The sequence below is a fragment of the Acinetobacter venetianus RAG-1 = CIP 110063 genome, from assembly GCF_000368585.1.
In the GTDB taxonomy this organism is placed as follows: domain Bacteria; phylum Pseudomonadota; class Gammaproteobacteria; order Pseudomonadales; family Moraxellaceae; genus Acinetobacter; species Acinetobacter venetianus.
This window is the reverse complement of the sequence record NZ_KB849558.1, coordinates 1807729-1923071: the sequence shown is the minus strand read 5'-3', so window position 1 is coordinate 1923071 and position 115343 is coordinate 1807729. Positions and strand designations below refer to the sequence as shown.

General features: G+C 39.2%; 102 protein-coding genes, 4 tRNA genes and 1 pseudogene (1 of these 107 running past the window's edge). 75 read left to right on the top strand and 32 right to left on the bottom strand.

Annotated features, from left to right (window positions below):
• Positions 1-415 precede the first annotated feature (415 nt).
• The 6 genes from filA (at position 416) to filF (ending at position 8527) form a co-directional block, all read left to right on the top strand.
• Positions 416-1384: a putative pilus system protein FilA gene (filA, locus tag F959_RS14540; RefSeq protein ID WP_004881431.1), complete on the top strand. Its 969-nt coding sequence runs from the start codon at positions 416-418 to the stop codon at positions 1382-1384.
• Between the two features lie 272 nt (positions 1385-1656).
• Positions 1657-2490 (top strand): putative pilus system C39 family peptidase FilB, encoded by an 834-nt coding sequence (filB, locus tag F959_RS14535; protein ID WP_004881430.1) that lies wholly within the window; start codon positions 1657-1659, stop codon positions 2488-2490.
• Between the two features lie 43 nt (positions 2491-2533).
• On the top strand, positions 2534-3670 hold the full coding sequence (filC, locus tag F959_RS14530) for a putative pilus system protein FilC (protein WP_004881427.1): 1137 nt from the start codon (positions 2534-2536) through the stop codon (positions 3668-3670).
• A gap of 12 nt (positions 3671-3682) precedes the next feature.
• Entirely contained in the window at positions 3683-5347 is a 1665-nt protein-coding gene (filD, locus tag F959_RS14525; protein WP_171054784.1) for a putative pilus system OmpP1/FadL family transporter FilD, read from the top strand.
• On the top strand, positions 5347-6534 hold the full coding sequence (gene filE / locus F959_RS14520; protein WP_004881423.1) for a putative pilus assembly protein FilE: 1188 nt from the start codon (positions 5347-5349) through the stop codon (positions 6532-6534). The genes filD and filE overlap by 1 nt, the downstream gene beginning before the upstream one ends.
• Positions 6535-6553: 19 nt before the next feature.
• Positions 6554-8527: a putative pilus system protein FilF gene (gene filF, locus F959_RS14515; protein ID WP_004881422.1), complete on the top strand. Its 1974-nt coding sequence runs from the start codon at positions 6554-6556 to the stop codon at positions 8525-8527.
• 43 nt (positions 8528-8570) lie between these two features.
• On the opposite strand, the gene F959_RS14510 is transcribed toward filF, so the two are convergent.
• The gene (locus F959_RS14510; protein WP_007480873.1) at positions 8571-9119 is read right to left on the bottom strand and encodes an NUDIX hydrolase; all 549 of its coding nucleotides are present in this window, start codon (positions 9117-9119) and stop codon (positions 8571-8573) included.
• A 131-nt stretch (positions 9120-9250) separates the two neighbouring features.
• Here F959_RS14510 and F959_RS14505 point away from each other — a divergent pair, with 131 nt between their 5' ends.
• From F959_RS14505 to fghA, 7 genes are all read left to right on the top strand, one after another.
• Entirely contained in the window at positions 9251-9856 is a 606-nt protein-coding gene (locus F959_RS14505) for a CoA pyrophosphatase (protein ID WP_004881419.1), read from the top strand.
• Positions 9857-9888: 32 nt separating this feature from the next.
• The gene (locus F959_RS14500) at positions 9889-10416 is read left to right on the top strand and encodes a gamma carbonic anhydrase family protein (RefSeq protein WP_161626775.1); all 528 of its coding nucleotides are present in this window, start codon (positions 9889-9891) and stop codon (positions 10414-10416) included.
• A gap of 142 nt (positions 10417-10558) precedes the next feature.
• Positions 10559-11257, top strand: coding sequence for a tRNA (adenosine(37)-N6)-threonylcarbamoyltransferase complex dimerization subunit type 1 TsaB (gene tsaB / locus F959_RS14495; RefSeq protein WP_004881416.1), 699 nt, complete (start codon positions 10559-10561; stop codon positions 11255-11257).
• An 8-nt stretch (positions 11258-11265) separates the two neighbouring features.
• The gene (locus tag F959_RS14490) at positions 11266-12087 is read left to right on the top strand and encodes an undecaprenyl-diphosphate phosphatase (RefSeq protein WP_004881415.1); all 822 of its coding nucleotides are present in this window, start codon (positions 11266-11268) and stop codon (positions 12085-12087) included.
• Positions 12087-12890 carry a class I SAM-dependent methyltransferase gene (locus tag F959_RS14485; RefSeq protein ID WP_004881413.1) on the top strand — a complete coding sequence of 268 codons (804 nt, stop codon included), beginning with the start codon at positions 12087-12089 and terminating at the stop codon, positions 12888-12890. Before F959_RS14490 ends, F959_RS14485 begins: the two co-directional genes overlap by 1 nt.
• A gap of 208 nt (positions 12891-13098) precedes the next feature.
• On the top strand, positions 13099-14544 hold the full coding sequence (locus F959_RS14480; RefSeq protein WP_004881410.1) for a C13 family peptidase: 1446 nt from the start codon (positions 13099-13101) through the stop codon (positions 14542-14544).
• Positions 14513-15358: an S-formylglutathione hydrolase gene (fghA, locus tag F959_RS14475; protein WP_004881409.1), complete on the top strand. Its 846-nt coding sequence runs from the start codon at positions 14513-14515 to the stop codon at positions 15356-15358. Before F959_RS14480 ends, fghA begins: the two co-directional genes overlap by 32 nt.
• Positions 15359-15387: 29 nt before the next feature.
• Here fghA and F959_RS14470 read toward each other — a convergent pair whose 3' ends face one another.
• Complete coding sequence (locus F959_RS14470; protein ID WP_004881406.1) at positions 15388-15663, bottom strand: DUF2218 domain-containing protein; 276 nt, start codon at positions 15661-15663, stop codon at positions 15388-15390.
• Positions 15664-15848: 185 nt separating this feature from the next.
• Between F959_RS14470 and rpe the strand changes: the two genes are divergently transcribed.
• From rpe to F959_RS14395, 15 genes are all read left to right on the top strand, one after another.
• The gene (rpe, locus tag F959_RS14465) at positions 15849-16535 is read left to right on the top strand and encodes a ribulose-phosphate 3-epimerase (RefSeq protein WP_004881404.1); all 687 of its coding nucleotides are present in this window, start codon (positions 15849-15851) and stop codon (positions 16533-16535) included.
• Positions 16536-16901: 366 nt separating this feature from the next.
• On the top strand, positions 16902-17327 hold the full coding sequence (locus tag F959_RS14460) for a hypothetical protein (protein WP_004881402.1): 426 nt from the start codon (positions 16902-16904) through the stop codon (positions 17325-17327).
• Positions 17328-17416: 89 nt separating this feature from the next.
• A complete protein-coding gene (locus F959_RS14455) occupies positions 17417-19225 on the top strand; it encodes a copper resistance system multicopper oxidase (RefSeq protein WP_004881400.1) in 1809 nt (602 codons plus the stop codon).
• Positions 19212-20105: a copper resistance protein B gene (locus F959_RS14450; protein ID WP_004881397.1), complete on the top strand. Its 894-nt coding sequence runs from the start codon at positions 19212-19214 to the stop codon at positions 20103-20105. Before F959_RS14455 ends, F959_RS14450 begins: the two co-directional genes overlap by 14 nt.
• 82 nt (positions 20106-20187) lie before the next feature.
• Positions 20188-20691, top strand: a complete 504-nt coding sequence (locus F959_RS14445) for a hypothetical protein (protein ID WP_004881396.1) — start codon at positions 20188-20190, stop codon at positions 20689-20691.
• 4 nt (positions 20692-20695) lie between these two features.
• On the top strand, positions 20696-21241 hold the full coding sequence (locus F959_RS14440) for a hypothetical protein (RefSeq protein ID WP_004881394.1): 546 nt from the start codon (positions 20696-20698) through the stop codon (positions 21239-21241).
• A gap of 163 nt (positions 21242-21404) precedes the next feature.
• Positions 21405-21722 (top strand): DMT family transporter, encoded by a 318-nt coding sequence (locus F959_RS14435; RefSeq protein WP_004881392.1) that lies wholly within the window; start codon positions 21405-21407, stop codon positions 21720-21722.
• 18 nt (positions 21723-21740) lie between these two features.
• Entirely contained in the window at positions 21741-22229 is a 489-nt protein-coding gene (locus F959_RS14430) for a methylated-DNA--[protein]-cysteine S-methyltransferase (RefSeq protein ID WP_004881390.1), read from the top strand.
• Positions 22230-22580: 351 nt separating this feature from the next.
• Entirely contained in the window at positions 22581-23801 is a 1221-nt protein-coding gene (gene argJ, locus F959_RS14425) for a bifunctional glutamate N-acetyltransferase/amino-acid acetyltransferase ArgJ (RefSeq protein ID WP_004881389.1), read from the top strand.
• Between the two features lie 142 nt (positions 23802-23943).
• On the top strand, positions 23944-25008 hold the full coding sequence (gene nadA / locus F959_RS14420) for a quinolinate synthase NadA (RefSeq protein ID WP_004881386.1): 1065 nt from the start codon (positions 23944-23946) through the stop codon (positions 25006-25008).
• A gap of 142 nt (positions 25009-25150) precedes the next feature.
• Positions 25151-25227: transfer RNA gene (locus F959_RS14415), tRNA-Pro, on the top strand.
• A 70-nt stretch (positions 25228-25297) separates the two neighbouring features.
• Positions 25298-25374, top strand: a tRNA-Arg gene (locus F959_RS14410).
• Positions 25375-25409: 35 nt separating this feature from the next.
• Positions 25410-25485, top strand: a tRNA-His gene (locus F959_RS14405).
• Between the two features lie 4 nt (positions 25486-25489).
• Positions 25490-25566: transfer RNA gene (locus F959_RS14400), tRNA-Pro, on the top strand.
• A gap of 330 nt (positions 25567-25896) precedes the next feature.
• Positions 25897-26364, top strand: a complete 468-nt coding sequence (locus tag F959_RS14395; RefSeq protein WP_004881384.1) for a DMT family transporter — start codon at positions 25897-25899, stop codon at positions 26362-26364.
• 54 nt (positions 26365-26418) lie between these two features.
• Here F959_RS14395 and F959_RS14390 read toward each other — a convergent pair whose 3' ends face one another.
• Positions 26419-27588, bottom strand: a complete 1170-nt coding sequence (locus tag F959_RS14390; protein ID WP_004881382.1) for a helix-turn-helix transcriptional regulator — start codon at positions 27586-27588, stop codon at positions 26419-26421.
• Between the two features lie 385 nt (positions 27589-27973).
• Here F959_RS14390 and F959_RS14385 point away from each other — a divergent pair, with 385 nt between their 5' ends.
• Positions 27974-29578, top strand: coding sequence for a GMC family oxidoreductase (locus tag F959_RS14385; protein ID WP_004881380.1), 1605 nt, complete (start codon positions 27974-27976; stop codon positions 29576-29578).
• A 33-nt stretch (positions 29579-29611) separates the two neighbouring features.
• Here the strand turns inward: F959_RS14385 and ntrR are convergent, their stop codons facing one another.
• The 3 genes from ntrR to F959_RS14370 all read right to left on the bottom strand — a co-directional run bounded on the left by ntrR (position 29612) and on the right by F959_RS14370 (position 33084).
• Complete coding sequence (gene ntrR / locus F959_RS14380; protein WP_004881378.1) at positions 29612-30367, bottom strand: ADPR responsive transcriptional repressor NtrR; 756 nt, start codon at positions 30365-30367, stop codon at positions 29612-29614.
• A 326-nt stretch (positions 30368-30693) separates the two neighbouring features.
• The gene (locus F959_RS14375; protein ID WP_004881377.1) at positions 30694-32181 is read right to left on the bottom strand and encodes a nicotinate phosphoribosyltransferase; all 1488 of its coding nucleotides are present in this window, start codon (positions 32179-32181) and stop codon (positions 30694-30696) included.
• 18 nt (positions 32182-32199) lie between these two features.
• Positions 32200-33084, bottom strand: coding sequence for a phosphoribosyltransferase family protein (locus F959_RS14370; protein ID WP_004881375.1), 885 nt, complete (start codon positions 33082-33084; stop codon positions 32200-32202).
• Positions 33085-33439: 355 nt separating this feature from the next.
• Here F959_RS14370 and F959_RS14365 point away from each other — a divergent pair, with 355 nt between their 5' ends.
• Positions 33440-34609, top strand: coding sequence for a zinc-binding dehydrogenase (locus F959_RS14365; protein WP_004881372.1), 1170 nt, complete (start codon positions 33440-33442; stop codon positions 34607-34609).
• 55 nt (positions 34610-34664) lie between these two features.
• On the opposite strand, the gene F959_RS14360 is transcribed toward F959_RS14365, so the two are convergent.
• The 4 genes from F959_RS14360 to betI form a co-directional block, all read right to left on the bottom strand.
• Positions 34665-35456 carry a TorF family putative porin gene (locus F959_RS14360; protein WP_004881371.1) on the bottom strand — a complete coding sequence of 264 codons (792 nt, stop codon included), beginning with the start codon at positions 35454-35456 and terminating at the stop codon, positions 34665-34667.
• 62 nt (positions 35457-35518) lie between these two features.
• A complete protein-coding gene (gene betA, locus F959_RS14355; RefSeq protein ID WP_004881366.1) occupies positions 35519-37213 on the bottom strand; it encodes a choline dehydrogenase in 1695 nt (564 codons plus the stop codon).
• A 77-nt stretch (positions 37214-37290) separates the two neighbouring features.
• Positions 37291-38760 (bottom strand): betaine-aldehyde dehydrogenase, encoded by a 1470-nt coding sequence (gene betB / locus F959_RS14350; protein WP_004881365.1) that lies wholly within the window; start codon positions 38758-38760, stop codon positions 37291-37293.
• The gene (betI, locus tag F959_RS14345; protein ID WP_004881363.1) at positions 38753-39379 is read right to left on the bottom strand and encodes a transcriptional regulator BetI; all 627 of its coding nucleotides are present in this window, start codon (positions 39377-39379) and stop codon (positions 38753-38755) included. The genes betB and betI overlap by 8 nt, the downstream gene beginning before the upstream one ends.
• Before the next feature lie 419 nt (positions 39380-39798).
• On the opposite strand from betI, the gene F959_RS14340 reads away from it, so the two are divergent.
• Positions 39799-41859 (top strand): choline transporter, encoded by a 2061-nt coding sequence (locus F959_RS14340; protein ID WP_004881361.1) that lies wholly within the window; start codon positions 39799-39801, stop codon positions 41857-41859.
• Between the two features lie 48 nt (positions 41860-41907).
• On the opposite strand, the gene F959_RS14335 is transcribed toward F959_RS14340, so the two are convergent.
• The 3 genes from F959_RS14335 to mqo form a co-directional block, all read right to left on the bottom strand.
• Positions 41908-42363 (bottom strand): hypothetical protein, encoded by a 456-nt coding sequence (locus F959_RS14335; RefSeq protein WP_004881360.1) that lies wholly within the window; start codon positions 42361-42363, stop codon positions 41908-41910.
• A 37-nt stretch (positions 42364-42400) separates the two neighbouring features.
• Positions 42401-43642, bottom strand: coding sequence for an MFS transporter (locus F959_RS14330; RefSeq protein ID WP_004881359.1), 1242 nt, complete (start codon positions 43640-43642; stop codon positions 42401-42403).
• 79 nt (positions 43643-43721) lie between these two features.
• Positions 43722-45362 carry a malate dehydrogenase (quinone) gene (mqo, locus tag F959_RS14325; protein ID WP_004881358.1) on the bottom strand — a complete coding sequence of 547 codons (1641 nt, stop codon included), beginning with the start codon at positions 45360-45362 and terminating at the stop codon, positions 43722-43724.
• 1036 nt (positions 45363-46398) lie between these two features.
• On the opposite strand from mqo, the gene F959_RS14320 reads away from it, so the two are divergent.
• From F959_RS14320 to F959_RS14310, 3 genes are all read left to right on the top strand, one after another.
• Positions 46399-46974, top strand: coding sequence for a TetR/AcrR family transcriptional regulator (locus F959_RS14320; RefSeq protein ID WP_004881356.1), 576 nt, complete (start codon positions 46399-46401; stop codon positions 46972-46974).
• Between the two features lie 298 nt (positions 46975-47272).
• Entirely contained in the window at positions 47273-48292 is a 1020-nt protein-coding gene (locus F959_RS14315) for a nucleoid-associated protein (protein WP_004881354.1), read from the top strand.
• A gap of 5 nt (positions 48293-48297) precedes the next feature.
• Positions 48298-49785: a hypothetical protein gene (locus F959_RS14310; protein WP_004881353.1), complete on the top strand. Its 1488-nt coding sequence runs from the start codon at positions 48298-48300 to the stop codon at positions 49783-49785.
• Positions 49786-49848: 63 nt separating this feature from the next.
• Here F959_RS14310 and F959_RS14305 read toward each other — a convergent pair whose 3' ends face one another.
• The 3 genes from F959_RS14305 to F959_RS14300 form a co-directional block, all read right to left on the bottom strand.
• Complete coding sequence (locus F959_RS14305; protein ID WP_004881351.1) at positions 49849-51132, bottom strand: ribonucleotide-diphosphate reductase subunit beta; 1284 nt, start codon at positions 51130-51132, stop codon at positions 49849-49851.
• Between the two features lie 135 nt (positions 51133-51267).
• Positions 51268-51402 (bottom strand): preprotein translocase subunit YajC, encoded by a 135-nt coding sequence (locus F959_RS16595; protein ID WP_167317666.1) that lies wholly within the window; start codon positions 51400-51402, stop codon positions 51268-51270.
• A gap of 115 nt (positions 51403-51517) precedes the next feature.
• Positions 51518-54352 (bottom strand): ribonucleoside-diphosphate reductase subunit alpha, encoded by a 2835-nt coding sequence (locus F959_RS14300; RefSeq protein ID WP_004881344.1) that lies wholly within the window; start codon positions 54350-54352, stop codon positions 51518-51520.
• A gap of 546 nt (positions 54353-54898) precedes the next feature.
• Between F959_RS14300 and bfmR the strand changes: the two genes are divergently transcribed.
• Together bfmR and bfmS are read left to right on the top strand one after the other, a co-directional pair.
• Positions 54899-55615 (top strand): response regulator transcription factor BfmR, encoded by a 717-nt coding sequence (gene bfmR / locus F959_RS14295; protein WP_004881343.1) that lies wholly within the window; start codon positions 54899-54901, stop codon positions 55613-55615.
• A 111-nt stretch (positions 55616-55726) separates the two neighbouring features.
• On the top strand, positions 55727-57367 hold the full coding sequence (gene bfmS / locus F959_RS14290; protein WP_007480951.1) for a sensor histidine kinase BfmS: 1641 nt from the start codon (positions 55727-55729) through the stop codon (positions 57365-57367).
• Between the two features lie 33 nt (positions 57368-57400).
• On the opposite strand, the gene F959_RS14285 is transcribed toward bfmS, so the two are convergent.
• Positions 57401-57757, bottom strand: a complete 357-nt coding sequence (locus tag F959_RS14285) for a hypothetical protein (RefSeq protein WP_004881341.1) — start codon at positions 57755-57757, stop codon at positions 57401-57403.
• Positions 57758-57849: 92 nt separating this feature from the next.
• Entirely contained in the window at positions 57850-59268 is a 1419-nt protein-coding gene (locus F959_RS14280; protein WP_004881339.1) for a GGDEF domain-containing protein, read from the bottom strand.
• 396 nt (positions 59269-59664) lie between these two features.
• Here F959_RS14280 and F959_RS14275 point away from each other — a divergent pair, with 396 nt between their 5' ends.
• The 16 genes from F959_RS14275 to F959_RS14200 all read left to right on the top strand — a co-directional run bounded on the left by F959_RS14275 (position 59665) and on the right by F959_RS14200 (position 76658).
• Positions 59665-60216: an NADH-quinone oxidoreductase subunit A gene (locus F959_RS14275; RefSeq protein WP_004881337.1), complete on the top strand. Its 552-nt coding sequence runs from the start codon at positions 59665-59667 to the stop codon at positions 60214-60216.
• A gap of 6 nt (positions 60217-60222) precedes the next feature.
• Positions 60223-60900: a NuoB/complex I 20 kDa subunit family protein gene (locus tag F959_RS14270; protein WP_004881335.1), complete on the top strand. Its 678-nt coding sequence runs from the start codon at positions 60223-60225 to the stop codon at positions 60898-60900.
• Positions 60901-60987: 87 nt separating this feature from the next.
• Positions 60988-62775, top strand: a complete 1788-nt coding sequence (nuoC, locus tag F959_RS14265) for an NADH-quinone oxidoreductase subunit C/D (RefSeq protein WP_004881333.1) — start codon at positions 60988-60990, stop codon at positions 62773-62775.
• Positions 62776-62787: 12 nt separating this feature from the next.
• The gene (gene nuoE / locus F959_RS14260) at positions 62788-63297 is read left to right on the top strand and encodes an NADH-quinone oxidoreductase subunit NuoE (protein WP_004881330.1); all 510 of its coding nucleotides are present in this window, start codon (positions 62788-62790) and stop codon (positions 63295-63297) included.
• Positions 63294-64619 carry an NADH-quinone oxidoreductase subunit NuoF gene (gene nuoF, locus F959_RS14255; RefSeq protein WP_004881327.1) on the top strand — a complete coding sequence of 442 codons (1326 nt, stop codon included), beginning with the start codon at positions 63294-63296 and terminating at the stop codon, positions 64617-64619. The genes nuoE and nuoF overlap by 4 nt, the downstream gene beginning before the upstream one ends.
• Before the next feature lie 11 nt (positions 64620-64630).
• A complete protein-coding gene (gene nuoG, locus F959_RS14250; protein ID WP_004881326.1) occupies positions 64631-67315 on the top strand; it encodes an NADH-quinone oxidoreductase subunit NuoG in 2685 nt (894 codons plus the stop codon).
• Positions 67316-67318: 3 nt separating this feature from the next.
• Positions 67319-68335 carry an NADH-quinone oxidoreductase subunit NuoH gene (gene nuoH / locus F959_RS14245; RefSeq protein ID WP_004881324.1) on the top strand — a complete coding sequence of 339 codons (1017 nt, stop codon included), beginning with the start codon at positions 67319-67321 and terminating at the stop codon, positions 68333-68335.
• A gap of 18 nt (positions 68336-68353) precedes the next feature.
• Positions 68354-68896 carry an NADH-quinone oxidoreductase subunit NuoI gene (gene nuoI, locus F959_RS14240; RefSeq protein WP_004881322.1) on the top strand — a complete coding sequence of 181 codons (543 nt, stop codon included), beginning with the start codon at positions 68354-68356 and terminating at the stop codon, positions 68894-68896.
• Entirely contained in the window at positions 68896-69414 is a 519-nt protein-coding gene (gene nuoJ, locus F959_RS14235; RefSeq protein WP_017196614.1) for an NADH-quinone oxidoreductase subunit J, read from the top strand. Before nuoI ends, nuoJ begins: the two co-directional genes overlap by 1 nt.
• Positions 69414-69722 (top strand): NADH-quinone oxidoreductase subunit NuoK, encoded by a 309-nt coding sequence (nuoK, locus tag F959_RS14230; protein WP_004881318.1) that lies wholly within the window; start codon positions 69414-69416, stop codon positions 69720-69722. Before nuoJ ends, nuoK begins: the two co-directional genes overlap by 1 nt.
• On the top strand, positions 69719-71614 hold the full coding sequence (nuoL, locus tag F959_RS14225; protein ID WP_004881317.1) for an NADH-quinone oxidoreductase subunit L: 1896 nt from the start codon (positions 69719-69721) through the stop codon (positions 71612-71614). Before nuoK ends, nuoL begins: the two co-directional genes overlap by 4 nt.
• Position 71615: 1 nt before the next feature.
• A complete protein-coding gene (nuoM, locus tag F959_RS14220) occupies positions 71616-73214 on the top strand; it encodes an NADH-quinone oxidoreductase subunit M (protein ID WP_004881315.1) in 1599 nt (532 codons plus the stop codon).
• Positions 73215-73217: 3 nt separating this feature from the next.
• Complete coding sequence (gene nuoN / locus F959_RS14215) at positions 73218-74714, top strand: NADH-quinone oxidoreductase subunit NuoN (RefSeq protein ID WP_004881314.1); 1497 nt, start codon at positions 73218-73220, stop codon at positions 74712-74714.
• Between the two features lie 107 nt (positions 74715-74821).
• Positions 74822-75457, top strand: coding sequence for a uracil phosphoribosyltransferase (upp, locus tag F959_RS14210; RefSeq protein WP_004881312.1), 636 nt, complete (start codon positions 74822-74824; stop codon positions 75455-75457).
• A 118-nt stretch (positions 75458-75575) separates the two neighbouring features.
• Positions 75576-75869 carry a cold shock domain-containing protein gene (locus F959_RS14205; RefSeq protein ID WP_004881310.1) on the top strand — a complete coding sequence of 98 codons (294 nt, stop codon included), beginning with the start codon at positions 75576-75578 and terminating at the stop codon, positions 75867-75869.
• Between the two features lie 84 nt (positions 75870-75953).
• Positions 75954-76658 (top strand): cold shock domain-containing protein, encoded by a 705-nt coding sequence (locus F959_RS14200; protein ID WP_004881309.1) that lies wholly within the window; start codon positions 75954-75956, stop codon positions 76656-76658.
• Positions 76659-76670: 12 nt separating this feature from the next.
• On the opposite strand, the gene gigC is transcribed toward F959_RS14200, so the two are convergent.
• Positions 76671-77555, bottom strand: coding sequence for a LysR family transcriptional regulator GigC (gene gigC, locus F959_RS14195; RefSeq protein WP_004881307.1), 885 nt, complete (start codon positions 77553-77555; stop codon positions 76671-76673).
• Positions 77556-77639: 84 nt separating this feature from the next.
• Between gigC and F959_RS14190 the strand changes: the two genes are divergently transcribed.
• A complete protein-coding gene (locus tag F959_RS14190) occupies positions 77640-78401 on the top strand; it encodes a ferredoxin--NADP reductase (protein ID WP_004881305.1) in 762 nt (253 codons plus the stop codon).
• Between the two features lie 45 nt (positions 78402-78446).
• On the opposite strand, the gene F959_RS14185 is transcribed toward F959_RS14190, so the two are convergent.
• On the bottom strand, positions 78447-78869 hold the full coding sequence (locus F959_RS14185) for a hypothetical protein (RefSeq protein WP_017196615.1): 423 nt from the start codon (positions 78867-78869) through the stop codon (positions 78447-78449).
• A 208-nt stretch (positions 78870-79077) separates the two neighbouring features.
• Between F959_RS14185 and F959_RS14180 the strand changes: the two genes are divergently transcribed.
• The 3 genes from F959_RS14180 (at position 79078) to F959_RS14170 (ending at position 81493) form a co-directional block, all read left to right on the top strand.
• Positions 79078-79278, top strand: coding sequence for a hypothetical protein (locus tag F959_RS14180; protein ID WP_004881301.1), 201 nt, complete (start codon positions 79078-79080; stop codon positions 79276-79278).
• 228 nt (positions 79279-79506) lie between these two features.
• Positions 79507-81069: a mechanosensitive ion channel gene (locus F959_RS14175; RefSeq protein WP_004881298.1), complete on the top strand. Its 1563-nt coding sequence runs from the start codon at positions 79507-79509 to the stop codon at positions 81067-81069.
• Positions 81070-81313: 244 nt separating this feature from the next.
• Positions 81314-81493 (top strand): hypothetical protein, encoded by a 180-nt coding sequence (locus F959_RS14170; protein WP_004881297.1) that lies wholly within the window; start codon positions 81314-81316, stop codon positions 81491-81493.
• 32 nt (positions 81494-81525) lie between these two features.
• Here the strand turns inward: F959_RS14170 and F959_RS14165 are convergent, their stop codons facing one another.
• Positions 81526-82722, bottom strand: a complete 1197-nt coding sequence (locus F959_RS14165; RefSeq protein ID WP_004881295.1) for a BaiN/RdsA family NAD(P)/FAD-dependent oxidoreductase — start codon at positions 82720-82722, stop codon at positions 81526-81528.
• Between the two features lie 142 nt (positions 82723-82864).
• Between F959_RS14165 and F959_RS14160 the strand changes: the two genes are divergently transcribed.
• Positions 82865-83230 (top strand): DUF4870 family protein, encoded by a 366-nt coding sequence (locus F959_RS14160; protein ID WP_004881293.1) that lies wholly within the window; start codon positions 82865-82867, stop codon positions 83228-83230.
• A 42-nt stretch (positions 83231-83272) separates the two neighbouring features.
• On the opposite strand, the gene F959_RS14155 is transcribed toward F959_RS14160, so the two are convergent.
• From F959_RS14155 to F959_RS14140, 4 genes are all read right to left on the bottom strand, one after another.
• Entirely contained in the window at positions 83273-84139 is an 867-nt protein-coding gene (locus F959_RS14155; protein ID WP_004881292.1) for a 1-aminocyclopropane-1-carboxylate deaminase/D-cysteine desulfhydrase, read from the bottom strand.
• 66 nt (positions 84140-84205) lie between these two features.
• Entirely contained in the window at positions 84206-85375 is a 1170-nt protein-coding gene (locus F959_RS14150; RefSeq protein ID WP_004881291.1) for an HlyD family secretion protein, read from the bottom strand.
• A gap of 29 nt (positions 85376-85404) precedes the next feature.
• Positions 85405-87051 (bottom strand): MFS transporter, encoded by a 1647-nt coding sequence (locus F959_RS14145; RefSeq protein ID WP_004881289.1) that lies wholly within the window; start codon positions 87049-87051, stop codon positions 85405-85407.
• Positions 87052-87063: 12 nt separating this feature from the next.
• A complete protein-coding gene (locus F959_RS14140; RefSeq protein WP_004881284.1) occupies positions 87064-87612 on the bottom strand; it encodes a TetR/AcrR family transcriptional regulator in 549 nt (182 codons plus the stop codon).
• A 184-nt stretch (positions 87613-87796) separates the two neighbouring features.
• Between F959_RS14140 and F959_RS14135 the strand changes: the two genes are divergently transcribed.
• Together F959_RS14135 and F959_RS14130 are read left to right on the top strand one after the other, a co-directional pair.
• Positions 87797-88474 (top strand): DUF1345 domain-containing protein, encoded by a 678-nt coding sequence (locus tag F959_RS14135; protein ID WP_004881282.1) that lies wholly within the window; start codon positions 87797-87799, stop codon positions 88472-88474.
• Positions 88475-88575: 101 nt separating this feature from the next.
• Positions 88576-89334: a class I SAM-dependent methyltransferase gene (locus F959_RS14130; protein WP_004881281.1), complete on the top strand. Its 759-nt coding sequence runs from the start codon at positions 88576-88578 to the stop codon at positions 89332-89334.
• 44 nt (positions 89335-89378) lie between these two features.
• On the opposite strand, the gene F959_RS14125 is transcribed toward F959_RS14130, so the two are convergent.
• Positions 89379-91052 (bottom strand): oleate hydratase, encoded by a 1674-nt coding sequence (locus tag F959_RS14125; protein WP_227499166.1) that lies wholly within the window; start codon positions 91050-91052, stop codon positions 89379-89381.
• Positions 91053-91361: 309 nt separating this feature from the next.
• Between F959_RS14125 and F959_RS14120 the strand changes: the two genes are divergently transcribed.
• Positions 91362-91988 carry a LysE family translocator gene (locus F959_RS14120; RefSeq protein ID WP_372595739.1) on the top strand — a complete coding sequence of 209 codons (627 nt, stop codon included), beginning with the start codon at positions 91362-91364 and terminating at the stop codon, positions 91986-91988.
• A gap of 57 nt (positions 91989-92045) precedes the next feature.
• Here the strand turns inward: F959_RS14120 and F959_RS14115 are convergent, their stop codons facing one another.
• Positions 92046-93014 carry an MBL fold metallo-hydrolase gene (locus F959_RS14115; protein ID WP_004881276.1) on the bottom strand — a complete coding sequence of 323 codons (969 nt, stop codon included), beginning with the start codon at positions 93012-93014 and terminating at the stop codon, positions 92046-92048.
• Positions 93015-93115: 101 nt separating this feature from the next.
• Here F959_RS14115 and F959_RS14110 point away from each other — a divergent pair, with 101 nt between their 5' ends.
• Entirely contained in the window at positions 93116-93937 is an 822-nt protein-coding gene (locus tag F959_RS14110; protein WP_227499165.1) for a hypothetical protein, read from the top strand.
• Positions 93937-94362 (top strand): hypothetical protein, encoded by a 426-nt coding sequence (locus F959_RS14105; protein ID WP_004881271.1) that lies wholly within the window; start codon positions 93937-93939, stop codon positions 94360-94362. Before F959_RS14110 ends, F959_RS14105 begins: the two co-directional genes overlap by 1 nt.
• Before the next feature lie 55 nt (positions 94363-94417).
• On the opposite strand, the gene metG is transcribed toward F959_RS14105, so the two are convergent.
• Entirely contained in the window at positions 94418-96475 is a 2058-nt protein-coding gene (gene metG, locus F959_RS14100) for a methionine--tRNA ligase (protein ID WP_004881269.1), read from the bottom strand.
• A 202-nt stretch (positions 96476-96677) separates the two neighbouring features.
• Here metG and F959_RS14095 point away from each other — a divergent pair, with 202 nt between their 5' ends.
• Entirely contained in the window at positions 96678-97133 is a 456-nt protein-coding gene (locus F959_RS14095; RefSeq protein ID WP_004881266.1) for a hypothetical protein, read from the top strand.
• Here F959_RS14095 and F959_RS14090 read toward each other — a convergent pair.
• Positions 97130-97587 (bottom strand): annotated as a pseudogene (locus F959_RS14090) (hypothetical protein). The gene F959_RS14095 and the pseudogene F959_RS14090 overlap by 4 nt on opposite strands.
• A 71-nt stretch (positions 97588-97658) precedes the next feature.
• Entirely contained in the window at positions 97659-98156 is a 498-nt protein-coding gene (locus F959_RS14085; RefSeq protein WP_004881259.1) for a hypothetical protein, read from the bottom strand.
• A 109-nt stretch (positions 98157-98265) separates the two neighbouring features.
• Between F959_RS14085 and F959_RS14080 the strand changes: the two genes are divergently transcribed.
• The 4 genes from F959_RS14080 to F959_RS14065 all read left to right on the top strand — a co-directional run bounded on the left by F959_RS14080 (position 98266) and on the right by F959_RS14065 (position 101849).
• Positions 98266-98799, top strand: coding sequence for a GNAT family N-acetyltransferase (locus F959_RS14080; protein ID WP_004881258.1), 534 nt, complete (start codon positions 98266-98268; stop codon positions 98797-98799).
• Between the two features lie 185 nt (positions 98800-98984).
• Positions 98985-99434 carry a hypothetical protein gene (locus F959_RS14075; RefSeq protein ID WP_004881255.1) on the top strand — a complete coding sequence of 150 codons (450 nt, stop codon included), beginning with the start codon at positions 98985-98987 and terminating at the stop codon, positions 99432-99434.
• 161 nt (positions 99435-99595) lie between these two features.
• A complete protein-coding gene (gene apbC / locus F959_RS14070; RefSeq protein WP_004881253.1) occupies positions 99596-100825 on the top strand; it encodes an iron-sulfur cluster carrier protein ApbC in 1230 nt (409 codons plus the stop codon).
• Positions 100826-100973: 148 nt separating this feature from the next.
• Positions 100974-101849, top strand: coding sequence for a 5'-methylthioadenosine/S-adenosylhomocysteine nucleosidase (locus F959_RS14065; protein ID WP_004881251.1), 876 nt, complete (start codon positions 100974-100976; stop codon positions 101847-101849).
• 28 nt (positions 101850-101877) lie between these two features.
• Here F959_RS14065 and F959_RS14060 read toward each other — a convergent pair whose 3' ends face one another.
• Positions 101878-102435, bottom strand: coding sequence for a DUF2062 domain-containing protein (locus F959_RS14060; protein ID WP_004881250.1), 558 nt, complete (start codon positions 102433-102435; stop codon positions 101878-101880).
• A gap of 327 nt (positions 102436-102762) precedes the next feature.
• Between F959_RS14060 and F959_RS14055 the strand changes: the two genes are divergently transcribed.
• From F959_RS14055 to F959_RS14020, 8 genes are all read left to right on the top strand, one after another.
• Positions 102763-103356 carry a LysE family translocator gene (locus tag F959_RS14055; RefSeq protein ID WP_004881247.1) on the top strand — a complete coding sequence of 198 codons (594 nt, stop codon included), beginning with the start codon at positions 102763-102765 and terminating at the stop codon, positions 103354-103356.
• Between the two features lie 106 nt (positions 103357-103462).
• Positions 103463-104032, top strand: coding sequence for a dCTP deaminase (gene dcd, locus F959_RS14050; protein WP_004881246.1), 570 nt, complete (start codon positions 103463-103465; stop codon positions 104030-104032).
• A gap of 248 nt (positions 104033-104280) precedes the next feature.
• Positions 104281-105846, top strand: a complete 1566-nt coding sequence (locus F959_RS14045; protein WP_004881243.1) for a hypothetical protein — start codon at positions 104281-104283, stop codon at positions 105844-105846.
• Positions 105847-105919: 73 nt separating this feature from the next.
• Positions 105920-107404 carry a tryptophan 7-halogenase gene (locus F959_RS14040; RefSeq protein WP_004881241.1) on the top strand — a complete coding sequence of 495 codons (1485 nt, stop codon included), beginning with the start codon at positions 105920-105922 and terminating at the stop codon, positions 107402-107404.
• A gap of 231 nt (positions 107405-107635) precedes the next feature.
• A complete protein-coding gene (locus F959_RS14035; protein ID WP_004881240.1) occupies positions 107636-109864 on the top strand; it encodes a hypothetical protein in 2229 nt (742 codons plus the stop codon).
• 13 nt (positions 109865-109877) lie between these two features.
• On the top strand, positions 109878-110681 hold the full coding sequence (locus F959_RS14030) for a DUF6160 family protein (protein WP_004881238.1): 804 nt from the start codon (positions 109878-109880) through the stop codon (positions 110679-110681).
• Positions 110682-110713: 32 nt separating this feature from the next.
• Positions 110714-113317, top strand: a complete 2604-nt coding sequence (locus F959_RS14025) for a DUF6160 family protein (RefSeq protein WP_004881236.1) — start codon at positions 110714-110716, stop codon at positions 113315-113317.
• Positions 113318-113412: 95 nt separating this feature from the next.
• Positions 113413-114462 carry a DUF6160 family protein gene (locus tag F959_RS14020; protein ID WP_004881235.1) on the top strand — a complete coding sequence of 350 codons (1050 nt, stop codon included), beginning with the start codon at positions 113413-113415 and terminating at the stop codon, positions 114460-114462.
• A 33-nt stretch (positions 114463-114495) separates the two neighbouring features.
• Here the strand turns inward: F959_RS14020 and F959_RS14015 are convergent, their stop codons facing one another.
• On the bottom strand, positions 114496-115343 hold the 3' portion of the coding sequence (locus F959_RS14015; RefSeq protein WP_004881233.1) for a tRNA dihydrouridine synthase. It continues 76 nt past the right edge of the window; 848 of the gene's 924 nt are visible here — the last part of the coding sequence; the start codon falls outside the window, past its right edge — the gene reads right to left on this strand; it ends in the stop codon at positions 114496-114498.

The following is a 115343-nucleotide window of genomic DNA, read 5'->3' as shown; positions in this document are numbered from 1 at the left end:
AAATAAGAGATTTGTAGCCCTTAAAAAAGATGGTTTGAACACTTATTAGCAGAAAAAATAAATTAAGTGTTTTTGTTAACAATTAAGACTAAGTCGCACTGTTCAGATAAATGGAAAGTAAAGAGAAAAATAAACATATTTTTGAAAATTTGGTCGGGAAAATATCAAATAAGTTCAATTAGTTGTTTTTTAACTATAGATGCAAATAGTACGTTTAATTTTTATGCCGTTTGTCGGGTTGTCTATAAAAAGGAGTTAACAGGAGTTGAACATAAAATAACAAACAGGTAATTTAGTACTTGCTAAGCGAACTACTCAAGGATTGGAAGTTCAAGTTGTCATTTAAGAATAAAACAACAGTGGACAGTTTAGAGTAGTGTAAGTCAAAAAATAAATGCTCTTGGGAGAGTGCTCAATGAAAATGTTTACTAAACTAGCTTTAGTTTCTTCAATGGCGATTAGCGCAAATGCAATGGCTATGCAGGCAATGGATGATGCTGCACTCAGCGCTGCAACAGGTCAAGATGGGATCAATATCGGTATCGGTGTTTCTCGTTTAGATATTGAAAAAGTTTTAATTCATGATAATGATGGTTTGTCTAGTACTGGTACTGCTGTTGGTGGTACAGATACAGCAGGTGCGATCGTTATTCAAGCAAATGGTACTGGTGCTACAGCAACTAAGGGTATTGTGATTGGTGCTAACACCGCAGCTCTTTTACCTAGCCATAACTTAATGGATCTTGCGATCGATACTGATGCTGGTGCAGGCGGTGGTAACACAGCATTTCTTAACATTGCAGCACAAGTATCTGGTTTAGATATCGCAATTGGCGAAATTGGTGTTTCTGCTTCTAATGCTACAGGTACTGGTCCTGGTATTCGTCGTGGTAATGATGCTTCTAACTATAACGCAATTTTATCTGGTTTAACGCTTAAAACAGGCGTAACTAGTGCAAATATTCAGTTGGGTGCAGCTCCTCAAGGTGCTATGATTGTTTTAAATACAACAATGACTGGTGGTTTGGAGATTACAGATCTAGGTATTCTTGATAGTTCAACTATCGGTCAGACTACTTTAAGTGGCGCTACTAGTACTTTAGCTGGTGAAATTCACTTAGACAGTATCAAAGTTGCTGATGCTTCAGGTGCGAATTTAACTGTTAATGCGCAAGTTGGTGTTGTTGGTGAAAGTGTAGCTGGTGCAAATGATGGTTACCTTAAAATCACTGCTGGTGGAACTCCAACAGATGTTTACATCTCTGGTGTACGTTTAGGTAGCTCAACTGCAGCGTCAATTGGTGATGTTGAAGTTCAAGGTATGCAAGCTTACCATGGTTTAACTCCTACAGCTGGTGCAGTAATTACTATTTCTGGTCACTAAGTTGTTGTTAAAAAAAAGCGCACATTGTGCGCTTTTTTTATTTTTCAAAAGATTATTAATACACTATCTTTTGAAAAATATGTAATGGATGTCACTTATTTATTATATAAATTTACCTAAAACATAGTTTTGCTACATTTCGTCAAAAAAAACTAAAAAAATGCTGTTTTTTTTTATAAAAGAATGTATCTTCAACAAACAGGGAAGAGGTGTCTAGAGCACTGAGAATAAAATGAATAAGGCAAGTATGCCGCTGTTAAGAAAAGAGACTTATGTTAGAGATAGCTTTAGGCTCTGCATTGATGTATTACTTTACAACGCAGGCCTTCGAAATAGAAAAAAAGCCTGAGGGAACTGTGTATTACACAGAGACCTTGGACTCAAGAAATCCTTCGTTTACACGAAATCATCGTGAAGCCGTTGTAATTAAGCCAGCAGTTGAAGACCAATTCCGAGGTATCGTACGTCAAGCCTATGATTATAGTTGTGGCTCGGCAGCTTTAACGACTCTTTTAAATGGTTACGGTGGATTAAAGCTTACAGAACAACAAACTATGACAGGTTTGCTTCAATACGGTGAATATCAGCGTATCATCGAACGTCGTAGCTTTTCTTTACTCGATATGAAAAGATTTGTCAGCGCGTTGGGGTTAAATAGTGGTGGCTATCGTGGAGAGTTTTCTGATTTAACGGCATTAAAACAGCCTGCGATAGTGCCAATTACTTATGCAGGCTTTAAGCATTTTGTAGTATATAAAGCGTATAAAGATGGTAGGGTATATGTTGCAGATCCATCTCTTGGGAATATCAGTTTTGATGAGTCTCGATTTAAAGAGATATGGGATAATAATACTTTATTCATTATAGATATACCTGAGCAATATCGTAAGAACTTCTTAGCATTACAAGATGCAGATATGCGGCATGTTGATGATGCAACAATTAATAGATATGCATTAGCGGAAATTCAATTTCCAACCCAAAGATTTGAAAAAATTGCTGATAAGGCCTCAACAATGCGTAGAGTATTGGACGCTGATCCTAATTCAGAAAACTACAACAAGCCGATTACGACTTTTATGCGGATGTATTACAAGCGTAAATAAACAACAGATTTTAGTAAATAAAATGAATTAGTAGGATGTCACAATGAATAATCAATGGATGAATATGAGTGTGTTAGCATTGAGTTTAAGTGCTATCACGTCAACTCTTTATGCAGAAGAACAGCCTCAAACGCCAATAGTTGAACAGCAGGAACAAGTTCAAGCAACTGAGTCAGCAGTAGATTCTAGTCAAGACGTAGGTGAGTCTGGAAATGATGCGATTGTTACAACTGGAAGTGATGCTAATCAAGCCGCGAATGCATTACAAAAACAAGATGGTGATGCTACGAAAGAAACTAATTTACAAGAAGTGTTTACATCAAATGAGAGACAATATTCTCTGATAAAAAAAGGTGTATTTTCATCTTATTATGATATTGATTACACATATTACAGAGACAGTCGACTTGATCTAGCAACAGGGGATAGTACAAGTACTTTGGCGCGGTTAAGGGTTGAAGAGGATGCAAACCATACATTAACGAACTCTTTTACTGTTCAATATGGCGTCTTAGATAATGTTACGTTATCTGCAACGCTTCCCTTTATGGCTAAAAAAGATTTATTGCAAGATAAGACTGCTGCTGGTTTGGGGGATATTTCTTTTGGTGCACGTTGGGAGCCGTTCCCATTAAAACAAGGACGTTTACCGTTAGTTCTCTTTGGTAGTTTATCAACAAAAACTGGTGACAGTCCTTATGAGATTGGTATTGATGAGTTATCGACAGGTAAGGGATATTACTCGGTAGGTGTTGGCGCAAGTACACGTAAGTATATTGATCCTGTTGTTTTATTTACATCTGTTTCTGCGAATTATGGTTTGAAAGAGTCGGGATTAAATCAGCTGCGCGGGACTCGTACGCTAGAAAGTTTTGATCCAGGTCTGAGCGGAGGTTTTTCATTCGGATTCGCATACTCATTTAACTATGATGTGTCTTTGACTATGTCATATCAACAAAGTTTTAATACAGGTGCAAAATTCTATTTTGAGAATGATGAAAGCTATAAGTCTGCTGATCAAAGTAGCTCAATGTTATCTTTTGCATTAGGGGTTCGTGTTTCACCAGAAACAATTGTGAATGGAACTGTTGGAATTGGTTTGACAGAAGATGCACCAGATGTATCTCTAGGCTTGTCATTCCCACTAGATATTATTGGTTTTGGAAAAAAACTACGTTAAGGAGACATGATGGTGAAATATCCTAAGTTATGTCCTTTAGCGTTTGGTATTTTCGTTGCAGGACTTTCGAATATAACTAATGCCCAATTAGGGCAAGATTTATCAGTGGATTTACGCTCCTTATCTTTAGGTAATGCTGTTACGGCTGACCCTCCAGGGATTAGTGCAGTACATTTTAATCCCGCAGCATTGACGAAGATTGATGGATTACAAACAGATGTTCAGGGCATTTTAGCTAACTTTGCCATCAAACGAGATTATGCCGCTCCTGCGGGTTATAATGTTTTTGGATATTCAGATGATCCATTAGTCTGTAATGATGGGCCAGAAGTGGACACGGGTATCTGTACTGATTTTAAAGGTACGGTATCCGGTGATGTTGAATATGCTAGTATTTATGTTCCTATTCTTAAAAAAATTGTAGATTTGGGTCCTAACTCTCCTTTAGCAGCACCAACTGCTGGTATAGCTTATAAGCCGCCAGGATCAAAAGTGACTTATGCTACAGCAGTTTATGCTCCGTTAGTTGCTGGTTTTGGTGCAGAAGATGGTAACCCTAGTAATTATATGGGACAACAAGTTGCTTTAGAGCGTATTACTTACTTATCTCCTTCATTTGGTTATCAGGTTAATGATCATTTATCTCTTGGTGCATCATTTGGTATGTCTTATCAAGCGATCGCTATGAAAACTGATTTACGATTTCCTAATGAGATGATTGGTGTTCTGCGAATGGTTGATGAGGTTGTCTGTGGTCCATTCAAGGACAATGGAGATATCATCACTGATCTACTTCTTTTTGGTATGTGTAACGCGAAAGAAGGGATGAACCCATTTAATAAAATGGGAGCATTAGATGTTTCATTAGAACAATCATTAAGTCCTAGCTATAACTTAGGCTTACTGTGGGAGCCAACTGATGACTTTAGTTTCGGCATGGTTTATCAAAGTGAAGCAAAAATGCGTTTACGGGGGAAGTATTTAATTAATAATGCGAATGCTCCTCAGCAACTGATTGCTGGTTTGAACTCTTCTGCTACGGGTCAGATTCTTGCTGCAATTTTGGGTTTACCTGGATATGTACCGAATATTGAATCTGGCTTAGTCGCTATGGATTTCAAATATCCACAGCATTTTAAGGCTGGAATAAAATATAAAATTTTTCCTGATTTACAAATGAATTTTGATGTTGGATGGACTGATTTCTCCGCATGGGATAAGTTTAAATTCGAATTTGATCGACAAATCTCACTATTAAAAGTAGCAAAGTTATTATCTGCAGATGTAACTGATCGCTCATTAGCTTTACCTTTAAAATTTCAGTCTTCTTGGCGTTGGGGAATAGGTTTCGAATATTCGGCAACGGATCGTTTGAAATTGAGAATTGGATATGAACCACGTACGAGTTCTATTCCTGACGATAAGCGCAATACGATGGTGCCGATTAACAATGCACAATTATTTGGTCTAGGTCTTGGTTATCGTTTTGATCAAGATACAGATTTAGATTTATCTGTCGGTTTTTTGCGCAGTCGTGATGATATTCCAGCAAATACAAGTAGTCTATCAAATAAGACAGGGGTAGATAATATTTTATTAAACCCTTATGCCGGACTGAATGTTAAAACCAATACCAAAGTCACTTTACTTGGTATCAACTATAGAACTAGATGGTAATGCAAAAGAACAGAAATCAACGATCAAAACTCCCAATACTAATTATATTCATTGGTTTTGTGAGTGGATCCAATCTATATGCAGATGGTTTCTATACAATCATTGGTCCAGATGGTCGACCAATGATTGTGCCAAAAAAAGACCAAGAAAAAGTGCTAAAGATACCTGTGAAAGAGTCGGTTGAGGGATTAACTCCTTCTATCGATCCTATTTCTAAAAAAGATGTGACTGCTAAGGAAAAAAGGTTTGAAGTTACCCCAATACAGCCATTACAACAAAATGCCATTCCCACGACAATAGATAAAGGTTTGATACAGCCAGCCGAACATACGAATAAAAATCAGGATATTACGCCTGCTAAAAACCAAGTTATAAAAACACTTGAGTTACCAAATACTTCAATTAAAAGTGACAAGCCGATTGCCGAATCTGCAGAAAAGCTTAAAGGTAATACTGTACCTGTGGTTACAAAAAAAATGTCGAATGAGATACAAGACGGTAATAATAAACCGTTCACAGATATCGATGGTGTTAAATACGTTAATAATGAATATTTGGAAGATCAGGAGTTTAATTTAGAAGGAAAAAAACGCTTTTATACGATGCCTGATGGTAGTGGACGTTTTGAAACCATTGAGCGTAAAAAGGGTGTAAGTCGCTCTATGCTTGATCGTATTATGAATCGATCATTAGACTCAAATAAACCAATTACATTAGCTGAAAGTTACATGCGTTTATCAGCACAAGATTTAGCTCTCGCATTTGAAAATGACCGTTGCTTTCTTGAAGGTTATTCTAAGTCAATTAAAAAGTTGACACCGAAAAAAGAAATCGGTATTTGGCCAAGAAAACCACTTAAAGAAAAATTTGAATATGAGTTAATTGAGTTGGATAGCTCAATAAGATATGTGCAAATGGATTCATTTGCTTCTAGTATTGAAAGCCCAGCTTATTATTGGCCTTTAGTTGTATTTTTAGATGAGAAAGGATGTATAAATGAAGGAGTAAGTGGTTTTAAAAATGCTACAGTAAATACATCTTTATTTAAGCATGCTGCAATTCAAGGAACTCTTCGTATACCTTCAAATACTCGCTATTTAATGATGACACCATTGGCCTCCGCAGTTGATGTGCCAGAAAAAGAACTTTCGAATCAAGGACAGATAAATCTCTCTGTTTTACAGTAACTATTAGGATGAGTTTTGTATGAATAAGAAAATAATATTACCTTTCGCTTTATCTACATTTGCGGCTCTCTTAACTGGTTGTGGTGGTGAAAGTGCAAAAATAAATGAAGATCCAACACAAGGAGTTGATGGAGTAACTTCAAATACAAGTTGTAATATAAATGACACAGATTGCTTGAGATTTGTACTTGATTATCCTGCGGCAGGTATAAATTTTGATTGCAGTACTGATACATTTAATCATTTTGCAACTAAGTTAGAAGGCAATATTGTTACTGGTGCCTGTAAGGTAGGTGATAATGCAACCTTTTTTATTCAAGGAATTGATGCGCGAAGAATTAATTTAGGTACAGTAAAGCTTGATAATATTTCTAAGTTAAAAACAACGACAATCCCTCATCTTCGAGTTATTGATTTTGCAATCGCTTTAACTGGGAAGACTCCAAGTTCACTTGATGTAAATGATGAGACAATTCGTGTTGCAATGGCAATTGTAAAAATTTTGCAAGCCATGGGAATCGAGAGAAAAGATAATGTTGTGGGGGATTTACAGCCTACAGAGTTTACTGAAGAGAAAAAAGATCAATTAGTTTCTCTGACTAAAGATATTGGAGTTAATGAGCTTCTATCTGGTGAATATGCAACTATTTTAAAGCCATGGCTAGATGTTAGTGATATTTCTGATGATCAAGCATTTAATATGGTTGTTCAGCTATTAAATTTAGTAAATACAGGTATATGGCAGTCTGATTTACCGACATACAAAGCAGGTGGTGAAAGTACATCAACTAATAATAATCTTAGACCAGATGGCTTTTTCGGTTGTAATAAAACACCTAGTTCAAAATGTATTGATGCAGCAAGTGACTTATTGCATTCTATGGGTACCTTTTTTCTATTATCAGATCGTCAAGGCTATACAATTGGATATGGCCAGCAATGGAAAGGACCTGCGACTATTAGTAATAATCTAGTTGTGGCTCCAATAGCCTTGATTACTAAAGTTAAACCAACTAAGTTGCAAATTAATGCTCAAAATGAATGGTTAAATCCAATTACCCAACAAGTTAATACAGCTACTCCTTTGCGTTTGAATGTTACTGAGAATAATTCAGATGAAGATTTATTTATCAATCAAGGTAAGTTAGTCAATAGAAACACAATCGCGGGTACAGAGAATATATATCGACAATTAATCAAAGCAAAAGATAGTGATGTTATTGATACATCACATTTGGGTATTTGGAAACAGAATGTAAATAACGTAAATTATAATGGAACAATTGATATAGTTAAGGCAAATCCATCGAGTTACTTATCTAAAGATATCTTTAAAACAGAGAAGAATGTTTCTTCGCAACAGCCGTATGTATTTCCGCTTTATGCTACATTGACTTTCAATTTTAATAATGAAGCCAATTTAGCTCCTGTAAACGTGGGAATCGTAGTTGATGAAAATGGTGATATACGTACAGATATTAAAGCGAATTCTAGTTCGACGGATATGAGTGGTATTTGTGGCACAGTTAAATCAGTGAACACTGATGGTACAATCACTGATAGTAATGATCAAATACAGTATCGTATTGGTACAGTTGGTGCTACATTATTTTCGTCAAATGATAAGTCGATCTCTGTGAGAATGATCCTCTCTAATTCAAAATTTGGATTGATTAATGGTGTTATGTTTGGTTTAAATTTAACAACAGGAACTGGCGCTAAAATTAATGTTCACAATCTCTTAAGTGGTCAAGCGACAGGTATAAACCTAACAAACTTTACAAATAGCACTGTAAGCTGGTCGAATACTTATGCTTATTATACTGATGTATATAATCGTCTTTATGATGATTTAACTACAGAAGAAAAGAATAAGTATGTAAAGCCAACTGATGCCGAGCGTGAGCTAGGTAAACGTTACTCTGGTACAGTCAGTATTAAAATTGCTGATCAGACTATTCCTGCATGTAAAGCGATTAGAACGAAATCATAATCTAAAATGAAATAAAAAAGACCGCATAAGCGGCCTTTTTTATTTATCCAGTATGATCAAGTCGTGTTCCAATGGTTTCTAAATGAGCTGGAAATAGTCCATCTTTACGATCTGCAAAGTAATGTTTCAATGTTTGCTCTACACTTGGAAATGCAAGCTCAGTCCAAGGAATTTCATCCTCTTCAAAAAGTCGGCATTCGAGGCTTTCTTCACCTGCTCCGAAGATACCGTCCTTAATTTTTGCTTTGAAAAGAACATAAATTTGTCCAATGCGAGGGATATTGTAGGTACAGTAGAGTTGTTCGATTTCAACTTCAGCTTCGGCTTCCTCTCTTGTTTCGCGAGCGGCACCTTGCTCCATCGTTTCGAACAATTCCATATAGCCTGCGGGTAAAGTCCACAACCCATAACGTGGCTCGATTGCTCTGCGGCAAAGTAAAACCTTATCATCCCAAAGTGCCAGCGCACCGCAAATAACCTTAGGATTCTCATAATGAATATTGCCGCAGTTGGTGCAAACAAGTCGGGTTTTATGATCACCTAATGGGATTTTTGCTTCAGTTTCATGTCCACACGCAACGCAAAAGCTCATAATTATCATCAGCGACAGAGATAACTCAGCATAACTGAATTTTTCTGACTTCGCATCATGATCTATGATTGTGGTTCAAATTTCGGCTATGATGTTTAATTAAGGGAAATAGAAAAAGAGTGATGCTTGATATGGATGAACAATCGTTAATCGAACTTTTACAACAACGGTTGCGTTTTTCCAAACGAATCCAACAAGCAGATGCCGCAGTTTTAATTGCAATTACACAAGAACAGAAACCCAAAGTTTTACTTACACGTCGTTCTATTCATCTATCACAACATGCAGGAGAAGTATCATTTCCTGGTGGGAAGCGTGATCCAAGTGATACCAGCAATATTGTGGTCGCTTTGCGTGAAGCACAAGAGGAAACAGCCTTAAATCCTTTTGATGTGAAGCTTTTAGGTGATTTACCTATTCAACGTGCGCGTAGTGGACTTTCTGTTAAACCTATTGTTGGATTGATACCAGCTCAAGTTGACTTGATTGCTCAGCCAACCGAAATAGATCGGATATTCTTTGTTCCTTTGCAAGAGCTGATTGATGCACCGCCATTACCCTATGAGGTACGACTCGCTCGTCAATCGATTTATTTTCCGAGTATGCAAGTTGAAAGTGAAATTGTTTGGGGCTTGACAGCACGGATGTTAGTGTCTTTGTTTCAGTATGGATTGGGGCATCAGAAAAAATGGCCTTTTTTGGTCAATCCTCCTAATTTTGGTTTAGCTAAGTTTTAAATGTTTTATTTAGATATAGAGTTATTGACATGATGTATAAATACAAAGGATTGAGTCCTAAAGCTTTACATGAACCATGGGATGGGTGGGTTGCGCCTACCGCAACGGTCATTGGACAAGCTGAACTGGGTCGACAAGTGAGTATTTGGTTTGGTGCTGTGGTCCGTGCAGATAATTGTGTGATTCGTATTGGCGATTTTTCTAATATTCAAGAGAATGCTGTTTTACATACAGATGCGGGTATTGAACTCAATATTGGTGAATATGTTACCGTTGGCCATAAAGTGATGTTACATGGTTGTACGATTGGTGATAATTCACTTATTGGGATGAATGCCGTTATTTTGAATAATGCGGTCATTGGAAAGAACTGTATTATTGGCGCAAACGCTTTAATTCCTGAAGGGAAGGTGATTCCGGATAATTCTGTGGTTATGGGATCACCAGGTAAAGTTGTTAAAACTTTAGATGAACAAGGTGCTGCAAGATTGCGTTTGAGTGCTTTGCATTATGCTGAACACTACAAAAACTTCTTAGAGTTAGAAGCATTTAGCTTCTAACTAGCTGTCTCATAAAAGATGTTCGGATTGCCAAGTCTGTACTTGGCTTTTTTGTATCTATAAAAACAGAACAACTCGCCTATCAGCTTTGAGTGGAGTATGATACTCGACGATTTTTCTCTCTTTTAGTTAAGGTTTTTGCATGAAGTTGCTTGCATTGGAATCTGCAAATGAGCAGTGTTCTGTTTCATTAATTGATGATTCTCAAGAACTCTATTTTCAGTTAGATGAGCGAGCAAAAGCCCAAACGCAAACGATATTACCTTTAACTGAACAAGCATTGTTACAGACAGCGACTCAACTCGCAGATTTAACAGCAATTGCTTTTAGCCGTGGCCCAGGTTCATTTAGTGGTGTTCGTATTAATGCCGCGGTTACACAAGCCTTAGCATGGTCACAAGACTTACCTGTGATACCAGTTTCAAGTTTACAAGCCTTGGCACAAGCGGCATATCGTTTAACAGGTTTGCAGCAGGTAACGGCAGTTTTAGATGCGCGTATGCAAGAAGTTTATATCGCTAACTTTTGCATGGATGAACATGGCATCATGCAGACTGTAGATGAAGAAAAATTATTAAATTATGAACAAGCGACTGCTTATTGCAAGTATAAACCAGTTGGATCTGGTTCAGAATTAATTAAGCCTGAGCACATAGACTCTCCAAATATTTCCACTCAAATATCATCTGTAATAAAAATTCAGGCAACAGCCCAAGATATTGCGACGATTGCACGTATGCGCGCAGTTCAACAAGATTGGGTAAATGCGGAGCATGCTTTGCCAGTTTATTTGCGTGATGATGCGTGGAAAAAAATTCCAGAACAAGGTAAGTCAAATTAAGGTTAACTATGGATCTTTTATTGCTTTTTAAAGCAGCGATTATGGGGTTGGTTGAAGGGATTACAGAATTTCTTCCAATTTCAAGTACAGGGCATTTGATTTTAGCTGGACAACTTCTCGATTTTTGGACAGTAGAAAAACGAGATATGTTTGCTGTAGCTGTACAGATTGGTGCAATTGCTGCGGTTATTTATGAGTACTGGGGAAAGCTTTGGGGTGCTTTGATTGGTGCATTAAAAGGGCAGGAGCAAGGTCGTCGTTTAAGTCTGAATTTGATCATTGCATCGATTCCAATTGTGATCATTGGTTTGACTTTCGGTGATGTGGTTAAGGCATATTTATTTAATGCGATTACAGTTGCAATCGCTTTGATTGTGGGTGGTTTTATTATTCTGTGGGCTGAACGCCGTCAGCATCAGATTGTAACTCAAGAAGTCGATGATCTAACCTTTAAACAAGCAACCTTGATTGGTTTGATTCAATGTTTAGCTTTGTTTCCGGGAACGTCTCGTTCTGGCTCAACCATTATTGGATCGTTGTTTTTGGGCGTTTCGCGTAAAGCGGCAGCTGAGTTCTCATTCTTCTTGGGTATTCCTGTGCTGATGGGTGCTGGTTTGCTCGACATGTATAAGATGCGTCATGAGCTACATAGCAATGACATGCTGGTGTTAGCAGTCGGTATTATTGTTGCCTTTATTTCGGCGCTAATCGTGATTCGTGCCTTGATTCGTTATGTGTCGAAGCATGACTTTACTGCATTTGCCTATTATCGAATCATTTTTGGTTTATTTATTCTAGCGACTTGGTGGACTGGTTGGGTGCATTGGTAATGCAAATGATTTGTCGATATCAAGCTGAATATGAAGCACGGTTTCAGCAACTACAGGCTCGTTTTACAGAGTTAAATGTTCAGCTTGAAGGACAAACTGTCGAGAAAATTAACGCTCGGTTTTTACGTCTTAACCCAGAAATGACTTTGGTATTGGATAGTGATGGTTTAAGCCTTGCAGCCAATGGAATGAAAATGCAACCTGATTGGCGCGCAGAAATTCCTAGATTAAAACGTGCAAGTTTAAAATCAGAAATGATTGCAAGAGCATGTCAGTTAGGTGAAAAGCCAACATTAATTGATGCTACCGCTGGATTGGGTCATGATAGTTTATTGATGGCTCATCTTGGGGCTGATGTCCGATTAGTCGAGCGCCATCCAATTTTGTTTGTTTTATTGGAATATAGCAAAGTTCAGGCTGAACAAGATTCTTTCTTGCACTCCACAGCGCAACGAATTCAGCTTATTTTTGCGGACTCTAATCGCTATCTAAGTCAATTGATCGAGCAAAATGAACAAGTCGATGTCGTTTATTTAGATCCAATGTTTCCTCAGCGTGATCAAAACCAACAAGCGCTTAAGAAGCAAGCACAGGTCAAAAAACAAATGCAGCTATTGCATATGTTGCTTCCCGAAGATGGAGAAATGGATTTGGGAGATCAGTTACTTGATTTAGCTAAACAAATAGCCAAAAGAGTAATTGTTAAGCGCCCGCGACATGCAGTTTATTTGGCTGAGGAAACACCTGATCATCAGTGGTTAGGAGACGCTTGTCGTTTTGATGCATATTTTCCAAAAGGTTAAATCTGAAATCGCACGCAAGTGATTGTTTAGCTTAGGTCAATGCTCGGTAAAGATTTGTGATATAGTGCAAAAGCATGATTGCTAAAAAATTCTTGTCAAGTTTACACTAGTGCAGCGCATAGCATGTTTTTGGAAAAGTGATGTTCATTCTGTAACGTTTGGCATATTTTCAGTTTAGGCTTGAAAAGAGAAACTCCCGAAGAATTTTATGATAGACCTCAAACCCTCCATTAATATCTGGCATGATTTTAAAAGTAACCAAATTGCTGGAATGTGGTTGTTTCTAGGGTCTCGTCGTTCCTTACAAGTGGTTCATCCTTCGATTACTCAACTGATTTTGTGGGGTATTTTAGGAGGTTGTACTAACTCACTCTATAGTTGGTTAGTCGCAGGGCAAATGGGAGATTTTAACTCTCAAGGTCTGATTGGCTACGCGCTTTGGCCTTTTATTGCTTTGATTGTTGGGATTTTCTTATCTCAACGTATGAACCAGCCAAGATTAATGCTTGTACCTGCATTGTTATGGTTGGTCCTCGATACAAATATTCTCTTACTACAATGTTTGATCCAGTATTTAGGATCGAATGGTTACCTCAATTTTATCCCTGATAGTATCTACAATGGTTTTCTACCACCACTCTTTGTCGGACTTTTTGTTTGGCAAAGTTTAGCGGTTATTTGGGTTTTTTCCCGTGCTTTGAATTGGCCTTGGTGGGAGCGTGCTTTAGTCTTTGTCGCAACGATCGCAACCATGGTGGTTTGGCAGCTTTCGGTAAAAGACCAGCCGATTTGGAAGGTAGAAGAAACACCACCAACATTTGCAGAAGATGCTTTTTATGCACAAAGCTATTTGCTCGATAAAGCATTAGATCAAGTTCAATATGGCGATATTGCACAAAGTCATTGGTATTTCCTTGGTGTCGCGGGTGATAGTTATGTGGATGTATTTAAATCAGAAATTGAGCGTATAAGAGAACAATTTGATACGCGTTTTGGAACATTTGGTCGTTCTATCATGTTGATCAATAATCCTGCGACTCGTTTGGAGGTGCCAATTGCTTCAAAAACCAGTATAGAACTGGCGTTACGACGTATTGGTCAGCAAATGAATCGAGACAGTGATGTTTTATTTCTCTATATGACATCACATGGCGAGCGAAATCATTTTGAAATTGAAAATGCTCCGCTAAACCTCGGTCAAGTTGATCCGAAATGGTTACGGGAGACGCTAGATAAGTCTGGTATTCGGTGGCGTGTTATTGTGATCTCTGCATGTTATTCTGGAAGTTTCATTCCAGCATTACAGTCGCCTGAAACTTTGATTATTACAGCTTCTGCAGCAGATAAGACATCTTTCGGTTGTAATAATGAAGCGGATTATACCTATTTTGGTCGTGCTTTCTTTGATTTAGCAATGCGTGAACAGTCTTCAATGAAAACAGCATTCGATCAAGCAAAGCAGACGGTCACTAAATGGGAAACATCACAAGGCTTTGAACCATCAGAGCCGCAATGGTCAATCGGACGAAATATGGAGTTGATGTTGCCACAACTTGAGCCATATTTATTTCCACAACAAAATATGACAACAACAGATATTACAAAACCACAGGATAATGAGCATGCAACTACTGCAAAAAAATCGTTGTTTTGAGGGAGAACAACGAATTTATCAAATTGACTCTCAGCATCTTAAAGGGGCAAGTAAAGTTGGTGTTTATTTACCACCCGCTGCTTTAGAAGGAAAACCATGTTCAGCATTGTTTTATCTTGCAGGTTTGACTTGTACAGAGGAAACGTTTGCAATCAAAGCACATGCGCAGCGTATGGCTGCTCGTCTTAGTCTTATTTTGATTACCCCTGATACTTCTCCGCGTGGTGAAAATGTTGCGCAAGGTGATCATTGGGATATCGGGCAGGGTGCTGGTTTTTATATTAATGCGACTCAACAACCTTGGGCTGAACATTATCAAATGGAGTCTTATATTGTTGATGAGCTATATGCACATATCTTGCAGGAATTTCCAGTTATTGAAAATCAAATCGGGATATTTGGTCATTCGATGGGTGGTCATGGCGCATTAACGTTAGCATTTAAATATCCTGAACAATTTAAATCTGTATCTGCTTTTGCTCCAATCTGTGCACCGAGTATTTGTCCTTGGGGGGAGAACGCATTTGGTCAGTATTTAGGTAATGATCAGCAGCAATGGTTGGCGCATGATGCATTGGCATTAGTTCAACAGAAAGGCTGCATTTTTGAAGAAATTTTAATTGATCAGGGTGTCGACGATCAGTTCTATAGTCAACTTAATCCAGAAAAATTCAAGCAAGCCTGCTTAGATGCTGGTCAGCCACTCACCTTGCGTTTACACAAAGGATATGATCACGGCTATTATTTTATCCAAAGTTTTGTAGATGATCACTTGCAATTTCATGCCATTCAATTAGAAAAAGTGAATGCTTAAAAGAAAAAGAAGCTCTTATGAGCTTCTTTTTAATTGTGTGTCCATTCAACATTAAACTCTTGTTGAGCCATGCGGTTTAAATGATCAATCACGACTTGCTCTAGGTGTTGAACATCATCTTGCTGATTTTCAATCAATACACCTAGATATTGTTGTTGTGGTGTCAATGTAACGGTTGCTGTAGGCATAAAAATTTTTGAGTCAGTTTCGGTCTCAGCAACTTCGAATTTGTGCTTCCAATGATTGATGAGCCGTTTGCTAATGCGCTTACCTTCTTGAGTTGTAATCTGTGTCGTACTATTCATATTTAAACTTCATCTTCTGATTTTCACTGATTAAAAATAGCAAAATCAGTCAGGGTTAAAAACAGCATTCATGCAACGAGCTGTTGCAAGTTTGCAATGTGGTAATAGTGTCTTTGTAACAGCCCTAAAGTAAATGAATTTGCTATAATTCATTTATCATTTTTTCAAAGTTTGCCAGGTCTTCCATGTCCAAGCCTTATTTAATTGCTCCTTCTATTTTATCTGCTGATTTTGCTCGTTTAGGTGAAGATGTAGAAAAGGTTTTAGATGCAGGTGCAGACGTTGTACATTTTGATGTGATGGATAATCATTACGTACCGAATTTAACCTTTGGTGCAGGTATATGTAAGGCGCTTAAAAATTATGGTATCAAAGCACCGATTGATGTGCACTTAATGGTGTCGCCTGTTGACCGTATGATAGGTGATTTCTTGGAAGCTGGAGCTGACATTATTACTTTTCATCCAGAAGCAACAGATCATATTGATCGCTCGCTTCAGTTGATCAAGTCTGGTGGTGCAAAAGCGGGTTTAGTCTTTAACCCTGCGACACCATTACATTATCTTGACTATGTACTTGATAAAGTTGATCAAATTTTATTGATGAGTGTAAACCCTGGGTTTGGCGGTCAAAAATTTATTCCAATGACCTTAGAAAAGTTGCGTCAAGCACGTCAAATTATTGATGCAAGTGGTCGTGATATTCGTTTAGAAGTAGATGGTGGTGTCGGGCCAGCGAATATTAGGGAAATTGCTGAAGCTGGTGCAGATATGTTTGTTGCAGGATCTGCGATTTTTGGTCAACCTGATTATAAAACTGTAATTGACCAAATGCGTGCAGAGCTAGCCAAAGTTGGTGCAAAACAAATTTAGTCTCTTTATCCTATTTTCACACAAGACTGTGGATAACTTTGTTTATAACTGGGTGGATAACCGTGTTGATAAGCAGGTGGATAAGGTGTTGTTAAATTAAACAAAACGATTTCAGTTGTTTATATTGGCAGCACATTGATGAAAAAAGGACAGCAAAATGTCCTTTTTTTGTGCGCTAAATTATTTATTTTGCTCTTATTTTACTCATTTTTTATAAAAGTTAATTTTGAATATTTAAACAGCAGCTTTGAAATAAAATAGAGCAACAGAACCTACGAACAACATAATGTGGATTGTGCATAACTTGAAAAGAAATTATGCTATGAGCATTAAATTGATCTGTTTATTGTGAATAAGGGACACTTCGTGCAACTTCAACCAAAGTACAAACATGTATGGTTTGTATTCCTGATGATAATTTTCATCGGGGGAAGTAGTGCGGCTGTTGCAGCAGTTCATGCCATTCAAGCTGATGAGCAAATGGAGATCATGCCACAGCAGATGCCTTGCCATGATCAAGCAAAGACAGATCAACATCAGCACATGCAAATGTCTCATGTAGATGCTCAAATGATGGTGAAATGTCATGGTGACAACATCTCAGATGATCAGCATTGTCAAGATTGTAATCAGCCATCGTATTGTCAAAATGTTAATTTAGCACTAGATCAACAGGTGCCGACTTTATCTTTGAATTCCATTTTTGAGTTAAATCATCGTACAAATACGGATTACCAAGCTCGTCATCTTGCTGGATATTGGCAAGAAATTTTACGCCCTCCTAAAGCCTAATCTGCATTTGAGTTACCTCTCTTAGATAAGAGGGGCTAGGGGAGATTGTTCTCTCCTAAAAGTCAATTCATACAGATTGGGAAAATAAAATGTCTGCAAAAATTTATGCTGGTGTAATAGCTAGCTTCAGCTTATTGTTTGCGCCTGCCAGTTGGGCAGCGATTAAAGAATATCATTTGAATATTGATCAGGGCATGGTCAATATCACAGGGAAATCTGTCAAACGCATGACGGTGAATGGCAAATTCATTGCTCCATTACTTGAGTTTGAAGAGGGTGATGAGGCGGTTATTCATGTTCATAATCAATTAAAAGATCAAGATACCTCATTGCACTGGCATGGTCTGCTTTTACCTGGATTGATGGATGGTGTGCCTGGTTTTAATGGTTTCAAAGGCATTCAACCAAATGGTAGCTTTGAATATCGTTTTAAAGTCCGTCAAAACGGAACCTATTGGTATCACGCACACAGTAAAGGTCAAGAACAAGATGGTTTATATGGCGCTTTAGTCATTTATCCGAAAGGTAAGCAGCCTGTCGCTCAGCATGAAAAAGCAGATCGTGACTATGTAGTGATGCTGTCCGACTTTCATGAAACTAATAGTGATCAAATTATGGCGAATTTGAAAAAATCTGCCGAATACTATCAAAATCAACGTGAAACGGTGGGTGATGTTTGGCAACAAGTCAAACAAAAAGGTTTGAAAGCAACTTGGCAAGATCGTTCGATGTGGAATCAGATGCGGATGCTCAAAACCGATTTATCGGATGTCACGGGTTATACCTTTCTAGTTAATGGAAAAACTCCGCAGCAAAACTGGACAGGTGCATTTAGTGCAGGTGAAAAAGTTCGTTTACGTTTTATTAATGCATCTGCAATGTCATTTTTTGATGTACGTATTCCGAATTTGAAAATGACGGTGGTCAGTGCAGATGGTCAACCTGTACAGCCTGTTGCTGTAGATGAGTTTCGTATAGGTGCGGCTGAAACATACGATGTAATCGTTGAGCCAAAGCAAGTACATTATCAAATTGAAGCAGAGTCGATTGATCGTAGTGGTTTTGCAATTGCATCACTACAGCGTGATACAGTCGCCCCACCAGCTCAGATTGAGATGCCAAAAGCGCGTCCACGTGCATTATTGACCATGCAAGATATGGGCATGGATCATGGTACACATGCACAGATGGATATGAAAGATATGGATCACACTGCTCATAAACCAATGAGTACTGATCATTTAGACCATACTGCAATGAAGATGTCAGACATGGATCACTCTTCTCATGATTCTATGGGGATGGGCAAAATGAATGACATGCATCAGCAACAGATGACCTCTCAGCATGAAAATGTGAAGGCTGAATCTGTTCAAGGTTGGGCAAATGCATCCACGCCAATAGGTCATAAAGCATTGCAATATGCTGATCTAAAATCATTAACACCGCAGCCTGATACACGTCCAGCAGAAAGAGAGTTGGTTATTCGTCTTGGTGGAACGATGGAACGCTATATGTGGACCATGAATGGTAAAAAGTTTAGTGATGCTGAGCCATTACAAGTGAAGTTTGGAGAGCGTATTCGACTGAAATTTATCAATGACAGCATGATGGCGCATCCGATGCATCTGCATGGCATGTTTATGCAGTTAGAAAATGGTCAAGCTGCGATTGATATGCCAAATAAACATACTGTTGTCGTTCCACCGGGACAAACGGTGACTGCATTGTTAACCGCTGATGAGTTGGGGGAATGGGCAATCCATTGTCATTTGTTGTATCACATGTCAGCAGGCATGATGAATAAACTGATTGTGGCGAATGTGGATGATTCAAAAACAGTGAATCAACCCAATGAAACAGCACCATCAGAAGGAGCACGCCATGCACATCACTAAGCAATCTCCCGAGGTGAATAAAATGCTAAAGTTGTTATTGATTGGCAGTGTTGTGTCTACATCAAGCGCAATCACCTTTGCTTATGAATCACATCAAATGACGGAAATGGATCATTCAGCTCATCAGATGACATCAATGAATAAAGCATCAGCAATAGATCATTCACAACATCAAACAATAAAGGCAGCTCCAACGGATGCCGTACATCATGCACATGATCACCGCCGTGAGCATGGTGGTCAGATTTATCAAGCCACGACTTTAGAAAATGCTTGGACTTTAGATGAGCATGGACGAGGTAGAGCGAGTACAGAGCTTAAAACATGGATTGGCTCAGATGAAAATAAGATTTTCATTAAGGCACATGTAGAAAAAGCTGAATCTGAAAAAGCAGATACAGAAACGATGGCATTATACAGCCGTAATATTGCAGACTTCTGGGATGTACAAGCAGGTGTGCGTTATCAATATATGCCTGAGCAAAGTTTAGATAAAAATCAGTGGAGCGCAGTATTTGGCTTACATGGTCTAGCGCCTTATTTCTTTGAGACAGAAGCTTATTTGTATGCTGGCCAAGATCAACGTTGGCAATTAAGTTTGGATACCACTCGAGATTTTTTATTTACGCAAAAGTTGATTGCTCAGCCATATTTGCAAGCTGATCTTGTGCTGAGTGATAAATCAAAATACGCACAGAAAACAGGTCTATCAAAGTTTCAGGCTGGCGTGCAAACACGCTATGAAATCAATAAAAAGATCATGCCATTTATTGATATTGCTTATGCATACCATAAAGGTGCTAATAAAACGCTTTGGCAGGAAGGTTCTGACAGTGAAAAAGGTTGGCTATACGGCGCAGGCTTTACGCTAAAGTTCTGATACTTTGTCTAAAATGTCACGTTTCTGAGATACTGTTAGTTTATACTAGCAGTATCTTTTTTGAGTCATTCATGGTGCATAAATGGCTTTAGAACAACAAGACAATCAAATAACAGAAAAATCAATCCAAACGGCTAAGCCAAGAGAAAAGTCTCAAGTCGTAACTTCTTCCCAGTTAGAGCTGATACCAACTGATGGCAGTATGAATGTCAGTTTTTATTACATTCCACATATGAGCAGTATGGTGGAAGTACAAAGAGTCAGGAAGGCATTGTTACCATTTTCTGAGCTGTTGATTGAACATAGTATCGATTTAGATGCCCGTCATTTGGTGTTATATCATCAGCAAGAGATAGAAAATGTGACTACAGCATTGGAATATTTGAGTTTAGGTGCTGAGTTGCAGCAAACGATGCCTCATTATGAACCTGTGGAAGTGTTTATCCAAAAGTCGGATTCATTTGATTCTATGCCACAACATGAGGGTTCTCAGTATCATTTGCTTCATGTTTTTCAGAAGTTTTTTTACGCTATTTTTACGTGGTTTAGGCTCAGGATAGAAGCCTTGCAAAAGAAAAAGGATTAATGGAATGCCGAGATGGATGTATGGTGTGTTGGGTTTGGCTCTCGCTTGGTTAATTTGGACAAAACTGATAAAACCAACGCCAGATATCAGTCAACTTACGACCCATCAAGATGTTCAAGTTGTTAATTTACAAAGTTATGAAGGTTCATTTAGAGTGCTTTCGAGAGAAGATTATAACTTTGGGCGAGAAGCTGAGTATTCGCCGATGGATATCGCTGTTGGATGGGATGATATGGCGAATCCCCAAGTGTATAAAGAAATTGATATTTCACAGAGCAACCGTTGGTATTATTGGCGTGTGGATCATGAACCTCCGATTCCATTACGGGAAATTGCAACGCATAGTGCCAATATGCATTTAGTACCCGCCGATGCTTCTATTGCTAAACAAATGAAGAAATTAAAGAAAGATGATCTCGTGTATCTCAAAGGTTCTTTAATTGAAATTCAGGCTAAAGATGGTTGGCGTTGGAAAAGTTCTTTATCAAGAGAAGATACGGGAAATGGTGCATGTGAATTAATGCGTGTAGATAGCATTGTTTGGCAATAATACAATTGATCAATATATTTTATTTTCAGTGGGTTAGATTGTTTGGATACATAACAATTCACATATTTAAAAAGATTTGAATTACACTTTGAAGCCGAAGGGGACGACCCCTTTGATTGGTTTGATGTTGGGACGACCCAACCATTTAATGTGTGAGTAAAAAATGGCTTGGGCGATTTTAATTTTAGCAGGTGTGTTTGAAGTCATTTGGGCATATTCGATGAAGCTATCCGAAGGTTTCACTCGTTTAACACCAAGTATTATCACGATCATTTTCATGATATTAAGTGTGGTCCTTTTGTCGATTTCCATGCGGACTTTACCGCTTGGAACAGCGTATACCATTTGGACAGGGATTGGTGCAATTGGATCGTTTATTGTGGGAATTGTGGTATTGAATGAGCCGATGACGGCAATGCGAATGATCGCAGCAGTTTTGATCGTATCGGGTTTAATGCTGATGAAATTGTCATCAAATTAATGTTCTAAGGAGAGTGTGATGCAACTGGTATATATGTACATGGATTCTCCTGTGGGTGCATTAAAACTGGTTGCACATGATCAAGCCTTGGTTGCTGTGATGTGGGACAATGAAGATCATAAGCGTGTTCGGCTTGCTGAGTTGGTTGAGAATGTTCAGCATCCAATATTGTTAAAGGTAAAACAACAACTTGAAGAATATTTTTTAGGACAGCGTCAGCAATTTGATTTGCCATTGGATTTTCAAGGCACAGCATTTCAGCAACAGGTTTGGCAGGCACTATTGACGATTCCTTTTGGGGAAACGCGTAGTTATAAAGAGATTGCCGTTCAGTTGGGGAATCAAAAAGCAGTGCGTGCGGTGGGTGCTGCGAATGGTAAAAATCCGATTTCGATTATTGCGCCGTGTCATCGGGTGATTGGTTCGAGTGGGGCGTTGGTGGGTTTTGCGGGTGGTCTAGATAAGAAGCAGATTTTACTGAGTTTAGAGAAAAGCCAAATTCCATAATCTGTATTGTTAATACTCGATTTTCATTTCTTTTTGGAATAAGCTACCAAAGCAGATATGAATCAACATATTTTATGGCTTGAACTGTAAATAAATTACTGACGAGGCGGTATCTTGTCGAGTGTAATTCAATTATAGGAATAACCTTCGGTTCGAGTTACTTTGGTTTCGCCCAAAGTAACCAAAGGCATTGTCATCTACAAAACCTGTTCACTTATGGCATTTGTTTTTATCTATCACAGAAATGAGATATTACAGATACTACGCAGGTTGTAGATGACCTTTCCGAGTCTCATATGTAGGGTGTGGATTCATTTTCTTTTTCATAACAAATTGAATGGAAGTTTAAAAATGGCTGTTGGTGACGTAACTATGCCACTTATGCATGTGGTGCAGGGTGTAAAAATTGGCTCAACTGAGGCGTATGTGCGTTATCCAAATCGACGAGATTTAGTTATTTTTGAATTTGCTGAAGGTTCAAATGTAGCAGGGGTATTTACCCAAAGCGCATTTGCTGCTGCGCCTGTTTTACTTAGTAAGAAACATTTAACTGAGAACACGCCACGTTACTTGATCATTAATACAGGCAATGCCAATGCGGCGACTGGTGCTATAGGCTATCAAAATGCAGAAGCAACTTGTGCGAAGTTAGCTGAGTTAACTGGTGTTCAAGCCAATCAGATTTTACCTTTTTCAACAGGTGTCATTGGTGAGCAACTCCCAATTGATCGTTTAGTACAAGGGATTCAACCTGCGTTAAATGATTTAAATGCTGATCGTTGGGCGGACGCTGCATCAGGCATCATGACCACAGATACCACACCAAAAGGTGCATCTGAACAGTTTGAACTGGATGGTGTGACTTATACCATGACTGGTATTAGTAAAGGGGCTGGCATGATTCGTCCGAATATGGCGACCATGTTGAGTTTTGTGGCAACAGACGCACCAATTGCGAAAGAAATGGTTGAGCAGCTATTAAAAACAACCGTTGAGCATTCATTTAACCGCATTACCATTGATGGTGATACATCGACAAATGACTCGTGTATCTTCATTGCGACAGGTCTCGCTGGCGGGGCTGAAATTCAGCATCAAGATGACGCACGTTATCAAAAAGTGCTAGAAGTACTTGCACGTATTATGGATCGCTTAGCACAGTTGATCGTACGTGATGGTGAGGGGGCAACTAAATTCATTACCGTACAGGTTGACGGTGGTGCAAATACGCAAGAATGTTGTGATGTGGCTTATAGTGTTGCAGAGTCTCCACTCATCAAAACGGCATTATTTGCGTCAGATCCAAACTGGGGCCGTATTGTCATGGCGATTGGAAAGGCCGGTGTGCCGAATTTAGATAGCAGTAAAGTACAGGTTTGGTTGGGCGATGTGCAAATTTGCTTAGATGGTGGTGCAAATCCAGACTATACCGAAGAAGCTGGTGCCGCTGTTATGGCGGAAAAAGAAATTAGCATTCGTATCGATCTAGGTCGCGGTTCAGCAACGGATACGGTCTATACCTGTGACTTTTCTTACGACTACGTCAAAATTAATGCCGATTATCGCTCGTAAATTTGCGTTATAATAAAAGCCTCCACAGTGGGGCTTTTTTTATATTGCCTATTTGTGGACGATGTGATTGACCTAGAATGATCACCATACCCACGTTATAAGTTTGCAGTGATGCAAGCACGCAGGATAGAGAAGACGTTTTATGAATGATGCGAATTTAATTGCGAACGAAGCCAAAAATATTGTGCAAGCGCATTTAGATCGTTTGGGCGAGCCTAAGGACAATAGCCTTAGCCCAGAAGTGAAACAAGAGAAGTTTGCCCAGATCGCAGCAGAGCTCAAAAAACGAGATGCTGTACTTGTGGCGCACTATTACTGTGATCCTGATGTGCAAGAGCTTGCAGAGCTTACGGGTGGTTGTGTTTCTGACTCATTAGAGATGGCACGTTTTGGTCGTGATCATGCTGCTTCAACCCTTGTGGTTGCTGGAGTAAAGTTTATGGGCGAAACTGCAAAAATTTTATCTCCTGAGAAAACAGTATTAATGCCGACATTAGAGGCAACCTGTTCTTTGGATTTAGGTTGTCCAGTCGATGAGTTCACAGCATTTTGTGATCAACATCCGGACCATACTGTTGTAGTTTATGCAAATACCTCTGCTGCTGTAAAAGCTCGTGCAGATTGGGTGGTTACATCTAGCTGTGCTGTAGAAATCATCGAGCATTTAGATAGCTTAGGTGAGAAAATTATTTGGGCACCAGATCAGCATTTAGGTCGTTATATTCAAAAGAAAACTGGCGCTGACATGTTGCTGTGGGATGGTGCTTGTATCGTGCATGAAGAATTCCGTGCCCGTGGTATCGCACAAATGAAGGCACTTTATCCAGATGCAGCTGTTTTGGTACATCCAGAGTCACCTGAATCTGTGGTTGATATTGCTGATGCGGTGGGAAGCACATCGCAGCTGATTAAAGCAGCACAGACCTTGCCGCATAAACAAATGATTGTGGCAACTGATCGTGGTATTTTCTACAAAATGCAGCAAGCAGCGCCGGATAAAGAATTATTTGAAGCTCCAACTGCAGGTGAGGGGGCAACCTGTCGTTCATGTGCACATTGTCCGTGGATGGCAATGAACGAACTCGATGGTATTTTGCATGTATTACAACATAGTGATCAAGAAATACACGTTGATCCTGCTTTAGCTGAGCGAGCTAAATTACCATTAGATCGAATGTTGAACTTTAGTGCTTCATTAAAGCGTTAAAAAACGCCAAGGTGTTTGTTAAATATACATTTGATAAGGATTTATTACATTTTTGAAAAATAGGTGTTGACGTTCTAGGGCGTCGCGCCTAGAATGCACACCGTACCGCACGATGTGCGATACAATAAAAGCTGAGAAAAATCGGAGCATAGCACAGCCTGGTAGTGCACCTGGTTTGGGACCAGGGGGTCGTAGGTTCGAATCCTACTGCTCCGACCATTTAAAATAATGTTGCAAAACATTGTTTTAAGATCGGCGAAGTATCGCTTGATATTAATATCATCGTTATGCGCCTGTAGCTCAGTTGGATAGAGCATCCGCCTTCTAAGCGGATGGTCACAGGTTCGAATCCTGTCAGGCGCGCCATTTGGTCGCTTGGTACATAGAACTAAATGTTGATGGTGGATGTAGCTCAGTTGGTAGAGCCCCGGATTGTGATTCCGGTTGTCGCGGGTTCGAATCCCGTCATTCACCCCACAAACGGAGCATAGCACAGCCTGGTAGTGCACCTGGTTTGGGACCAGGGGGTCGTAGGTTCGAATCCTACTGCTCCGACCATCATCTTAAAGATGAGATAAATTACCGCTAAGTTAGCGGTTTTTTTATGTCTAAATTTTAATATTCTCATAGCTATATTCATTTAAAAAGTTCTATTCATACTCTTTATTTTATCTAATTTTATATTAAGGTTTACTAAGTTAAATATCTGAATGATTTAATAAAAAATTATGATTAAATCTTAATTTTAGCCACTAAATATATTTCTATCAAAAATATAAGAAAAATAGGTCATTTGCATTTCAGCGGTTTTAAGTGATAAGTATAGGAGTACAAAACTTTAATAAAGATTCAAACAGTTGATTTAAACAATAAAAAGAGAGGTCGCGAATGCATAATATCAGTTATGTATTGATTAGTATTTTAGGTGGTTTAATCGTTCCTCTACAATTGGCAATGGTGAGTGCCTTTCGTAATGCCAGCGGTGCTTCACAAATACAATCAACACTTGTGCTTTATGTGGGTGGAGCGGTGGCTTCATTGATCATTGCATTAATGATTGATGGAGGTATTAAGCCGCCTTTATATCAGCAAGCCTCTTGGTGGATGTGGTTGCCTGGTCTTTTAGGTTCACTTTATATTTTATGTATGTTCCTTGCTGCTCCTAAAATTGGTGCAACCAATACCTTACTCTGGGTGTTTCTAGGTCAGATGCTGTTTGCCACACTTGTCGACAGTACAGGCTTTCTTGGGATGCAAGTAAAAAAAGTAGATGGTTTAAAACTATTGGGACTTATGTTTATTGTGATTGGCGGTTTAATCATGATTTATAACGAATATAGAAATATGAATGTTTAAGCACATTTTTGTTAAATTTTCTCCGTAATGAGAAGGTATTTATCTGCAATAAAACTAGATAGCTTTCGGGAAGTTAAGAAGAATCTTCACCAGTTCAGATTGTTTGTGTGTTGATGTTTTTCTATAAATTGACTGTATTTGCTTTTTGACAGTATCTGCACGCACTTTATTTTTCTGTGCAATTTCTTTAGTTGAAAAACCGTCTAAGAGGCTTAGTGCGACTTTACACTCGGCAGGTGTAAATTTGAACACAGAGCTTAATAATTGAATATCTACAGAGATTGAATGTTCAGGATGAAATAAAGTGAGCATCACTAGAGGACGAATGCCAAAAGCTTTTAACTCTTGTTCAGTCGCAAGTAGGCTGGCAAAGATATACAGTGTTTCACCACTTTCTGACTGTATTTTTATCCCGCCGTCTTGAAGTAATTCATTATCAAATGTTTGTTGCCTAAAAAGTGCTTCGATTTCGCGGAGATTATCTTTTAATTGCTGTTGATAAGGTTGATCTAAGTAGATTTGATTATTCTGCAGTTGAATGAGATTGGTTTTTTCTAAGAGTGTTGAAACCGCAGTATTGTAATGAACCACACCTCCAGATAAGTTAAGCAATACGATCGGCTGATGCAGCTTATTTATCAATGAATAACCCACAATACTATCGGTAGAAAATTTATATAGTTGGCGTTGAGTTTTGAGAACGCGCTCCAAATGAGGAAGCAAGCGATTTAAGAAGTCAATTTTTTCATTTTGCAGGGGCTGTTGTTTTTCTGATGTATGAATAATGAAAGCAATACAAAGCTGCTCATCTAATACCAATGCTTTCACGGCAACATTGCGTAGATCAAAAGGCAGTAAAACTTGCTGATATAACTTGGACTGTTCAACAAAGGCATGATCAATATGGTGATGACATTGATACCATTTATGCTGATCTTCTAAGCTAAGTTGTAAGAAATATTCCCAGCGAGGATCTGAATCAACTGGATAATGTAAATAAGCAAGATCAGATGCTACACGGTCTACATCATTTAATCGACCACCACCTGCACTAAAGGAAATCGCTTGATTACAGACATCTAGTGCTTGAACTTGAATATAAGTCGCATCCAAAATCTGAGTTAAACGTTGTCCAAAATGAACCCAGTTGTCAGGTGTATCTAGAATTTTATAAATTAAATCAATTAATTCATCGTAGTACTGATTTAGAGTTGATTGAGACATCTTTCTTGCTGAATCTATACATGACTTAAATGTAACTGATATGTATCAAATTAACAATATTTAACAAAAGTGGATTTTTCACTAAAAATAATTGAATGGATCTTAATGCAATTAGAATAATTTATATTTTGCTGAGATGACCAAAACGATTTTCTATAATTTGAAGAATCGTATTTAGATTTAATAAATGAATCCATATAAAAGTTTTGGATATTTTTGTAGATTGATGAATTATGGCAAAGGGGATGCTGCATTTAGCTATTGAGATTTTGAGTTGCAAAAGCTAATTTTAATTATTTACATCTGTTAGACAGGCGATCGTTTGTTTATAAGATATCTTAGGCATAATGCTTTAACTTTTATAAAGAAAATAACAGGGAAAGAAATGACACAAACAGCATTTGATTTTGTAGTGATTGGTGGCGGCTCAGCTGGTTGTGTACTGGCTGGGCGATTGTCTGAAAACCCAAATGTTTCAGTCTGCCTTTTGGAAGCTGGTGGTGATGGAAATAGTTGGCTGGTAAATACACCTGCCGCTGCCGTCATTAGTATTCCAACAAAAATTAATAATTGGGCTTTAGAAACAATTCCGCAAAAAGGACTAAATGGACGTAAAGGATATCAACCACGAGGTAAATGTTTAGGGGGAAGTTCAGCCATTAATGCGATGGTCTATGTCCGTGGTCATCGTGATGATTATGATCATTGGGCAGCTTTAGGCAATACAGGGTGGTCCTATGATGAAGTACTGCCTTATTTTAAAAAATCTGAACATAATGAAAGAATTAAAAATGAATATCATGGACAACATGGCCCGTTAAATGTCAGTGAGCTACGTTCAGATAATCCATACCAAAAAACCTTTATCGAGGCTGCTAAGCAGGTGGGTTATCCACTGAATGATGACTTTAATGGTGCTGAGCAAGAAGGCTTAGGTGTTTATCAAGTTACTCAAAAGAATGGTGAGCGCTGGAGTACGGCACGAGGCTACTTAGTTCCACATCTAGGTAAGCGCCCAAATTTACATGTCGTGACTCAAGCAAGTGTTTCGAAAATCGTCATTGAAAATGATCGGGCTGTCGGTGTTGAATATAAACACAAAGGTCAACATTTAACGATTCAGGTAAATAAAGAGGTCTTATTATCTGCTGGTGCTTTTCAGTCACCGCAAATATTAATGCTTTCAGGTGTTGGTCCACGTCAAGAATTAGAAAAACATGGGATTCCAGTCGTTAAAGATTTAGCGGGTGTTGGTGAAAACTTGCATGACCATCCTGATTTTATTTTCGCGTATAAAACTAAGCAAATGGATGGAACCTTTGGGGTTTCGGTTGGAGGTAGCATCGATTTAGTGAAGCAAATAGGGCGTTATCGTAAAGAACGTCGTGGATTGATCACGACCAATTATGCAGAATGCGGTGGTTTCTTAAAAAGCCGCCCTGAGCTGGATAAGCCAAATTTACAATTACACTTTGTGATTGCGGTGGTGGATAACCATGCGCGAACCATGCATACAGGGCATGGGATTTCATGCCATGTGTGTTTGTTGAATCCGCGTGCGCGGGGTTCAGTCAAACTCAGTGGTAAAAATGTCGATGATCCATTGTTAATTGACTTTAAATTCCTTGAGAATGAGCAAGATTTTCAAGATATGGTTGATGGTTATAAAGTTACGCAAAAGTTGATGCAAGCACCTGCTTTAAGTGAAAAAATTAAAGAAGATATGTTTACTGCGAATGTGCAATCTGATGATGAAATTCGTGAGATTTTACGTCAACGTGTCGATACGGTTTATCACCCTGTAGGAAGTTGTAAGATGGGGGTAGATGAAATGGCCGTAGTTGATCCTGAACTAAAAGTTTATGGTATTGAAGGTCTCCGTGTGGTTGATGCGTCGATTATGCCAACCGTCGTAAATGGCAATACCAATGCGCCAACGGTGATGATTGCTGAAAAAGCGGTAGACTTAATTCGTCAAACTTGGAAGTAAACTATAATTTACTGAAGCTAAGGTAGAAATATCTTAGCTTTTTTCATTTTCAGTGCTGTTACGAGGCGTTTCCAGCATACGCGGAAAAGTGAAGTTATAATTTTCCAGCGCATAGCGAAACAATTGAGCAGGGCGCTTGCCGACAATTTTTTGCTGTCCTGTTTCTTCAACTGCACCTGCTTCCTGCATACGCCGTCTAAATGATTTTTTTTCTAATGTATGACCTAAAATAATTTCATAAATGGTTTGTAATTCGGTTAGGGTAAATAACTCAGGCATAAGGCTGACTGGGAGTGCGGTATAGCGGGTTTTATTGCACAAGCGGTCAAATGCTAATTTTAGTAATTTCTGATGATCAAAGGCTAAATCAAGTTGCAAGGCTTCTTCTATAGAAATCCATTTACTTATTTCAGTAGTTGAAGTCTTTTGAATTTCAAATTTACTAAAATCAATCAGTGCAAAATAAAGTGATGTAATCGACCAACCGCGTGGATCACGATGTTGATTGCCAATGGTTTCGACTTGTTCTAGGTAAGGGGAGTGAATCCCTGTTTTTTCAAACAGTTTGCGGTGCGCCGTTGCCATTAAATCTGGATCGTTTTTTAAATCGACAAAGCCACCCGGTAGTGCCCATTTGCCTTTTTCGGGGAAGTTGGAGCGCTGAATCATTAAGACTTGTAATTGACCTTTTGCCACAGAAAAAATTGCCATATCGACCGTAAACAGTGGGGTGTCATAATCTGTTTTTTGATAGTGGGCAAGGTATTCCTGTTCGGAAGTATAGGTCATTTGGCGTTATCTCATGGATGAGTGAATCAAGTATAAATGTTTTATAGACTTGAATGCGCTGTTTATAAATGAAAAGCAGTTTAGCTTGTTTCGGCATAGTGACATCCGTTATCGAGAAATCAAAACTTTTGTTTATTGGCAATTGCATACTTTTGGGGATAACGCCTAAGCAAAAACTTTTCATTGTTACGGTTAGTTGATAGTGTATCCTGAGCTCAGTTCAAAATAGCATTCTGAACTTCGTGCAAGATCGTTAAATCTGCGGCATCCATGCCGCCGATCATGATAAATGTAGAGGAACTGCAAATTAGAGGTCTTGATATTGCTTAGATCAACCTCTCCCGAATTTGATCGAGCGAGCATTCTCTTAACAATTTACCATTTTCAAATACCGTTTGCAGTGCACCCATATTTTCCTGTTCAAAGCTTTGTTGATCAAATAGTTCAAAGCCATTCTCAGTCTGTTCAACCCTTAATAAACCTTTGGCTGATTTTTTAACACCTGAGTCGGTCACAGGGTCTTTAAACAGTTCGCGACCGATGCCGTTGACCTGACCCCAAGTGGCTTTTACGGCAAAACCAAAGGTGTCACGAGTTAAATAGTTGTAGGTATAGCTACCGATACCAAAGACTAGATTATTCGAAGCAAAGCCTTTGGCTTCTAAACCTTTTAGGATATTTTGTGCACGTTCTAGAGTAATCGAGTCACCATAGATTAAACCAACATGCTCGTTGAGTACTTTATAGCCTTGAGTTGTTTCTGTGCCGCCAAAAATTTCCCATAAACATTGCACTGCACCTTTATAAGCGGGGCTATCTAGCTCTGCATCAGGATCACCACAGATAATTTTCACAGGATCACCAGAGTCAGGGCGAAACACCACTTTGGCGAGTCCGAGGGCATTCGGTTGGCGTTTTAAAATCTCTGTTTTTAATTCCACACTAAACTCGGTAATCACACGCCAGAAATCCCAAGTATCTGAAACGATACTGACTACCCCAGCAGGATAAAGCTCACAGATCAGACGTCTAAAGGTCTCGATTTCACTTTCTTCACTGCCCATACACATCACACTGTGTTCTGTTGCAGGTACTGAAACGCCCACGACACCAGTTGCATTGTAATATTCTTCTGCATAATCAATGGAAGCGACTGAATCGGTACCGATAAAACTGGTTAAGTGACCCACACCCGATTGGGCAGCATCATAGATCCCACTCATCCCTCGGCTACTAAAATCATGGCCTTGAACCGCAACAAAATCTAAAGGTGCACCTGTTTTTTCTGCATATTGTGTCAACAAGCGTTTGTATTCATAGGCAATGCTGGCGGTGGTGCAGCTTTTCCATAGCTCGGCACTGAGCACGGTTTCAATATAGTTGGTTAACCAAAAGAAATTCGGATCGGTATTGATAATGGTCAATACGGGCACTTTGATATTGACTCGGCTACCTTCTGGTAAGGCTTTAATCTTTAATGGTAAATAACCAAGATCGTGCAACGCTTCGATGTGTTCAACGGGAACAGCACCTTCACCTAGAGAATTGTCCATACGGCGTTTATAGGCTGCAACTACTTTAGCTTTAGGCTGATTAAAGAAGCCTTCATTCCAAGTTTCAATTAGAAAGTGTTTAATAAAGCCTTGCAGACCAAAGAACACAATCTTGTCATCAAAGTCAGGCAGCATTTTGGCTAAACGTGATGAACGCGGAGTAAAGTTGGCATAGACGTATTCAGTTCCCATTGGATACTGGCGACGGTGGTCGGCTTTATAGAAATCAATTGCATTGAGTGGGTTAATTTTAATACTCATTTTTATTGGCCTCTTTCTTTAATCTTGATTTTGAAAATTGATGATATTGAGTTTGCTTGCTTCTGCTTGTGGCAGACTATTGCTAGTAAAAATTTGATCGACTAAGCCATCAAATACCGCGAGACCTTTGCTAAAAATGCCATGCGTGACATACAAAATAATGTTTTGACAGTTTAGGCTGCGTAGTTGTTTGGCAATACCAATAAAGGTTGCACCGCCATCACAAATATCATCAGTGATCACAGCGGTTTTTCCTGTTAAATCAGGGCTATTTACCGCTGTTGTACTAATTTTTCCAGTGTTTGGATCGCGTTTCTTTTCACAGTGAATCACGTCAATGGCCTGTTGGCGTTGCGGATTAATGCCGTTTGCAATCGCTTGAGTGCGTTGTGTTGCGCCTGCATCAGGACAGATCAACACGGTATTGTCAGCGCTTAAGATCTGCATCAATGCTGGGCTTTGCTGGATAATTTCAATCGGTTCAATATTGATTACTTGTTGGAAGCTGGTATTTCTGCGTAACAGCTCAATCGTTACTGGGCTATGACAATCCCACACCACAATTTTCTGACGTTGCCCTGCAAATTTTTCGCTATTGCTATTCAATAACTTGGTCATTAAATCCAGTGAGAAGGCTTGACCCTGTGCACAGACACGGTCTTGACGTGCATAGGGAAAATAAGGGATTTCCACTGAAAGGTGAGTGCTTTGTTGCAGTAACACATTTTCCAGTAATAGATAATCCATCACATCTGTACTGTTATGCAGTGAAGCTTTGATTTGAGTGTTAGCCTGTAATTGATTTAGTAATTCAGGCTGTAGTTGAATATGACGTTCACCACCTGAAAACTGCAAAAACTCGATGGGAACATTCGCTTGAGCTGTCATAAGTTGGATCGTCATTTTTAATTTCTCTTTTATAGTGGCTTAAAGCCAGTAAATGTATAGTGGCATAGTAACACTATTAAATGCAAGGTTTAAATTTGATTGTTTTAATAAAAATAGAGAAGTTATTTAGAAAACTAGATTTATCTACTTGAAGTTAATAGAAAAATAATTTTTAAGTACTTTTAATTATCCAAGCTACCCTAAAATTAATTATTTGCTGACTTAATTGCTGCGATATATAGATATTTAGGTCATAGTTTTTGACAATTATCCTTGTCAGGATTGAGTGATGTATTGTTTGCTTGCCTTTGTAATAGGTCAAAGTGCTACAGTTGAACAATGGGAATAAAACAAAAAAGGAAAGCATCCTATGAAATCTCTAGTTTGTCATAATGCACAGCTACAACTTGAAGATTCACTTGAACTCATTCCGACGAAAGGACAGGTATTACTCGAGGTAGTACGTTGTGGTATCTGTGGTTCAGATTTACACATGCAACATCACTGTGATCATATGCATGATTTGGCAGCACGTGTGGGTTTCGATGGGGTTGCGAAATCCTCGGATAAATTGGTTTTCGGGCATGAGTTCTGCGGTAAAGTCTTGGATTATGGTCCAAAAACACGCCGTAAATTAAAAGCAGATACTTTAGTTTGTGCGATGCCACTCTTAAATGTTGATTCACAAGGTTATATGCCTACAGGACTTTCAGCGAGTGCATCAGGCGGATATGCAGAACAAGTCTTGGTTCAATCGAGTTTGATGTTTGAAGTTCCAAATGGTTTAGATGCCGATAGTGCAGCGTTGACTGAGCCAATGGCTGTTGCTTTGCATGCGGTACGTCGTAGTCGAATCAAGAAAAATGAGCCTGCAATCGTCATTGGCTGTGGCCCTGTTGGTTTGGGTGTGATTATTATGCTCAAAGCAGCGGGCGTTAAAACTGTCGTTGCTAGCGATTTTTCACCGAATCGACGTCGTTTGGCTGAGCAGTGTGGCGCAGATATCTTGATTGACCCTAAACAACAATCTCCATTTAGCAGTTGGAAAGAGCTTGGCTTATTGGGTAACGTCTCTGAAGCCATTAATATGGGGATGGGAATTTTTGATAAAGTTCAGACCTACTCATTACCTTGGGTCAATGCGATGCGCGTGGGGGATAAACTTGGTCTATTACCGAAACGCCCTGTAATTTTTGAATGTGTTGGCGTGGCTGGCATCATGCAGCAAATTTTAGAAGGTGCGCCATTGTTCTCTCGTATTGTAGGTGTTGGTGTTTGTATGCAAAGCGATAAAATCGAACCTGCATTGGCAATCAACAAAGAGTTGGAAATCCAATATGTACTGGGTTACACACCGCTTGAGTTCCGTGACACGCTACATATGATTGCGGAAGGTAAGATTGATTGCTCGCCACTGATTACAGGTGTGGTTGGTTTAGAAGGGGTCGAGAATGCTTTTGATGCTTTACGTGATCCTGAACAACACGCAAAAATTTTGATTGATCCTAAAAAATCAGGCTCAGATATTCAGTTAATTTAATTTTAAGTTTGAATCATAAAAAAGCTGCGATAACGCAGCTTTTTTATTACCAAGATTAAAAGCTCTTGGTGAGAGAGAAGGTCACAGTTGAATCAATAGGATCAGATACTTTTGCGTTTGGATTACCATTGCTGTATTGCTTGTAGTAATTATCTTTATCCCATGCTTTGCTGTACATCAAACTTGCTGCAAGATTGTAAGGTAACTCTTTATTCACAGAGAAACTTGCATCCTGAAAGTTTGCATCAGAGAAGTTTTTAATTCTTTGATTGCCGTAGTGGGCATCGACAGACCAGCCTTGCGTAATCGGTTGATGCCAATTCACATCTAAATAACCTGAACCACGAGAATGCTTATTGTTACCTACACCTAGGGTATCGGAGTTATTGCCGAAATAGTCTTGGGTATAAGTCACTGCATATCGAACGGTTAGTGGTCCATAAGTAACTTCTGGGATAATTTCACCATAGTTAAAGCTTGTATGACCTGTCTCAGCGGTCGTTTCAGCACCCGGATAATAATAGTAAGCAACTTTGGTGCCTACAGTTAAATCACCAAAGCTACGGCTATAACCTGTATAAACATCCCATTCGACAGACGCATCACGGATAAAATGGTCACTTACAGTGGATGCCCATGTTCCCGCATAAAAACCGCTATCATGGTTATAGTCTAGGCCACCTTGGATCGCTGGTTTGCCCCAAGTTTGTTGGAAGCCGCGCGAAACATATTGGCTGGCAACAGTAACATTGGCGCTGAAAGGAGATGCCGTTTCAGCTGCGAGGTCTGTTGCATTTGCTGTGTTGAAACATAACCCTAAAGGTAGAGCGAGTAAAAGTTTTTTCATTTCCTTCCCCTTAAGTTTTCCGCACTCCGCATCATGTGAAGTGCTGATCAAAATAATTTGTTTTAATAAAATGGACGTACTGGCGGTTGTCGAACAGGTGCTGTTCCAGCTTTGTAATAACCTGCTTGTGAACGTGGTAATTTTTGCCCACGAATTTGATCCGCAATTTTTTCTGCCATCATAATCGTGGTGGCATTTAAGTTACCTGTGATAATGATCGGCATGATTGACGCATCGATCACTCGTAGGCCTTGCACGCCATGCACACGACCTTGTCCATCGACGACAGCCATATCGTCTTCACCCATTTTGCAGCTACAAGATGGGTGGTATGCAGTTTCAGCATGTTCACGTACAAATGAATCCAGTTCAGCATCAGTTTTTAACTGCATGCTTGGGCTAATTTCCTCGCCACGATAAGGATCGAGCGCAGGTTGATGCATGATTTCACGTGTGATACGAATGCCATCGCGGAATTCGCGCCAGTCTTGTTCCGTTGACATGTAATTGAACAAGATGCTTGGATGCTCAAATGGATCTTTGGACTTGAGTTTGATCCGACCACGAGAAGGTGAGCGCATTGAACCAACATGGGCTTGGAAGCCATGTTCATTCACAGCATTACTACCGTTGTAGTTAATCGCAACAGGCAAGAAGTGATATTGAATATTTGGCCATTCAAACTCATCAGATGAACGAATGAATCCACCTGCTTCAAATTGATTGCTTGCGCCAATCCCTTTGCCGAGGAATAACCACTCCGCGCCAATTGCAGGTTGGTTATACCATTTCAAAGCAGGGTAGAGTGAGACGGGCTTTTTACATTTGTACTGAAGATACATTTCCAAATGATCTTGCAGATTTTCACCTACACCGGGTAAGTCTTGTACCACCTCAATATCCATTGATTTGAGGAAGGTGCTTTGTCCAACACCTGAGCGTTGTAAAATTTGTGGTGATGCGATTGCACCTGCACAGAGTAAGACTTCACGCTTTGCATGCGCTTGTTTCATATTGGCCTGATCTGAACCAATAATATATTCAACGCCAACAGCTTGCTTATTGCTAAACAAGATTTTATTGGTCATAGCATGTGTGACGATGGTGAGGTTTGGACGACCTTTTGCCATATCCAAATAACCACGAGCAGTACTTGAACGACGCCCTTGCGGTGTCACTGTGCGATCCATTGGACCGAAACCTTCTTGCTGATAACCGTTTAAATCATCTGTGCGTGGATAGCCTGCTTGTACGCCTGCTTCGACCATTGCATTAAATAGTACATTATTGCCTTGTTTGGGTGTTGCGACTGAAACAGGGCCTTCACCGCCGTGATAATCGTTCGCGCCTATGTCGCGTGTTTCTGCTTTTCTGTAATAAGGTAAACAGTCTGCATAAGCCCAATCTTCAAGCCCTTTATGGGTTGACCATTGGTCTAAATCCATCGCATTCCCACGGATATAGCACATGCCATTGATCAGTGATGAACCACCTAAACCTTTACCACGACCGCATTCCATACGGCGATTATTCATATGTGGTTCAGGGTCAGTCAAATATGCCCAATTGTAGCGACGACCTTGTAATGGAAAAGCCAATGCAGCGGGCATTTGCGTACGGAAATCAAGGCGATAATCTGGGCCGCCAGCTTCTAATAATAAAACCGAAACATCTGAATCTTCAGTTAAACGTGCAGCGAGGACATTACCCGCAGAACCTGCACCAATAATAATATAATCGTATTCTTGCTTATTCATAATCTGCCTTTATTTGTTGCAAGATCAACTGAATGTTTGAGATTCAGTTGATCAAGATAAGATAAAGCGCAATGCTTTTAGAAAATGCTTTGGTAATCACCAAGCTCAACTTGAACGGATTTGATGCGTGTGTAATGAGACAGTGTAGAAATACCATTTTCACGGCCTACACCTGATTGTTTATAACCACCTACTGGCATCTCAGCAGGGGATTCGCCCCATGTATTGATCCAACAAATACCAGCTTCGATTTGATGAATAATACGATGTGCTTTGTTGATGTCTGGTGTCACCACACCAGCAGCTAAACCAAAAGTCGTGTTATTGGCACGACGAATCACTTCATCTTCAGTTTGATAACTTAGGATACTCATGACAGGGCCAAAGATTTCGTCCTGTACAATGCGCATATCGTCAGTACAATCTGTAAATACCGTTGGTAACACATATGCACCCTCGGCCAATTCACCCGATGCTCTATCACCACCGATCAGTAGTTTTGCACCTTGTTGTTTGCCTGCATTGATGTAGGAAAGAACCTTTTCCATATGAGGGAAACTGGTCAGTGGGCCGAAATTGGTATCTGCGCTCATTGGGTCGCCGATACGGATACGTTGCACACGTTCCAAAATCGCAGCTTCAAATGCAGCTTTTAACGTTGCTGGAACAAAGACGCGTGTGCCATTGGTACAGACTTGACCTGAACTAAAGAAGTTTGCCATCACAGCAATATCAGCGGCTTTGTTGATATCCGCATCTTCACAAATGATCAAGGGCGATTTACCACCAAGTTCCATGGTCACTTCTTTCAGGCTTGAAGCGGCAGCACTTGCCATCACTTTTTTGCCTGTTTCAACGCCACCGGTAAAGGAGATTTTTTCAATCACAGGATGTTCTGTGAGCCATTGACCGATGTCACGACCAACGCCTTGCACGACGTTAAACACACCATTTGGTACGCCTGCTTCGGTATAAATTTCTGCAAGTTTGTATGCAGTTAAAGGCGTGATTTCACTTGGTTTGAAAATCATGGCATTGCCTGCTGCAAGCGCAGGAGCTGATTTCCATAAAGCGATTTGGATTGGATAGTTCCAAGCGCCGATACCTGCTACGACACCTAAAGGTTCACGGCGGGTGTAGAAAAAGCTTGTTTCACGCAGCGGAACTTGCTCACCTTGAATCGCTGTCGCCAAACCTGCGTAATATTCAAGAACATCTGCACCTGTCACGATATCAACAGTAGAGGTTTCGCTATAAGCCTTACCTGTATCTAAAGTTTCAAGTTCAGCAAGCTCATCATTACGTTCACGTAAAATATCAACTGCGCGGCGTAAAATGCGTGAGCGTTCCATGGCAGTCATTGCTGCCCAGACTTTTTGACCGTCTTGAGCGCTTTGAACTGCTTTTTCAATGTCTTGTTGAGAGGCTTGTTGAATTGTGGCAATGACTTTGCCATTGGCAGGGTTGATGCTGTCAAAGCTCACACCACTGGTGGCATTGACGTATTGACCGTGGATATACAATGGATGAATCTGCACATCATTCATTTTGTCTCTCCTGTAATTTTGGTTTTGCAAGTTCAAGTTGCGTATCTAAATAATCATATGCAATGCTTCGCGCAGCCTGACGATCAAATCCGTCATCTTCAATTAGACCACCACGTAACCATAATCCATCAATCAGTGCAGCAAGACCGCTTGCCGCAATATTTGCTCTGTCTTCTGACATCAATTGCAGGAATTGGTGCTTCAGATTTGAATACAAACGTCGATCATTAATCCGTTGTAAACGAGCAAGTTCTGGAATATGCATACTGGCAGACCAAAAATCTAACCAAACGCGCATTGCGATTTTGTTGACCTGACTAATGTCAAAGTTTGAGTCAATAATTGCCTTAATCTGGTTTTCTGGCTGTGAATCTATTGTGGCAGCCTTGTATTGCAGAGAAATTAGATGCAAGCGCTTCAGCATTTCTCTCATACAGTTGTTGATCAAGCCCTGTTTGTCTCCAAAATAGTGACTTACGATACCTGTCGAAACTTGGGCTTTTTTGGCAATTTGAGCGATGGTGGTTTGCGATAAACCGACCTCATAAATCACTTCAAATGCAGCGTTTACGATTTCTTCACGCCGCTCATGCTCTGGTTTAACTCTGCGTTTAGTCATGTGTATATGCCATAAATGCCTATAAAAATTAAGGCGTTATATAAAACACTGGATGCACAAAAATTATAACACAATATAATGATACTTTTTATTGATTGAACGTTCAATCAATAAAAAGTATCATATTTGCAACAGGGTCGTTTTACACAACTCTTAAAGGTATCATCGGAGATACCTGTTAAGGTGTCAGAATTGTAGGTTTAATTGATTGAATTTTGTGTTCGGATCAATGGTCTGATCATCAAAGGGAAATCATTTTTTACAATACTGTTGATTACAAAAATACAGCTTCACTCGCGATAGGTTATTCACCAAATGACTGTTCGCTGCTGTGCCTTCTCGTTGTTTTCGTCAATAAATCGTGGTTGAGTTATTGAGAAAAACAACATTTTTATAATTTAATTTTACTTGAGGATTGTATGGTAACAGATAATCCAAGAGCAGTTGATGATTCATCTATTCAAACAAAAGATCAGTTAAATCGTGTGGTCTTTTATGTTTCAGCGCTCATTATTTTAATATTTTCACTCACTACGATTTTATTCAATGACTTCGCCAATCACATGTTGAATGTGGTGCTCGCTTGGGTCAGTGATAAGTTTAGTTGGTACTATTTATTAGCCGCTACGCTTTACTTAATCTTTGTCGTCTTTATCGCTTGCTCTCGTTATGGCGATATCAAATTAGGTCCAAAACATTCCAAACCTGAATTTAGTTTACTAAGTTGGTCGGCGATGCTATTTGCCGCAGGGATTGGTACAGATTTAATGTTCTTCTCGGTGGCTGAACCACTGTCGCATTATATGAATCCACCTGTGGGTGAGGGGCAAACCTATGAAGCTGCTCGTCAAGGGATGGTTTGGACATTATTTCACTATGGCTTAACGGGTTGGGGGATGTATGCCTTAGTCGGAATGGCTTTAGGTTATTTCAGCTATCGTTACAATCTGCCGTTGACGATTCGCTCAGCTCTTTACCCAATCTTTGGTAAAAAGATTGATGGTCCGATTGGTCATACCGTAGATACGGCCGCAGTGATTGGTACGATTTTTGGTATTGCCACAACTTGCGGTATTGCCGTCGTACAAATTAACTATGGTTTGCATGTTCTATTCAATACGCCTGAAAGTTTATGGGTGCAGTCAGGTCTGATCTTGGTTGCGGTCATTGTGACGATTATCTCGGTAACGGCAGGGGTCAACAAAGGGATTAAAGTCTTATCGGAAATCAACATTTATGCCGCTATTGGTTTGATGTTGTTTATTTTATTACTCGGTAATACTGAATTTTTACTCAATGCCCTAGTTCAGAACTTTGGTGACTATATCAGTCGATTCCCAAGTTTGGCTTTAGAAAGTTTTGCTTTTCAGCAACCGAAAGAGTGGATGAGTAGTTGGACACTATTCTTCTGGGCTTGGTGGGTAGCATGGTCTCCATTTGTGGGGCTATTCTTGGCACGGATTTCTAAAGGTCGTACCATTCGTGAGTTTGTGTGTGGGACATTGATTATCCCATTATTATTCACGATTACATGGTTATCTATTTTCGGTAATAGTGCGTTATATAACGTTATTTTTGACGGCAATACCGCATTGGCACAAACCGTATTGACTGATCCTGCACATGGTTTCTATGATTTACTTGCACAGTATCCATGGTTCCCATTTGTTGCTGGTGTCGCGACAATTACAGGCTTACTGTTTTATGTAACATCAGCCGATTCTGGCGCACTGGTATTGGGTAATTTCACCACTAAATTCTCCAATGTTGATAACGATGCGCCACGTTGGTTACGCGTATTCTGGGCAGTTGCGATTGGTTTATTAACCCTTGCGATGTTGATGGCAAATGGTATTACTGCTTTACAAAGTGCCACCGTGATTATGGGCTTACCATTTAGCTTTGTGATGCTGTTGGTAATGGCTGGTTTGTACAAGTCATTACGCCTTGAGGATTATCGTAAAGCCAGTCGAAGCCTGAACGCCGCACCTGTTGTGGGGAACGTCGATATCCTAAATTGGAAGCAACGTTTGTCACGAGTGATGCATCATCCAGGAAGCAGTGAAACGAAACGGATGTTGGATAACGTCTGTGCGCCAGCTGTGAAGACTGTTGCGGATGAATTGATTAAGCGTGGAATGAATGTCGAAGTTACACAAGGTGAGCTTGAAGATAGCGATATGCTCTATCATCTTGATTTAACAATCAATATCGAAGAAGAACATAACTTTGTCTATCAAATTTGGCCTGTCCGTTATATTGCGCCTACATTTAGTGAGCGTGGTAAACGTGGTAAGCAACATTATTATCGTTTGGAAACCTTCTTATACGAAGGCTCTCAAGATAACGATTTAGTTGGTTACACCAAAGAACAAGTGATTAATGACATTTTAGATAAGTATGAACGTCATATGACTTTCTTACATATCAACCGCATTAGTCCAGGAAATCGTCCGTTATATCCTGATTCTCAGGATTAACAAATAAAAAAACCTCACGTCAATGTGAGGTTTTTTTATCGCTTATGATTACAAAGCGCCGTATTGCTGCCACGTTTCACCTGTCTCATAATGTGAATAATGGTTTTTTAATTCATGTAACGATTGAGTTTGATAAAGCGCAAAGATGATCATAATTAAAAACAGGCTAATTAACTTAATCAAACGCTTATGTTTATAATTTCCTGAATACAAATAAAAAATACAATAAAAAGCCAAGATTAAATAAGTACAAAACAGTGAGTTAAAGATCAAATAAATCAGTAGTGCTGCGGTTAAAATGAAAGCAGTTCGATTTTTTAAAATATTAGGCCGTAAGCTCAACACTGTCAGCGCCAATAGACCAAACGCAGTCCAAAACAAATAGCCATTGCCACCGATAATGACGATATAGGTTGCCTGTGCCCACAATAAGATGAGCCATACAAAGACGGAAAAAATAATAAATTTAGACGAGCCTGAAGAAGCGGGCAAAGTGTGTTTCATATTGAATTAAATTTTAAAATAGCCAATAAGGTGAAATTTAAAAACGAAAATTAAATAAAGCTTTGGTTTTGCTTTTCACGAGAAAAACACAGACCAAAGAAAGTGAGCCACCAATTAACATCGCAGGAATCACGCTAAAAAGACGTGCCATCACGCTCGACTGAACAGCACCCAGCTCGTTGCTAGAGGTGACGAAGATACCGTTAATGGCAGCTACACGACCAAGCATGTCTTTGGGTGGGATAAGTTGCAGTATCGTTTGACGAATGACAATGTTGATGCTGTCACAAGCTCCCATAATAATGAGAACTACAGCAGAAAAATAGAGGTGTCTAGTAACAGCAAATAACAGCGTACATAAAGAGAAGCCCGTAATTGCAATTAGCATAGTACGCCAAGGCTGATACTGAGGAGGGAATCGTACTAAAAGTGCCATCATCACCAAACTACCAACGGCAGGAGCTGCACGTAACACACCAAAACCATCTGCACCGATCTGTAAAATATCTTGAGCAAAAATAGGTAATAGGGTGATGATTCCCGCAAAAAATACGGAACTTAAATCGAGAAACATCACCCAAAAGATAATTTTTGTTTTAAAAATAAATTGTAGTGCTTCTTTCAGACTGTTAGAGATTGATTCAGTTTTGAGTTGAGGAAAGTCTCTCGGCTGCATACACCACAGGGAAATACTCCCAGCAGTAAATAAACTGCAAATCACAGCAAAGGTAATATTCAAGCTGAGATGTGCCAGTAACAATCCACCGAGTATAGGTGCAAGGATACCGCTTGCTTGCCAGCACATGCTGGTCCATGTTGCTGCATTGGTATAAAGATGTTCTGGAACGATAAAAGGTCGTAAAGAGTTAAAACAAGGGCTGTAAATCCCTCGAATACAACCAAATAAAAATAAGATTGAAAAAGTTGTAATCAATAGAACATTTGAGCTGATGTGCTGTGTATGGAATGAATCAAAGCTGAGCCAAAGTGCAAGTGATAGTGGAATCGAAAGACTAAAACTGATTTGTAGGATACGTTGGCGATTAAAACGATCAGCAATATAGCCGCCCCACAATGACAAGGCTAGAAAGGGCAGAAAATCCATTAACCCGACTAGACCAAGCATCAGTGGATTTTTGGTGATTTGATACAAATGAAATGCCACCAGAACTTCTTGGATCAGCACTGCAAAAGTGAGACAGCATTGGTTTAGCGTCAATAACCTAAAGTCGCGACTAATAAATGCCGCAAAAGCAGACTGAGCAGAAGTAGGAGACATGATCAAAAAAATTAAGCGATAAAAGAACAAAAAGGGAAGAGTCGAAACTCATCCCTTTTAAAGTTGGATTATGAAAGGTTTATTGAGCTACAGCTTCTGCTTTAGCTGCCTTGTTCGCAGACGTTAAATTTGCAGGAGTTGTATAGTTCAAACCTAAAGTAGAACTGGTGTAATGACGGATTTGATCGAGTAATGCTGGATTTGCAGAAAGATCTTGACCATAAGAACGCACGATTTCATGCAACTTCTCATTCCATTCGCCATTTGCTTTTTCTGGGAACGCTTGTTCAATCAAGTTCAACATGATGTATGGTGAAGTTGAAGCACCAGGAGAAGCACCAAGCAATGCAGTTACAGACTTATCTTGCGATGCGAAGATTTCTGTACCAAATTGCAATTTAGCTGGTTTACCTGGTTCTTTCTTGATGATTTGAACACGCTGACCACCTTGCTGTAAGTGCCAATCTTTAGGGTCTGCTTCAGGGTAGTATTTTCTTAACTCATTGAAGCGATCTTCATCAGACATCAACACTTGGCTTACGAGATACTGAACAAGATCAGCATTTTGTAGACCAATTGCAGCCATTGGTAAGACGTTGTTTTTGTTGGTAGATGCAAGCAAATCTAACTGTGAACCATGTTTAAGGAACTTGTTTGAATACGTTGCAAATGGTCCAAACAGCACATATTTTTTACCGTCGATATAACGGGTATCAATATGTGGAACCGACATTGGAGGCGCACCAAGATCAGCACGGCCATACACTTTTGCAGTATGTTTTGCTGTGATCGCTGGATTGTCAGTTACAAGGAATTCACCACCAACAGGGAAGCCTGCATATTGTTTCGCTTCAGGTAAGCCAGTCATTTGCAATAATTTAATGGCTGCACCACCTGCACCAATAAATACAAAGCGTGTTTTCACATGGTTGACTTCGCCAGACTTCAAATCTTTGAAAGCGACAGACCAAGTGTTGTCATCATTTTTGCTGATGCCAGTCACTTCAGTAGAGGTTCTAAGTTTAAAGTTTGGACTTTTCTCAAGGTGATTTACCAATTGAGTTGTGATCGCACCATAGTTCACGTCAGAACCGACATCCATACGTGTTGCTGCAATCTTCTGTTGAGGATCACGACCATCCATCACCAATGGAGCCCATTGCTTAATTTCAGATGCATCTTCGCTAATCTTCATACCAGCAAATAGAGGATCTTGAATCATGGCCGCATAGCGCTTTTCCATGAAATCTACATTGTCACCCCAAACGAACGCGATGTGTGGTACTGGGTTGATGAATGTATTTGGTGTATTTAAAACACCTTGTTTAACTTGATACGACCAGAATTGCTTGGCAATTTCGAATTGACCTGCAACTTTCACTGCTTTAGAAATGTCCATTTTACCGTCTTTTTCAGAGGTATAGTTCATTTCCATAAAGCCTGAGTGACCTGTTCCCGCATTGTTGAAACCATTTGAACTTTCTTGAGCAACTGCATCAAGACGTTCATACATGCGGATATTCCAGTCAGGTTGTAATTCGTTGAGATAAGTACCAAGTGTGGCACTCATGATACCGCCGCCGATGAGTACAACATCAACAACAGGTTCATCGCTTTTAGTTTTTATTGCCTTAGACGTAATTGGTCTAAAAAGAAAGGCAATAGCAATAACTATCAGTACTAAGAGTAGTACCAATAAGTACTTCCAAAATTTTTTCATTCAATTTACCTTAAAAATTAAATGACTCCCTATATGGATGATATAGAGAGAAGAGATTTAAATGATGAGTGAGCGCAAAGGCACATCAGAATAGGGGGTTGCCCGTGCTGATGTTAGAGAAAATAGTTTGTGAATTTTACTTTAAAATAGGCAGTGTTTTTGTTTACCAAATGTTAAAATATGTGATTTACAAGTCATTTTAAATTGTTTCTTATAGATATTATTGTTTCATATTCTAATAGTGCTTGGGTTTAAATTATTGATAATAAGGTTTTTTGTCTGTTTTATGGGCGATCTATACGAGGTATATAGTAGTTTTTACAGAAAGGCTGGAGAAACAATGAATTTATCCATCTACATAAATAATCGATTTATATATACATGAAAAATTACATGATTAAAAATAGGATTTGAATCATGTTTAATGTCATTAGTTGAGAGTTTGAAAAAATTAAATCTCGTTGATTTAGCGTTTCAAAAAATATTTTTATATAATCATTTTGGAAAAATAATAATAAATTTCAGACCTTAGCATTTACCCAAGATTGACACTCATAAACTCTGAGATTATTCTTTGAGTGCTGGCCTACATCGCCAGTCGGTTTTAGCAGACCGTTTTCGACTACATCAGAATTATTCCCTCTGAGGGATGGTTTTGCATGTAAACTTCTCGTCCCCTCCCGTAGCGGTAGGACGGGAGAGGGACACCTTCGGGTGTGCTGGGGTCGAACCAGTCTGCTAACCCTCTTTCGTCCTGCCACCATAATTTTAAATGCAATGGCAGAGTTCCGAATCGTTTAGGAGTTGGCCATGTATTTTATTCTCACACTTCCTGATTAGTCTTTCATTCGGTTTGATTGCTTTTGGCTTTCAAGTCTTAGTTCGTTGCGACTAAAAAACATATCGACAATAAAAATTGAGATGCGCTAAAGCCGTCTTTAAGGGCTTTTGTATGCCTTTTTTGCTCAGCATGAGAGCAAAGGCATTTTTATCTCATTCAAGTACAACAAAAAATGATGAGTAGATGGGAATTTGTATGTCAAATCGAGAATTATCACCAAGAGCATTGCAGGTTGTTCAGACTTCAATCCAGTTATTTAATAGTTATGGTTTTCATAGGGCAGGCATAGACTTTATTTTGCAGCAAACCAAAATCGCTAAAATGACCTTTTATAATAATTTTCAGTCTAAAGAGCGATTTGTTGAAATATGCATGACCTTGCAAAAAGATCGACTCAAACAAGATGTACTTGCAATGATTTATTCATGCAGACACTACACAGCAGTCGATAAACTCACAGAGATTTATCTTTTACATGCAGACCTGAATAGTCCTTACCATCTTTTGTTCAAAGCTATTTTTGAGATTGAAAAACTATATCCTCAGGCTTATCAAGCCGTGATTGAATATCGAGAATGGTTGGTTGAAGAGGTTTATCAATTGCTTTTAGTGGCTAATGTGAAAGCCTCTAAAATTGATGCAGAGATGTTCCTGTTTGTGGTAGATGGGGCGGTGGTGCAGTTGTTGGGAGGAGGTGAGGTGGATAAGGGGAAGTTGGTGGAGGGGTGGTTGGTGGAGGGGTGGTTGGTGGGGGTGATGAGGTCCATCTAAGGCGATTTTGAAATTAAATGGAGTTATCTTGAGGCTTACCCAATCATGTTTGAGTATCGGGACTGGCAGATTTAGAAGCTATCAACCACCTTTAGTTGCTAATCTGAACGATCCTAAGGTGTATGCAGAAATGTTCTTGTCTCTGGTGGAAGGCATAAAGATGACTAATAACTCAATAAACGTAGTAGTTATTATTATAGGCGACAAATTATGTCGAATAATTTTTTAAATCTCTAGACTGTTTGTTGATAATTGATATCATTGTAAAAGGTGGGTTTTTCTAAAATTTGGAAGATTTATGATTGATATTAAAAATTTTTGTATGCATACAATCGATATAGAAAATAAAATTTTTTTGAGAAAAAATTTCACCTCAGAGAAAAAAGATTTTAGTTTGTATTTGAACACATTAATTAATGAAATATTACTTAATGAGAAAGGTCGTTCTTATAGCTTTGTTAGTGATACGGAAGAGGTGTTTTCTTGTATTAATGAAATATTAAAGGGTGGTGATTGGGAAATTCTTTCTGAAAAAATTGCGAGTAAGTTGAATCGCTGCGAAATCGAAAAACAAGAAAAAGTTTCAGGTATTGCTACTTTAAAGAAAGGAAACTTGATTCAAGTCATAGGGGCAAAGGATGATAAAATTATCTGCGTTTTAACTAAAGTTGAAAATGATCCATATATTGATGAAGATAGTCTTGATTTATCCTCTGGGTTGCCGGTCAAAAAAAACAGAGTCCAAAAATCTTGCTACATTGAGTTTGATAAAAAAACTTCATTTATGGAAATGATTTTATCTGATAGCCTTCCTAAAATTTCAGAGTATTGGTGGTCTTCTTTTTTAGCCTCTATACCAGTTATAGAATCTTTAGAAAATACTAAGAAAGCTTATTTAGCAATTGATGATCTTTTAAAAAGAAAGATTAAAAGTAAATCTGATACAGATTATTGGTATCTTAGGAATGACATAAACTCTTACTTTTCAAATAAAGAGGCCTTTCTTTTTAATGAAGTTGTTGAAATATTTGAGTCTTATAAAGCTGATAATGAAGATGTAAAAGAGTTCTTGCCAGTATTTATTGAAGAGTTAAAAAAATTACCTAGAACAAAAAAGTTTGATACTCAGTTTGATTTAGATACAAAAGATATTTCTGCACGGCTCAAACGTAAGATAGTTTTGGATCCGAATATTGAGTTGCGCATTACTGGGGGGATTGCTGATATTAAAGAGAAAATTATTCCAGATAAGGATGAAAAAGGGGTGTTCATCAAAATATACTCTAAAGAAGGATATAATGCCTTCAAGAATGAGTAAGTAAAATGACTATTATTGTTAAGGCAGTTTCTGATAGCTTCGGTAATCTCGAAGAGTTAGGCGTGTCTGAAAACTTTGTTAAATATAGTTGTACCTTGAAAGTTAATGGCTCATCTTTTGATGGTGAGTCATTTAAAGCTAGGATTGCTAAGGTTCATTCAGTTTTGTATAAGGAGTTTCAACAAAAATTCGAATACGCTCGTTTAATTTGTCGAATTGGTTTGAGTAATCCAATATCAATTTCATTAACTGACCCAGCTTTATCAGAAGAAAATTTATCTGATATTAAAGATAGCTTTTTTAGTTTTGATAATGAAAGTGATCATATTGAACTAGATTTTGATATAACGAAAGAAAAATATAAAGTTAATTATATTTTATCTCTTAAAAAGTTTTTTGATTATTTGTATGGACTTTCTTTTGAAGAGTCTTTGGTCCAGTGGAGTTTTTTAAGTTATTATAATTCTATTTCTTTCTTTTTTTGGGATGATTGTATTAATTTTTCATCTAGTACAATTAATTTTTATAATGTGAATGAAAGTTTTTTAGCGAGAAATATAGATTTTGATAGGGAGAAATATATAACTTTAAGAGATAAGACCTCCTACTTTAAAAATAATAAGTCAATTACGTTAATTCCAGTAGATTTTTCATTTGGAAAGCAGGTTCCAGTTGAGTTTGGGGAATATTTTAATAAGTTGAAGATAGCTTTGTTGTCCATTTTTTTAGCAGATAGTTCTGAAATAAATGGTAATATTTTAAGTTATCGCTTAAAAGGTTATAAACTTATCTCTGATAAAGTTGATGTAAATCATATAGATCTTAAATCAATAGATGAACTGTATAATATATTTATGTGGTCATATAATGATGGTAACTTTATTGATAAAATTGGCTTGGCTAGAAATATTGTTACTATTCATACAAATGAAAAATCTATATTTAGTGTGGAAGAGGGAACATTAAACTCCTTGTCTTCAGGGTATGATATTTACCTAAAAGATAATGTAAAACAATATATTGATATAAAAAATAAATTATCAGAATTCATTGTTGCACAGTCTGACAAGTCTATAGAAATTACAAAGAATATGTATGCTGGTCTGAAACTAACTTTATGGACCTTGATTACTTTTTTTATGGTGAATTTTATTTCTAAAATATTTAAGTTAGATAGTGGTTCAATTGTTTTTTCTAATCAAGCTCTTGCTATTTCAATTGTTTTTATCATTATTTCTTTTATATATTTGGTGATTTCTTGGTTGGAGGTTGATTCAGATATAAAAAATATGAAGGAACGATTTGATTTGGTGGAGGGGCGATATAAGGATTTGTTGGATATTAAGGACTTGGAGAAAGCTTTGAAAAAAGATCAAGTTTTTGATCAACAATCTAATTGGATTAAGGATAAAAGAAAGGTATATACAATTGCTTGGAGTATAATAAATTTGGTACTTATTATCTCTGCTTGGTTGTTCTGGTATTACTTTTAAGTAAAGCTAGGTCATAAAAAAACCGCCATTTACGGCGGTTTTTTTATGAGCAGATAATCCAACTTACCAGCTTAACGCACCACCAGTTTGGTAGTCAGTTACACGCGTCTCGAAGAAATTCTTCTCTTTACGCAAGTCCATCATCTCAGACATCCATGCAAATGGGTTTGTTACCCCAGCAAATTGCTCTGGTAAACCAAGCTGAGACAAACGACGGTTACAGATGAACTTCAAGTATTCTTCCATCATGCTTGCATTCATGCCCAATACACCACGTGGCATCGTGTCACGAGCATATTCGATCTCAAGCATTGTACCTTCAAGAATCATTTGAATCACTTCTTGTTGGAAAGTTGCTGTCCACAAGTGAGGGTTTTCGATCTTGATCTGGTTGATCATATCGATACCAAAGTTCAAGTGCATTGATTCATCACGTAAGATGTATTGGAATTGCTCAGCAACACCATTCATCTTGTTACGGCGACCCATACTCAAGATTTGAGTAAAACCACAGTAGAAGAAGATCCCTTCAAGTACACAATAGAACGCGATCAAGTTACGAAGTAAAATTTGATCGTTCTCAGGCGTGCCTGTATGGAAAGTTGGATCACTCAAAGACTGTGTATATTTCAAGCCCCAAGCTGCTTTACGCGCAACAGATGGAACTTCACGATACATGTTGAAGACTTCGCCTTCGTCCATACCTAAAGATTCGATACAGTATTGGTAAGCATGTGTGTGAATTGCTTCTTCAAATGCTTGACGCAAGATGTACTGACGACATTCAGGATTCGTAATATGACGGTAAATCGCCAATACCAAGTTGTTTGCAACTAACGAGTCCGCAGTCGAGAAGAAACCTAAAGAACGCATGATGATTGTACGCTCATCTTCGGTTAAGCCATTTTCAGACTTCCAAAGCGCGATATCGTGGTTCATGTTGACTTCTTGTGGCATCCAGTGGTTTGCACATCCGTCTAGGTATTTCTGCCAAGCCCACTCGTATTTAAATGGAACAAGTTGGTTCAAGTCCGCACGACAGTTGATCATTGCTTTATCATCAACTTGAACGCGCTGTGCGCCCATTTCGAGTTCTTCTAAACCAGGTGCAACATCTAAATGTTCTAAGGCTTCAGATGCTCGAGCCAACGAATTGGTTGGATTTGTTGATCGCACGGAATCGGTTCCAGCGGGTTGTGCAGCTGCCACACGCGGCGATGATGGCTCTGCATCAGATACCACCTGCGTATTAACCGTTTTTTGCGAGTCGAGGGACGTAGACTTGTGTTCAGGTGTAGTCGGTTTTTGCGAATCATCTTCAAAATCGTCCCAACTTAGGATAGACATTTTTCGTTCTCTCTTCGTTGTGTATAGCCGTTAGACATCACTAAACAACGATGTCTTAAAATATACGCTTATTTTGTGTAAGCAAAATTAAGTTTTATTGATATTTATTTCAAAGGCGAATTCACGCCAACATCCCTAAGACTTATTTTGCTTACGCTGTTGTTTACGAATGGCTAAAAATGCATAGACCATCGGTACATAAAAGAAAATAAAAGCAAAGATTAAAACCGCAAGTCCCAACATATAGTTATGGCTGATATGCAACATAATCTTTGCCTCTACTTCAATATTTTAACGCTCTCAAATTTCCTTTAAACAAAGCGGATTTTTATTTCCGCATTTGCTTCGAGGAATTCCCCTCCGTTGAGGAGGGGTTAAGCGAGTCTTACTGACAAGCTTCACAATCTGGATTGTCGATTGAACATGCCATTGGTACTGGAGCAGCAGTGGTAAAACCATCTTCTTCAGCTTGAACTTCTGGTTTTTTGTCTTCAACTGCTTGAGCTGCAACCACAGGTGCTTCAACAGATGCTGGTTTAACAGCATTTAATGCACCTGTATTGATTGTTGATTTCTCAGCAGATGTTGCACCCAAAGCTCGGAGGTAGTAAGTCGTTTTAAGACCACGTAACCATGCCATCTTATACGTGATGTCAAGTTTCTTACCATTTGCACCAGCGATGTAAAGGTTAAGCGACTGTGCTTGGTCGATCCACTTCTGACGACGTGAAGCAGCATCTACGATCCAACGCGTATCCACTTCAAACGCAGTTGCAAAGATTGCTTTTAATTCTTCAGGAATACGCGCGATCTTTTGTACTGAGCCTTCGAAGTGTTTTAGGTCATTCACCATCACTGTGTCCCAAAGACCACGTTCTTTTAATGCACGAACAAGGTAAGGATTGATCACAGTGAACTCACCAGAAAGGTTCGATTTCACATATAAGTTTTGGAATGTTGGCTCAATAGATTGAGACACACCACAAATGTTTGAAATAGTTGCTGTAGGTGCAATTGCCATCACATTTGAGTTACGCATACCATCTTTTTGAACTTTAGAACGTAAGCTGTCCCAGTCCAAACGTTGTGTACGGTCAACTTCAAACATGCGCTCTGGACGAGATTTTGCAACAAGCTCTAAAGAGTCGATTGGAAGAATCCCTTGATCCCACAATGAACCTTTGAATGTTGAATAAGAACCACGTTCGATCGCAAGGTTGCTTGAAGTTTCGATTGCGTAATAGCTAATCACTTCCATCGATTCGTCAGCGAAATCAACAGCTGCATCTGAACCATAAGCGATGCCCATTTCATAAAGTGCATCTTGGAAGCCCATGATACCCATACCCACTGGGCGGTGTTTCATGTTTGAGTTTTTCGCTTGTGGTACAGCATAGTAGTTAATGTCGATGACGTTATCGAGCATACGTACTGCTGTTTTAATCGTGCGAGCTAATTTCTCACGATCTAACACACCACCTTGAACGTGTTGTACAAGGTTGATCGAACCTAAGTTACATACCGCGATTTCATCTTGGTTTGTATTTAAAGTGATTTCTGTACACAAGTTCGATGAGTGAACTACACCAACGTGTTGTTGTGGTGAACGCAAGTTACATACGTCTTTGAATGTGATCCATGGATGACCTGTTTCAAACAACATTGAAAGCATTTTGCGCCATAAATCTTTTGCACGTACTTTCTTGTGTAGCATGTTTTGTTCTTTTGCTACCGCTTCATAGTGTGCATAGCGCTCAGCAAACTCAGCACCAGTTAGATCGTGAAGATCAGGTACTTCTGAAGGTGTGAATAGTGTCCACTCAGCATCTTCAAACACACGTTGCATGAATAAATCTGGAACCCAGTTTGCAGTATTCATATCGTGTGTACGACGACGGTCATCACCCGTGTTTTTACGTAGCTCTAGGAATTCTTCAACGTCTAAGTGCCAAGTTTCTAAGTATGCACATACTGCACCTTTACGCTTACCACCTTGGTTTACCGCAACAGCAGTATCATTGGCAACTTTAAGGAATGGAACAACACCTTGAGACTTGCCGTTTGTGCCTTTGATATAAGAGTTCAACGCACGAACAGGTGTCCAGTCATTTCCTAAACCACCTGCCCATTTTGATAGCATAGCGTTATCACGCATTGCACCATAAATGTCGTACAGGTCATCACCAATTGTTGTTAAGTAACAGCTTGATAATTGTGGGCGTAATGTACCTGAGTTAAACAGGGTAGGCGTAGAAGCCATATAGTCGAAGCTAGACAATAAGTCATAGAATTCGATTGCACGGTCTTCTTTATTTTCTTCATTGAGCGCAAGACCCATTGAGACACGCATAAAGAATAATTGTGGTAACTCAAAACGCACGCCATTTGAATGGATGAAGTAACGATCAAATAAAGTTTGTAGACCTAAATAGGTAAACTGGTTTGAGCGTTCTGGTTTGATCGCAGCAGCTAATTTAGCAAGGTCGAAATTCAGCAAATCTTCTGAAAGTAAATCCAGCTCGATACCTTTCTTTAAGAAAGTTTCTAAAGCATTGCCTTCAAGTGTATCTGAAGGTAGACCCAAGAATTCAAGACCTGTGCTCACCAATTCATTTGATAATAAACGTGCAGTCACATAAGTATAGTTTGGCTCTTGTTCGATACGCGTACGGGTCGCCATCATCATGGTCGTCGCGATATCGCTTTCTTTTACGCCGTTATATAAGTTTTTAACGGTCTCATCAACGATCGCTTGAACATCAATCCCTTCCAAACCTTCACTTGCAGTCTGGATGGTTGCAGTCAACGCATCAAGATCTAATGGCTGGAGCTGGCCATTGCTGTCAGTGATTTGTAATGTTGGATGGTGGTTTGCGCCTGCTTGCTGACGAGCAGATGCACGTTGTTCACGATAAATGACGTATGCACGAGCAACTTTTTGTTCGCCAGTACGCATCAGCGCTAACTCAACTTGATCTTGAATTTCTTCAATATGAATCGTACCGCCAGAAGGTAAACGGCGGTTGAAAGTGTTCATAACCATCTCTGTGAGTTGAGAGATACGGTCATGGATACGACTAGAGTCAGTACCTTGTTGACCTTCAACGGCTAAAAATGCTTTCCCAATCGCAACAGAAATTTTCTCGGCATTAAATGTCGCAATCTCACCGGTGCGCTTAATGACCTGAAGTTGGCCAGGAGTAGAAGTGATGATGCTCATGTCAGCATAGCTCCATTATCATCTATTTTTATGTTCATGGACCGTTTGAATCGAGCAAAAAGTATGCCACGATGTTTGAGGGATAAACACAATACTTAGTGGTTAAAGTTTATTTTCAACACAAGATACGGGATTTTTGGCAGCAGATCAATCCTTGACATTTTGGTAAAGTTTTTTTCATGTCTTAACTGCTGAATTCACAGGCACATAGCATATCAAAGCAGTTAAAAAAGGCTTATAGATAACTCTGTGGATAACTCAAAAAACAAACACTTAAATTATTTTTGGATAGATAAGAAACAAATTGTTTAATACTGGTACAAAATCTATACTCAATATTCATCCTATTTAAAAGTAGCTGTAAAAATAGAAAAATATATTAAAATTCATAATTTTAATAAAAATATAACAAAACTATGTAGGCGTGTATCAGTTTGGTGAACGCCTACTTGTTTACAATGTAAACGTGTGTATATTGCAAATCATAAACCAATGTATCTGTCAGATTTTTATAGATAGATTCTCTCCAATTGTAGGGGCAAACAAATGAGCCAAGAAGAAAAGTTACCGAAGATTTTGATCGTTGAAGATGACGAACGTTTAGCGCGCTTAACACAAGAGTATTTGATCCGTAACGGTTTAGAAGTTGGGGTTGAAACTGATGGTAATCGTGCCATTCGTCGCATTATTAGTGAGCAACCAGATTTAGTGGTGCTAGACGTGATGTTACCGGGTGCAGATGGTTTAACCGTTTGTCGAGAAGTTCGTCCACATTATCACCAACCGATCTTGATGCTTACTGCACGTACTGAAGATATGGATCAGGTACTTGGTTTAGAAATGGGCGCAGATGACTATGTTGCCAAGCCTGTTCAACCGCGTGTATTACTCGCGCGTATCCGTGCATTATTGCGTCGTACAGACAAAACTGTAGAAGATGAAGTTGCACAGCGTATTGAGTTTGACGATCTTGTCATTGATAACGGTGGTCGCTCAGTAACGTTAAATGGCGATTTAGTCGACTTCACAAGTGCTGAATATGACTTATTATGGTTATTAGCTTCAAACGCTGGTCGTATTTTATCTCGTGAAGATATCTTTGAACGTTTACGCGGTATTGAATACGATGGTCAAGATCGTTCAATCGATGTTCGTATTTCTCGTATTCGTCCAAAAATTGGTGATGACCCAGAAAATCCAAAGCGTATTAAAACAGTGCGTAGTAAAGGTTATTTATTCGTTAAAGAAACCAACGGGATGTAAATCTCATTCTTCAGAGCTTTAATCACGCCGTACTTTTCAAAGAAAAGCTTACCTCCCTTGATCAGTGGGAGGTGAGGGGTGATTCAAAATTGGCTTGGAACTATTTACCTTATGGTGAGTCGAGTACTTAAAAACAGCATATTCTTGCGTATTTATGCTGGGTTGGTTGTATTGGTTGTTGTGGTTGCCGCATTTTGTTATTTGTTGGTGCAAATCATTAACTACCAAAGAGCGCAAGAATATCGCGAGTCTCTTACAGATGGTATTTCGTATGTCATCAGTGAGGGGGTATCTCGTCAGCCAGAAAAACAACAAAAATTAGATTGGATCTCAGATGCTTCTGATTTGTTGGAATTGCCGATCTATTATGTTGGTGCTGAGCGCGTAGAACTTTCTCGTACGGAGAAGAAACGAATTGCTGAGCAAAAATCGGTGGTTCGCTACGATGCAAATAATGGTATTGGTTATATCATTATTGGATTAAAAGATGATCCAGAGCATTTTATTTATATCAAAGTAGATAAGATCGGTGAGCGTCAAATGAAGGCGCTGCCAATTTTTGTGCTGGATTATTTGATTTTTTATCCGGGACAAGAACGAGAATATTTAGCCAAAATCAAAAAGCATTTCTACTATCCAATTGAAATTGCAAATATTCGAGATATCAATTTAGATTCAGAGCAAATTGGTCGTCTGCGTCAAGATCAGAGTGTGCTTCTATATAAAGATAGTGCAACTGTGCGTGGTACGACGATCTCGATTGTTTCACCAATGCCAAATCATCCTGCCCAAGTGCTGATACTCGGCCCAGTTCCAATGTTTAATTGGATGCCGTTCCAACTTTCAGCTGGTATTACCTTATTTAGCTTGTTCTTATTGAGTCTTGGTGTATATGGTTTGATTTTGCCGCTTGAACGTAAGATTCGTCAGGTGCGTTATGCCTTGAATAAAATGAAGTCTGGAGATCTTTCATTGCGTGTGCCTATTGAAGGTACGGATGAAATGGCAAACTTGGCGTCAAGTTATAACAACATGTCAGATCATATCCAGCGTTTGATCGAAGCACAGCGAGAATTAATGCGTGCGGTATCGCATGAGTTAAGGACGCCTGTTGCCCGTATTCGTTTTGGTATGGAAATGTTGGCTGAAGAAGATGACTATAGTTATCGTATTCAACAAGTCGATATGATTGATAAAGATATCGAAGCTTTGAATACTTTGATTGATGAAATCATGACCTATGCCAAGCTAGAGCAGGGGACACCATCACTCGATATTGAAGATATTGTCTTGGTGGAAGTGCTGGATCAAGTTGCAATGGAAACGGAAGCATTGAAAACTCAAAAAGAAATCGAGTTGATTGCACCGCCATTATCATTGCGAGTTGATGCTGAGCGACGTTATCTACATCGTGTTGTGCAGAATCTTGTTGGAAATGCAGTGCGCTATTGTGACAATAAAGTTCGCATCAGCGGTGGTATTCGTGCTGATGGCAAGGCTTATGTATGTGTTGAAGATGATGGCCCAGGGATTCCTGAGCAAGAGCGAGCGCGGATCTTTGAAGCCTTTGCACGTTTAGATGATAGCCGAACCCGTGCTTCTGGCGGTTATGGACTAGGTCTGTCAATTGTAAGTCGAATTGCATATTGGTTTGGTGGCGAGATACAAGTTGATCAAAGTCCTAACCTCGGTGGTGCTCGATTTATCATGACATGGCCAGCAAAACGTTATAAACAGCATGTGAAAAAATAAAACCCCAATATTGGGGTTTTGATCAAAAGCTTACTATTCTTGCACCGAAGAGTCTGGTTCTATCAATGGATGGCCAGACTTTAAGTTTTTTAGCGCATCTGCATTAAAGTCAATGAGCAAAGCATTGTTCTTAATATCAATTTTATATTTTTCAATAAGTGCTGTGTCACCATTCAGGGTTTCTACTTTATACGCATCAGCAATATTCAGAATACCTTCAAGATTTGTCGTTGTCGCAGCAAAATCCTCTCTAAAAACTTCGTATATATCTCTTAAGTCGAAAATCGCATTGTCAGCATCAGGATGTTTTCGGATATAACTTTCAACGTGACGCATCAAGAGCTGTGAAAAAAAGAAATAATCTGAGTCATGTGTGTATTCTAGATGCATATTTTTCTCCTTGTTTGCTTCTTTTAGAATACTCATCTATTCGGTCAGCAGTGTATAAAGTTAATTAAACTATGTAGCTGAATTGCAACATATTATGTCGAAAATACCACTTGGTTACGACCTTGTCGTTTTGCTTGATAAAGTGCATCGTCTGCTTGCTTAAATAATTGCTCAATCGAATGTTGATTTTCAGGTGTGCAAATGCAAATTCCGATACTGAGTTGAATAGAAAACTGTTGTTTTTTGTCGAGTTGAATAGGGGTGTTACTGACTTGTTGACGAATACGCTCAGCACATTGATAGACCACATCAGGATTTGTGTCGGCGATAAATATTGCAAACTCTTCACCGCCCAATCTTCCCAGTAAATCATTTGGAGCTAACAGTGCTTGAATGTTTTGCACACAACTTTGTAGTGCGAGATCTCCCGCTTGATGCCCATAGTTGTCATTTACCTGTTTGAAGTGATCAATATCTAGCATTAGAAAAGCAGTGGTTTGTGATGCATTGGATGCTTGGTGCTGTAAGAGTTGTACAGACTGTAGAAACTGGCGACGCGTTAAGCTTGACGTTAACTCATCATGGGCAATGGTATGTTGTAGCTCTTGAATCAATTTGCTTCGAACCATGTTGATGCTGGAGACGGTCAAAGGAGCGATCGTCATCATAATTAATCCAAGGCGAATGGAAATCGTATTGTTGAGATATTGTTCTGGATAAAGTAATAAATAGTTTTGAGAAACATGGTAAATCACAAAAGCGCAGCTTATCGAAGTGATAATAGCAACTGAAAAATGACGATAGCGAAGTGCACACCAAATCAGTGCAGCGATTGGGTAAAGAAGTGAGCCGGGGCCATTGTCATAATAACCTACAGCAATAGAAAAAATAACGGCAAATAGGGGGAGGCTTTCTTGAACAGTTTGTGTTTTAAACTCAATAAGTTGTTGCTTGAATTCTGAAAAACGTGGCGCACTGATGATTGCGGGTAAAAGCAATAGTGCGTTTTGAATTTCAGCGGTAAACCAATAACCAAAATCTATCCAAAATGAACCTAAAGAAAATTGAGTATTCATATATGGAAGTGTACTTGCCGCAAACAACGAACTTGCTAAACCACCAATACAGCAAAAGCTAAATAAGGTTAAATAAAAGTAGCCTTGGTGCGTCGAGCGAATATAGGAATTAAACTTTATATAAAGTATTAATGTGGTGATGACATAAACTAAATTGGCCGAGTTTAAGCATAGGTTTAGTAAAAAGGGTGTACCTTGTAATGCATCAGCTAAAAGATAACCAACAGCAGCACCGATAAAACTAATTGGATGGCGGGTTTGTGGAAATCGAATTAATAACCCAAGAAATACAGAGTTTGCTGGCCAGAAGGAGGCAAGAAAAGTGAGATGACGTGTGGCGATCCCAAGCAGACAACAAAGTAGAATGACCCCAGTAAAGAGTGTAAATAGTTGGAAAAATGACTGTGGTTTTAACGCTAGGTTCGCTCGTGACATCCTGACGTATTTCTATAGGGGGATAAGGTTGGCTATTATATAAATTTTGTTCAAAATTTCATCATAAATTTATATTAATGCAGTGATTTAGTTCATCGCGCAAGAATTTTGAACATTGGCTATAAAATAAGAATGTTTTTAATGCATGAATAAAGAAAAAAATGATCAATATTGTGCATTTGATTTGATTATTCGATTTTTGGGGGCGAATTAACAGTGATCTTGGATATATCCACAAATTTATGGACAAAATCATCCGAAAGACTAAAGCGCTTCAACTAGCATGAGAAATTAGAAATCAGGTACAATTGGCGGGATTAATTTTGTGTTTGGTGTATTTGAAGGCCAATACATACATTCTTTGTTAAAAATAGGCCTGCCAGGAGTTATCCCCGCATGAGTGCCATTACTCCATACGATTGGGCAATTATTGCCTTCGTGATCGGCGTTACATTTCTTTGCGTTTTTATGCTCACTGTTCCCTTACTCCTAGGGGGTAAAGCATGGGGACGTGCAAAGCAAGAGCAGTTTGAATCAGGTGTAGTTAGTGCGGGCGGTGCTCGTATCCGCTTGTCAGCCAAATTCTATTTAGTTGCAATTTTCTTTGTGGTTTTCGATTTAGAAGCCCTCTATCTCTATGCTTGGGCAACTTCAGTACGTGAAGTTGGTTGGGTTGGTTTTGCAACTGCTGCAGTCTTTATTCTCGTTTTATTAATTGGTCTGATTTATGAACTTTCAACTGGCGCGCTGAACTGGGCACCTTCTGATCGTCGTAAAGCGGCAGGTATTAAAACGAATATCGGTTCGCCAAATATGAATATTGCTGATATTACTCGATTCAATAACATTGAAGAGTTGGTTGTCGATCCTACTGGTCATATTCCAGCACAGTCTTCTGGTCGTGTTAAATCTAAAACACCGACTACATCATCATCTGAACAGGAGTAAGTCGGGATGAAATATACTTTAACCCGTGCGAATCCGGATGCCGATCAATATCCATTACAAGATCGTCAAATCGTAACTGATCCTCTTGAGGAAGAAGTTAATAAAAGCGTGATGATGACACGTCTTGAAGATGTGTTGCATACAGCAGTGAACTGGGGGCGTAAAAACTCTTTGTGGCCATTTAACTTTGGTACATCTTGCTGCTACGTTGAGTATGCAACGACATTAACAGGCGTACATGACTTGTCACGTTTCGGTGCTGAGGTTATTCGTGCTTCACCACGACAAGCGGATTTGATGATCGTTGCAGGAACCTGCTTTGTCAAAATGGCACCTGTAATTCAACGTTTGTATGAACAAATGCTTGAGCCTAAATGGGTGATTTCAATGGGTGCTTGTGCTAACTCTGGTGGTATGTACGACATCTATTCTGTGGTTCAAGGTGTAGACAAAATCATTCCTGTTGATGTGTACATCCCGGGTTGTCCACCTCGTCCAGAAGCATTAATCCAAGCATTGATGTTACTTCAAGACCAAATTCAATTAGAGCGCCGTCCACTTTCAGCCGTTATTGGTGATGATCTTCAGCCTGTGTATAAGCCAAAGATGATGCCAGAACGTGATCGTAAAAATGCTGATCGTATTGCGGTGAAAAACCTACGCTCTATGGATGAAATTAAATAATTTTAACGATGAGTTTTTGACATATTCGTGATGAATATGGTCATCGAAAAAATTGCCAGAATTTGTATTAAATAGGAAGCCAAGCCAATGGCTGAAACTGACATTGCTATGCCAGAATCAACGCAAGTTGATTCACGCCCAGCATTTGCAATCGTAGAAGAGCTCAAAACCAAATTTGGTGAGAATTTCTACGTGCAGGCGACTTTTGAAGAGTTTCCAACAGTCTGGGTTGAGCGCGCACGCGTGCAAGAAGTCCTCATGTTCCTCCGTAAAGTGGAACGTCCTTATGTGATGTTGTTTGACTTGTCTGCGGTTGATGAGCGTTTACGTGTTCATCGTGACGGGTTACCAGCATCTGACTTCACTGTGTTCTATCATTTATTATCGTTAGAGCGTAATAGTGACATTCGTATTAAAGTTGCATTGAATGAAAATGATTTAAGCATTCCAACTGCAACTAACATTTGGCCAAATGCCAACTGGTACGAACGTGAAGCATACGATATGTTCGGTATTGATTTCGCAGGGCATCCAATGCTCCGTCGTATCTTGCTACCAACTTATTGGGAAGGTCATCCTTTACGTAAAGAATATTCTGCGCGTGCGACAGAATATACCCCGTATATGCAAGACCAAGCGAAGCAAGATTTCGAACAAGAACATTTACGCTTTGTGCCAGAAGACTGGGGTCTAAAACGCGGGAACGATGACGAAGACTTCATGTTCTTGAACTTAGGTCCTAACCACCCATCTGCACATGGTGCGTTCCGTATCGTTTTACAGCTGGATGGCGAAGAAGTTAAAGACTGTGTGCCTGATATTGGTTATCACCACCGTGGCGTGGAAAAGATGGCTGAACGTCAAACATGGCATTCATTCATTCCTTATACGGATCGTGTCGACTACCTTGGTGGTTGTGCGCAAAACATGCCATATGTTATGGCTGTTGAGCAGCTTGCAGGGATTAAAGTACCTGAGCGTGCACAAGTGATTCGTGTCATGTTGAACGAGCTATTCCGTATCAACAACCATTTACTTTACTGTGGTACAGCAATTCAGGATGCGGGTGGTATGACCCCTGTATTCTACATGTTCGCTGACCGTCAAAAAGTCTATGACATCGTTGAAGCGATTACGGGTTACCGTATGCACCCAGCATGGTTCCGTATCGGTGGTACAGCACACGACCTTCCAAATAACTGGCAAAAGTTAGTTAAGGAACTGTTGGAGTGGATGCCGAAACGCTTGAATGAGTACTATACCGCTGCGCTTAAAAACTCAGTATTTATTGGTCGTACCCGCAATGTTGCGCAATACGATGCAAAATCTGCGTTGGCATGGGGTATTACAGGTACTGGTTTACGTGCGACAGGTATTGATTTTGATGTTCGTAAATATCGTCCATACAGTGGCTATGAAAACTTCGACTTTGATGTTCCAGTGGAATATGAAGGCGATGCTTATGCACGTGTCTTGGTTCACTTCCGTGAAATTACTGAATCATTAAAAATCATTCAGCAGTGTTTGGATAATATGCCTTCTGGTCCATATAAAGCGGATCACCCATTGGCAGTTCCACCACCGAAAGACAAGACATTACAAGATATTGAAACCTTGATTACGCACTTCTTAAGCGTGTCATGGGGCCCTGTAATGCCTGCGGGTGAAGCATCATTTATGACTGAAGTGGTGAAAGGGGCAAGTACGTATTACCTCACATCAGATAAGTCAACAATGAGCTATCGTACCCGTATTCGTACACCAACGTTCACACACTTACAGCAAATTCCTTCCGTGATTAACGGCAGCTTGGTATCTGACTTGATCATTTACTTAGCAACCATTGACGTGGTTATGGCTGATGTGGATCGCTAGGGATAAACGATTATGATGATTTTGACTGATAAAAAACCACGTGTGAATGTTGAAGGAATTTTGACTGCTGACGAAATTCATGAAATTGAACATCACATTGGTCACTATCCGTACCCACGCGCAGCCTCTTTGGATGCATTGAAGTGTGTACAACGCCGGAATGGTTGGGTAGATGATGCACAAATGAATGCAATTGCGCAGTTGTTGACTATGAGCGTGGCGGATCTTGAAGGTGTTGCAACCTTCTATAACCGTATCTACCGTCAACCAGTTGGCCGCCATGTAATTCTATTGTGTGACTCAATTGCATGCTTCTTGATGGGTGCAGAAACTTTAGCTGAAGCATTTCAGCGTGAGTTGGGTATCCAGTATGGACAAACCACAGCAGATGGTCGTTTTACCTTGCTCCCAATTTGCTGCCTAGGCAACTGTGACAAAGGTCCAACGTTAATGATTGATGAGGATACGCATGGTCTTGTAGACGTATCATCAGTTAAACAGTTATTGGAGAAGTATGTATGAATACTGAACCAAAACCAATTTATGGCGACGGTAATCCAGAAACTCATCCGCTGACTTGGCGTTTGAGCAAACAAGAACACGTTCGCGCTGCTGATGACTACGAAGCACTTGAAGGTTATGCTGGCTTTAAAAAAGCCTTGAGCATGCCACCAAAAGACGTGCTTGAAGTCATTAAAGCTGCAACGGTCAAAGGTCGTGGTGGTGCAGGTTTCCCAGCAGGGATTAAATGGTCATTGATGGCACCAAATGATGGTGGTCCACGCTATTTGATCTGTAATGCCGATGAAATGGAACCAGGTACTTTTAAAGACCGTTTGTTGATGGAAAAACTTCCTCATCAATTGATCGAAGGCATGCTGATTGCAGGTTATACCTTAGAAGCAACTCAAGGTTACATCTTCATTCGTGGTGAATATGTTGAAGCCGCTCAATATTTAAATGAAGCATTAGAGCAAATCCGTGCCAAAGGTTACTTGGGTGACAACATCCTTGGAACAGGCTGGAACTTCGATATGCATGTTCACACAGGTGCTGGTCGTTATATCTGTGGTGAAGAAACGGCATTAATCAACTCATTGGAAGGCCGTCGTGCGAACCCTCGTACTAAACCACCATTCCCGCAAGTTGCAGGAGCATGGGGTCGCCCAACGATTGTAAACAACGTTGAGACCTACAATAACTTGCCTGCAATTATGTTGCGTGGTCCAGAGTGGTACATCAACTTATCAGCACATAAATCTAAAGACCCAGGTACTAAGATTTACGGTGCTTCTGGCAAAGTAAAATTCCCAGGACTTTGGGAACTGCCTTTTGGTACAACTGCGCGCGAAGTGATTGAAGATCATGCGGGCGGTATGCGTGACGGTTTAACGTTGAAAGCATGGTTACCAGGTGGTGCATCAACAGATTTCTTAGCGGCTGAACATATTGACTTGCCTATGGATGCGGAAAGCATCATGAAAGCAGGTTCACGTCTAGGTACGTGTTTGTTGATGGTTGTTGATGAAACTCAATGTATGGTTTCTGCTACACGTAATTTAGAAGAATTCTTTGCGCGTGAATCTTGTGGTTTCTGTACACCATGCCGTGATGGTTTACCTTGGGCAGTGAAAGCGCTTAAAGCACTCGAAACAGGCGAAGGTAAGAAGGAAGATATCGACCATTTACAAGAACTGACTCGTAAATTATGGATCGGTAAAACTTTCTGTGCTCACGCACCAGGTGCGATGGAGCCGCTTATGGGCGCACTTAAATATTTCCGTAGCGAGTTTGAGGCAAAGGTTAAAACCCATGCTCCAGCTCTAGACGTAGAACAAGCTTAAGGAATTCGACTATGGCTACAATTCATGTCGATGGAAAATCGTATGAAGTCAACGGCTCAGAAAACTTGCTACAAGCATGTCTTAGCCTTGGCATCGACATCCCGTATTTTTGTTGGCACCCATCCTTAGGTTCTGTTGGTTCTTGTCGTCAATGTGCGGTGACTCAGTATGCAAATCCTGAGGACACACGTGGACGTTTGGTGATGTCATGTATGACACCCGCTGCTGACAATACCTATATCTCGATTGAAGACAAAGAAGCAACGGATTTCCGTGCGTCGATCGTTGAATTCTTGATGACGAATCACCCACACGACTGTCCAGTGTGTGAAGAAGGTGGTCACTGTCATTTACAAGATATGACGGTAATGACTCAGCACGACCGTCGTCGCTATCGCTTTACCAAACGTACTCACTATAACCAAGAGTTAGGTTCGTTCATTGCGCATGAGATGAACCGTTGTATCGCTTGCTACCGTTGTGTGCGTTACTACAAAGACTATGCGGGTGGTACGGACTTTGGTGTATATGCCAATGCTTCACGTGTTTACTTTGGTCGTCCAGAATCAGGTACTTTAGAATCTGAATTCTCTGGTAACTTGACTGAAGTTTGCCCAACAGGCGTATTCACTGATAAAACACATTCAGCACGTTATAACCGTAAGTGGGATATGCAATATGCACCAAGCGTATGTCATGGTTGTTCTTCGGGTTGTAACATCTCTCCGGGTGAACGCTATGGTGAAATCCGTCGTGTTGAAAACCGTTTCAATGGCTCTGTAAACCAATACTTCCTTTGTGATAAAGGTCGTTTCGGTGTGGGTTATGTCAACCGTGAAGATCGTCCACGTCAACCACAATTCCGTAATGGTGAAACTGTTGCGAATGTGACTGTGGATCAAGCACTTGATCAAGTGATTGCACAGCTTCAAGGTAAGAAAGTATTAGGTATTGGTTCTCCACGCGCAAGCTTGGAATCAAACTACGCACTTCGCGAATTGGTTGGGCAAGACAACTACTCAACAGGGATGTCTCAAAAAGAGCAGAACTTGGCTGAGTTAGCTGCATCAATCATGCAAACGCAGGGTATTTACAACCCGAACATGCGTGAAATTGAAAGCTATGATGCCGTGTTGATCTTGGGTGAAGATTTAACTCAAACTGCGCCACGTATGGCTTTATCTGTTCGCCAAGCTGCGAAAAATAAAGCCAAAGAAATGGCGGCTGCAACACGTACGCCAGACTGGTTAGCTGAACCTGTACAACGTATTGGTCAAGATGCAAAATCTCCAATTTATATCCTTGCGGCTACGCAAACTCGTTTAGCAGATGTAGCAACGGGTGAAGTGGTTGCATCTCCAAATGATATTGCTCGTTTAGGTTTTGCTGTTGCTGCTGCGGTTAAAGGTGAGTCACTTGCTGGCCTAGCTGATGATGCAAAAGTATTTGCTCAAACCATAGCGGATACGTTGAAAGCTGCTAAAAAGCCATTGATTATCTCTGGTACAAGCTTACAAGATCCAGCGATTATGGAAGCAGCTGCACAAGTTGCACAGAATCTAGGTGAAAATGCGGGCTTGTCATTGACTGTTCCTGAAGTGAACACAATGGGCTTAGCATTGTTCGGTGGTTTAAGCCTAGAACAAGCTTTTGCACAAGATTATGATGCAGTCATTGTTGTAGAAAATGACTTAACGCGTCGTTTGCCAGTTGCTCAAGTTCAAGCTGCATTTGATAAAGCTCAAACTGTGATCGTTTTGGATCATAGTGAAACTGAGACTTTGAAACTTGCTGATATCGTACTTTCTGCTGCAAGCTTTGCTGAAGGTGATGGTACTGTTGTGAGCCAAGAAGGCCGTGCGCAACGTTTCTATCAAGTGTATGACCCAAGCTATTACAAGCCTGAATATGCGATCAAAGAATCATGGCGCTGGTTACATGCCGTTGAGACGGGTCTTAAAGGCAAAGCAGTCGATTGGACATTGTTGGACGATGTCATTGAAGACATCGTGAAAAATGTTCCTGTGCTTGCTGCAATTGAAGATGTTGCTCCAGATGCTGGTTATCGTATTCACGGTTTGAAAATTGCACGTGAACCACGCCGTTATTCTGGCCGTACAGCAATTCGTGCGCCTTTATCGATTCATGAACCAAAACAACCGACTGATCCAGATTCAGCATTAACGTTCTCTATGGAAGGTTATGTGGGTAATCAGACAGCATCTTCATTAGTACCATTCGCATGGTCTGCGGGTTGGAACTCTCCTCAAGCTTGGAACAAATACCAAGATGAGGTGGGTGGTCACTTAAAAGGTGGTGATTCAGGTGTACGTCTATTTGATCGCTTAGCAAAACGTCCTGCACGTAGCTATGTAGCACCGTCGGCTGTTGTTGTGAATCCTGAAAGCTTCCGTCTTGTACCAATGCACCATATTTTTGGTTCTGGCGAATTCACCATTAAAACACCTGCGATGGAATCTCGTATCCCTGAAGCAATGTTTGCGGTGGGTGAACAAGATGCGACACGTTTAAATGTTAAAGATGGTCAACGAATTACAGTTCAAGCGGGCGAAACTAGCATTAGTTTACCTGTGCAAGTGATTGAATATTTACCAACAGGCTATATTGGTTATCCAATTGGTTTAGCACCAACAGTTTCATTGGCAGAGCCAGTATCTGTGGCGGTAGGAGTGTAATTCATGAATCAAGAAATTATACGTCAAACGCCACTTTGGGCTGAAAATTGGCCAATTGCTTATTCAGTGATTCAAGCCATTGTGATCTTGCTTGTGGTGGTTTTGGTTGCTGCTTTGATGTCATTCATTGAGCGTCGTCTGTTAGCATTATGGCAAGACCGTTACGGTCCGAACCGTGTTGGCCCGGGTGGTATGTTCCAGATCGTTGCCGACATGCTCAAGATCATGTTTAAAGAAGACTGGACACCAAAGTTTGCTGACAAGCTCACTTTCCGTTTAGCACCAGCAGTTGCGATGGCAACTGCGGTACTCTCATTCATGGTCATCCCAGTGAGTCCTACACTAGGTGTTGCTGATATGAGTATCGGCCTATTGTTCTTTATGGCAATGGCGGGTATCGCAGTCTATGCGGTGTTATTTGGTGGTTGGTCTTCAAACAACAAATACTCATTACTTGGTGGTCTTCGTTCGGCTGCTCAAACCATTTCTTATGAAGTGTTCTTGGGTATCTCGTTGATGGGTGTGGTTGCAATCGCAGGTTCATTTAACCTTCGTGAAATCGTTGAAGCACAACGTGATATGTGGTTCATCATTCCGCAATTCTTAGGTTTCTTAATCTTCGTGGTTGCTGGTGTTGCTGTGACTCACCGTCATCCATTTGACCAACCAGAAGCTGAGCAAGAGTTGGCCGAAGGTTACCATGTTGAATATGGTGGTATGAAGTGGGGGATGTTCTTCGTTGCGGAATACGTCAACGTTGTTTTGATCTCAGCTTTGATCGTGACTTTATTCTTCGGCGGATGGCTTGCACCATTTAACTTAGAAATTCCATTTGTTCCACCAGTATTCTGGTTCGTGATTAAAACAGCATTCTTTGTAATGATGTTTGTCTTGGCGCGTGGTTCGTTAATGCGTCCTCGTTATGATCAAGTCATGAACTTTGGTTGGAAAGTGTGTTTGCCATTGGCGTTGGTCAACTTGTTGGTGACTGGTGCTGTGATTCTGATGAATCAGGCCTAGGACAGCAGGGAGTACAAAATGTATAAAATTCTAGCTGGATTCGGATCGATTGTTCGTTCGTTATGGATGGTGTTTAGCCATGTAACGCGTAAACGTGACACGATTTTATATCCAGAAGTACCGGCTGAACAAATTGTTCCACCACGCTATCGTGGTCGCATTATCTTAACGCGTGATCCTGATGGTGAAGAGCGTTGTGTGGCATGTAACCTTTGTGCGGTTGCTTGCCCAGTTGGCTGTATTTCATTACAAAAAGCGGAAAAAGAAGATGGACGTTGGTATCCAGAGTTTTTCCGCATTAACTTCTCACGCTGCATTTTCTGCGGTATGTGTGAAGAAGCATGTCCAACAACTGCAATTCAGCTCACACCAGATTTCGAACTTGGTGAATATGTACGTCAAGACTTAGTTTATGAGAAAGAAAACTTACTTATCTCTGGACCGGGTAAATATCCTGACTACAACTTCTACCGTGTAACAGGTATGGCGGTTAGCGGTAAAGAAAAAGGTCAAGCACAGAAAGAAAGTGCACCAGTTGATGTACGGAGCTTATTACCATGATGTGGCCATTTTATTTGATGGCGCTCGTGGCCATCGTTTCAACAGTTCGTGTTGTAACCAATACGAATCCAGTGCATGCACTTTTAAGTTTGATCGTTTCACTTCTTGCTGTTGCTGGTATTTTCATGATCGTGGGCGCGCCGTTTGCGGCTGCGCTTGAGATCATTGTTTATGCTGGTGCGATCATGGTTTTGTTCGTCTTCGTTGTCATGATGTTGAATCTTGGACAAGATACGATTGAACAAGAAAGCAAATGGTTGTCTTCGGATGCTTGGGCTTATCCAGCAATGTTGAGCTTTATTTTAGGCTTAATTTTGGTATGGATGCTAGGCGGTGAATACACCACAATTTCTGCACCTATGGGTACAGAAATTGTTGGGCCTAAAGCAGTCGGCCAAGCACTATTTACTCACTATCTATTATTGGTAGAAGTTGCCGCGATGTTATTGCTTGCAGCACTTGTTGCAGCATTCCACTTAGGCAAACGTGAACCAGGTGCAGAAGAGGATAAAGAATAATGGGACACATCCCTTTAGAACATGGTTTGATCGTTGCGACCATCCTTTTTGCACTGGGTTTTTACGGTGTAATGGTACGACGTAACTTTTTATTTATGCTTATGAGCCTCGAAGTGATGATGAATGCTGCTGCGTTAGCATTTGTTTTAGCGGGTAGCGTTTGGGCGCAGCCAGATGGACAAATCATGTTCATCTTGATTCTGACGCTTGCTGCTGCAGAGGCGTGTATCGGTCTTGCGATCGTCCTTCAGTTTTATCATCGCTTCCATCACTTGGATGTGGATGCTGCTAGTGAGATGCGCGGATGAGTACATTATATTTAACCGTTTTATTTCCGCTCATTGGTTTTATCCTGTTAGCGGCAGGGCGTGACAAACTCTCTGAAAATGTTGCCGCTATTATTGGTGTGGGTACAGTTGGTTTATCTGCTCTATTTGCTTTAATTGCAGGTATTGCATTTACCAACAGCGGCGAAGCAGTGTTTGTTCAACACCTTTGGACTTGGTTCAGTGTTGGCGGTTTTGAGCCAGGTATCAGTTTACACTTGGATGGTTTGTCATTACTCATGACAGGCATGATCACAGGTGTGGGTTTCCTGATTCATATTTTCGCATCATGGTATATGCGTGGTGAAGAAGGTTATGCGCGTTTCTTCTCTTATTTCAACCTATTCGTTGCCAGCATGTTGTTGTTGGTATTGGGTGATAACTTAGCGTTATTGTTCTTAGGTTGGGAAGGTGTTGGTCTGTGCTCATATCTGTTGATTGGTTTCTACTACTCTAACCCTGCAAATGGTTGGGCAGCAATCAAAGCATTTACAGTAACACGTGTGGGTGACGTATTTTTACTCATCGCATTGTTCTTGCTCTATCAACAATTTGGTACGTTGAATACACAGTACATCGTTGAAAATGCAGCAACTGTAATGACGCAAAGCTCATCATTGTCGATCTGGACAGCATTGATGTTGTTCTTAGGTGCGGCGGGTAAATCAGCGCAAATTCCATTACAAACTTGGTTAGCTGATGCGATGGCTGGTCCTACACCAGTATCTGCATTGATCCATGCTGCAACAATGGTTACAGCGGGTGTGTACTTATGCTGCCGTATGTTCTCTGTGATGGAAATGGCGCCAGAAGTAATGCAGTTCATCTCGATTACAGGTGCTGTGACTTTACTGGTTGCTGGTTTTGCGGCATTGGTGCAAACCGATATCAAACGTATCTTGGCATACTCAACTATGAGTCAGCTCGGTTATATGTTCATGGCTGTGGGTGCTGAAGCGTACCAAGCTGGTTTGTTCCATATGTTGGCTCATGCATTCTTCAAAGCGTTATTGTTCCTTTCTTCAGGTGCAGTGATTTTGGCATGTCATCACGAACAAAACATTTTCAAAATGGGTGGATTACGTCATAAGATTCCATTCGTATTCTGGTGTTTTGTGATCGGTGGTGGTGCATTAGCCGCGCTTCCAATCGTGACTGTTGGCTTCTTCTCTAAAGATGCGATCTTGGGTGCCGTATATGCACAGTCTACAATTGCAAATCTTCCACTTTACAATACTTTGTACTGGTTTGGTGTTGCAGGTGCATTCTTAACGTCTATCTATACTTTCCGTTTAATCTGGGTGGTATTCTTCGGCGAAGAAAAAACCCATGCACATGCCATTCATGGCGTGACTTACTGGGCACCGCTTGCGATTCTTGCTGTGTTATCAACAGGAATTGGCTATTTCCTTCAAGCGCCAGTTGCAAAATTATTGACGACTGCAAGTATTCCAAGTTTTGTTGTTCCTGAAACATTAGAAGCTGCTGTTGCACATGCTGAGCATTTAGCAAGTGGTATTGCACTTGCTGGTTTAGCGGTTGGTATTTTCTTATTTGCCTTTGCTTATGGTGCGGTTAAATCTTTTGCTCAAACGTCATTGGGTTCTGGTTTAGCACATATCTGCCGTACAGCATTTGGTTTTGATGCTTTGTATGACATCGTATTTGTAAAACCTTATTTATTGATTGCTAAAATCTTAGGTCGTGATCCAGTTGATGGTTTATGGCTGGTGCTTCCTGCAATCGTGAAAGGTGGAAATAGCTTTACAAGTTCACGTCAGACAGGTTCATTACGTGAATACGCATCAAGCATGTCACTCGGTGTAGTGGTGTTATTGATGATCTTGATCGTTATTCAGGTTGTGGGGAAATAAAATGGAAAACAATTTAATTTTACCCGCACTGATTTTAGTTCCTTTCATTGCTGGTTTTATTTGTTGGTTGGTTGATAAATTCGACCAACAACTACCACGTTGGATTGCCTTAATCGGTATGCTCATTACCTTTGGTTTGGGCATTGCACTTTGGCAAAGCGGTACATATAGCTACGAGTTGGGCGGTAAAGTCCCAACTTGGGCAGCAGAATTCCATCTTCCTTGGATTCAAACTCTCGGTATTAGCATTCACTTAGCGGTGGATGGTTTATCTCTTCTTATGGTGCTCCTCACTGCATTACTTGGTGTGCTTGCAGTTGGTTGTTCATGGGGCGAGATCCAAAAGAATGTTGGGTTCTTCCACTTAAACCTCCTTTGGAGTTTAGGTGGGGTAATCGGTGTATTCTTGGCGATTGACTTATTCTTGTTCTTCTTCTTCTGGGAGATGATGCTTGTACCAATCTACTTCTTGATTGCGTTATGGGGTCATAAGGGTTCGAATGGTCGTTCACGTGTTTACGCTGCTACCAAATTCTTCTTATATACTCAAATCGCTGGTTTGATCATGTTGATTGGTATCTTAGGACTTGTTGTCTATGGATACATGATGACAGGTATGATCGGCTTTGATTACAACTATTTATTAGCTGTTGCGAACCACTTACCACCTGAAGTTGCTTATGCATTCATGCTGTGTTTCTTCATTGGTTTTGCGGTGAAATTACCAGTATTCCCATTACACGGTTGGTTGCCTGATGCGCACGCGCAAGCACCAACAGCGGGTTCTGTGGATTTAGCAGGTATTTTGATTAAAACGGCTGCGTATGGTTTGCTTCGTTTCGTTATTCCATTCTTCCCAGCAGCATCAGCACAATTTGCGGATATCGCAATTATTCTGGGCTTGATTGGTATTTTCTACGGTGCATTCTTAGCGTACCAACAAACAGATATGAAACGCTTACTTGCGTACACGTCTATTTCGCACATGGGTTTCATTTTACTTGCTATCTACGCAGGTAATATACTGACTTTCCAAGGTTTAATGATCATGATGTTGGCACATGGCTTGTCATCTGCGGCATTGTTCATTATGTCGGGTCAAGTTTATGAGCGTTTACATACACGTGATTTACGCTTGATGGGCGGTTTACGTGGTCAGCTTCAATACTTACCATTCTTCTTGATGTTCTTTGTTGCAGCACTTGTTGGTGTACCAGGTCTAGGTAACTTTATCGGTGAATTCCTGATTCTTATGGGTTCATTCAAAGCTTACCCAGCTTTCACTATCATTGCAGCAGTGAGCTTGGTATTTGCGGGTCTTTATGGTCTGATTCTGATTCACAAAGCATTGTTTGGTGAGCCGAATCCAGAACAAAAGCAGCACTATACAAGTCCATTGAAAGATTTATCAGCGCGTGAAGTTGGTATTTTGATGATCTGTGTGATCGGTCTAGTTTGGTTAGGTATTTACCCACAAACATTCTTGGATATGTCTCATTCAAGCATGCAATGGTTAGTAAATAGTTATATGCCAGTACAAGAAGTTGTTGAAACTGTTCAACAGGCTGCAACTCAACTTGAACATGTGGAGATGCAATAAATCATGAACTTCACAATTTCTTTTTCTGAGCTAATGCCTCTTGCTCCAGTAATGATTGTGGCATTGACTGCAATTGTTGTGATGTTGTTGACTGCGATCAAACGTAATCACAATCTTATCGCGACAACTTCAGTGGTAGGTTTAAACCTCGCTGCAATTTATATCGCATACACTGCATATACAGGACATTTCGCACCTGTAAATGTTATGGGCATGTTTATGGTTGATCCATTTACCATGCTCTATCAATTCTTGATTTTGATTGCTGCATTAGCGTGCTGTACCTTGTCACACGCTTATATTGAGACCTATAAAGAAAACCGCGAAGAACTTTACATCTTGCTACTGTCTTCAGTAGTAGGTGCAATGTTATTGGTGGCAAGCTCTCACTATGCGGCTTTTTTCATCAGCTTAGAGTTGATGTCTATTCCTGTATACGGCATGTTGGCGTACACGTATCAACGTAGTCAGTCTTTGGAAGCAGGGATTAAATATCTTGTACTTTCAGCAACGGCCTCTGCAATGTTGCTCATGGGTATGGCATATATCTATGCGTACACAGGTTCATTGTCATTCTATGATTCTGTTCAAGCGTTGATGACTGCGATTAAACAGCCAATGGTGTTATTAGGCTTAGGCTTAATCATCTTTGCAGTTGCATTTAAACTTTCACTTGCACCATTCCATAAATGGACGCCAGATGTATATGCAGGTGCGCCAGCACCAATGGCGACATTCTTGGCAACGGCTGCAAAAGTTGCAACGATTGGCCTGTTTGTACGTTACTTATTAACTTCAGGTGCGATCTTAGTTGAATCGCTAGTTACTGTGTTAATCGTGATTGCAGTGTTATCGATCTTGGTGGGTAACTTACTTGCTGTGCGTCAAGTGAACTTAAAACGTATTTTAGGTTATTCATCAATTGCACACTTTGGTTATTTACTGATTGCATTACTCAGCATGACTTATGCAAGCCTAGGTAGTGTAACTGTTTATGTGATCACTTATGTATTAACGACAATTGGTGCATTCGGTGCAGTTGCTTTAATGTCGAGTCCATACAACAACGTTGATGAGGCTGAAAGCCTTGCAGACTACCGTGGTTTGTTCTGGCGCCGTCCGATTTTAACTGCAACGCTTACTGTGATGATGTTGTCTTTAGCGGGTATTCCACTAACAGCAGGCTTCATTGGTAAGTTCCTCGTCGTTATGGCTGCGGTGACAACACAACACTGGTTCTTAGCTGCAATGATCGTGGTGGGTAGTGGTATCGGTTTATACTACTATTTACGTGTAATGGTTGTGATGTATATGACACCACCAGACGTACCACGTATTGATGCTGATGCACATTGGGGTACTAAAGTAGGCGGTATCATGGTATTAGGTGCTGCATTGCTTGTGTTATTCCTAGGTATCTATCCTGATCCAATGATTAACTTAGCATTGAAGGCAGAGATTCTTTCTCCATTGCATTTTATGTTGTCACAACAACAGTAATTATCTGATTTGTACAAAAAAGCCTCCAAAAATTGGGGGCTTTTTTATTGAAGAGTAAAAAAACACTTTATAATAGCCAAAGATTAACATTACCTAGGTACCCACTCGTGTCTATCCAAGAAATTCGTCATCCGCTTATTCGCCATAAACTTGGTCTATTACGTCGTTCAGACATTAGTACCAAGAACTTTCGTGAGTTAGCGCAAGAAGTCACGATGTTATTGACCTATGAAGCAACAAAGGATCTTCCTGTTGTTGATCATGAAATTGATGGATGGGCAGGGAAAGTTTCAACTCAACGTATCGCAGGAAAAAAAATCACCATTGTACCGATTCTTCGTGCTGGTATTGGCATGCTAGAAGGGGTGCTGAACTTGATCCCAAGTGCTAAAGTCAGTGTTTTGGGCTTAGAGCGTGACGAAGAAACTTTAGAAGTTCGTACCTACTATAAAAAATTAGTCCCTGATGTTGCGAATCGTATTGCCATGATTATTGATCCAATGTTGGCGACTGGTAACTCTCTAATCGCGGCGATTGACGTTTTAAAAGCAAGCGGTTGTAAGGATATTCGTGTGATGGTTCTTGTTGCTGCACCTGAAGGAATTGCAAAAGTAGAAGCCGCACATCCTGATGTACGCATTTATACAGCTTCAATCGATCAAGGCTTAAATGAAGATGGCTATATCGTGCCTGGTTTAGGTGATGCTGGCGATAAGATTTTTGGTAGCGTCCAAAAAGATTAATTTTTAAAAATAAATAAAAGAGACAAGATCTTGTCATAAATTTTATGAGAGATCTAAAGTCTCTTTTTTTATTTTCTATATACTATGAATATCGGTTTTTAAAAGTAGGGTAAACGTCATGAAACAAGATTTTTATCAAGGCAAAGTAAAACAATATAATCCTGACAAGGGTTTTGGTTTTATAGGTACAACTGAGGGTGATGTCTTTTTTCATATTTCAGATTTCCCTGCGGAAGAAGGTGAGCCTAAGCGCAATGAAAAAGTGAAATTTGCTGTAGTAGAAAATCAAGGTAAGTTTAAAGCGATTCAGATTGAGCGTGTTGATCCAAATCCAGCAAAAACCAAGAAAACTCAAATCTCAAATCATAATAAAGCGATTACATCGGAATTATTATCAAATTTTAGACGTTGATTTTCATTGAAATATCATGGAAAAAGAGGCTTTTTAGCCTCTTTTTTATTAGAATAGTATCAATATAAAAATAGAGTGTGAAAGATGTTTCTTGAGGGAAAAATTAAAAAATACAATACAGAAAGAGGTTTTGGCTTTATTGACGTTGATGGTGATCACGCTGATGTTTTCTTCCATATTAAAGATTTTCCTAAAACAGCAGGCGAACCTAAGATTGGTGAAAAGCTAAAGTTTTTGATTGTTGAGGATAATGGAAAATTTAAAGCGGCAAATATTGTACGCTTGGATTTGAAGACAGTTAGTACAAACTATCCAAATTATTCTGATAATGGAGCAAGTGATTCAAAGCTGATGTTAAAACCTACTCAGAGTAGTAAAAAGGGGCTGACATTTACCATCGTTGGTCTTATTATCATTGCGATTTTAGCAAGGCTCGTTTTCCAAAAGTATCAAACTTTTCAACAAGCCAAAGCATTGAAAACGGCTCAATTAATTGAAGAGCAAAAAAGAATAGTTGAGCAACAACGAGAAGCAGTGGGTGAGCTGCCTGAAGTTAAACTCTCGGAAAAGACGGAACACGCTTTGAAAGCACCATCAACTCCGCAAGTACAAACGTATAATGCATCGCCTGTAACTGCAACTCAAAAATTTAGTTGTGATGGACGACAGCACTGTTCACAAATGAGGTCGCTTGAGGAAGCTCGATGGTTTGTTAGAAACTGTCCGAATACTAAAATGGATGGTGATAATGACGGAGAACCGTGTGAAAATGATTCTCGTTGGAGATAAAAAAGATCAGGTTTAAACCTGATCTTCACAAAACTGTAGAAATGCTTTTAGGCCTGGACCTTGATATTTTTGACGATGTACTAGCATAAAGAGTGGGCGAGTAAGTTGCCAAAAAGGTGTATCTAAAATAACAAGTTGTCCTTTTTCAGCTAAAGGTTCTATAGCGAGTCTGGATACACACGACATGCCTAAACCACCAGCAACGATCTTTAAAATAGCTTCGTTATGACCAAGTGTTAAACGGATATTTGCGTCAGGTAGGTCTTGCAAAATCGCGTTATCAAATACTTCTCGCGTACCTGAACCTTCTTCACGTAAAATCCATTCAACATCATGGAAATCAGTGGGTGTGATTGGGCGATTTAATTGCGCTAATGGGTGTTCAGGTGCACAACACACAGCTAACTCGTCATCTCGCCAATGAATGCACTGTAATTGTGGTAAATGGCATGAACCTTCGATTAATGCTAAATCAAGTTGGAATTGATTAACCGCTTCAATCATTTGGCGGGTATTACCGACTTGTAACTGTAGATGTGCTTGTGGATGGCGCTGTAAGAAATCAGCCATCAGATCAGGCATTAAATAATCACTGATGGTGAGTGTCGCACCAAGACGTAAATCAATACTTTGCAATTCACCTTTAGCTGCTTGCTCGAATGATTCACAACGACCTAAAATTTCTAAAGCTTGCGGGAGTAGGAAGCGTCCTAAATCATTGAGTTGTAGGCGTTTGCCTAAACGATCAAACAAAGGTGCACCAAGACCATCTTCTAAATCAGCTAAGGCCATACTTGCCGCACTTTGGGTGAGTCGGACAGCATCACTAGCTTTGGTTACGGTTCCTTCCTGAGCGACCGCCACAAAAACAGCCAATTGGCGTAAGGTCATGCGCATGTTAAATAGCCTTAATGTTTTGAGTATCCATCAATTATTCGATCATGCTAACATGAGCTTACTGTTTCGTGCCACGTTCAAATCATGTCAATTGAAAAATTTAGCGTAGAAAAAGTTTTATCTGTACACCGTTGGACTCACAATCTTTTTAGCTTCACGATGACCCGCCCAGCACATTTTAAGTTTACTGCGGGGCAGTTTGCCCGTATAGGCTTGATGGTCGAGGGCGAACTAGTGTTGAGAGCTTATTCTGTTGTTTCTTCGCCCTTTGATGAAACCTTAGAGTTCTTCTCAATCGTTGTTCCTGATGGTGCTTTCACTTCGAATTTGCAACACCTCAGTGTTGGCGATGAACTTTATCTTGAAAAAATATCTTATGGCTATTTAACATTGGCGCGTTATCAGCAACCGTTACCGCAAGATTTATGGTTACTGGCCACAGGGACGGGTTTAGCGCCATTTCTATCTATGTTGCAAGATTTTGAGACGTGGACTAAATATCAGCATATCAATTTAGTCTATAGCGTGCGTACAGCCTCAGAGTTGGCTTACGTTGAGCGGATTCAGGAAATTGCTGAAATGTTTGGTGAAGGACATTCAGGATTCAAATTTATTCCGATCATTACGCGTGATCCAAATGCAGCACTACATGATCGCTTACCGATTCTGATTGCAAATGGTGAATTAGAAAAGTCTGTAAGCTTAGCACTCGATCCTGAAACTAGTCATGTGATGCTCTGTGGTAATCCTCAAATGGTGGAGGATACCAAAGAGGCGCTTAAACAACGCGGTTTAACCATGAATCGTCGTGGTGAAGGGAATATCGCAGTAGAGAATTATTGGTAATGAACTAGCGCTAAGGCTGCTATAGGTTAGGGATGATGGATATGTTTAATGAACAAACATATCCATAAATTCACGGATTTCTTGAATGGCGGTATCAACGTCAGTCGTGAGCCAAGTCGGTTCAAATAAACCAATATAATGTTCTAACCGTTCTTGTGGAACAACCAAACGCACAGGACAGTCTTCTTCAAGTAAACGCCAAGGAAGAATCGGCACTTCATTGTCTAAAAATGGCTGTACATTGCGAATATCAACGATCATCGCGTTGATACAATCAGGTAGTGGCATCACAGAAAACTCTTCTGTACGACGACGGAAATATTCTAGATCTCCCCACTTTAATATATAGCTCGGTTTATTAAACTCGATAATACCAATCAAATGTTCATCACGGGTGTGATGCAAAAAACATTGATGTGTAACATCAGTGTCTAAATCAAGAGAAACACTTTCTCGGCTGTAGGACATAGAGCAAAACATTAAAGAAACGGCAATCGAACATTATAGCTTATTTTTACTGCATTCTAAAAGCGCCTATATTTTATACAACAATGTAAAAGAGAAAAAGTAGAGTTCTGCAACTGAAACAACGATAGTCCGAAGATTTTTCACACAATGCAACAAAGCCTATTGCTAAGATGATTACGTGAGAAATAAAAGATGAGGGGTTGCTATCATGCATGATTTTAGTAAGCCACATCCTCATGTGGCGAGCAAAGAGGAAATTGCGAAAAAACGGAAATTGCCAGTGTATATGTTAATCATTGTTGGAATATTTCTGATCGCTTTACTTGTTTATATGGTTGCTGACCATTCTGCAAATCCAACTGCACAAGTGATGATGTCACATTTGCAGTCGGCATTATTGAATGCTTAGCCAATCATACTTTCAGACCATTTAAATTGATTTGAAAGCTCATTGGTGTGAACTGGTGGGCTTTTTTGCTTATTTTTGAGTGCTTTTTGTTGTATTAGTGCTGCCATTTATTGATTGATAAATAGACAAAAACTAAGGTTTAGGCATCCATAATTCTTGTTATTCGTTCAAAGAATAATCGTGGGTAGCTGGGTTTTACTTTAAAACACGACATAAGGATAAAAACATATGAATGATTTTTTTGGTGGTCCATCTCAGAGAGGGGGATTTGATGCAATGTATTATTGGGATCAATTTCATCCGATTTTAGCGGCAGTTGTAATCTTACTGTTAGGTTGGATTATTGCTTTAGTTGTTGCCGCTGGCGTGAAGAAGCTATTACAAAAACTTGATACCAATCATAAATTGTCGTCGGCTACAGGCCATCCTTCAAACATTGAAAATCTAATCTCAAAACTGGTGTTTTGGTTCGTTATGATTCTCGCTGTCGTTGGAGCATTAAACGTATTAAATATTAGTGGTGTAAGTGACCCATTCAGTAATATGGTCGGGCGAGTGCTTGCCTATATACCAAATCTATTGGCTGCTGTTGCTGTTGGTTTTGTTGGTTGGATTATTGCTCGTCTCGTGAGAGTTGGATTGACCAATGTATTGGCTAAAACGGACTTGGATGAAAAACTAAGTAGTGAAGTTGGTGTCAGTTCGCTGAGTAGTAATATTGGCGAGATTTTCTATTGGTTAGTGTTGCTATTATTCTTGCCAATTGTGCTTTCTATTCTCGGCTTAACAGGTTTATTGATCCCTGTTCAAAACATGGTCAATGAGGCAATTGCTTTTGTTCCTAACTTATTCATCACAGGCGTAATTATTTTTGTCGGATATATTCTTGCAAAAATTGTACGCGGTATTGTTGAGGGCTTAACCAATAGTTTGGGGCTGCAAGCACAAGCTGAGAAAATTGGATTATTTAAAAGCTCAAGCGTATCTAAGTTCTTAGGTTCTTTTGTTTTCGCGATCATTATTATCACGACGTTAATCGTTGCATTTGAAGCATTGGGTATAGAAGCTATTTCTCAACCAGCAACTGCAATGTTGAATGAGATCATGCATGCGATACCACAAATTATTGCTGCTGGTTTGATTTTAATCGTAGCGTATGTGGTTTCCCGTTTTGTTGGACGCTTAGTGGCTGAGTTAATTTCGGGTGCAGGCGTTGATGAAATTCCAATGAAATTGGATTTACAACGTTTCCTTGGTCAAACACGCGTTTCGGATATTGTTGGCTATTTGATTGTTTTCTTCACAATGCTATTTGCTGTTTCAGAAGCTGCAAATCGTCTTGGACTTGAGCAGGTGAGTGTACTCATCGCAATGTTTATCCATTTCGGTGCAAATATCTTGCTTGGTGCTGTGATTTTAGTGATTGGTTTCTGGTTAGCAAACATTGTTGCAAACGTGGTTCAGCGTGGTGAATACAATAGTTCTCGTTGGTTGGGAAATCTAGTTCGTATCTTGATCATGGGCTTAGTGATTGCGATGGGTTTAAAAGCCATGGGCATTGCAGACTCTATCGTCAATTTAGCATTTGGTTTAACGTTAGGTTCGGTTGCAGTCGCGTTCGCACTGGCATTCGGTCTAGGTGGTCGTCAGCCTGCTGAGCGTTTGTTAGGTGATTTGTTGGACAAAGCGAAAGCTGAAGGAAAACAGCCTAATCCGCTGAAACAGAATGAAATGACATCGAGTGTAAACCCGACATCTACACCGCCGTCGTCGCCATATTCTGATGAATAGTAAAAATAATCTTTGATTTTTTTAATCAATTCGACCACTCTAAGCAGGGTGGTCGTTTTGTTTGTATACGCGCTATTGGTCACTATTGGGTATTGCGACAAGGCAGTTAAGTGACATTTTATTCAGATATAAAGCAATTTTTTTGAGTGTTAAATGTCTAGAAAGAAAAACTTGACCTAAAATGCAATTCATTTATAGATAAAGTATCAATAGTCTCTAAATAAAAAGTCTATAGGAGAATTAAATGAAGAAGCCTAACCGCGTATTTGCGCCAATTATTATTGCTGGAATTACTGTTGGCTTTTTAGCTAGTGCTTATAAATTTGTGGTTGCTAAATCCAGTCCAAGCAAAGAGAAGACGGTTTCGAATGCACAGCAAGCACCTTCTTCAGAGGCGGCCAATTCTTCAGATCACCATAGTTAAATCCATCATAATCTGCCGAATCGACACTGGAATTAAACGAATTGAGCAGCAGCTTGTGCGGATGACCATGCCCATTGGAAGTTATATCCGCCTAAATGACCTGTCACATCCAGTACTTCGCCGACAAAATATAAGCCTTTCTGTTTTTTGCTTTCCATCGTTTTGGATGATACTTCGCTGGTATCGACACCACCTAGTGTGACTTCGGCTGTTCGATAGCCTTCAGTACCAGATGGTTTTACTGAAAATGCATGAAGTTGTGTTGCAATGTGTTCAAGCTGAGCATCGCTAATATTGCTGATCGCGGTTTCGCTTTGTTCTGCCCAAATCAGTTGCTGTAATTCTAAGACAATACTTTTCGCAGTGAATTCATTCAATAAAGTCCTGAGTAGAACTTTAGGTTGCGCTTTTTTCTTTTCTTTAAAAAATTCAGTTAAATCTTGGCTTGGGAAGAAGTCAATTTTAAAACTTTCACCGACATGCCAATAGTTAGACAGTTGCAATGAACTTGGCCCACTTAAACCACGATGTGTAAAGAGTAGGGCTTCGGTGAATTGATGACGGTCATTGATCAACGTTGCATCTAAAGCATTACCACTCAAGCGAGTCGTTACTTCTTTAAACTGATCTGAAAAGGTAAATGGAACTAAACCCGCACGGGTTGGATAAACATGGTGTCCAAACTGTTGTGCAAGCTCGTAGCCAAATCCAGAACCACCCAAAGTTGGAATAGATAAACCGCCAGTCGCGACAACGAGAGATTCACATTGGTAAGTTCCCTGATTGGTATCAATGATAAAACCAGAATCAGCTTTGGGTTGAACATCCTGAACTTCACAATGCGTTTGAATATTCACGTACTTCGCTTTTTCACATTCTGTGAGCAGCATTTCTAGGATTTCTTTTGCACCTTTTAAAGTAAAAAGCTGACCATGCTTACGTTCTTCATATTCGATGCCATATTCGCAAACCATTCCAATGAAGTCCCAATTGGTGTAGCGAGTCAATGCGGAAATTACGAAATGTGGATTTTCTGAAAGATAGTTGGATGGTTCGACATCAAGATTGGTAAAGTTACATTTACCACCACCAGACATCAAAATCTTTTTGCCTACTTTATTGGCTTTTTCGAGTACCACCACGGAGCGCCCACGTTTAGCTGCTTCAGCAGCCAGCATCAAGCCCGATGCACCAGCACCTAAAACGACAACATCCACTTGATGAACCATGAGCAATACTCAATCGAATATGAAAAGCGGGCAATTATAAAAGATTTAAAGCATTTTGAGTATGTTGATTGTTGGGTTAAAAAATATACTTTTAAAATTAAAGCATGTTATAAAGTTTGTCTCGATAGAGGGGATTAGAATAATGAATGATAAGATATTTTTAGAAGATACTTCGCCAAATAAACAAGATCAATTGAGACAATACACACTGATTGCCTATGGGTTATACGCTGCCAGTATTTTTGTCGGTTTGACCAGTATTGCGGCTGTGATTATGAATTATATCAAGCGTGATGAGGTCAAAGGCACATGGCTTGAGAGTCATTTTAAATGGCAGATAAAAACATTTTGGATTACTTTAATCGCTGGACTGATTGGTTTTGTCCTGACATTTGTTTTGATTGGTATACCTGTTTTACTTGCGGCTTCGATTTGGTTTATTTATCGAATTGTCAAAGGCTTGGTCGTGTTTATGGATAACAAACCGATTGGGGATGGTTGGTTTTAAGTTTCATTTTTAAAAAATCAGAGCTGCCTGCGGGCGGCTTTTTTATTTGACGCGCCCCTGTAACCCGCCTGTATGAATCACTAAAATTCTAGTGTGAGTAGGAAAATGATTTTTTCCAATTAAATCAAATAAACCCATCATCATTTTAGCGGTATAGACTTGCTCCAAAGGAATGGCATATTGCTGTTCAAATTGCAGCATAAATTGCAGCAGCTCAGGTGAGGTCTTTGCATAGCCACCACCACAATATTGATCAGTGAGCGACCAATTAAGTTTATCAGTCCATTGTTGAATATCGTGTCGTAGAAATTCACCCTTTAATGCAGAAAACCCCAAAACTTGTTGCCGATTTGAACTGCTTTCAATGATTCCTGCAATCGTTCCGCCTGTACCTACTGCACAGCAAATGACATCATAATTTGTTTGATCTTCGGGCGATAAAATCTCTTGTGTCCCTTTGAGTGCAAATGTATTTGTTCCACCCTCAGGAATGATATACGCATCAGGATAGTGTTGTTTTAGTTGTAGCTGATAATCTGTGTCATGCCGTAGTCGATATTCAGCTCGACTGACAAAACGAAGTTGCATACCAAAATCATTTGCGCTTTGCAGGGTGAGGTTGAGTGCTTGTGTGTGTAGCTCTTCACCACGAATAATGCCGATGCTTTGAAAACCGAATAACTGTGCCGCATACGCCGTTGCTGCAATATGATTTGAATAAGCACCGCCAAAGGTAAGGATTTGCTTAAAACCTAGTTGCTTTGCTTCGAGTAGATTATATTTGAGTTTAAAAAACTTATTTCCTGAGATTTGAGGATGAATCAGGTCAAGGCGCTTCACCGTAATCTGAACAGGATATGGGGTATCTAATGTTTGATAAGAGGTAGGAAAAGCAATGTGATCAAACATGTTTCAACATCAGAAATCGGTTTGATCACATTGTAATTGTATTTGATTGAGACTGTCAGTAGGTCTTTAGGAATCCGTATTGACTGAGGTAATCACAGACATCCCTGGACGTAGGTTTTCGATACCTTCTTGATTTGGATCAATCGTGATACGTACAGAGATACGTTGAACGACTTTGGTAAAATTCCCTGTCGCATTATCTGGTTTAAGCACACTAAACTCTGAACCCGCAGCAGGAGAAATTTGCTCAACGTGCCCTGTAAATTTTTGATGATTGAGTGCATCTACTGTGAAATAGGCTTTTTGTCCAATTTTCATATTGGCAATTTGGGTTTCTTTAAAGTTGGCAATCACCCAAGTTTGTTTGGGAATCAAATACAGTAGTTGTGTTCCAGCGGCGACATATTGTCCAACTCGAGGATTGACCTCACCCAGTTGACCATCAAGCGGTGCAGTAATCGTGCTGTAATCCTTGGTGGTATTGGCTTGATCTAATTGAGCTTGAGCACTATTGACTTGCGCTTTTAATCCGCTCTCGGCAACTTGAGCCGTTTTTAACGCTTCTTGAGCAACTAAAATATTGGCCTGAGCTTGTTTGAGTAAAGCCAAATTATTTTGTGCATCTGCCGCAGCTTTATCCTGTTCAGATTTTGAAGCAGCACCACTATTTCCAAGTTGTTGATAGCGTTTAAGCTGTGCAACAGACAAATCGTATTGTGCTTTCACTTGATCCAGTTTCGCTTGTGCTGAAACTACATCTGCTTGGCGTTGTGCAATCGCTTGAGTTTGATTAGCAAGGCTATTTTGTGCTTGTTCTACGCCAGAAACAGCCTGAGTCACTTTTTGGTCATAGGTGGTTGCATCAATATGCATCAGTACTTGACCTTGCTTAACGTGATCAAAATCTTTTACTAACACATCTTTGATATAACCATTGATTTGCGACGAGAGAATCGTTGTTTTTCCTTTTACATAGCTGTTATCTGTTTGTTCAACAGCTGTATGGAATGGCCCAATCCTCCAAGCCCATAAAATAATGGTAATCCCGACCAGCAATACAAATAACATCCACCACAAGGTTGAGCGTTTGGTTTTAATCAGTTTACTCGTTGGAGGAGGTGGCGGAGGGGGCAATTGATTTGGTGTTTCAGATGCTTTCGCTGTCTCCGTCTCCGCTTTGGCTTGCTCCACTTGGGTTGCCTGATTTTCGGGTTTCTCTTGATTTTCGTCTGACATAATTTTTTCTCAATCAAATACTATAAGGGTTAATTTGCTGCTTGCAGATTTCTTCGGGTGATGTACTTATTGCGTACATACTTAAACAAGCCCCATAGCAGTAAAATGACGGCAAAAATGCCATTCAGTACGATCACATCGTTATAGGCACGAACTTGTGCTTCACGAGTGACGACTTTATTTAAGTTCTGAGCCGCTTGATTACTTTGCAAAACAGGATCATTGGTTGTAACCATGGCACTATGCTGATAAGTCTGTAAACGTTGTGCGACAAGTGGGTTTGTTGGATCCAAGTTGCTGTTGATCTCAACTTTATAATTATTGGTTTGGTGTTGTTGGTAGGTATTAAAAAATGATGAGCCAACCAAACCACCAAAGTTCTGTGTTGCCGAGAACAACACGATAAAGGTCACGACATATTGTGGACCGCGTTGTAATGTCCGCATAAAACCCATCAGCAGCAGTGGACCAATGAATACACCGCCTGCAAAACTCACTAAAAATTGACTACGATAAAAGTTTGCTGGACGGACATCACTGGTCAGGTGATAGTCCAATGCACAAGCAATTAAAATTAAAATTTCGGCGAGGAATAAATTTAAAATCAAACGCTCACGATGAAAGGTAATCGCACTGAAAACCGAACCAGCAATCGTTCCACAGAAGATCACAACATAAAGTGGTACAAATTGGTCAGGTCCCATTCCCATAGTTTTTAAAAAGTTTACTGCGGCATAGCTTTGTTCCGACATTAATAAGCGTAGAGCAAAGGCACTCGCGATAAAGCTTAATAACTCTCCTGCTGCAAGCCAGCGAGTCATGATCAGTGGGTTTCTACGATAGTGTTCGTAGGTTAGGCCAAGTACGATGAGGCAAAAACCGACAATCAAGATATAGGCCAGCCATGGACTATTGAACCACCAAAGAATAGGGCCTTGAGTTAAAACAATACATAAACAAGCAAAACCAGGTGCGAGTAAAGCAAAGGTAAAGAAATCTTGTTTCTCGAAAACATCTAAACGTAAGCTTCGTGGTAGTTTGAGCGACACGACCATTGCAAAACAGCAAATTGCTAAGCCTAATTCAAAGGTGTAAATCACATCCCACTGATTCGCACTCAAAAGAAAAGGCGAAATAATCCAAGCCAATGGCAGCCCAAGTTGTTGGAAACCGAAAGCCAAATAAATCCCTTTCGGCATATCTGCACGGCTAAAGGCTTGCATGGTGTAATACATGCCTAATGAACTGAGTGGGGCAGCAGCTAAACCCGCGATGAAACGCACGAAAAGTGCCATTTCATAGGTCTTAACAAAGATATGCAGAATCAAAACGCCGATAAAAACCAGCAGACCAATTTCTGAAAATAAGCGTAAACCATACTGCTGACGCGCTTTAAATAGAATCAAGTTGGAACTGACATTTGCCATCACATACACAGCAGGTAACCATGCTGCCTGTGATGGTGTTAAGCCATATTCACCCTGAAAAATGGGTAAGTTTGCAACAATAAAGCCGTTACTTAGACTGGCTGCAATCGCGATAAATAAACCAATAACAAAATAGGCCAAGCGCTTCGGTGTTGCATGGGCAATAGCCGCAGGTGATCCGGGCAAAGTTGGACGCTCATCCACAGACCAGTTTGGAGGGGTTTCAAGATAGCGAGGTGTTTTATCCATATTATCCTCGAACTAAATTTTAATGCCGTTTAATAATAATTCTATTGCACGTCTAGCGAGCCTAACTTGATCGGCAGCAGTATGTCCTTGAAATGAAGAACCTAAAATCGCCGTGATCATCGCAAAATCTTGCGTGGTTAAATCAGGGCGGCATAAATGATGTTGTATAGCTTGATCAATGAGTGGTTGTAATGCTTTATCTCGCCGTTCATAAATATTTAGCATGATTGGGTCTTGGCGATCAATAATGCGCCAGTAATCAATCAGTACAACGAGCTGAGGAAGTTGTTCTAAATTACTTTCAATCAAACGAATGAAACCATCGTCATAGGGCATCAAAGCCTGTGCTCTTTGCTCTAAACGTGTAATTGCACGTTCTAATAATGCTGCTATCAGTGCCTTACGATCGGCAAAGTTTCGATAAAAGGTCGCTCGGCCAACACCTGCATGATCAATAATCACTTGCAATGGTACATGAACGCCTTGTGCTCTGAAAACTTCTTCAGCAGCATTCAGTAATTCATCACGATTGTGAGCTGCCAATTGTTGACGTTTGACCATGAGAGAAATTCGAATAGAAACTTAACTAATATTTAACGGACATTTTTGTCCGATGTAAATATGGAGCATTTCTTTATTTTGTTTAGTTTCAGTAAAAGAAGGCTTTTAACTCAATTATTCAGCGAGATTCAGTGCTAAAAATAGAAGAAATAATTTAAGTAAAAACATAATAGATAGGTCGATCATGCGAGCATTTGCATCTCGTTTCGCCAGAGGGGTGAAGCACCGCCCATATTTATCAGCAACTTTTTCATTGGGTTTGTTGATTTATGCAGTTTTGCATTTTTTTACTCAGTGGCATTGGGCAACATGCTTGCAACTGGGATGGAATATTGCGATTTGGCTGTATTTATTTTTGACGCTAAAAATGATGTGGCATTTAGATGCGGCACATATTCTTGAGCGAGCGAAACAGCAAGATGAAGGCAAATGGATGATCTTGGTCGCTGTATTAATCGCGATTGTCGTGTGTTTTATTTCAATTGTGGTGCAGTTGAGTCATGTTCCCAAAGATAATGCCGTCTTGAAAGGTATTCTAATTTTACTAACAATCGGGACAATCTTTTCTACATGGTTGTTATTACATACCTTATTTGCTATTCATTATGCGCATGATTATTACCTTGCAAAAAGTCATTTAGATGAGACTGGCTTGGAGTTTCCTAAAACAGAACAACCTGATTATCTCGATTTCATTTATTTTAGTTATATTATTGGTACTTCGGCGCAGACAGCTGATGTTTCGATTACCAGTTCTCAAGTGAGACATCTTAATATTTTTCATTGTGTGCTGGCTTTTGTTTTTAATACGATGATTTTGGCGGTCGCAATCAATGTTGCAGCAAGTCTGATTGGGTTCTGATTGATAACTTATTTTTATTAATTTTATTAAAATACATCATTTTTATTTTTATAATGAATTGGCTATTTTAAAAAGCACCACGATTCTTTTTTGGAATAATAATGAATACCCAACATCATGTTAATCAACAGCAATATCAAGACAAATCTCAAGCTTATTTAAATAGTTCAGTGCATGCACAGGGCATAGAGTTTGAGAAAATGCAGCAGTGTATTCAAGCACATCAATTAAAACGAGTTTTAGATTTAGGCTGTGGTGGTGGTCATGTTAGCTATCAAGTTGCGCCATTTGTAGAACAAGTAACAGCCTATGATTTAACACCGTCGATGGTTGAATTGGTTGTGTCTCAAGCACAGCAAAAAGGATTGCAAAATGTCGTAGGACAACAAGGTGCAGCAGAATCTTTAGCTTTTGCCGATGGTAGTTTTGATTGTGTTATTAGCCGTTATTCAGCACATCATTGGCAAAATGTCGCTCAGGCCATGAGTGAGATGCACCGTGTATTAACAGCATCTGGTAAAGCCATTATTATTGATATTTTAGGCAATTCACATCCAGTTATTGATACATTCTTTCAGACGATAGAAACGATTCGTGATCCGAGTCATGTTCGAAATTATAGTTTGCAAGAATGGATGCGTTTTGCAGAATATGCAGGATTTAAAGTTGAAACGATTGAAAAACAATCCTTGAATTTGGAGTTTCAACGTTGGACGGAACGCATGCAAACACCAGCTCATGCTGTGCAGACCATTCGATATTTACAAAGCAAAGCATCTGATCAAGCCCAACAATATTATCAAGTTCAGTCGGATGGTTCATTTACCAGTGAAGTTGTTTATCTGGTTTTGTGTAAATAGAAACTAAGGAATAAGTCAGAGATGACCTATTCCTCAACCTTTGTTTAATGGAATACCGCTTCTAAAGCTTTTAACCCAACTTTTGGATCAAGCAATCCATTATAAATATCAGGTACTTCTCGATCGACACCAAATAATTCATAGATGGCGAGCATTGCCCCACGAATTGAATATTCGACTGTGAACACTACATCATCTTCAAGTTCAACAAACTGACCTAAGAACGCAAAGTTGGCTGCATTTTCAGGAATCAAAAGTGGACGATCGCCTTCTTTACGACATGCGAAAAGCGCTGAAGCATAAGGCATCATGACGGTTGTGATATCCGTGTGTGCAAGTACATGATCTAAAATATCGTCAAAACCAAGCTGCTGGATCAATTCAATTAAGATTTCCTGACCTGTCGCTTCACTCATTGGTTTTTTAATGTAGTCACCGATATGATCGATTTCAAAACCATAACCCCATAGCGTAAATTTGCCTTCAGGTAAGTCTGCAAAATGGGGTTGAGCAGGGACGACCACAGAAAGATGCCAACCAGACTCAAACCATGTCATTAATGCGCCAGTTCCGGGTTCATTGCCTGTATAAGCAATAATACGTTTCAGCAGCACATCATCATGCATTGTCAGCGTAAATGACTTCCATTTATGTTCATCGACATTGCCATAAAACGTCATAGGTCGACCGAAATCTGATGCTTTTTGTGCTAATGTCTCCCATAAACGCCACCCATGATCTTGTCGATCTCGAATCAGTTCAGGGACATCATGTTTATCGCCGTAACGTGAGTCAGCAGTAATAGAACCAAGTGTAAACAGTGCAACATCTTCAGCGTTAAGTTCAATCTGTTCAGTACCTTCTGGAACTTTTAAATAAAGTTTAGTTGCTTTACGTTCACCTGTTTGTGCATCTTCACTAAAATCTGCATCGGTGACATAGCTGCCAAAACGAACATCAACGCCTTGTTCAACTAACCAGCGTTGTAGTGGCAAAATCATAGAATCATATTGGTTGTATTTAGTCCGTTTAACGCCTGCTAAAGTGTGGATTCTTGGTAGTTCTTGGATAAATCTTAGGAAATAACGACGTAGTTCCGCCGCACTATGCCACTTCTGGAATGCAAATGTGGTGCGCCACATCCGCCAGAAATTGGTTTGAAAAAATGCGTCATCAAAAAACTCATCAATACGACGACTACCGATACGATTTTCTTTTAGGGCAAGCAGTCTGAGCATTTGAGCACGATGCATGGTCGATAGCCCCAATTTCTCAGCATCTAAAATCGTGTGTTTTGAGTCAATCAAACGGGCTTGAGCATGGGTTCTGATTTGCTCATTAAACTGTGTGCATTCTTCTCTAACTGAGGTATTTGGATCTTCCAAAGAAGGAATCGTTGAAAATAAGTCCCAAGTACATAAATAGGTTTCATCTGTGAGCATGCGACCGCCACGAGTTACCCATGCATGATTAGGATTGAGCGGATTATGACCACCATCCATTGAGCCACCAGAAACGTCTAGCTCTTCTAAAATATGAATATTTTGTGCTGGCACTTTTGCATCTCGAATGGCAAATGCAGCAGCAGCCATACCTGCAATACCGCCGCCAACAATCCAGATATGTGATTTTGAAGTATTTAATGCGTTGTGTTTTTTACTTTGCATCTGATGTGCCTCATTGTTTTTTTGATAAAATGGATAAAACCATAATTTTATTATGGGTTTTATGTTGTGGAAAATAAATGAAATTTACAATTAAAAATATTATAAATTTTGATCATAAAATTAGTTTTATGGAAAAAACGGATATTTTATAAACTCAGCATTAGACTGTGTTATGTTCTAACTATTCAAACAGGAAAAAGAATTGAGTTTTTACTCTAAATTTAAGATTTTAAAAATATTTATAATCTATCAGTAAATCTTTTCAGAAAAATTAATGATGTTCTCTAAAAATTTTTCTATCTCTAAAAAGTAGTTTTAAAGTAAAATATTCGCTGGAAAATTCTTCTAATCTTGAGGTTTATCTTGGAATCTTTATTGATTTTAGGTTCAATTGCGTTGGCACTTATGCTTGGTGCAATTAGCCCTGGTCCTACATTTATTTATGTGGCAAAAAACTCAATTGCGATTTCACGTAAACATGGGTTATTTACAGCACTTGGCACGGGTACAGGTGCGGCTTTATTTGGGTTTTTAGCGGTCATGGGGCTACAGGCGATTTTATTGGCTGTACCATCAGCATATCTGATTTTAAAAGTGTGTGGTGGTCTCTACTTACTTTGGCTGGCCTATAAAATTATTAAACATGCCAAAGAGCCGATGGAAACAGCTGATAACTCAGTTCAAACAATGAGTTTTGCACAAGCTTATCGATTAGGCTTAATTACACAGTTAAGTAATCCCAAAATTGCGATCGTACTGGCAAGTATTTTCACTGCATTGTTGCCGAAAGAAATTCCAACCTATTTTTACGTGGTTTTGCCAATGCTGTGCTTCTTTATTGATGCAGGATGGTATTCCTTAGTCGCTGTTGCGCTATCTGCGGAAGGACCACGAAAAGTCTATTTGAAATCAAAAGCGATTTTTGATCGTGTAGCGGGTGGGGTAATGACGCTGCTTGGTTTGAAGTTGATTTTTGGAATGAAGTAATAAAAAAGAGCGACCAACAAGGTCGCTTTTTTATAGGTTAAATTCTGCTTATTCCACTTAATCTTTAAAATGGATCGGAATCCATTGATAGCTTTTTCCATCAGCTGAATAAATATGCCCAATACCCGGAAATGGTAAATGTGGTGCAGCAATGGTTTGACCATTTTTAGCAAAATTTGCAAATTGCTTTAAGCGAGTTTCAACGGCTTTTTTCGGGTCAATATCATATTCGATTGCAGTTTCAGGTCGATCAAACTGAACAGTGTGTGAATGAACAATATCTCCAATAAACACGATGCTTTCACCTTTGCTTTTTAGCTCATAGCTAAAATGCCCCGGTGTATGTCCAGCCGTATTAATGACTTTAAAACCTTGAATGTCGTCACCGAGTTTATAAGTTTTAAAGCGTTGCTTGGCTTGGTACGGGGCAATGGCTTGTTTAATGTGTTTCACAGTTCCTTCGTAACCCGCTTGTTTATCTTTTGGAAGCTTGGTTGCCTGTTTAGGGTCTAACCAATAATTGGCTTCGTCACTAGAAACATATACGGTTGCATTTGGAAAGTTGGCTTTCCCATCTTTACTGATGCCGCAGACATGATCGGGGTGTAAATGAGTGAGTAGAATCGTATCAACTTGCTCTGGTTGATAGCCTGATGCCTTTAGGTTTGTTAAAACAGAACCTAAGTGTGCACCGAAGCAGCTAGCTGCACCACTATCGACTAAAACCAGTGATTTTCCTGTATTAACGAGGAAGGCATTAATCGAGGTTTGTACGCCTTTATCTTGATCTGCATAGTATTTCTTTAATATCTCGTGAACTTGCTGTTGCTGTATGTCTTTAAACAAGCTTGGTGACATAAAGTTTGTACCATCGAGCAGGGCTGTGATTTGTATGTCACCTGCTTGATATTGATAGTAACCAGCGACTTGTTTTTGTGCTTGGGTAGTTGTTGGTTCAGCAGCTTTAGCGGTGAGGATTGTTGAGCTAAGTGTGAGAGCTATTAAGGTTAAATATAAATGCTTCATTAGTGATCCTTTGCTTAAGTATCTGGTTTTATTAAGGGAATTACAAATATTTTGAAAATATGCTAGTTTATCTATCAATGTAAAATATTAGCATTTCATAAATGGATTCAAATAACTTTTCTAAAAGAGAATGGCTTCTAATAATACTACTTATTATGATCGTACAATTCATTGTGCAATGTATTGCTTTTCTTTATGCTGGTAGCGGATCAGCTCTGAATTATATTTCAATTTCGGGGACTATCGTTTCGATTGTTTTAGCATTATTGGCGATTATTTATTCTTATTTCCAATCTGCGTCTCAAGTCAATACAAGTGCATCGTTAAATACACAAATAGAAAAATTAATTTCAATTGTTGATAAAGTAAAAGAATCGAAAAATGATTTTTCAGATGAGTTGAAAAACCTAGAAAATATTCGTGAAAAAATTGAATCAAGTATTAGTATTCAGTTAAGTTCGCATTCAAAAGTAGCTGAAATATCAGAAACATTAGATAATTTCTTAGAAAACAATATTACTCATTATTCGAGTAACAGTGAAACTGATAAATTTTCACGTTTAGTTTCCGAGGGTAGTACTTTAGTACATTTGGTTTTACTTGTATTACATAAATCCATAAAAGCTGGAATTGCATTTAAAAAAATATTCCCAGAAATATGTATTCCTTTAATAGACGAGCTAGATAAAAAATTAGAAGAACAAAAGATTAGTGAAGATTTTTACCAAGGTGGAATATTAGCGATTTTGAATTTATTTGTTGCATTAGGGATAGTTGAAGTGGAAGATGAATCTTTAGTACCTACTGTGACATCTCAGTTTGAAAAAGACCTAGAAGAATTCTACGATTTTATCAAGTCTAGAGAAGAAGATTTTTATAAAATTATTGTTAATACTTTAAATTTGAGTAATGGTGATGAGTAATGGCGCTGATTAAATCATATCTAATAGATAATGTAGAATCGACATTAAAATGCGATTTAAATATTAAAAAAGAAAATGATTTACCAATGGGACTGAAATTGAGATATATGGTTTTTAAGACTTTTATAGATGATAAACCAATTTTCTGTTGTATGTCGGGTGGTAGGTTTATAGATGGACAACCTCATTTAACACCTGTTGGTGAAGCGGCTTTATTGGCATTATGTAATATTACATCATCAAGCAAAGATGTAATTATATTTCAAGAAGTTAAATTAGGAAAAACTCCTTTAAAAGTTAAAGTAAAGAAGTATTTAAAAAAAGTACCTCGTAATAGTGTAATTTGTTTTGTGGGTGATATGACTAATGAGCTCGATGGCGTTTTAATGCCTATTCTAAATGTGAAAGGAACGATATCCTTATAAAAATAAAAAGCCCCTACATCAGTAGAGGCTTTTCATCATCTTTAACTTAAAAGCATTAAGACACTTTATCTCCAGCTTTAGCACCAGATTCAGGTGAAATCACCCAAACACCTTCACCATTACCCGCTGCAAGTACCATACCGTTAGAAATACCAAAACGCATTTTACGAGGTGCAAGGTTCGCGACCATCACCACCAATTTGCCTTTTAAGTCTTCTGGCTGATAGAACTCACGAATGCCACTAAACACATTGCGTGGCTCAGCTTCACCAACATTTAAAGTGAGTTGAAGTAATTTATCCGAACCTTCGACAGTTGAAGCTTCTATAACTTCAGCTACACGGAGGTCAACTTTCATAAAGTCTTCAATGCCAATGATCTCAGCTTCACCCACTTTAGGCTCAGGCTTTTTCTCGGCTTTCTTCTCTTTTTTCTTTTCCACTTTTGGTGCTTCTGCCGCAGCAGCTAAAGAGTCTTTCGATGCATCAACCATTGCTGCAACTGCTTTAGGATCAACACGCTGCATAAGCGGTTGGAATTGAGCAATTTCATGTCCAACTAAGATTTGCTTGCGAGATTCAAAGTTAAAGCTTTCAAGTTGTAGGAATGCTTGAACTTGAGCCGCAAGTGTCGGAAGAACAGGAGCCAAGTAAATTGCAAGCTGACGGAATAAGTTAATACCGACTGAGCATACATCATGAACTTGTTGTTCTTGACCTTCCTGCTTAGCAAGCGCCCATGGCTTTTTCTCATCAATATATTGATTCGCTTTATCCGCAAGTGCCATGATTTCACGGATCGCCGCAGAAAATTCACGATCTTCATAGGCTTGAGCAATTGAATCGCCCGCATCAATAAAGCTTTGCACAAGTTCAGGTTCTGCACATGTGCTTGAAAGCGTATTGTTGAAATTGGTGTTAATGAATTTTGCACAACGGCTGGCAATATTCACCACTTTACCAACAAGGTCAGAATTCACTTTTTGAACGAAGTCATCTAAGTTCAAATCCGAATCTTCAACTTTGTCTGAAAGCTTAGAGGCAAAGTAATAACGTAAATATTCAGGATTCAAATGCTGTAAATACGTTTCAGCTTTAATGAATGTGCCGCGAGACTTCGACATCTTCTGACCATTTACAGTTAAGAAACCATTGACGAATAAACCTGATGGCGTGCGGTAGTTTGCACCCTCAAGCATTGCAGGCCAGAACAGTGCATGGAAGTAAACGATGTCTTTACCGATGAAGTGATAGACTTCATTTTCAGAATCTTTTTTCCAGAAATCATCGAAGCTTAAATCAGGGCGTTTAGTTTTGATGTAGTTTTCAAAACTCGACATATAACCAATCGGCGCATCTACCCAAACGTAGAAATATTTATTTGGTGCATCTGGAATTTCAAAGCCAAAATAAGGTGCATCACGAGAAATATCCCAATCCGCTAAGCCTGCGTCAAACCATTCATCTAACTTGTTGGCAATGGATAAAGGTAAACGACCTTCGTCACGCGTCCACTTCTGTAAGTATTCTGCAAAGTTCGGCAGCTTAAAGAAATAATGGTCTGAAGACTTCTCAACAGGTGTTGCACCACTCAGCGTTGAACGAGGGTTCAGTAACTCAGTTGCATTGTAGGTTGTACCGCAGACTTCACATGAGTCACCGTATTGATCTTCCGCTTTACATTTCGGACAAGTGCCCTTGATGAAACGGTCAGATAGGAACATGCCTTTTTCAGGATCAAATAACTGGGTTACAGGACGAACTGCGATGTTGTCTGCTTCACGGTTTTTGATATAAATCTCAGAAGCGCGTGCTTTGTTTGCATCGCTATGCGTTGAATCATAATGATCAAAATGTACGCCAAAACCATCAAAATCACGAATATGCTCTTTCTGCACATTGGCAATTTGCGCTTCTGGGCTAATCCCATTCGCTTCGGCACGTAACATGATTGCAGTACCGTGAGCATCATCCGCACATACATAAGTCACATCATGGCCCATTGCACGCATCGCACGAACCCAAATATCTGCTTGGATATAACCGAGTAAGTGACCCATATGGATTGGACCATTGGCATAAGGTAGGGCATTGGTGACTAAAATTTTACGCACGGATATTGTTCTCTCATTCGTATTTGCAAGGCAGATGATTTTACATGACTTAGGACAGACTTGCACAAATGAATCAGGGAAATCTTTTAATCCTATTGTGATCTCATCGTTTTAAGACTTCATGCAATCTTCACATTGGCTTCAATCAAAGCACATTTGTTTGATTGAGAATAATTACAATATCAAAGAATGGAAAATAAAAATGAGATCTTGGTCTTTAGTCTGTGCATCATTGGTTGCGAGTTTGGTGTCTGTTTTAAGTTTTGTTATTCCTTTCTGTGTATTTTTATATGTTCAGCAGGATCATGTGACACGCCTAGCGAGCCGAGGATTTGAAGTTATGGTCTATCTGACACCGATTTTATGGCTAATTGGCTTTATTGCTTACGCTATTGTATTGGCGGTATTGAAGTTGCCGAAAAAGATTTTCGATCTTGTTCAAATTTTAAAATCGGGCTTGGTTCTTTTTATTGTGTGGATGCCATTCGTTTTAATGATTTTTTTAGAAGCTCAAGTTGATCAGACTGATTTCTCAGTATTATTTATTGGTTTGATGGTTTATTTTGCACTTTTGTTTTTAATGGTTTTGGGATGTATGAGTGCGAATGCTTGTTACTTTCTGATGAGTAAAAAGCAAAATTATGATTCTTTGAGTTAACGCATTTTAGTTAAGCGGATAGTTTGTTCTTTGTCATAGAAGTAAAAATCATAATGCTTGAGTTTATTGTAGTTACCATTAATAGTGAAAGTACCTGAACAGGAAACATTCCATTCATTACTTGTATTTTCAGTCATACCAATCCAAGCATGTCCACTAAATGTGAAAGTACGATTATTCATCATTTTAAATTCATCGAAATTGATCGCATCACACCAAAACGTACTTTTTCCAAAATCTACCTTGGAAAATTTCCAACAGCTTAAAAAGCAATAAAAGTTTCTAAGTCTTCGCTTTGTTTATATGTTTTGAATTGAAGAATAGTGTGGGCAATATCACGCTCTATAGCCAAGACTCTACGTTGAATTCTTCTTTTGCTGGAATAAACATATTTTGACCATTTTAAATACCTTTCCTCTTCTTGTTTTTCCTGTGTAACTTCTTCTTTATTCATATTCGATTTTGAGTAATTTTATCTATTAATTTTAATCATGGAATTTAGAGAAAAGTATGCATCCCAAAGGATTACATACTCTGCATTTGCTTAACCGTCACACTCTGCTTTGAATTTTTTCTTAAAGAGATGATTTTCCCTTTAGATAAGAAATGAATGTGATAGCTCTTTAAGCTATTGGTTTTAGGATCAACTGTAATTTCAGCAAATAAAGGCGTTTGCCAAAGTTCATCACTGCCCAGCGTCCCTAACCAAGCTTGCGCTTTGATTGCAGCGGTAAATTCATCTTTAATTTCTAAATTGCTGATGCTGAGTTCACTGCACCAATGAACAGTTTTTGGGAACTCAACTTTAGAAAATTTCCAACAAATCGAAAGCGCTAAACTACTTTCAATGCCAGCATAATCATTACTTTCATGGTGAATGACTGGAATCAGTTGTTCAGCCAAATCTCCTTCAAACGAAAGAATCATATTTTGGATTCTTCTTTTACTTGAAAGGATGTACTTCAAACGCTTTTCTTGAGCTTGCAGTTCATTTTGAATTTCTAAGAGTTCATTTTCATTCATATATACAGTTCTATAGACAAGGACTATGATTTTGATATGAGCAAAAGTATATCTGATCTATCCCCTTATATTGTTAATAGTTTTTAATTCATAATTGATGGTTCTAAAAATGATCGAAACGCCTAGACTGATTTTGCGCCAATGGTTGCCAGAGGATTATCCGTACTTTGCTCAGATGAGTGCGAATCCCAAAGTGATGCAGTATTTTCCGAAGTTACTGTCACGCTCTGAAAGTGATGCATTGATTGATAAATTCCACGACATCATTGATCATCAAGGTTGGGGATTTTGGGCGATAGAATTAAAAGCAACGAATCAATTCATTGGCTTTGTTGGTTTACATGAACAAGCAACACAGTTTTCATTTTCGCCATGTGTAGAAATCGGTTGGCGTTTAGATCATGCGTATTGGGGACAGGGCTATGCGACGGAAGCGGCTCAGGCTGCTTTAAAATTTGCCTTTGATCAATTGGTATTAGAAAAAGTAGTTTCATTTACGACTCTGGAAAATACCAAGTCTCAATCAGTCATGCAGAGGCTCAATATGACATATGTGAAAGACTTCCAACATCCAGCTTTGGCAGTGGATCATCCTTTATGTTGGCATGTGCTTTATCAAATAGAAAAAAATGATTTTTGCTGAGTAAATGACAATTAGATCTTGTTTTGTAAAGCTTTAATGTGGAAGTGTAGTGATCAGAAAAGTATTTGAATCTTCCTGTATTTGCTTTGTTTCAATTTGCAGCGAATAGCGAAAACATCCTTTAAACGCGTTATAAATGAGTCTGATCCAAACAATATGTTTTTTAGCTATAGTGAGGAATGAACATGACAAACGAAAAAATTGATGAATTAAAAACTCAAGCAAATGAATTAGGTAATGATCTGAAATACAAAGCGAAAGAAGCTCAGTTGCAAGGCGAGAAAGCCGTTGATGATTTAAAGCATTCAGCTGAGGAATTGAAGCTGAAAGGTGAAAAAGCTTTAGATGACTTGAAGAAAGATGTATCTGAGCAAAACGAAGAAGGCAAACAAGCATTTTCAAGTAAAGTAGATGAAATCAAAGCCAAACTTGAAGATACACAACACAATGTTCAAGATAAGTTTGATCATTTGAAAGAAGAAGCTGGTCATAAGTTTGATGATGCAAAAGCAAAAGCTGCTGAATTGAAAGATGAAGCCTCTGCGAAATTTGATGATCTCAAAGCTCAAGCAGGTCATAAGCTAGATGATCTCAAAAAAGCGGCATCAGACACATTGAATAAATTTAAAGGCTAACCTTAATTTATTTTTATTAATGTTTTCTCAAGCTCATATTCTGGAAATACATAGGCTCTAAAAAATGAGCAATTATCTTTCTGGATATGAGCTTCAACTTTCTAATACTGCTACACTAGCCACACTCAGTGATACGTTGATCTGTTTTTGGAGTAAACAAAATGTCGTGGCTTTCTTCCTTAAAATCTGTTTTTTCACCAGCACAAGAAGTGAAGGAAGATGATATTCAAACTGTTCTCCAAAACTATGTTTTACCTAACTCTAGCAACGCTTTAAAAGATCGCATTAGCCAAGTGAATGTAGAAGGTCGGGTGTTACAGCTAACGATCAATACTTATCCTGAAGAAAAAGATTATTTACAACAGATCCATGATGATCTCGCTGATGCGTTAGAGAAATGCGGCATTCAAGAGTTGAATCTACATATTATTCAACAGAAACATGCAGCTCATGGCGAAGCAGGGCACAGTTGTTCATCTAAGCCAAAAGCTGAAAATAGCAATCTTCCACCTGTGATGGATGCATCTCCCAAAGCAGAAGTTGATCCAAACAACCCACCGATTCAAAAAGCAGCGCCACAGCAACGTGATGTAGCGGCGCATCCTCGTATCCAAAATGTGATTTTGGTGTCATCAGGCAAAGGCGGTGTAGGTAAATCTACAACAACTGTAAATCTTGCACTTGCATTACAAAAGTTAGGTCTAAAAGTAGGCGTTTTAGATGCTGATATCTATGGACCGAGTATTCCAACGATGTTGGGTAATTCAGGTAGAACACCGCTCATCGAAAATGAAAATTTTGTTCCTATTGATGCCTATGGCATGGCGGTTTTGTCGATTGGACATTTAATTGGTGCACATAACACACCTGTCGCTTGGCGTGGGCCGAAAGCAACAGGGGCATTAATGCAATTGTTTAATCAAACTCTTTGGCCTGATTTGGATGTGCTTGTAATTGATATGCCACCTGGTACAGGTGATATTCAACTTACACTGGCGCAACGTATTCCAGTAACAGGCGCAGTGATTGTAACAACCCCACAAAACGTTGCACTTATGGATGCAACTAAAGGTATTGAGCTATTTAATAAAGTTAACATTCCCGTGTTAGGTGTGATTGAAAATATGTCTACGCATATTTGTTCTAACTGTGGTCACGAAGAGCAAATTTTTGGTACGGGCGGTGGTGATCAGCTTTCTGAACAATACGAGATTCCATTGCTTGGACGTTTACCTTTGAACGTTCAAATTCGTGAAAATGCCGATAACGGTAAACCAAGCGTTGTTGCCCAAGATGAGGCAGCAGATAGTTATATGAACATAGCGCAAGCCGTTATGGTGCAAATGGATAAATTACCCAAGCGCCAACGTGATGATAAACGCATATTTTAAATGACCTAATAAAGCCCAGCGAATAAAGCTGGGTTTTTACTATTTGATTAAAAAAGTTATTTATTTAATTGTTTTAAAATAATTTATAAATCTAAAAATTGGTATGCAGATTGCTTGTAAGCTATTTTTACAAGTCTATAGGCAAATCATGTTGTTTAAGCGAATCATGGCCATCACAAGCGTTTGTAGTGCATTATTTCTTGGTGGGTGTAATGATGATAACAACCAATCATCTAGCTCATCATCTCCCCAGCCAAAGCAACTACAGCCAATCATTATACAAGGTGCCTTGCCTGTAGAGTCTGAAAGCATGGCTGCCAAACTAGATAATGTAAGTATTGAAACCATTGGTGGTTGGAAATTTTGGAAAGGAACATACAAGAGTTATCCAGTCATTATTTCTAAAACTCGAATGGGCATGAGTAATTCGGCTGCTGCGACCGCAATTGCAATTCAGCGCTATCGACCAATTGCTATCATTAATCAAGGAACGTCTGGTGGTCATGATCCAGTATTGCATGTATTCGATATTGTTCTAGGTAAATACACAACCAATATTGGGGCATTTAGAACGCCTAAACAGCCTGTTGGTGGAGGTTCAGACTCGCTGACATGGAATGAAGCGTTCGATGTGTTACCCGATGATGAATCAGATCCTGAGCCAATTGCGATCAGAAAATTTGAAGGGGATAATGACTTACTTCTTGCCGCTTATAACGCCAAAGTGAACTACACAAAAGGTCAAGTTGTTGAGGGTACGATTGGTTCCGCAGACGTGTGGAATAATGAGCTTGATCGAATTAATTTTTTCCATACCCGATATGGAACTTCTGTTGAGGAAATGGAAGCTGCTTCTGTTGCACAGATTGCGCAACAATTTAATGTTCCATTTCTAGGTATTCGTATTTTATCCAATAACATTACCAATAATGGAGCATATGACCCCGCGACTGGTGAGGCTTGTCAGGATTATGTTCTCGATGTGGTCGAACAATATATGAAAGCGAAAAGTCAAACGAATTGATTGTTAATAGAACAATAAGGAGGGGCTGTTAAGCGGTCTCTTCTTTTTGATATTTAGTTCTTTTTTTCCAGCTTCTGATGACAAGAAAACGCCAAATAACATGGGTGAGAACATAGAAAATAATTGCAAATAATATGGCTTCAATCACTAAACCAGACACTAAAATTTTCGCTAAACTAAAATCAATATGACCATGACCAAAGTTCTTAATCCAATTTACGATTTGGTGAAGTACGCCAAGCAGCATTTCTTTGTTAATCATGTTGACATGGTAGATCTTAGTACCAAACCAAAAGCCTAGATAGAGAATGGGAACCACTGTAAAAGGATTGGTTAACCAAGCCATGCAAAGACCGATTGGTAAATTTACCTCAAACCAAAGAACAGTCAATATAATAAATAGACTGTGAAATGGAACTGGAAGAATTCCCCAAAATGTTCCAATAAACATTGCTTTTGCAATCGAGTGGCGATTTACGTACCAAAGTAATGGATTTAAGGTTTGTTGACCAAAAATTCGCATAAACTTAATACTTGCAACCTTTTCAGATGAAGGTAGCCACTTATGAAAGAATTGCTTAGGCATAAAGAAATGGTGACATAAGATAAAAGCATGATCGCTGTATGATTATAAAATAACATTATTTGCTTAGATAAAACTTAAAAATTTTTCAGGGTCATTATCTTTGTAAAATATAAGAAAATTTTCAAAGTAATCTTTACATAGACGTTTTATTAAACACCTTTAAATAAATGACTATTGAGTAGCTTTTGCTAGAAATTCATAAATATGAAATAAAATAAATAGTTGGTAAATGATTGAAGCAATATGGATATAAGTGTTTACAGTTGTTTTTTTGCTATAAATTTGTAATTGGATTAATCTCAAATAATCCTTTAGTGAGGTCATTTGATGATTTCATGGTTTTTTATTGGTTTAGTTATAACCATATTATTTACTCCTGGTCCAACAAACACTCTGCTTGCATCTTCAGGTGTACAAGTTGGTATCAAAAGATCACTTCTACTTATCCCAGCAGAAGCGATAGGCTACATTTTGGCAATTACGGTTTGGGGGTTATTCATAGGTAAAATTTCAGCAACTTTGCCTTTAGTTCCAGCTTTTCTTAAGTTGATTAGTGCAGTATATATCCTATATCTAGCTGTGAAATTATGGCGTACTGCAAATCAGCATGTGGCTTTAAATCAGCCCACGATTCGACCACGTGAGTTGTTGTGCGCGACATTGTTAAATCCCAAAGTCCTTTTATTCGCATCAGCAATTTTTCCAGCTTTAGCATGGAAAGACCAAGAGGTTTATCTCTTACATATAAGTGTATTTGTAGGCTTGATTTTGCCGATCGCATTATTTTGGATTTATGTTGGGTCAATGTTAGCTACCAATAAAGTAAAATGGTTATCACAGTCTAAGTTGCAACGCACAGCTTCGGTAATCTTGGTCAGTTTTTCGATCCCAATCAGTTATTCCGCACTTATTAATTTATAAACGTTATTACAGTATTCGCAGCAACAGCCATGAGCTGTTATTTTCATTGCTGCTGTTTTGCGTTAAAGTAGCCGCCAATCATTCATTAAGATTTTGGATAAAAGTCATGGCAATAAAATCTGATCGTTGGATTCGTGAGATGAGCGAAAAACACGGCATGATTGAACCTTATGCAGAGAATCAAGTTCGTTTCGGAGAAAACGGAGATAAGTTGATTTCTTATGGGGTATCTAGCTATGGCTATGATGTTCGCTGTGCGCGTGAATTTAAAGTTTTCACAAATGTGCATTCTGCAATTGTTGATCCAAAAAACTTCGATGATAAAAGCTTTATTGATATTGAGTCTGATGTTTGCATTATTCCACCAAACTCATTTGCGCTTGCGCGTACAATCGAATACTTCCGTATCCCACGTAATGTTTTAACTGTTTGTTTGGGTAAATCAACCTATGCGCGTTGCGGTATTATTGTAAATGTAACGCCTTTAGAACCAGAGTGGGAAGGTCACGTAACGCTTGAGTTTTCAAACACAACAAATTTACCGGCACGTATTTACGCAGGGGAAGGTGTCGCACAAATGCTTTTCTTTGAAAGCGATGAGGTGTGTGAAACATCATATAAAGATCGTGGTGGTAAGTACCAAGGTCAAACTGGTGTGACCTTACCTAAGACCTAAATTAAAAAACCCATCATCTGTAAATGATGGGTTTTTTAATTTAATGATTTTAAAAAATTCTTCATTCATCACAAAAAGTGTTCAGACGAATGAAGCTAGTAATTAATAAAAAATAAGATACAATCAGTATAATTTGATTTGTTTTTGTACAGGATCACGGAAATTACTGCAGCTATATAAGTGAGTATTCGATCATACAGAAACAAGTAATAAAAAGAACATATGGAAGTTTTAACACGGAGGTCGTTATGCGACAGTTTAGGTTTCTTAATTTGGCATTATTAGCCTTAGGTAGTTTATGTTTAAACTCAGCATATGCAGCCTCTTCAACACTTCATAGCTTGACTGATAGTGAAATGTCTGCAGCAACTGGGCAAGCATTAATGAGTTTGTCTTATATTGCACCCACTGATTCTGCTAACTTGGAAACATTGAGGAACAGCAGCAGTAATATTGGCTTCTATAAACTAGGTTTAGAGGCAAAAGTTGAGTTGAATGCAAATATTCGAAATCTTCAGCTTGGTTGCGGTGGTGTGAATGGTGCTGGTGCTTGTGATATCGATATTAAAAATCTTTCACTTAGTGGCTTAAATGATGGTACGGTCGCTAGTGGTTCGCAACAAGGTAGTCCTACTTTTAGTGGCGATCGAGCAGCTACTAGTGCACAAATTACTAATCCATTTCTAGAGTTTGCAATTAAAAACCCTGATTCTGCCTCAACACGAGAGGTTGCAGGTTTTCGTTTAAGCGCAGAAGCAATAGAAGGATTATTAAGTGCTGGTTTGGAAAATTCAGGTATTTTATCTTCTACTGATGGTATTCAGAGCCTAAGTGGTTATCTGCAATTGGCGAATTTATCTGGAGAGGTGTCTACACAGGCAACTACTTTTGGTGCTGCTGGAGCAGCAGGTTGTGCGGCAATTGTTGGTCAAGCAAATGGTTCATGTCAGGCAATTGCAGGTAAAATCAATTCAACGATTGGTGGTCAGCGTGGCTTTGTGAGTTATACTTCTGCCGCTTCTTCTGATACATTAGGTATTTCTGTGCCGAGTTTGACGGTGCCTTTTACTAAAAATACGACTTCAGTTATTACGGGAAACCGTATGACGTCTGCTGTGGTAAATAATATTAATGTCACTGTTCCTCATATAGCATTAGACTGTGCACGTTCAAATAGAGCTAGCGCAGCTGCATGTGGTAATGCGCCGACAAGTAATTTCGTAAATCAACTATCTGTAGATTTAATTCAATATGGAAATTATCCTAATGGTACAAGTTTAACAACAAATGGTAATAGTACAGACTGTATCACTGTTATATTTATTTGTGTCGTTGGTACAGCCCAATTCCAAATGGGGGCTGGATCTACTTTAGATGGTTTGAACTTAAACGTAACCTTTAATGAGGCATTGAACTTATTCCATAATATTCCTTTAAGGGGTACGGGTGGCTATCTTGCATTGCAAAAGCAAGCTTTACAGTGGCCAGGTTCAAATAGTGATGATATTGCGCAAACAGGTTGGTGGTTATCATTTAAAGATCCAATTGATTTAGGATACTTAACATCTACAAATAAAGCCGATATTTCAGCTGTATTGCCGCAAGTTGCTGGTTTTGTTACACAAGCATTAATGCAAGGAAGTGATATTCCTGTGAGTCTTATCGATGGTCTAAATGCAGCAACAGGAAATCCGCTTGTAAAAACACTCAATATTGATGTAAGTAGTCAAACGGCAAATCTATCATTGAGTAATTTGCAGTTGACTTCGCAGTATGTCACCAGTAACTGCTATGGTGGTAATCAATTCTGCTAAATTAAATATGTCGCGATGATTTAGAGAAAAGCAGCTTCGGCTGCTTTTACTATTTTTTATTAGGATAAGAAGAATGTTGAATCTACGAGGGATGAATAGAGTTGTAGTTGTTGGTGGAGGAACTGCTGGTTGGTTTGCAGCTTTACAGCTTAGGCAGCTTTTTAGCGCATCTGTTGAAATTATGGTGATTTCAGCTCCACAAATACCGATTGTTGGTGTTGGAGAGGGAGGGGTATTAAATCTTCTTACTGTATTACATGATTTAAATGTTGATTTGAAGGACTTTATTGCTAAAACAGGTTCAACATTAAAGTTAGGTTTTAGATATGAAAGTTGGCGAACAGGTCAATCAGATGATTATTATTACCATTTATTTCCTTTAGCAACAGATGATTTTGTCTGGAATGAAAATGGTTATAACCCATTTTTATCTGGTTTGTTTAATCATGGCATTGATATCAGCAAGTATATGGCTTCATATCAATTTAGTGAAGAAAAAAAGCCTTTTGAGGAAGTTCTAAAAATTCTATTAGAAGGTAAGAATAATTTTGGAGCATCTCTTCATTTTGATACTTTTAGAGTTGGTCAGTATTTAAGGGATATTGCTATTGCAAGAGGAATTCTTCATGTTGAAGAGAAAGTTGAGAGTTTTCAAATTGATACGCTAACTGGGCATATTTCTTCGATTTGTTTAGAAAAACGTAATATAGATTGTGATTTTTTAATTGATGCATCTGGGTTTGCTAGGTTATTAATTGGAAAGCAATATCAGAGTGAATGGTGCTCATTTTCAGATGTGTTACCATTAAATCGTGCATTACCTTTTCATTTGCAATATGGGGATGAGCCGAAAGAGTTAGTCACACGTGCTACGGCTATGAGTTCAGGTTGGATGTGGCAAATTCCGCTTCAGGAAAGAATTGGTGCTGGATATGTTTTTCATGATGAGTTTATAAGTGATCAGCAAGCTCAACGAGAAGTTGAAGCATGGCTCGGATGTGAAATAAAGCCAGCTAAACCAATTTCATTTGAAGCAGGTTGTTACAAGGAAGTCTGGATCAAAAATGTTGTTGCAATTGGGCTTGCATCTGGATTTGTTGAACCATTAGAGGCTACTTCTATTGGCCAAATGCTGACACAATTACAGTTGCTCGTCTCGTTTATTAAAGAAAATCACGGCATTATATCTAAGCAAAATATAGATTGTTTTAATCAACAAAATACACAATTTTGGTTTGGAATACGTGATTTTATTCGAATGCATTATGATACAGGTAGAAGTGATACTGATTTTTGGAAATTTATGTTGACGGTACAGCAACCTGAAACCTATCAGGAGTTGAAAAAATGTTGGGTCTACAGAACGCCTAGAGATATTGATTTTGTACAGCATAGTATGGGTGGGGTTTCTATGTTTAGTGTTGCTAGTTGGTTCGCTGTTGGTGCGGGAGTGGGAATAATCAAACCAGATGCAACTGCGACGGAGCTCTACGCTTTGTCACCTGAAAAAAAAGCTAGAGTTGCAAAGTTTTTGCATGAGTTTAAGAGAAATTCATAAAAAATAAAATTTCATCTTTATTTATGTAAAAGCATCGTTGCTTCATCGGAAAAATGTAACCATTTCTCTGTTTGTTTTGCAATTGTGTAATTATTAGGCATAATATTATTCAGGTTTTATAGTTCGAACTTTATAAGTTTCGGAAAGATGTTTGGATGCGTCTATATAAAATCACTTAATAAATTTAAGAAAAAAAGTTGGTGCGGAGCATCGAGTAACAGGAAGGTTTAGATGGCTACACTTTATACGGTATCATTCAAAAGAACTGTATTGGCAACGCTAATCGGATTATGTTTAAGCCGATATGCTTTTGCGTTGCAAGAACTATCTGACGATGGTTTGAGTGCTACTACAGGTGAAGGGATCGCAATCCTTCCAACTAATACATTCATGATTCTTCGCGCTGCTGGTCCTAATGAAACTCAAAATGCTCTGTTAAATGATCGCACAAAAGATACGGGTTATATCCACTATTTACCTGTTGGTGGTTTGACTTCAATTGTACAAGATACAAATAAAGATGGGTATGTTTCAGATGGTGTTACGGCAATTGGTGGTTCTGTCCGTCCTGTAGATCATTCTGTTGGTAAGGCTGACTTATATTTATATGGTTTGGCTCTATCAAAAAATGCCAATAATGATGTAAATAGTCGTTTTGACTCTGGTTTGACAGGTTTGATTGCAAACGCTGCGATTGCAAGTTGGGGATCTGCCCAAAACCCTTGGATTTTCAAAACAACAACGGCAAAAAATGTTCCTAATTTCAGTGCTGCGAATTGTACTGGTGCTTCGGATCTTTCATGCCAAATTACATATCTTAATTTAGAAGCTCCATTATATGATATTACTCGTCCAACTACTGCTGAAGCGGGGGCAGACGCTTATAACTTGAAATTAGCCTTTTGGACGGATGCTTTTGTTCGAGACCAAAGTAAAGCAGAAGGAAGTGTTGATCAGTTCAATTTAGGTGAGAATTTTGGAACAACAGCAGCGGGACGAGCAAATCGTTTACGACTTCAAGCCATTTGGAATGGATTTAGTATAAATGGTAGTAACTTACAAATGTTTCAAACACTGAATGGTGCTACTAATACAAAAGGTATGAGTTCATTTTACAACAATACATTAGGTTTGGCTGGAGTTCTCCGTTTTAATAGTGGTGATGGTGCTAATTTAAAAGCAACAATGACAGATACCACCACGAGTTCAATTGGAACGACATCTGCATGGACAACTATTAGTAATGGTCAGGACACAACTTTTGGTACATCTAAAACAGCATCTACTGGTAACTGTGGTAATGCTAGTACAGGGAATTTTACTGCTACCGCTGGCTCAGCTGGTTGTAAATATATAGTCCAAAATCAAAAAAGAACAGATACACAAACGCGAACTAGGACTTGGACTGCGCCAAATGTACAGGGCGTATTGAGATTAAGTACAAGAGAAACAGCTGATACTGATCGTTTAGCTACTCCTGCTACTGGGGGGGCTTCTCCTAATTTTGCATCAAATGAAGGTTTATATATATATAATCTGAATGCTAATTTGGTTTTAGGTAGTTTGTATCAACCTGTAATTTTGGGCTCTGATGGTAAAAACTTAAGTCTAGAAATAGCTCGAATTCCAAATAAACCAGAAATCTACAAGAAAATTTATACTGATTATTCTGGTACTGATGCCACTTATTTAGGTTCAACTTGTAATATTTATCAGTGTGGTACAAGTGACATTGCAAACTATCAAGGTGGTTCGCCGCGTACAGATTACTCTGCATCGGCACTTTCAAATAAAAAATTAGCAACACATAGTAGTATTAGTATTGGTACCGTATATAGTCCAGATGGTGGTAAAACATTACTCGCTTTTAAAGGTGATGCTTCAAATGATGCAATTGGTATCTCTTTTGGTGGTCCATTACAAAACAATACCTTAACAACAACAACATCGAATACAGCTATTCAGGTTCGATATGCCGAGAGAGCTATGAGTACCTCTACTTGGTTACAAAGTAGTAGGTGTACAGGTACTAACATATGGGGAACATGTAATAGTACTTCTGATACAACGGGCTATTTGTATCAATGGCAATATGATAATGGCACTAGTTTAGTTAACTCAGCAAATGGTTGGACTGCAACACCTACTAGTGCTGCATCATGTAATGGTGGTTCTGGCAGTTGTAATAACGTTTCAGGTACAACACCTATCTACGGTACCGTTGCTAATAGAACATGGTCTGATACCAATTTAAATGGGGGGGCTTGGAAGAGTACCTCTAGTGCTGCTGTAAATGCATTTATTGGTGCATCAAATGGTACGACAGGTTACGTAATACCAGCAACAAATACCGCCCCGATTCCAAATGTAGCAAGTCCAAGTCCAAGTACAAACTTTGGATCGGCTGTTATCGATGGCTTGCTTATTCAACACATGAAAATAACGACTACGGGTCTATAAAGGGAGCATAATAATGAAAAAAATCTCGATTATTCTCGTATCTTGTTTGATTGCAGTAACGTCATCGCATGCTGAATTACAAGCTTTAGATAATAATGCATTACAGGCGGTAGAAGGTCAGGCGGGCGCTGATCTCTCGCTAAAGTTATCTTTAAATCAAAACATTCTTTCAGATGCAGCCTTACAAGCAGGTACTGCACCGACCTTTAGTTGTACCAATTTGGAATACTGCCGTTTAGCTATTTCTTTTAATAAACGCTTTGTACAGAAAAAAACTACGGCTGATGCTAGTGGTCCTGCTGATACAGATCCAATCTGGAGTATCGCGGCTAGTGATCCTACAGCAGCGAATCCAGGCCATAAGTTGTGGTTGGTTATGAAGGGGCTTCAGGGAACCGTAAATATTCAAAAGCTAGGCTTAGATGGAACGGATTTGGTATATGCTCGAAAATCTGATGGAAGTCCTATGATTAAGCCTGCGATACAGTTAGGTTTTGATGCGACTCAACCTATCCAAATTCGAAATTTAGGATTTAGTGCATTATCTATTGAGCAAGATGTTGTTACTTCATATTATGATGCAAGTGGAAATTTGGTAGAAAATACGAGTACTTCACCAAATGATTATGGATATTTAAAAACATCGACCTATTCTCCAGTTCTAAAAAAAGTTGCAACAGTCGCAAATGGTGGAACAACTGCAAATAATTATGATGCTGGACGTGAAACAGGTTTTATGGGAGTACAAATGAATGGGAATTTAGCTCTACAAGGACAAATTAAAATTTTTGCATGTAGTGACCATTCTCGTTGTTAGTATAGTGCGGACCCAGTTCAAGGATTGAAGTGATGAAAATAAAAAATCAAAATCAGAGAAAAAAGTGGTTTGCTCTAAGTACACTAGCCACTAGCTTATTTTTTGTAAATCAAACTTCATTTGCTTTGCAAAGTTTGGATGATAGTGCTTTGCGAAGTGTCAATGGACAAGATGGTATTAGTATTTCAACAACATACGATGCAATTGATGTACAGCAGTTCTACTGGGAGGATGATGCTGGTCGTGGTAGTGTTGGTGCTACTAATACTAAGCTTCGAGCGATAGCTGAAGGCTTTAAAGTTCGTCAAAGTAATGCTTCTACACTACCATTAGGAACGAATTACCAAATTAATATTGGTAGTAATGCTGGTAAGTCTGGAGTGGATTTTAATATATCGAGTGATCCATCGTTAATTACTATTGATAATTTTAAGATATGTGATACAGAAACGATTGCTCGTTGTAGTGATCCAGTTGGTACCTTGGCTCTTCAAACGAGTTCTCCTTTAGGAATTACATTTAAAACACGTGATGGCTTATTTAGTAAAACAAGCCAATCGAGTTTAGTGTTGGGATTAAAAAATATTAACCTTTATCTTGGCCAAGTTGACGCAAGTAATCAGCTTAATCAACTTATACTTAAAAACCTTAACTTTAATTTCTTAGGTAAGGGGGTGATGTATGTTGATGATAAGGAAGGTTTACGAATACAGACAAATGCCGTTGGGACAGCTAATGCTTTAACAACTGATAAACCGAGTGGTACTTTAGGTTATGTTGATTTTACTAGAGTAGAAGATAGTGGTAGTGCAGCTTTAACTGCGCATACCTATAGTGACAGCTCTGGGAAAGCAACTAATGCAGGATTAAATCTTGAATTCATGACAAATAAAAATGTTGTGAATGCTGATAGTAATACAAGGTATGCGATTGACTCTAATACAAAAAGTCCAGTTGGCGCCAATGGGCTTATTCGTCTAGGAGCCAGTGGGCGTATGGTCAACGGCTCTTTACAAGTCCGCGGTATAACAAGTGGAACTTTAAATGATCCAGTTATTGGTACTGGGCAGTATGGAAGCCCGAACGGGACAAATATTATTGGTAAAGCAAACAATGGCGCAAGTGCAACTCCTATTCTTGGTGGAAATGTTATAGGTAATTCAGGTATCGCTTTTCGTATGAAAGCAGATTTTACGACTGAATCTGATATGATGCTTGATACCAATATGGATGGTACGCTCAGCGCTGATGAGAAGAAAAATGCGACACGATTAGAAATTGGCGGGGCTGGTCTAAATACTTACGGATTTGAGTTTGGTAATCTCACAGGACTTCAAGCTGGAAGTCGAGGGACTTTTGATAGTGGTAATATTTATATAAATCTTGCAGATACAAAGTCCATTCTAATACCAGCTAACTACGTATTTCAAACCAGCCGTTTTGGTAATGGCCAATTTTTAACCGGTGCGGCAGACTATACGCAAAATATCCATACAGGTACCGGAAATACAAACCCTTATAGTATTATATTAGCTGTTCGTGGAGCTGAGTTCCAAGCAATTTCTAAACAAGGTCGTTTTACGAATAGTGCTACTTATAATCCAGCTGCAGGTTATCAGCCTATTATCGAACATGATGGAAGCAATAATACGACAAATAAGTTGAATACATGGGGATTGGCATTACCTTTCTATAACTTAAATGCAAATATGGCGATGTATGGAACCTCGGTAGATGCATCAACTGTTTATGCATTTGATAAAAATGGTGTGAAAACAGCTATTGGGTCAGGTAATACTCCTCGATTAGGTTTTTCTTTGGCAATGAGTACAAGTGGCATTGATAGAGATGCGAGTTTTGTCCCTCAAGGAAACAAAACGACTTCAATCCTAGTAGTTGATGGTGGCGATAACGATAATAATAGCGTTAATGGTGTCCAGCCAACCAATTACTATATTGGACTCCGTAATATTGATATGTTGCTAAAAGGAGCGGGGACAATCGGGGTTGAAAAGGGTAGCTTTAATGCTAGCTTAAAAGACATGCTAATCGTAATGGCAGCAGAATTAGCTGCAGGTTATTTGCCAGGATCAACTTATAAAACTTGTGCACAATTAGCTAGTGCTACTGGATGTGCGACTCGTAGTGTTGCTCCTGCTAATAGCTTTGCTTTAAATGATGATGTTTTGTTAGGCCTTAAACTTCGTATTGGTGGTGATATGGATTTATCATTAATCCCAAATAATGAGTATAAGTCTGATGGAACAGGTAATAGTCTTATTATTGCTGGTGACTTAACTCTTAAAGGAACTGGTAACACTATTCAAATTAGTGATCCAACAGATGGTTCTACACTAGGGTTAGATAATCTGTCTGGTAAAATGGCATTTAATAACTCAATTGTAATTGGTCGTCATAGCTCTGGTGAGGGGATGGTTGGATTTAATACGGGTCTTACTTTCAATCCAGCAGGGACAAATGGAACTGGCACTAATGCGGAAAAAATAGCTGGTGTATTTAGAGCTAGAGATATTAATCTATACCCACCTAGCACAGGTGCAGGAGCACGCTTGGGAGAGATGGTTCTTACCGGTGGGCAGTTAAATAGTCAATTAGGTATTATCCCTAGGAATTAGTTATATATTTACCAGATTTTTTTAGTATTGATATGATGTTTTTCTATGCTAGAATGTTGGTTGTTATTTAAGCGTTTGTCTTAAGGATTAGGACAATGAAGAAAAAGAATATTTTAGGATGTTTATTGTTATTGAGTCCTTATTCAATGGCAATGCAACCAATGGATGATCAGAGTTTATCTTCCACTGTTGGGCAAGACGGTATAAATATTACTGTAAATACATCTAAAGTTGAGTTTGATCAAATTGCGATTATAGATAGCGATGGTTTATCAAATGGTAGTTACACTTCGACAGATTATACAAATCGTGCTGGCTTAGTTATAGGTGGCATTGCTGGTCAAACTCCTATAACTGCATCAAAACCAAACCCTGTTGCAATTGTGGGCATTGATGCAAGTAATGCTGATACATCACTACCGCTTATTAAAGCATCTATAGATACTGATAAAGGTACTGGAACAAACGGTGCTTTTGCTAACATCGCAATTTCATTTGATGGGAATTACAGCGGGTTTCGTATCAAGCCATTTTCTATTTATACTGCGGATGCGAATAATTTATCCAATGTAAGTGGCAGTGTTTATACTCGAAAATCTATTTTTGATATTTCTTCTGCTATTAAATTACAGTCAGGTGTTAAAGAGTTATTGCGTGTCAAAGATAATTTTGATATCAAATTTTTAGCCTCTAATAAGCCTAAAATTAATATTCAATTAGGTGGAGCACCTCAAAGTCATATGTTTATGTTTGATGGTGCAATTGAGTCAATTTGTGGGACAGGCACAGGCTGTAACATGATGTTAGTCTCTGATTATTCTACACCGGGAGATTCATCAACGACGCCTATAGGTGCTAGTTTTGATTTTCAATTCAAAGCGACTAACGCTACGAGTGGCTTTGGCTTGAATGGGTTTTATGCTGGTATCATGGGACCCACACCAGGAGATTTTGGTGGGATTGTTTTTGGAAATCCAAATAAAACCGATGAGTTTGATTTAAGTTTAAACAACGTAAAACTAGGCAATACAATAGGTACGCTTGATCCAAATGTTTTTAACGGATTGCAGAATAATTCAATTGGAAATATTGGAATGAAAGGAGCATCGGTCACTAATCTTCAAATGAAAATTAGTGGTATGTAAATTTAGAATAAAGAGGGGAGATATTCTCCCTTTTTATATTAAATAATCAAGAATTTGATCAAGCTGCTTCTCTTTTTTTACTTTTCCCCATAGCTCTTGTGCTTCTGGATAAGCTTTAGTCATCATCCCCAACCATTGTTTATAACGGCCAATCATTCCGATTTCTGTTTTATATTGACCACTTAAGAAACGTTGCTGTAATTCGACTAAATCAGACCATGAAAGAATTGCTTGGTCTTTATTTTGGCGGATACACAAAGTTAAATCTGGTGTGGTTACTGCACCGCGACCAATCATTAAGTCTTGGCAATGAGATTGTTCTAAACAGGCTTTGGCATCTGCATTATTCCAAATCTCGCCATTTGCGATGACATTAATTTTTAATGCTTCGGTAATTGGTTGAATTTTTTCCCAATAAGCAGGAGGTGTATAACCATCTGCTTTGGTTCTAGCATGTACAGTAAGCCAACTGGCACCTGCATCTTCAATGGCATGTGCATTGTCTAGAGTGTGATCTTCATCTAAATAGCCTAAACGCATTTTTGCAGAAACGGGTATGTGTTTTGGGACAGCATCACGTACAGCCTTGACGAGTAAGTGAACGGTTTCTGGTTCATCAAGCAGGATAGATCCGCCACGATGCCGATTCACTGTTTTAGCAGGGCATCCAAAGTTTAAATCAATTGCAGGAGCACCTAGCTCAACGACTTTTGCTGCATTAGCAGCAAGCATGTCTGGATTGTTGCCAAGAAATTGTACATGTACAGGCGTGCCAGCTGCGGTTTTACCGCCATTTTTCAGTTCTGGACAAAAGCTATAGTAGATATGATCTGGCTGAATGCTATCAGTAATACGGATAAACTCGGTCACGCACCAATCAA

Excerpts from the sequence above, each read along its gene's own strand:
- filA (WP_004881431.1), top strand. The coding sequence starts at position 416 with ATGAAAATGTTTACTAAACTAGCTTTAGTTTCTTCAATGGCGATTAGC.
- filB (WP_004881430.1), top strand. The coding sequence starts at position 1,657 with ATGTTAGAGATAGCTTTAGGCTCTGCATTGATGTATTACTTTACAACG.
- filC (WP_004881427.1), top strand. The coding sequence starts at position 2,534 with ATGAATAATCAATGGATGAATATGAGTGTGTTAGCATTGAGTTTAAGT.
- filE (WP_004881423.1), top strand. The coding sequence starts at position 5,347 with ATGCAAAAGAACAGAAATCAACGATCAAAACTCCCAATACTAATTATA.
- filF (WP_004881422.1), top strand. The coding sequence starts at position 6,554 with ATGAATAAGAAAATAATATTACCTTTCGCTTTATCTACATTTGCGGCT.
- F959_RS14510 (WP_007480873.1), bottom strand. The coding sequence starts at position 9,119 with ATGAGCTTTTGCGTTGCGTGTGGACATGAAACTGAAGCAAAAATCCCA.
- F959_RS14505 (WP_004881419.1), top strand. The coding sequence starts at position 9,251 with ATGGATGAACAATCGTTAATCGAACTTTTACAACAACGGTTGCGTTTT.
- F959_RS14500 (WP_161626775.1), top strand. The coding sequence starts at position 9,889 with ATGTATAAATACAAAGGATTGAGTCCTAAAGCTTTACATGAACCATGG.
- tsaB (WP_004881416.1), top strand. The coding sequence starts at position 10,559 with ATGAAGTTGCTTGCATTGGAATCTGCAAATGAGCAGTGTTCTGTTTCA.
- F959_RS14490 (WP_004881415.1), top strand. The coding sequence starts at position 11,266 with ATGGATCTTTTATTGCTTTTTAAAGCAGCGATTATGGGGTTGGTTGAA.
- F959_RS14485 (WP_004881413.1), top strand. The coding sequence starts at position 12,087 with ATGCAAATGATTTGTCGATATCAAGCTGAATATGAAGCACGGTTTCAG.
- F959_RS14480 (WP_004881410.1), top strand. The coding sequence starts at position 13,099 with ATGATAGACCTCAAACCCTCCATTAATATCTGGCATGATTTTAAAAGT.
- fghA (WP_004881409.1), top strand. The coding sequence starts at position 14,513 with ATGCAACTACTGCAAAAAAATCGTTGTTTTGAGGGAGAACAACGAATT.
- F959_RS14470 (WP_004881406.1), bottom strand. The coding sequence starts at position 15,663 with ATGAATAGTACGACACAGATTACAACTCAAGAAGGTAAGCGCATTAGC.
- rpe (WP_004881404.1), top strand. The coding sequence starts at position 15,849 with ATGTCCAAGCCTTATTTAATTGCTCCTTCTATTTTATCTGCTGATTTT.
- F959_RS14455 (WP_004881400.1), top strand. The coding sequence starts at position 17,417 with ATGTCTGCAAAAATTTATGCTGGTGTAATAGCTAGCTTCAGCTTATTG.
- F959_RS14450 (WP_004881397.1), top strand. The coding sequence starts at position 19,212 with ATGCACATCACTAAGCAATCTCCCGAGGTGAATAAAATGCTAAAGTTG.
- F959_RS14445 (WP_004881396.1), top strand. The coding sequence starts at position 20,188 with ATGGCTTTAGAACAACAAGACAATCAAATAACAGAAAAATCAATCCAA.
- F959_RS14440 (WP_004881394.1), top strand. The coding sequence starts at position 20,696 with ATGCCGAGATGGATGTATGGTGTGTTGGGTTTGGCTCTCGCTTGGTTA.
- F959_RS14435 (WP_004881392.1), top strand. The coding sequence starts at position 21,405 with ATGGCTTGGGCGATTTTAATTTTAGCAGGTGTGTTTGAAGTCATTTGG.
- F959_RS14430 (WP_004881390.1), top strand. The coding sequence starts at position 21,741 with ATGCAACTGGTATATATGTACATGGATTCTCCTGTGGGTGCATTAAAA.
- argJ (WP_004881389.1), top strand. The coding sequence starts at position 22,581 with ATGGCTGTTGGTGACGTAACTATGCCACTTATGCATGTGGTGCAGGGT.
- nadA (WP_004881386.1), top strand. The coding sequence starts at position 23,944 with ATGAATGATGCGAATTTAATTGCGAACGAAGCCAAAAATATTGTGCAA.
- F959_RS14395 (WP_004881384.1), top strand. The coding sequence starts at position 25,897 with ATGCATAATATCAGTTATGTATTGATTAGTATTTTAGGTGGTTTAATC.
- F959_RS14390 (WP_004881382.1), bottom strand. The coding sequence starts at position 27,588 with ATGTCTCAATCAACTCTAAATCAGTACTACGATGAATTAATTGATTTA.
- F959_RS14385 (WP_004881380.1), top strand. The coding sequence starts at position 27,974 with ATGACACAAACAGCATTTGATTTTGTAGTGATTGGTGGCGGCTCAGCT.
- ntrR (WP_004881378.1), bottom strand. The coding sequence starts at position 30,367 with ATGACCTATACTTCCGAACAGGAATACCTTGCCCACTATCAAAAAACA.
- F959_RS14375 (WP_004881377.1), bottom strand. The coding sequence starts at position 32,181 with ATGAGTATTAAAATTAACCCACTCAATGCAATTGATTTCTATAAAGCC.
- F959_RS14370 (WP_004881375.1), bottom strand. The coding sequence starts at position 33,084 with ATGACGATCCAACTTATGACAGCTCAAGCGAATGTTCCCATCGAGTTT.
- F959_RS14365 (WP_004881372.1), top strand. The coding sequence starts at position 33,440 with ATGAAATCTCTAGTTTGTCATAATGCACAGCTACAACTTGAAGATTCA.
- F959_RS14360 (WP_004881371.1), bottom strand. The coding sequence starts at position 35,456 with ATGAAAAAACTTTTACTCGCTCTACCTTTAGGGTTATGTTTCAACACA.
- betA (WP_004881366.1), bottom strand. The coding sequence starts at position 37,213 with ATGAATAAGCAAGAATACGATTATATTATTATTGGTGCAGGTTCTGCG.
- betB (WP_004881365.1), bottom strand. The coding sequence starts at position 38,760 with ATGAATGATGTGCAGATTCATCCATTGTATATCCACGGTCAATACGTC.
- betI (WP_004881363.1), bottom strand. The coding sequence starts at position 39,379 with ATGACTAAACGCAGAGTTAAACCAGAGCATGAGCGGCGTGAAGAAATC.
- F959_RS14340 (WP_004881361.1), top strand. The coding sequence starts at position 39,799 with ATGGTAACAGATAATCCAAGAGCAGTTGATGATTCATCTATTCAAACA.
- F959_RS14335 (WP_004881360.1), bottom strand. The coding sequence starts at position 42,363 with ATGAAACACACTTTGCCCGCTTCTTCAGGCTCGTCTAAATTTATTATT.
- F959_RS14330 (WP_004881359.1), bottom strand. The coding sequence starts at position 43,642 with ATGTCTCCTACTTCTGCTCAGTCTGCTTTTGCGGCATTTATTAGTCGC.
- mqo (WP_004881358.1), bottom strand. The coding sequence starts at position 45,362 with ATGAAAAAATTTTGGAAGTACTTATTGGTACTACTCTTAGTACTGATA.
- F959_RS14320 (WP_004881356.1), top strand. The coding sequence starts at position 46,399 with ATGTCAAATCGAGAATTATCACCAAGAGCATTGCAGGTTGTTCAGACT.
- F959_RS14315 (WP_004881354.1), top strand. The coding sequence starts at position 47,273 with ATGATTGATATTAAAAATTTTTGTATGCATACAATCGATATAGAAAAT.
- F959_RS14310 (WP_004881353.1), top strand. The coding sequence starts at position 48,298 with ATGACTATTATTGTTAAGGCAGTTTCTGATAGCTTCGGTAATCTCGAA.
- F959_RS14305 (WP_004881351.1), bottom strand. The coding sequence starts at position 51,132 with ATGTCTATCCTAAGTTGGGACGATTTTGAAGATGATTCGCAAAAACCG.
- F959_RS14300 (WP_004881344.1), bottom strand. The coding sequence starts at position 54,352 with ATGAGCATCATCACTTCTACTCCTGGCCAACTTCAGGTCATTAAGCGC.
- bfmR (WP_004881343.1), top strand. The coding sequence starts at position 54,899 with ATGAGCCAAGAAGAAAAGTTACCGAAGATTTTGATCGTTGAAGATGAC.
- bfmS (WP_007480951.1), top strand. The coding sequence starts at position 55,727 with ATGGTGAGTCGAGTACTTAAAAACAGCATATTCTTGCGTATTTATGCT.
- F959_RS14285 (WP_004881341.1), bottom strand. The coding sequence starts at position 57,757 with ATGCATCTAGAATACACACATGACTCAGATTATTTCTTTTTTTCACAG.
- F959_RS14280 (WP_004881339.1), bottom strand. The coding sequence starts at position 59,268 with ATGTCACGAGCGAACCTAGCGTTAAAACCACAGTCATTTTTCCAACTA.
- F959_RS14275 (WP_004881337.1), top strand. The coding sequence starts at position 59,665 with ATGAGTGCCATTACTCCATACGATTGGGCAATTATTGCCTTCGTGATC.
- F959_RS14270 (WP_004881335.1), top strand. The coding sequence starts at position 60,223 with ATGAAATATACTTTAACCCGTGCGAATCCGGATGCCGATCAATATCCA.
- nuoC (WP_004881333.1), top strand. The coding sequence starts at position 60,988 with ATGGCTGAAACTGACATTGCTATGCCAGAATCAACGCAAGTTGATTCA.
- nuoE (WP_004881330.1), top strand. The coding sequence starts at position 62,788 with ATGATGATTTTGACTGATAAAAAACCACGTGTGAATGTTGAAGGAATT.
- nuoF (WP_004881327.1), top strand. The coding sequence starts at position 63,294 with ATGAATACTGAACCAAAACCAATTTATGGCGACGGTAATCCAGAAACT.
- nuoG (WP_004881326.1), top strand. The coding sequence starts at position 64,631 with ATGGCTACAATTCATGTCGATGGAAAATCGTATGAAGTCAACGGCTCA.
- nuoH (WP_004881324.1), top strand. The coding sequence starts at position 67,319 with ATGAATCAAGAAATTATACGTCAAACGCCACTTTGGGCTGAAAATTGG.
- nuoI (WP_004881322.1), top strand. The coding sequence starts at position 68,354 with ATGTATAAAATTCTAGCTGGATTCGGATCGATTGTTCGTTCGTTATGG.
- nuoJ (WP_017196614.1), top strand. The coding sequence starts at position 68,896 with ATGTGGCCATTTTATTTGATGGCGCTCGTGGCCATCGTTTCAACAGTT.
- nuoK (WP_004881318.1), top strand. The coding sequence starts at position 69,414 with ATGGGACACATCCCTTTAGAACATGGTTTGATCGTTGCGACCATCCTT.
- nuoL (WP_004881317.1), top strand. The coding sequence starts at position 69,719 with ATGAGTACATTATATTTAACCGTTTTATTTCCGCTCATTGGTTTTATC.
- nuoM (WP_004881315.1), top strand. The coding sequence starts at position 71,616 with ATGGAAAACAATTTAATTTTACCCGCACTGATTTTAGTTCCTTTCATT.
- nuoN (WP_004881314.1), top strand. The coding sequence starts at position 73,218 with ATGAACTTCACAATTTCTTTTTCTGAGCTAATGCCTCTTGCTCCAGTA.
- F959_RS14205 (WP_004881310.1), top strand. The coding sequence starts at position 75,576 with ATGAAACAAGATTTTTATCAAGGCAAAGTAAAACAATATAATCCTGAC.
- F959_RS14200 (WP_004881309.1), top strand. The coding sequence starts at position 75,954 with ATGTTTCTTGAGGGAAAAATTAAAAAATACAATACAGAAAGAGGTTTT.
- gigC (WP_004881307.1), bottom strand. The coding sequence starts at position 77,555 with ATGCGCATGACCTTACGCCAATTGGCTGTTTTTGTGGCGGTCGCTCAG.
- F959_RS14190 (WP_004881305.1), top strand. The coding sequence starts at position 77,640 with ATGTCAATTGAAAAATTTAGCGTAGAAAAAGTTTTATCTGTACACCGT.
- F959_RS14185 (WP_017196615.1), bottom strand. The coding sequence starts at position 78,869 with ATGTCCTACAGCCGAGAAAGTGTTTCTCTTGATTTAGACACTGATGTT.
- F959_RS14180 (WP_004881301.1), top strand. The coding sequence starts at position 79,078 with ATGCATGATTTTAGTAAGCCACATCCTCATGTGGCGAGCAAAGAGGAA.
- F959_RS14175 (WP_004881298.1), top strand. The coding sequence starts at position 79,507 with ATGAATGATTTTTTTGGTGGTCCATCTCAGAGAGGGGGATTTGATGCA.
- F959_RS14170 (WP_004881297.1), top strand. The coding sequence starts at position 81,314 with ATGAAGAAGCCTAACCGCGTATTTGCGCCAATTATTATTGCTGGAATT.
- F959_RS14165 (WP_004881295.1), bottom strand. The coding sequence starts at position 82,722 with ATGGTTCATCAAGTGGATGTTGTCGTTTTAGGTGCTGGTGCATCGGGC.
- F959_RS14160 (WP_004881293.1), top strand. The coding sequence starts at position 82,865 with ATGAATGATAAGATATTTTTAGAAGATACTTCGCCAAATAAACAAGAT.
- F959_RS14155 (WP_004881292.1), bottom strand. The coding sequence starts at position 84,139 with ATGTTTGATCACATTGCTTTTCCTACCTCTTATCAAACATTAGATACC.
- F959_RS14150 (WP_004881291.1), bottom strand. The coding sequence starts at position 85,375 with ATGTCAGACGAAAATCAAGAGAAACCCGAAAATCAGGCAACCCAAGTG.
- F959_RS14145 (WP_004881289.1), bottom strand. The coding sequence starts at position 87,051 with ATGGATAAAACACCTCGCTATCTTGAAACCCCTCCAAACTGGTCTGTG.
- F959_RS14140 (WP_004881284.1), bottom strand. The coding sequence starts at position 87,612 with ATGGTCAAACGTCAACAATTGGCAGCTCACAATCGTGATGAATTACTG.
- F959_RS14135 (WP_004881282.1), top strand. The coding sequence starts at position 87,797 with ATGCGAGCATTTGCATCTCGTTTCGCCAGAGGGGTGAAGCACCGCCCA.
- F959_RS14130 (WP_004881281.1), top strand. The coding sequence starts at position 88,576 with ATGAATACCCAACATCATGTTAATCAACAGCAATATCAAGACAAATCT.
- F959_RS14115 (WP_004881276.1), bottom strand. The coding sequence starts at position 93,014 with ATGAAGCATTTATATTTAACCTTAATAGCTCTCACACTTAGCTCAACA.
- F959_RS14110 (WP_227499165.1), top strand. The coding sequence starts at position 93,116 with ATGGATTCAAATAACTTTTCTAAAAGAGAATGGCTTCTAATAATACTA.
- F959_RS14105 (WP_004881271.1), top strand. The coding sequence starts at position 93,937 with ATGGCGCTGATTAAATCATATCTAATAGATAATGTAGAATCGACATTA.
- F959_RS14095 (WP_004881266.1), top strand. The coding sequence starts at position 96,678 with ATGAGATCTTGGTCTTTAGTCTGTGCATCATTGGTTGCGAGTTTGGTG.
- F959_RS14085 (WP_004881259.1), bottom strand. The coding sequence starts at position 98,156 with ATGAATGAAAATGAACTCTTAGAAATTCAAAATGAACTGCAAGCTCAA.
- F959_RS14080 (WP_004881258.1), top strand. The coding sequence starts at position 98,266 with ATGATCGAAACGCCTAGACTGATTTTGCGCCAATGGTTGCCAGAGGAT.
- F959_RS14075 (WP_004881255.1), top strand. The coding sequence starts at position 98,985 with ATGACAAACGAAAAAATTGATGAATTAAAAACTCAAGCAAATGAATTA.
- apbC (WP_004881253.1), top strand. The coding sequence starts at position 99,596 with ATGTCGTGGCTTTCTTCCTTAAAATCTGTTTTTTCACCAGCACAAGAA.
- F959_RS14065 (WP_004881251.1), top strand. The coding sequence starts at position 100,974 with ATGTTGTTTAAGCGAATCATGGCCATCACAAGCGTTTGTAGTGCATTA.
- F959_RS14060 (WP_004881250.1), bottom strand. The coding sequence starts at position 102,435 with ATGCCTAAGCAATTCTTTCATAAGTGGCTACCTTCATCTGAAAAGGTT.
- F959_RS14055 (WP_004881247.1), top strand. The coding sequence starts at position 102,763 with ATGATTTCATGGTTTTTTATTGGTTTAGTTATAACCATATTATTTACT.
- dcd (WP_004881246.1), top strand. The coding sequence starts at position 103,463 with ATGGCAATAAAATCTGATCGTTGGATTCGTGAGATGAGCGAAAAACAC.
- F959_RS14045 (WP_004881243.1), top strand. The coding sequence starts at position 104,281 with ATGCGACAGTTTAGGTTTCTTAATTTGGCATTATTAGCCTTAGGTAGT.
- F959_RS14040 (WP_004881241.1), top strand. The coding sequence starts at position 105,920 with ATGTTGAATCTACGAGGGATGAATAGAGTTGTAGTTGTTGGTGGAGGA.
- F959_RS14035 (WP_004881240.1), top strand. The coding sequence starts at position 107,636 with ATGGCTACACTTTATACGGTATCATTCAAAAGAACTGTATTGGCAACG.
- F959_RS14030 (WP_004881238.1), top strand. The coding sequence starts at position 109,878 with ATGAAAAAAATCTCGATTATTCTCGTATCTTGTTTGATTGCAGTAACG.
- F959_RS14025 (WP_004881236.1), top strand. The coding sequence starts at position 110,714 with ATGAAAATAAAAAATCAAAATCAGAGAAAAAAGTGGTTTGCTCTAAGT.
- F959_RS14020 (WP_004881235.1), top strand. The coding sequence starts at position 113,413 with ATGAAGAAAAAGAATATTTTAGGATGTTTATTGTTATTGAGTCCTTAT.